This is a genomic window from Microbacterium oleivorans, assembly GCF_013389665.1.
In the GTDB taxonomy this organism is placed as follows: Bacteria; Actinomycetota; Actinomycetes; order Actinomycetales; family Microbacteriaceae; genus Microbacterium; species Microbacterium oleivorans_C.
Genome location: NZ_CP058316.1, coordinates 512,433 through 627,465, shown reverse-complemented (window position 1 = coordinate 627,465; position 115,033 = coordinate 512,433). Strand labels below are relative to the sequence as shown.

Annotated in this window: 106 protein-coding genes, 2 tRNA genes and 1 pseudogene (2 of these 109 only partly in view); 61 read left to right on the top strand and 48 right to left on the bottom strand. The window is 69.4% G+C overall.

From position 1 onward, the window contains the following. The 5 genes from HW566_RS02970 to HW566_RS02950 form a co-directional block, all read right to left on the bottom strand. On the bottom strand, window positions 1-1,072 hold the 5' portion of the coding sequence (locus HW566_RS02970) for an MFS transporter (protein WP_256728845.1). The gene continues 173 nt to the left of window position 1, outside the view; 1,072 of the gene's 1,245 nt are visible here — the first part of the coding sequence; it begins with the start codon at window positions 1,070-1,072; its stop codon lies off the left edge, out of view. A 47-nt stretch (window positions 1,073-1,119) separates the two neighbouring features. Further along, window positions 1,120-1,701, bottom strand: coding sequence for a winged helix-turn-helix domain-containing protein (locus tag HW566_RS02965; RefSeq protein WP_178010269.1), 582 nt, complete (start codon window positions 1,699-1,701; stop codon window positions 1,120-1,122). A gap of 79 nt (window positions 1,702-1,780) precedes the next feature. Then, window positions 1,781-2,350, bottom strand: a complete 570-nt coding sequence (locus tag HW566_RS02960) for a sugar O-acetyltransferase (protein ID WP_178010267.1) — start codon at window positions 2,348-2,350, stop codon at window positions 1,781-1,783. Further along, the gene (locus HW566_RS02955; protein WP_178010265.1) at window positions 2,347-3,222 is read right to left on the bottom strand and encodes a helix-turn-helix transcriptional regulator; all 876 of its coding nucleotides are present in this window, start codon (window positions 3,220-3,222) and stop codon (window positions 2,347-2,349) included. Before HW566_RS02955 ends, HW566_RS02960 begins: the two co-directional genes overlap by 4 nt. Window positions 3,223-3,428: 206 nt before the next feature. Then, entirely contained in the window at window positions 3,429-4,124 is a 696-nt protein-coding gene (locus tag HW566_RS02950; RefSeq protein WP_218621644.1) for an SDR family oxidoreductase, read from the bottom strand. A gap of 152 nt (window positions 4,125-4,276) precedes the next feature. Between HW566_RS02950 and HW566_RS02945 the strand changes: the two genes are divergently transcribed. Next, complete coding sequence (locus HW566_RS02945; RefSeq protein ID WP_218621643.1) at window positions 4,277-5,041, top strand: alpha/beta fold hydrolase; 765 nt, start codon at window positions 4,277-4,279, stop codon at window positions 5,039-5,041. Next, window positions 5,038-5,469, top strand: a complete 432-nt coding sequence (locus HW566_RS02940) for a GbsR/MarR family transcriptional regulator (RefSeq protein WP_178010262.1) — start codon at window positions 5,038-5,040, stop codon at window positions 5,467-5,469. Before HW566_RS02945 ends, HW566_RS02940 begins: the two co-directional genes overlap by 4 nt. A gap of 31 nt (window positions 5,470-5,500) precedes the next feature. Here HW566_RS02940 and HW566_RS02935 read toward each other — a convergent pair whose 3' ends face one another. The 5 genes from HW566_RS02935 to HW566_RS02920 form a co-directional block, all read right to left on the bottom strand. After that, complete coding sequence (locus HW566_RS02935) at window positions 5,501-5,971, bottom strand: DUF805 domain-containing protein (RefSeq protein ID WP_178010260.1); 471 nt, start codon at window positions 5,969-5,971, stop codon at window positions 5,501-5,503. A 138-nt stretch (window positions 5,972-6,109) separates the two neighbouring features. Beyond that, a complete protein-coding gene (locus HW566_RS02930; RefSeq protein ID WP_178010259.1) occupies window positions 6,110-6,478 on the bottom strand; it encodes an SdpI family protein in 369 nt (122 codons plus the stop codon). Between the two features lie 62 nt (window positions 6,479-6,540). Then, complete coding sequence (locus tag HW566_RS15995; protein ID WP_256728844.1) at window positions 6,541-6,666, bottom strand: hypothetical protein; 126 nt, start codon at window positions 6,664-6,666, stop codon at window positions 6,541-6,543. Between the two features lie 193 nt (window positions 6,667-6,859). Further along, entirely contained in the window at window positions 6,860-8,026 is a 1,167-nt protein-coding gene (locus HW566_RS02925) for a sensor histidine kinase (protein ID WP_178010257.1), read from the bottom strand. 2 nt (window positions 8,027-8,028) lie between these two features. Then, entirely contained in the window at window positions 8,029-8,733 is a 705-nt protein-coding gene (locus tag HW566_RS02920; protein ID WP_256728843.1) for a response regulator transcription factor, read from the bottom strand. 109 nt (window positions 8,734-8,842) lie between these two features. On the opposite strand from HW566_RS02920, the gene HW566_RS02915 reads away from it, so the two are divergent. From HW566_RS02915 to HW566_RS02895, 5 genes are read left to right on the top strand one after another with little or no spacing between them, the layout of a single operon-like run. Beyond that, entirely contained in the window at window positions 8,843-9,502 is a 660-nt protein-coding gene (locus HW566_RS02915; RefSeq protein ID WP_178010255.1) for a hypothetical protein, read from the top strand. Window positions 9,503-9,540: 38 nt separating this feature from the next. Next, window positions 9,541-10,551 carry a peptidoglycan-binding domain-containing protein gene (locus tag HW566_RS02910; RefSeq protein ID WP_178010253.1) on the top strand — a complete coding sequence of 337 codons (1,011 nt, stop codon included), beginning with the start codon at window positions 9,541-9,543 and terminating at the stop codon, window positions 10,549-10,551. After that, window positions 10,517-11,230: an ATP-binding cassette domain-containing protein gene (locus HW566_RS02905; RefSeq protein WP_256728842.1), complete on the top strand. Its 714-nt coding sequence runs from the start codon at window positions 10,517-10,519 to the stop codon at window positions 11,228-11,230. Before HW566_RS02910 ends, HW566_RS02905 begins: the two co-directional genes overlap by 35 nt. Then, entirely contained in the window at window positions 11,205-12,293 is a 1,089-nt protein-coding gene (locus HW566_RS02900) for a hypothetical protein (protein ID WP_178010251.1), read from the top strand. The genes HW566_RS02905 and HW566_RS02900 overlap by 26 nt, the downstream gene beginning before the upstream one ends. After that, on the top strand, window positions 12,290-13,144 hold the full coding sequence (locus HW566_RS02895) for an AfsA-related hotdog domain-containing protein (protein ID WP_178010250.1): 855 nt from the start codon (window positions 12,290-12,292) through the stop codon (window positions 13,142-13,144). Before HW566_RS02900 ends, HW566_RS02895 begins: the two co-directional genes overlap by 4 nt. A 9-nt stretch (window positions 13,145-13,153) precedes the next feature. On the opposite strand, the gene HW566_RS02890 is transcribed toward HW566_RS02895, so the two are convergent. Both HW566_RS02890 and HW566_RS02885 read right to left on the bottom strand, forming a co-directional pair. Beyond that, window positions 13,154-14,041: an NAD-dependent epimerase/dehydratase family protein gene (locus HW566_RS02890; protein ID WP_178010248.1), complete on the bottom strand. Its 888-nt coding sequence runs from the start codon at window positions 14,039-14,041 to the stop codon at window positions 13,154-13,156. Between the two features lie 522 nt (window positions 14,042-14,563). After that, a complete protein-coding gene (locus tag HW566_RS02885; protein WP_178010246.1) occupies window positions 14,564-14,845 on the bottom strand; it encodes a HesB/IscA family protein in 282 nt (93 codons plus the stop codon). A gap of 126 nt (window positions 14,846-14,971) precedes the next feature. Here HW566_RS02885 and HW566_RS02880 point away from each other — a divergent pair. Then, window positions 14,972-15,043, top strand: a tRNA-Arg gene (locus HW566_RS02880). Between the two features lie 219 nt (window positions 15,044-15,262). Here HW566_RS02880 and HW566_RS02875 read toward each other — a convergent pair. Next, entirely contained in the window at window positions 15,263-16,366 is a 1,104-nt protein-coding gene (locus tag HW566_RS02875; protein ID WP_218621642.1) for a tyrosine-type recombinase/integrase, read from the bottom strand. Window positions 16,367-16,730: 364 nt separating this feature from the next. Between HW566_RS02875 and HW566_RS02870 the strand changes: the two genes are divergently transcribed. Genes HW566_RS02870 through HW566_RS02860 form a run of 3 tightly spaced genes read left to right on the top strand, consistent with a single transcriptional unit; the run spans window position 16,731 to window position 23,127 of the window. Beyond that, a complete protein-coding gene (locus tag HW566_RS02870; protein WP_256728841.1) occupies window positions 16,731-18,779 on the top strand; it encodes a type I restriction-modification system subunit M in 2,049 nt (682 codons plus the stop codon). Continuing rightward, the gene (locus HW566_RS02865; protein ID WP_178010244.1) at window positions 18,776-20,011 is read left to right on the top strand and encodes a restriction endonuclease subunit S; all 1,236 of its coding nucleotides are present in this window, start codon (window positions 18,776-18,778) and stop codon (window positions 20,009-20,011) included. Before HW566_RS02870 ends, HW566_RS02865 begins: the two co-directional genes overlap by 4 nt. Next, a complete protein-coding gene (locus tag HW566_RS02860; protein WP_178010242.1) occupies window positions 20,008-23,127 on the top strand; it encodes a type I restriction endonuclease subunit R in 3,120 nt (1,039 codons plus the stop codon). The genes HW566_RS02865 and HW566_RS02860 overlap by 4 nt, the downstream gene beginning before the upstream one ends. A 182-nt stretch (window positions 23,128-23,309) precedes the next feature. On the opposite strand, the gene HW566_RS02855 is transcribed toward HW566_RS02860, so the two are convergent. Next, the gene (locus tag HW566_RS02855; protein WP_256728840.1) at window positions 23,310-24,590 is read right to left on the bottom strand and encodes a DUF262 domain-containing protein; all 1,281 of its coding nucleotides are present in this window, start codon (window positions 24,588-24,590) and stop codon (window positions 23,310-23,312) included. A 104-nt stretch (window positions 24,591-24,694) separates the two neighbouring features. Continuing rightward, a pseudogene (locus HW566_RS02850) lies at window positions 24,695-25,931 on the bottom strand (IS3 family transposase). 83 nt (window positions 25,932-26,014) lie between these two features. On the opposite strand from HW566_RS02850, the gene HW566_RS02845 reads away from it, so the two are divergent. Beyond that, complete coding sequence (locus HW566_RS02845; RefSeq protein ID WP_178010241.1) at window positions 26,015-26,164, top strand: hypothetical protein; 150 nt, start codon at window positions 26,015-26,017, stop codon at window positions 26,162-26,164. A 113-nt stretch (window positions 26,165-26,277) separates the two neighbouring features. Here the strand turns inward: HW566_RS02845 and HW566_RS02840 are convergent, their stop codons facing one another. The 3 genes from HW566_RS02840 to HW566_RS02830 all read right to left on the bottom strand — a co-directional run bounded on the left by HW566_RS02840 (window position 26,278) and on the right by HW566_RS02830 (window position 30,248). After that, window positions 26,278-27,534 carry a hypothetical protein gene (locus HW566_RS02840; protein WP_256728839.1) on the bottom strand — a complete coding sequence of 419 codons (1,257 nt, stop codon included), beginning with the start codon at window positions 27,532-27,534 and terminating at the stop codon, window positions 26,278-26,280. A gap of 235 nt (window positions 27,535-27,769) precedes the next feature. Next, window positions 27,770-28,678: an abortive infection family protein gene (locus HW566_RS02835; protein ID WP_178010239.1), complete on the bottom strand. Its 909-nt coding sequence runs from the start codon at window positions 28,676-28,678 to the stop codon at window positions 27,770-27,772. Between the two features lie 301 nt (window positions 28,679-28,979). Beyond that, window positions 28,980-30,248, bottom strand: a complete 1,269-nt coding sequence (locus HW566_RS02830) for an RES domain-containing protein (RefSeq protein WP_178010237.1) — start codon at window positions 30,246-30,248, stop codon at window positions 28,980-28,982. A gap of 576 nt (window positions 30,249-30,824) precedes the next feature. Here HW566_RS02830 and HW566_RS02825 point away from each other — a divergent pair. Both HW566_RS02825 and HW566_RS02820 read left to right on the top strand, forming a co-directional pair. Beyond that, complete coding sequence (locus tag HW566_RS02825) at window positions 30,825-31,040, top strand: hypothetical protein (RefSeq protein ID WP_178010235.1); 216 nt, start codon at window positions 30,825-30,827, stop codon at window positions 31,038-31,040. 377 nt (window positions 31,041-31,417) lie between these two features. Further along, the gene (locus HW566_RS02820; protein ID WP_178010233.1) at window positions 31,418-35,299 is read left to right on the top strand and encodes a hypothetical protein; all 3,882 of its coding nucleotides are present in this window, start codon (window positions 31,418-31,420) and stop codon (window positions 35,297-35,299) included. Between the two features lie 170 nt (window positions 35,300-35,469). On the opposite strand, the gene HW566_RS02815 is transcribed toward HW566_RS02820, so the two are convergent. Further along, window positions 35,470-35,934, bottom strand: coding sequence for a hypothetical protein (locus HW566_RS02815; RefSeq protein WP_178010231.1), 465 nt, complete (start codon window positions 35,932-35,934; stop codon window positions 35,470-35,472). A gap of 65 nt (window positions 35,935-35,999) precedes the next feature. Between HW566_RS02815 and HW566_RS02810 the strand changes: the two genes are divergently transcribed. Further along, the gene (locus HW566_RS02810; RefSeq protein ID WP_256728932.1) at window positions 36,000-36,248 is read left to right on the top strand and encodes an RNA polymerase sigma factor; all 249 of its coding nucleotides are present in this window, start codon (window positions 36,000-36,002) and stop codon (window positions 36,246-36,248) included. Here HW566_RS02810 and HW566_RS02805 read toward each other — a convergent pair. Both HW566_RS02805 and HW566_RS02800 read right to left on the bottom strand, forming a co-directional pair. Continuing rightward, window positions 36,160-36,663, bottom strand: a complete 504-nt coding sequence (locus tag HW566_RS02805) for a MarR family winged helix-turn-helix transcriptional regulator (RefSeq protein ID WP_178010227.1) — start codon at window positions 36,661-36,663, stop codon at window positions 36,160-36,162. The two genes, HW566_RS02810 and HW566_RS02805, sit on opposite strands and share 89 nt — an antisense overlap. A gap of 106 nt (window positions 36,664-36,769) precedes the next feature. After that, window positions 36,770-39,070 (bottom strand): MMPL family transporter, encoded by a 2,301-nt coding sequence (locus HW566_RS02800; protein ID WP_178010226.1) that lies wholly within the window; start codon window positions 39,068-39,070, stop codon window positions 36,770-36,772. Window positions 39,071-39,187: 117 nt separating this feature from the next. Here HW566_RS02800 and ribB point away from each other — a divergent pair, with 117 nt between their 5' ends. Then, window positions 39,188-39,859, top strand: a complete 672-nt coding sequence (gene ribB / locus HW566_RS02795) for a 3,4-dihydroxy-2-butanone-4-phosphate synthase (protein ID WP_178010224.1) — start codon at window positions 39,188-39,190, stop codon at window positions 39,857-39,859. A 1-nt stretch (window position 39,860) separates the two neighbouring features. Then, on the top strand, window positions 39,861-41,153 hold the full coding sequence (locus tag HW566_RS02790; RefSeq protein ID WP_178010222.1) for a lysophospholipid acyltransferase family protein: 1,293 nt from the start codon (window positions 39,861-39,863) through the stop codon (window positions 41,151-41,153). Between the two features lie 82 nt (window positions 41,154-41,235). Here HW566_RS02790 and HW566_RS02785 read toward each other — a convergent pair whose 3' ends face one another. The 3 genes from HW566_RS02785 to HW566_RS02775 form a co-directional block, all read right to left on the bottom strand. Then, window positions 41,236-41,634 (bottom strand): DUF6992 family protein, encoded by a 399-nt coding sequence (locus tag HW566_RS02785; RefSeq protein WP_178010220.1) that lies wholly within the window; start codon window positions 41,632-41,634, stop codon window positions 41,236-41,238. An 87-nt stretch (window positions 41,635-41,721) separates the two neighbouring features. Continuing rightward, complete coding sequence (locus tag HW566_RS02780) at window positions 41,722-42,888, bottom strand: DUF697 domain-containing protein (RefSeq protein WP_178010218.1); 1,167 nt, start codon at window positions 42,886-42,888, stop codon at window positions 41,722-41,724. A gap of 75 nt (window positions 42,889-42,963) precedes the next feature. Beyond that, window positions 42,964-43,743, bottom strand: coding sequence for an alpha/beta fold hydrolase (locus HW566_RS02775; protein ID WP_178010216.1), 780 nt, complete (start codon window positions 43,741-43,743; stop codon window positions 42,964-42,966). Between the two features lie 100 nt (window positions 43,744-43,843). Between HW566_RS02775 and HW566_RS02770 the strand changes: the two genes are divergently transcribed. From HW566_RS02770 to HW566_RS02760, 3 genes are all read left to right on the top strand, one after another. Then, window positions 43,844-44,485 (top strand): hypothetical protein, encoded by a 642-nt coding sequence (locus HW566_RS02770; protein ID WP_178010214.1) that lies wholly within the window; start codon window positions 43,844-43,846, stop codon window positions 44,483-44,485. 61 nt (window positions 44,486-44,546) lie between these two features. Then, window positions 44,547-44,774, top strand: coding sequence for an RNA-binding S4 domain-containing protein (locus HW566_RS02765; RefSeq protein ID WP_178010212.1), 228 nt, complete (start codon window positions 44,547-44,549; stop codon window positions 44,772-44,774). An 87-nt stretch (window positions 44,775-44,861) separates the two neighbouring features. Beyond that, window positions 44,862-46,505 (top strand): ABC-F family ATP-binding cassette domain-containing protein, encoded by a 1,644-nt coding sequence (locus tag HW566_RS02760; protein WP_178010210.1) that lies wholly within the window; start codon window positions 44,862-44,864, stop codon window positions 46,503-46,505. Here HW566_RS02760 and HW566_RS02755 read toward each other — a convergent pair. Continuing rightward, window positions 46,492-46,785 carry a hypothetical protein gene (locus HW566_RS02755; protein WP_178010208.1) on the bottom strand — a complete coding sequence of 98 codons (294 nt, stop codon included), beginning with the start codon at window positions 46,783-46,785 and terminating at the stop codon, window positions 46,492-46,494. The genes HW566_RS02760 and HW566_RS02755 overlap by 14 nt on opposite strands. Before the next feature lie 105 nt (window positions 46,786-46,890). Between HW566_RS02755 and HW566_RS02750 the strand changes: the two genes are divergently transcribed. From HW566_RS02750 to HW566_RS02740, 3 genes are all read left to right on the top strand, one after another. Then, window positions 46,891-47,136 (top strand): helix-turn-helix domain-containing protein, encoded by a 246-nt coding sequence (locus HW566_RS02750; protein WP_178010207.1) that lies wholly within the window; start codon window positions 46,891-46,893, stop codon window positions 47,134-47,136. Continuing rightward, window positions 47,133-48,122, top strand: coding sequence for an SRPBCC family protein (locus HW566_RS02745; protein WP_178010205.1), 990 nt, complete (start codon window positions 47,133-47,135; stop codon window positions 48,120-48,122). The genes HW566_RS02750 and HW566_RS02745 overlap by 4 nt, the downstream gene beginning before the upstream one ends. Window positions 48,123-48,231: 109 nt before the next feature. Further along, entirely contained in the window at window positions 48,232-48,933 is a 702-nt protein-coding gene (locus tag HW566_RS02740; protein WP_178010203.1) for a hypothetical protein, read from the top strand. On the opposite strand, the gene HW566_RS02735 is transcribed toward HW566_RS02740, so the two are convergent. Next, window positions 48,912-50,195: a glycosyltransferase gene (locus HW566_RS02735; protein ID WP_178010201.1), complete on the bottom strand. Its 1,284-nt coding sequence runs from the start codon at window positions 50,193-50,195 to the stop codon at window positions 48,912-48,914. The genes HW566_RS02740 and HW566_RS02735 overlap by 22 nt on opposite strands. After that, a complete protein-coding gene (locus HW566_RS02730) occupies window positions 50,192-52,342 on the bottom strand; it encodes a glycosyltransferase (RefSeq protein ID WP_178010199.1) in 2,151 nt (716 codons plus the stop codon). Before HW566_RS02730 ends, HW566_RS02735 begins: the two co-directional genes overlap by 4 nt. A gap of 112 nt (window positions 52,343-52,454) precedes the next feature. Here HW566_RS02730 and HW566_RS02725 point away from each other — a divergent pair, with 112 nt between their 5' ends. From HW566_RS02725 to HW566_RS02645, 17 genes are all read left to right on the top strand, one after another. Then, on the top strand, window positions 52,455-53,642 hold the full coding sequence (locus tag HW566_RS02725) for a polysaccharide pyruvyl transferase family protein (RefSeq protein ID WP_178010197.1): 1,188 nt from the start codon (window positions 52,455-52,457) through the stop codon (window positions 53,640-53,642). Window positions 53,643-54,485: 843 nt separating this feature from the next. Further along, window positions 54,486-54,905, top strand: coding sequence for an RHS repeat-associated core domain-containing protein (locus HW566_RS02720; protein ID WP_178010195.1), 420 nt, complete (start codon window positions 54,486-54,488; stop codon window positions 54,903-54,905). Between the two features lie 148 nt (window positions 54,906-55,053). Then, the gene (locus tag HW566_RS02715) at window positions 55,054-55,512 is read left to right on the top strand and encodes a MerR family transcriptional regulator (protein ID WP_178010193.1); all 459 of its coding nucleotides are present in this window, start codon (window positions 55,054-55,056) and stop codon (window positions 55,510-55,512) included. Then, window positions 55,430-55,894, top strand: coding sequence for a VOC family protein (locus tag HW566_RS02710; protein WP_178010191.1), 465 nt, complete (start codon window positions 55,430-55,432; stop codon window positions 55,892-55,894). The genes HW566_RS02715 and HW566_RS02710 overlap by 83 nt, the downstream gene beginning before the upstream one ends. A 450-nt stretch (window positions 55,895-56,344) precedes the next feature. Further along, a complete protein-coding gene (locus HW566_RS02705) occupies window positions 56,345-56,689 on the top strand; it encodes a hypothetical protein (protein ID WP_178010190.1) in 345 nt (114 codons plus the stop codon). Window positions 56,690-56,758: 69 nt separating this feature from the next. Continuing rightward, the gene (locus HW566_RS02700) at window positions 56,759-57,022 is read left to right on the top strand and encodes a hypothetical protein (RefSeq protein WP_178010188.1); all 264 of its coding nucleotides are present in this window, start codon (window positions 56,759-56,761) and stop codon (window positions 57,020-57,022) included. Further along, a complete protein-coding gene (locus HW566_RS02695) occupies window positions 57,019-57,441 on the top strand; it encodes a DUF805 domain-containing protein (RefSeq protein WP_178010186.1) in 423 nt (140 codons plus the stop codon). Before HW566_RS02700 ends, HW566_RS02695 begins: the two co-directional genes overlap by 4 nt. Window positions 57,442-57,543: 102 nt before the next feature. Continuing rightward, entirely contained in the window at window positions 57,544-61,335 is a 3,792-nt protein-coding gene (locus tag HW566_RS02690) for a carbohydrate-binding protein (RefSeq protein ID WP_178010184.1), read from the top strand. Between the two features lie 95 nt (window positions 61,336-61,430). Continuing rightward, the gene (locus HW566_RS02685; protein ID WP_178010182.1) at window positions 61,431-62,474 is read left to right on the top strand and encodes a LacI family DNA-binding transcriptional regulator; all 1,044 of its coding nucleotides are present in this window, start codon (window positions 61,431-61,433) and stop codon (window positions 62,472-62,474) included. 109 nt (window positions 62,475-62,583) lie between these two features. After that, on the top strand, window positions 62,584-63,939 hold the full coding sequence (locus HW566_RS02680; protein WP_178010180.1) for an ABC transporter substrate-binding protein: 1,356 nt from the start codon (window positions 62,584-62,586) through the stop codon (window positions 63,937-63,939). Window positions 63,940-64,005: 66 nt separating this feature from the next. Then, window positions 64,006-65,037, top strand: a complete 1,032-nt coding sequence (locus tag HW566_RS02675; protein ID WP_256728838.1) for a carbohydrate ABC transporter permease — start codon at window positions 64,006-64,008, stop codon at window positions 65,035-65,037. Next, window positions 65,034-65,927, top strand: coding sequence for a carbohydrate ABC transporter permease (locus HW566_RS02670; protein WP_178010176.1), 894 nt, complete (start codon window positions 65,034-65,036; stop codon window positions 65,925-65,927). Before HW566_RS02675 ends, HW566_RS02670 begins: the two co-directional genes overlap by 4 nt. Beyond that, window positions 65,924-66,619, top strand: a complete 696-nt coding sequence (locus HW566_RS02665) for a hypothetical protein (RefSeq protein ID WP_178010174.1) — start codon at window positions 65,924-65,926, stop codon at window positions 66,617-66,619. Before HW566_RS02670 ends, HW566_RS02665 begins: the two co-directional genes overlap by 4 nt. Further along, window positions 66,616-68,712 carry a glycoside hydrolase family 36 protein gene (locus HW566_RS02660; protein WP_178010172.1) on the top strand — a complete coding sequence of 699 codons (2,097 nt, stop codon included), beginning with the start codon at window positions 66,616-66,618 and terminating at the stop codon, window positions 68,710-68,712. The genes HW566_RS02665 and HW566_RS02660 overlap by 4 nt, the downstream gene beginning before the upstream one ends. Continuing rightward, window positions 68,709-69,617, top strand: coding sequence for a family 43 glycosylhydrolase (locus HW566_RS02655; protein WP_178010170.1), 909 nt, complete (start codon window positions 68,709-68,711; stop codon window positions 69,615-69,617). Before HW566_RS02660 ends, HW566_RS02655 begins: the two co-directional genes overlap by 4 nt. Then, window positions 69,614-70,588, top strand: a complete 975-nt coding sequence (locus tag HW566_RS02650) for a hydroxyacid dehydrogenase (protein ID WP_178010168.1) — start codon at window positions 69,614-69,616, stop codon at window positions 70,586-70,588. Before HW566_RS02655 ends, HW566_RS02650 begins: the two co-directional genes overlap by 4 nt. A gap of 2 nt (window positions 70,589-70,590) precedes the next feature. Then, window positions 70,591-72,165: a family 43 glycosylhydrolase gene (locus HW566_RS02645; RefSeq protein ID WP_178014614.1), complete on the top strand. Its 1,575-nt coding sequence runs from the start codon at window positions 70,591-70,593 to the stop codon at window positions 72,163-72,165. A 30-nt stretch (window positions 72,166-72,195) separates the two neighbouring features. Here the strand turns inward: HW566_RS02645 and HW566_RS02640 are convergent, their stop codons facing one another. The 5 genes from HW566_RS02640 to HW566_RS02620 form a co-directional block, all read right to left on the bottom strand. Continuing rightward, a complete protein-coding gene (locus HW566_RS02640) occupies window positions 72,196-72,579 on the bottom strand; it encodes a hypothetical protein (RefSeq protein ID WP_178010166.1) in 384 nt (127 codons plus the stop codon). A 101-nt stretch (window positions 72,580-72,680) separates the two neighbouring features. Then, entirely contained in the window at window positions 72,681-73,484 is an 804-nt protein-coding gene (locus HW566_RS02635; RefSeq protein WP_178010164.1) for an ABC transporter ATP-binding protein, read from the bottom strand. Beyond that, window positions 73,481-74,530, bottom strand: coding sequence for a FecCD family ABC transporter permease (locus HW566_RS02630; RefSeq protein WP_256728837.1), 1,050 nt, complete (start codon window positions 74,528-74,530; stop codon window positions 73,481-73,483). The genes HW566_RS02635 and HW566_RS02630 overlap by 4 nt, the downstream gene beginning before the upstream one ends. Next, window positions 74,527-75,567 carry a FecCD family ABC transporter permease gene (locus HW566_RS02625; protein ID WP_178010162.1) on the bottom strand — a complete coding sequence of 347 codons (1,041 nt, stop codon included), beginning with the start codon at window positions 75,565-75,567 and terminating at the stop codon, window positions 74,527-74,529. Before HW566_RS02625 ends, HW566_RS02630 begins: the two co-directional genes overlap by 4 nt. Next, window positions 75,564-76,604 (bottom strand): iron-siderophore ABC transporter substrate-binding protein, encoded by a 1,041-nt coding sequence (locus HW566_RS02620; RefSeq protein WP_178010160.1) that lies wholly within the window; start codon window positions 76,602-76,604, stop codon window positions 75,564-75,566. Before HW566_RS02620 ends, HW566_RS02625 begins: the two co-directional genes overlap by 4 nt. Before the next feature lie 215 nt (window positions 76,605-76,819). Between HW566_RS02620 and HW566_RS02615 the strand changes: the two genes are divergently transcribed. Further along, window positions 76,820-77,002 (top strand): hypothetical protein, encoded by a 183-nt coding sequence (locus tag HW566_RS02615; protein ID WP_178010158.1) that lies wholly within the window; start codon window positions 76,820-76,822, stop codon window positions 77,000-77,002. 28 nt (window positions 77,003-77,030) lie between these two features. Here the strand turns inward: HW566_RS02615 and HW566_RS02610 are convergent, their stop codons facing one another. Beyond that, window positions 77,031-77,393 carry a hypothetical protein gene (locus HW566_RS02610; RefSeq protein WP_178010156.1) on the bottom strand — a complete coding sequence of 121 codons (363 nt, stop codon included), beginning with the start codon at window positions 77,391-77,393 and terminating at the stop codon, window positions 77,031-77,033. Window positions 77,394-77,637: 244 nt separating this feature from the next. Between HW566_RS02610 and HW566_RS02605 the strand changes: the two genes are divergently transcribed. The 4 genes from HW566_RS02605 to HW566_RS02590 all read left to right on the top strand — a co-directional run bounded on the left by HW566_RS02605 (window position 77,638) and on the right by HW566_RS02590 (window position 82,163). Then, window positions 77,638-78,957 (top strand): ABC transporter substrate-binding protein, encoded by a 1,320-nt coding sequence (locus tag HW566_RS02605; RefSeq protein WP_178010154.1) that lies wholly within the window; start codon window positions 77,638-77,640, stop codon window positions 78,955-78,957. A 68-nt stretch (window positions 78,958-79,025) separates the two neighbouring features. After that, complete coding sequence (locus HW566_RS02600; RefSeq protein WP_178010152.1) at window positions 79,026-79,919, top strand: carbohydrate ABC transporter permease; 894 nt, start codon at window positions 79,026-79,028, stop codon at window positions 79,917-79,919. After that, window positions 79,913-80,842: a carbohydrate ABC transporter permease gene (locus tag HW566_RS02595; RefSeq protein ID WP_178010150.1), complete on the top strand. Its 930-nt coding sequence runs from the start codon at window positions 79,913-79,915 to the stop codon at window positions 80,840-80,842. Before HW566_RS02600 ends, HW566_RS02595 begins: the two co-directional genes overlap by 7 nt. 4 nt (window positions 80,843-80,846) lie before the next feature. After that, a complete protein-coding gene (locus HW566_RS02590; protein WP_178010148.1) occupies window positions 80,847-82,163 on the top strand; it encodes a cellulase-like family protein in 1,317 nt (438 codons plus the stop codon). Between the two features lie 15 nt (window positions 82,164-82,178). Here HW566_RS02590 and HW566_RS02585 read toward each other — a convergent pair whose 3' ends face one another. Next, window positions 82,179-83,042: an AraC family transcriptional regulator gene (locus tag HW566_RS02585; protein ID WP_178010146.1), complete on the bottom strand. Its 864-nt coding sequence runs from the start codon at window positions 83,040-83,042 to the stop codon at window positions 82,179-82,181. 89 nt (window positions 83,043-83,131) lie between these two features. Between HW566_RS02585 and HW566_RS02580 the strand changes: the two genes are divergently transcribed. Together HW566_RS02580 and HW566_RS02575 are read left to right on the top strand one after the other, a co-directional pair. Beyond that, window positions 83,132-86,440: a DUF5107 domain-containing protein gene (locus HW566_RS02580; protein WP_178010145.1), complete on the top strand. Its 3,309-nt coding sequence runs from the start codon at window positions 83,132-83,134 to the stop codon at window positions 86,438-86,440. Then, window positions 86,437-87,489, top strand: a complete 1,053-nt coding sequence (locus HW566_RS02575; protein ID WP_178010143.1) for an NAD(P)-dependent alcohol dehydrogenase — start codon at window positions 86,437-86,439, stop codon at window positions 87,487-87,489. Before HW566_RS02580 ends, HW566_RS02575 begins: the two co-directional genes overlap by 4 nt. A gap of 6 nt (window positions 87,490-87,495) precedes the next feature. Here the strand turns inward: HW566_RS02575 and HW566_RS02570 are convergent, their stop codons facing one another. Further along, window positions 87,496-87,840 (bottom strand): LysR family transcriptional regulator, encoded by a 345-nt coding sequence (locus tag HW566_RS02570; RefSeq protein ID WP_178010141.1) that lies wholly within the window; start codon window positions 87,838-87,840, stop codon window positions 87,496-87,498. A gap of 82 nt (window positions 87,841-87,922) precedes the next feature. After that, window positions 87,923-89,899 (bottom strand): ABC1 kinase family protein, encoded by a 1,977-nt coding sequence (locus HW566_RS02565; protein WP_178010139.1) that lies wholly within the window; start codon window positions 89,897-89,899, stop codon window positions 87,923-87,925. Window positions 89,900-90,004: 105 nt separating this feature from the next. Between HW566_RS02565 and HW566_RS02560 the strand changes: the two genes are divergently transcribed. The 3 genes from HW566_RS02560 to HW566_RS02550 all read left to right on the top strand — a co-directional run bounded on the left by HW566_RS02560 (window position 90,005) and on the right by HW566_RS02550 (window position 93,872). Beyond that, on the top strand, window positions 90,005-91,828 hold the full coding sequence (locus HW566_RS02560; protein WP_178010137.1) for a DEAD/DEAH box helicase: 1,824 nt from the start codon (window positions 90,005-90,007) through the stop codon (window positions 91,826-91,828). Window positions 91,829-91,941: 113 nt separating this feature from the next. Further along, on the top strand, window positions 91,942-92,079 hold the full coding sequence (locus HW566_RS02555; protein WP_178010136.1) for a hypothetical protein: 138 nt from the start codon (window positions 91,942-91,944) through the stop codon (window positions 92,077-92,079). Between the two features lie 86 nt (window positions 92,080-92,165). Next, entirely contained in the window at window positions 92,166-93,872 is a 1,707-nt protein-coding gene (locus HW566_RS02550; protein WP_178010134.1) for an SDR family NAD(P)-dependent oxidoreductase, read from the top strand. Between the two features lie 18 nt (window positions 93,873-93,890). Here the strand turns inward: HW566_RS02550 and HW566_RS02545 are convergent, their stop codons facing one another. Continuing rightward, entirely contained in the window at window positions 93,891-94,244 is a 354-nt protein-coding gene (locus tag HW566_RS02545) for a histone-like nucleoid-structuring protein Lsr2 (RefSeq protein WP_178010132.1), read from the bottom strand. 21 nt (window positions 94,245-94,265) lie between these two features. Continuing rightward, window positions 94,266-95,141: a LuxR C-terminal-related transcriptional regulator gene (locus HW566_RS02540; RefSeq protein WP_178010130.1), complete on the bottom strand. Its 876-nt coding sequence runs from the start codon at window positions 95,139-95,141 to the stop codon at window positions 94,266-94,268. 123 nt (window positions 95,142-95,264) lie between these two features. On the opposite strand from HW566_RS02540, the gene HW566_RS02535 reads away from it, so the two are divergent. Continuing rightward, complete coding sequence (locus HW566_RS02535; RefSeq protein WP_178010127.1) at window positions 95,265-95,615, top strand: DUF485 domain-containing protein; 351 nt, start codon at window positions 95,265-95,267, stop codon at window positions 95,613-95,615. Further along, window positions 95,612-97,249 carry a solute symporter family protein gene (locus HW566_RS02530; RefSeq protein ID WP_178010125.1) on the top strand — a complete coding sequence of 546 codons (1,638 nt, stop codon included), beginning with the start codon at window positions 95,612-95,614 and terminating at the stop codon, window positions 97,247-97,249. Before HW566_RS02535 ends, HW566_RS02530 begins: the two co-directional genes overlap by 4 nt. A gap of 48 nt (window positions 97,250-97,297) precedes the next feature. On the opposite strand, the gene HW566_RS02525 is transcribed toward HW566_RS02530, so the two are convergent. Both HW566_RS02525 and HW566_RS02520 read right to left on the bottom strand, forming a co-directional pair. Continuing rightward, a complete protein-coding gene (locus HW566_RS02525) occupies window positions 97,298-98,434 on the bottom strand; it encodes a hypothetical protein (RefSeq protein ID WP_178010123.1) in 1,137 nt (378 codons plus the stop codon). 117 nt (window positions 98,435-98,551) lie between these two features. Further along, window positions 98,552-99,091: a methylated-DNA--[protein]-cysteine S-methyltransferase gene (locus tag HW566_RS02520; RefSeq protein ID WP_178010121.1), complete on the bottom strand. Its 540-nt coding sequence runs from the start codon at window positions 99,089-99,091 to the stop codon at window positions 98,552-98,554. Between the two features lie 238 nt (window positions 99,092-99,329). Here HW566_RS02520 and HW566_RS02515 point away from each other — a divergent pair, with 238 nt between their 5' ends. After that, complete coding sequence (locus HW566_RS02515) at window positions 99,330-102,986, top strand: AAA family ATPase (protein WP_256728836.1); 3,657 nt, start codon at window positions 99,330-99,332, stop codon at window positions 102,984-102,986. Continuing rightward, complete coding sequence (locus tag HW566_RS02510; protein WP_178010117.1) at window positions 102,973-103,167, top strand: hypothetical protein; 195 nt, start codon at window positions 102,973-102,975, stop codon at window positions 103,165-103,167. The genes HW566_RS02515 and HW566_RS02510 overlap by 14 nt, the downstream gene beginning before the upstream one ends. 5 nt (window positions 103,168-103,172) lie before the next feature. Here the strand turns inward: HW566_RS02510 and mscL are convergent, their stop codons facing one another. From mscL to HW566_RS02495, 3 genes are read right to left on the bottom strand one after another with little or no spacing between them, the layout of a single operon-like run. Further along, window positions 103,173-103,670 carry a large conductance mechanosensitive channel protein MscL gene (mscL, locus tag HW566_RS02505; RefSeq protein WP_178010116.1) on the bottom strand — a complete coding sequence of 166 codons (498 nt, stop codon included), beginning with the start codon at window positions 103,668-103,670 and terminating at the stop codon, window positions 103,173-103,175. Window positions 103,671-103,701: 31 nt separating this feature from the next. Further along, window positions 103,702-103,989: an FmdB family zinc ribbon protein gene (locus HW566_RS02500; protein ID WP_178010114.1), complete on the bottom strand. Its 288-nt coding sequence runs from the start codon at window positions 103,987-103,989 to the stop codon at window positions 103,702-103,704. Between the two features lie 14 nt (window positions 103,990-104,003). Further along, a complete protein-coding gene (locus tag HW566_RS02495; protein WP_178010112.1) occupies window positions 104,004-104,600 on the bottom strand; it encodes a 5-formyltetrahydrofolate cyclo-ligase in 597 nt (198 codons plus the stop codon). Between the two features lie 65 nt (window positions 104,601-104,665). Here HW566_RS02495 and galU point away from each other — a divergent pair, with 65 nt between their 5' ends. The 5 genes from galU (at window position 104,666) to mgtE (ending at window position 109,092) form a co-directional block, all read left to right on the top strand. Beyond that, on the top strand, window positions 104,666-105,544 hold the full coding sequence (gene galU, locus HW566_RS02490) for a UTP--glucose-1-phosphate uridylyltransferase GalU (RefSeq protein WP_178010110.1): 879 nt from the start codon (window positions 104,666-104,668) through the stop codon (window positions 105,542-105,544). Window positions 105,545-105,563: 19 nt separating this feature from the next. Then, window positions 105,564-106,211: a GNAT family N-acetyltransferase gene (locus tag HW566_RS02485; RefSeq protein ID WP_178010108.1), complete on the top strand. Its 648-nt coding sequence runs from the start codon at window positions 105,564-105,566 to the stop codon at window positions 106,209-106,211. 65 nt (window positions 106,212-106,276) lie between these two features. Further along, the gene (locus HW566_RS02480; RefSeq protein ID WP_178010106.1) at window positions 106,277-107,179 is read left to right on the top strand and encodes a large exoprotein; all 903 of its coding nucleotides are present in this window, start codon (window positions 106,277-106,279) and stop codon (window positions 107,177-107,179) included. A 134-nt stretch (window positions 107,180-107,313) separates the two neighbouring features. Continuing rightward, window positions 107,314-107,386 (top strand) — tRNA-Ala (locus HW566_RS02475). Between the two features lie 347 nt (window positions 107,387-107,733). Continuing rightward, complete coding sequence (gene mgtE, locus HW566_RS02470; protein WP_178010104.1) at window positions 107,734-109,092, top strand: magnesium transporter; 1,359 nt, start codon at window positions 107,734-107,736, stop codon at window positions 109,090-109,092. 65 nt (window positions 109,093-109,157) lie between these two features. Here the strand turns inward: mgtE and HW566_RS02465 are convergent, their stop codons facing one another. Beyond that, window positions 109,158-110,222, bottom strand: a complete 1,065-nt coding sequence (locus HW566_RS02465) for a Glu/Leu/Phe/Val dehydrogenase family protein (protein ID WP_178010102.1) — start codon at window positions 110,220-110,222, stop codon at window positions 109,158-109,160. A 94-nt stretch (window positions 110,223-110,316) separates the two neighbouring features. Between HW566_RS02465 and HW566_RS02460 the strand changes: the two genes are divergently transcribed. After that, on the top strand, window positions 110,317-110,793 hold the full coding sequence (locus HW566_RS02460) for a YbaK/EbsC family protein (protein WP_178010100.1): 477 nt from the start codon (window positions 110,317-110,319) through the stop codon (window positions 110,791-110,793). A 42-nt stretch (window positions 110,794-110,835) separates the two neighbouring features. Here the strand turns inward: HW566_RS02460 and HW566_RS02455 are convergent, their stop codons facing one another. The 3 genes from HW566_RS02455 to HW566_RS02445 form a co-directional block, all read right to left on the bottom strand. After that, entirely contained in the window at window positions 110,836-111,309 is a 474-nt protein-coding gene (locus tag HW566_RS02455; RefSeq protein ID WP_178010098.1) for a SixA phosphatase family protein, read from the bottom strand. Window positions 111,310-111,313: 4 nt separating this feature from the next. Beyond that, window positions 111,314-112,594 carry a DUF445 domain-containing protein gene (locus HW566_RS02450; protein ID WP_178010096.1) on the bottom strand — a complete coding sequence of 427 codons (1,281 nt, stop codon included), beginning with the start codon at window positions 112,592-112,594 and terminating at the stop codon, window positions 111,314-111,316. Between the two features lie 64 nt (window positions 112,595-112,658). After that, window positions 112,659-113,816 carry an acyl-CoA dehydrogenase family protein gene (locus HW566_RS02445; RefSeq protein ID WP_256728835.1) on the bottom strand — a complete coding sequence of 386 codons (1,158 nt, stop codon included), beginning with the start codon at window positions 113,814-113,816 and terminating at the stop codon, window positions 112,659-112,661. A gap of 195 nt (window positions 113,817-114,011) precedes the next feature. Here HW566_RS02445 and HW566_RS02440 point away from each other — a divergent pair, with 195 nt between their 5' ends. Further along, window positions 114,012-114,419, top strand: coding sequence for a pilus assembly protein CpaE (locus HW566_RS02440; protein ID WP_178010092.1), 408 nt, complete (start codon window positions 114,012-114,014; stop codon window positions 114,417-114,419). 5 nt (window positions 114,420-114,424) lie between these two features. Here HW566_RS02440 and HW566_RS02435 read toward each other — a convergent pair whose 3' ends face one another. Beyond that, on the bottom strand, window positions 114,425-115,033 hold the 3' portion of the coding sequence (locus tag HW566_RS02435) for an MFS transporter (RefSeq protein ID WP_178010091.1). The gene runs 597 nt beyond the window's last position; 609 of the gene's 1,206 nt are visible here — the last part of the coding sequence; the start codon falls outside the window, past its right edge — the gene reads right to left on this strand; the stop codon is at window positions 114,425-114,427.

The window sequence follows — 115,033 nt, the reverse complement described above, 5'->3', positions numbered from 1 at the left end:
ACGTTCCGGCGTTGAGCAGGCCGAACACCCGCCCGCGCATCGAGGCCGGGATGCGCTCGAGCTGGACCGCTCCGAGGATGGGGTTCAGCGCGCCGGCCGCGAGCCCGGAGATGCCCACCGCGGTGACGAGTGCCGGGAACGGCGCCCCGAGGGCGAAGACGGCGGTCGAGGGCCCACCGGCGACGATGAAGCACAGCGCGAAGGTCAGGCGCCGCGGCATCCGGTGGGCGATGAAGCCGAACGCGATGTTCCCGGCCAGGGCGCATCCGGCCATGACGGCGACGATCACGGCGAGATCGGCGGCGCCGCCCAGTTCGGTGTCCGCATACAGCGGCAGCAACGCGCCGCTGCGGGCCGCATCCAGCAGGTTCGTCACCAGCACGAGGCCGATGATCAGGCGCATGAGGGGATCGCGCACGACGAAGCGCAGCCCATCGCGCAGCTCGCGCCAGTACGAGGAACGCGGGGCTGCTGCCTCAGGGCCGTCGCCGGCGATCCGGACGGTGGTGGCGGGCACCATCCAGCGGGTGACGGTCGCCGACACGAAGAACGCCGCCGCGTTCGCGAGGAGCGCCGCCATGGGGCCGAGGAGGGCGACGAGCGCGCCGGCGACGGAGGCTCCGATGAGCTTGGAGAGGCGCTCCGACCCGTCGAGCAGGCCGACGCTCCGCTCGATCCTGATGTGTGCCGCCTCGGTGAGCTCGGGCAGCATCACGCGGCGCGCGATCTGGCCCGGGGTGTCGAGCACGCCGCTCGCGAAGACCAGCAGCAGCAGCGCCCAGAAGGGGAGTCCCACCGTCAGGGCGAGCGCCGGGATCGCGAGCACGGTCGCTCCGCTGATGACATCGGCGACGATGGCGGTTCGGCGCCCGCCGATGCGGTCGATGACCACCCCGCCGAACACCGCGCCCACGATCGCGGGAGCGGTCGCGGCGAACGCGGCCAGACCGACCTCGATACCGGAACCGCCGGTGCTCAGAACATAAAACGGGATGGCGAAGGCCGTGACGACATTGCCGGTCTGCGAGATGGCGTGCGCCGACAGCAGGGAGTACAGCGCCCGGGACGCCACCCGCCGTGGAGTCGGATTCGCGGCTCGGGCCGAGGGGGCGGTCGCCGTCACGGTCGGCGGTAGGCCTGGTAGACGAGGGCGACCGGCGCGGTGTCGTCGTCCTCGCCGTGCCGCGCGCTGGTCTCCTCCCAGCGCTGCACGAGGGACTCGAGGTCGGATCGCATCGCGGCGAGCTCGTTCGCCGTCAGTCGCAGCGTCCGGTCGCCGGTCGTTCCCGCCGCCACCCACTCGGCCGGAAGGACAGGCATCGCATCGATGTACTCGCTGTAGCGCGCTGCGTAGATCTGAGCGATCGACTTCTCGAGAGCCGACGAGGCTGCCCGGTGCGCCGGATCGGCGAGATGCTCCACCGGCTCCCAGGTCGTCAGCGCGGATGCCGCCTGCCACCACCTCTCGCGCTGGTCCGAGCTGCGCGGCTCGGCGGGCTCGATGAGGTCGATCGACGCGAGCTTGCCCAGGTGGTAGCTGATCGTGCCCGGCGCCTCGTCGACGACGTCGCCGAGCTGGGCGGCGGTCTGCGGGCCGTTCTCGCGCAGGATGCCGAGCAGCCGCAGCCGCGTCGGATGCGCGAGCACGCGCATCGCCGCCGCGGTCTCGAGCCGGGAGGTGGATCGCTCGTCGGAGGTCATCTCCTCACCGTAGATCCACAAGAAGTGTTGCGCAACACCTCTTGTGCACCCCGGTCCTCGCGCCGCGCGCTGTGACCGGTCAGGCGAGGACGCCGCGGACGACGCGCGCGGGCGAGCCGACGGCGACGGATGCCGCGGGCACGTCCTTCGTGACGATCGACCCGGCGCCGATGACGGCGTCGTCGCCGATCGTCACACCGGGAAGCACGGTGACGTTCGCCCCGAGCCAGACGTTGCGTCCGAGGGTGACGGGCGCAGGGATGAGGTCGCCGCGTCGATCGGGGTGGATGTCGTGCTGCAGCGTCGCGATGACGGCGTTGTGCCCGATGAGGCAGTCATCGCCGATCGTGATGCCGCCCTGGTCTTGGAAACGGCACCCGGAGTTGATGAAGACGCGTTCGCCGAGCCGGATGTTCCTGCCGAAGTCGGCGGTGAAGGGCGGGAACAGCGTCACGGTCTCGGCGATCGGTCGTCCCGTGAGCTGAGCGAGCAGGTCGCGCACGCGAGCGGGCTCGTGGTAGCCCGCGTTCAGCTCACCCGCGATGCGGAGCGCCTCCTGGCTCGTGTCGTGCATGGCCGCGTGCAACGGCGAGCCGCCGGTGATCGTCTGTCCCGCGTCGAGGGCGGCGAGGAGGTCGTGGAACGTCATGCGTCCGCCCGCGTCGCGGCAACCGTCGCCGACCAGTTCGCCAGCATCTGCAGCCGCTCGGCCGAGGCTGACCCAGGCTCGGCCGTGTAGATGAGCAGGACCAGACCGTCCTCGGCTGTGATGGCGAGTTCTTCGTAGACCAAGGTGAGCTCGCCGACGATGGGGTGGTGGAAGCGCTTGGTGCCGGTGCCGTGGGTGCGCACGTCGTGCGCCGACCAGAGCCGGGCGAAGGTCTCGCTGCGCGTGGTGAGCTCGCCGACCAGATCCTGCATCGCCCGGTCATGCGGGTCGCGTCCCGCTTCGACCCGCATGATGCCGACGCACATGTGGGCGAACAGCTCCCAGTCGGGGTAGAAGTCGCGCGAGGCCGGGTCGAGGAACTGGAACCGGGCGAGGTTGGGCACCCGTCCGCTCGTGCCGATGACGGGGGAGTAGAACGCCGCTCCGAGCGCGTTCGTCGCGACGAGGTTCTGGTGCCGGTCACGCACGAACGCGGGGCCGCCGGTGATGGCGTCGAGGGCGCGCTGCAGACTCGGTCGTGCGGGCTGCTGCGCCGTCGCACGCCGGCGCGCGCGGCCGGAGGTCGGGATGCCGTCGGCCGCGCGCGCGAGATCGAGCAGGTGCATCCGCTCGGTCTCGTCGAGGAGCAGGGCGCGCGAGAGCGCTTCGAGCACGCCCGCCGACGCACCCGCGATGTCGCCGCGCTCGAGCTTGGCGTAGTACTCGACGCTGACGTCGGCGAGCGTCGCGACCTCCGCGCGTCGAAGGCCGGCGACCCGCCGGTTCACGCCGGCCGGAAGGCCGACGTCTGCCGGAGAAAGTCGCGCTCGCCGGGTCATGAGGAACTCGCGCACCTCGGCCTTGTTGTCCATGCCGTTCACGGTACGGCGCTCACGGCAGGCAAGGGATGCTCTGTCAGTACACCGCTGATACCGGGGGACGTCGCCGCCCAGCCGGCGAGCGGCCGCAGGGCGTCCGCAGACGGCGAACCAGGTTCGGCCGCACAAATCGAGCGGGCGACGCCCGGGGCGGCCGGCATCGTTCCGGGCGGGCGTTGTTCGGCCGCGCCTCGGCCGGTCTAGCGTTCCGGCGCGCTGGCGTCGCGCGCGGCATCCGCACTGTCGAGCCAAGCAGTGAAGGTGATGGCGGCGCGATCGGCGTCGGCGGTGCCGCGCAGTCGCCCCGAGGCCATCGCGCGGCCGAAAGCTCCGGGCAGCCGCACCTCGATGGCGGGTCTGCGCATGCCGCGGGCGTCGAGAACCGCCCGCACCAGATCGATGAGTCGATGATCGCGCGGGCCCGAGAGGTCGCGCGCGCGGCCGACCGGCGCGCCCGTGGCGAGAGTCACGAGCCGCTCGGCGACCTCGCGCGCGGCGACGGGACGGATGCGCGCGGTCGGCACGACCGTCACCGCGCCCAGGGAGCCACGCGCGATCGTCTGCTCGGTGAACTCGTGGAACTGGGTGGCCCGCAGCAGCGAGAAAGGCAGCGGCCCGCGCTCGACGGCGCGTTCATGGGCGAGCTTGCCGCCGTAGTACCCGGCGTCCACCCCGTCGATCCCCACGATCGACAGCGCCACGATGTGCCCGACGCCCGCGGCGGCGCCGGCCTGGTGCAGGTGGCGAGACGCAGCGTCGAAGAACGTCGTCGCCCGCCGCCGCGAGAGTGTCTGGACGCCGGTCACATCGACGATCGTGTCGACGCCGTCGAGCGCCGCGGCGAGGTCGGTACCGCGTTCGAGGTCGTGGCCGTCGCGGCGCGAGAGCGGGACCACCTCGTGGCCACGGTCGGCCGCGATGGGGTGGACATGGGTTCCTACGGTGCCAGGGCGGCCCGCTCGGGCTCAGTGAACCGCTGCCACCCGACGTTTGCTATGTTCAGTAAATGGCGAACTTGAATCGACGACTGAACCTCGACGGGTGCACGGTGGCGTTCGACGACTCCGGAGGCACGGGGCGTCCGGTCCTCTTCCTGCACGGTGCCGGGGCCGATCACGTCATGTTCGAGGAGCAAGCAGAAGCGCTCTCCAAGGCAGGGTGGTGCTGCATCCAGTGGGACATGAGAGCGCATGGGCTGTCCAGGCCGAACGTGTCGGCGATCACCGCCGAGCAACTCGTGGCCGACGCGGCGGCGCTGATCGTCGAACTGGGCCTGTCCCGACCGGTACTCGTCGGTCACTCCCTGGGCGGGAACATCGCGCAAGAACTGGTGCGGCGAGACCCGGACGGCTACTCGGGCGTGGCGGTCGTGGATGCAACCTGGAATGCCGGGCCGCTCAGCTCGATGGAGCGGCTGCTGCTTCGTGCGGCCGCGCCGATGCTCGCGCTGATACCGGAGCGCTTCCTTCCCGACATGATGGCCAAGGCATCCGCCGTCACACCCTCTGCTCGTTCTGATCTCGCGCGGGCGTTCGCCCATGTGCCCAAGAGCGAGTTTCTCGCGATCTGGCAGGCGACCGTCTCGCTGGTCAACCCCGACCCGAACTACCGCACTCCGGTTCCGCTCCTCCTTCTCGTCGGAGATCGTGACCGAACCGGCAACATCGCCAAAGCGATGCCGGCCTGGGCCCGGCGAGAGGGGATCCGAGAGATCGTCATCCCTCGGGCTGGTCATGTGCCCAGCCAGGATTCCCCCGCAGCGGTCACCGCGGCGCTGCTCCGCTTCTTGGGCGCTCTGGAGGATGACCGATGAGTGAAGACGACGACTTCATCAATGCCGTGGGCGACCTTCTCGGATCGTGGAACCTCTCGAGGGCGACAGGGCGCGTGTACGGCGCACTCCTCCTCGAAGAGGCCCCCGTCTCCTTGGACCATCTGGGAGCCGCTGTCAGCCTGAGCAAAGGACAGGTGAGCACCTCGACGCGGGAGCTGGCGGCCTGGGGACTCGCCCGAACCGTGCCTCAGGCAGGAAGTCGCCGGGTGCTCGTAGAGGCGACGAAGGGCTTGGAGTCTTTGCTCGAAGCTTCGCAGCGTCGTGCTCGCACGCTCGTGAACGCCCTCGCGAGTGGGCGCGGTCTCGTCGCACCAGGATCTGTCGCCGAGCGAAGACTCGAGGACGTTATCGACCTGTTCGACGGCTATGTCAACGCGGGGGACGAGATCCTCCGCAACCGCCACTAGCGCGCCGCCGAGCCGGGCCCGGGTGGCGCGGTCACCTGTCGAAGCGCGCTCCGGCGGGGTTGGAGGGCAGGGCGAGCAGGATGATCAGCGCGACGGCGCCGACGCCGAACCCGAAGCCGATGAACCAGAACGGTCCGGCCAGGTTCGCATCGTGCAGGCGCCGCCACGAGATCGCGATCGTCGGCACGAGCGTGGCGAGCTGCCACAGAACGAGAAGGCCCGCGCCGACCCCGATGAGGGGGCCGGGCTCGGTGCGTCCGGTGATGGGGTCGGTCGTCATGCCGGCGATGGCACCGATCACCATGAAGGCGAAGATGAGGATGACCACCAGCGCGTGCGCGAGGTACCACCACCAGAACTCGCTGCGGCTGGCGCGGCCCGAGAACGTGGCGTACTTCTGCCAGAAGCGCGCGAACGCCTGGCCGAACGAGGCGCCGTAGAGCGGCTGGGAGAGCGACGAGGCCCCGGGGGCGGCGGGGTGCGGAGCGGCGGCGTAGGTCACGGGGTCCTCCAGAGTTGAGCTCGCGCGCCGATCGGCGCGGCCCTCATCCTGCCGTAACAGCGGCGATCGCGTGGCGAGCGTGCCGGAGGATGACACGGCAGCATCCGTGTCGATATGGTCTTCTGTCCCGCCGGCTGCTCAGCCGGGCGTCGTTCGGCTGGCCTTGGCCGCCGCTTTGCCGCCCACGCGTGCACCCCAGAGCATCACGAACAGCATGAGGATGCTGCCGACGAGAACACCGATGGTCAGAGCCTCGGTCGGAACCGGGAGCAACGTGCTCAGAGCGACCGCGATGGAGAGGCCGCCGGTGATGAGGGTGGGGCGCTTCGCCCGCACGTGCGCCGCCAGCCAGGCCTCGTCGCTCGCCAGCGTGCTGGGGGTGCGGATCCCGGCGACCTGGTTGCGCTTGAGGCGGCCCGAGGCGCCGGCGTTCGCGACCCAGATGAGGGCGACACCTGCACCCGCCATGACGAGGAACAGGATGACGCGAGCGATCAGGTCTTCCATCGTCTCGAGCCTATCGATGGCGGTGCGGGCGGTCACGTGCCGTAGCGCGGCGGGGTGGCGCGTCAGCCCAGCAGAGTGGCCCAGGTCACATCGACGACGCAGAGGTCGGTGCCGCTCTGGCGGAAGAACACGTTCCGCTGCGGCACGGCGATCAGTCCGGCGGCATCATCTCGAGGTTGATGTTCCACTGCGGATGGCGGCACCGAGGGCCGCTCCTACGCCCAGCACGGGTGCGCATCGTCGCTCTCGCAGTGGGGCTCGGCGAGTAGCAATGCCTGGGCGTCGTGCGGTCTCTCCGGCGGAACGGCCTGGTACCAGTTCCGCTGAACTCGTCGCGGCGACGCTGCCCCGTTCACGTGGTGATGTGTGAACGGGGCAACGTCATGTCGACACTGCGACCGGCTCGGCTCGGGGAAGCCGCAATCGTGCGGTCAGTCCGCCACCGGGCCGGGGCGCCAGATCCAGGTGGCCATCGTGCTGAACCGCGATGCTCTGCACGATCGCCAGGCCGAGGCCCGTACCGGCGGCGTGCCGCTGCGTCTGCCGGGTCGCGGCTCCACGGTTGAAGGGCTCGACGAGTTTTGCAACCGTCTCCCCGTTCAAGGTCTCCCCGCCGTTGGAGATCGTCAGCGCACCATCCTGGCCGGAGCAGGAGACCCGTACCGTGATGGGGGAGGACGTCGCGCCATGACGGACGGCGTTCAGTACGAGGTTATGCGCGGCCTGCATCACGAGCACCGTGTCGCCCTCGATCTGCACGCCTTCTAGCTGGACGTCGAACGAATGCCCCGCGGCGGACGCTTCCGACTGCACGAGGTCGATCGCCGCTTCGACCGTCTCGGCGAGATCGATCGTCTGCAGCTGGTTGGTCGGAAGCCTGCGCGAACGGGCCAGCTGGAGGAGAGCGGTGAGCAGCCGCTCTGAGCGTTCCGTGGCTTCCAGCGCTCGGCGCATGGCGACTTCGGGGCGCGGAGGAACAGCATCGTGCATGAGGGACTGCTCGAGAGACGCACGGATGCCTGCGAGCGGGGTTCGGAGCTCGTGCGAGGCATTGGCGACGAATCGATCCTGCTGTTCGAATGCGGCGTGAAGACGCTGCAACATGTCGTCGATGGTGTCCCCGAGTTCGCTGATTTCATCGCGCGGGCCCGTCAGCCGGAGTCGCTCATCCAGATTCTCGCCGGTGATGCGCCGCGTCAGCTCTGTGAGGTCGGCCACTCGCCCCAACGATCGACGGGCAACGAGCCATACTGCCGCGCCCGCCAGAGCGACCATCACCGTGGCGGTGATCGCAGATATCAGCATCACCGTGCTCGCGAGATCATGCGCGACCCGGAATACCGCGGTGGATCCATCGAGGTCGTTCGGCGCCTGGCCTTGCGACGAGCTGCCGGTCGTTGCGTCGATGGACACCTCGACGACGTACTGCAGCATGGCGTACTCGACCGCCAGTAGCACCGCTGCCGCCAGAGTGAACGCGGCCGTGGAGATCAATGTCAGCTTCAGTGCGAGCGGGGTCCTGCGCAGGGAACGTGCGCGTACGGTCATGATCAGACTGCTCCAATCCGATAGCCGTGACCCTTGTCGTATTGGATCAGGTCCGCGCCGATCTTCTTCCGCAACGAGTGCATCAGGACACGAACCACCCCGCCACTCAGATCGTCGGGGGTGGCCCAGGCGATGTCGAGCAATTGCTCCGAACGCAAGGGCTTGCCGTCGGCGCGGAGCAGCGCCTCGAGTACCTCGAACTCCTTGGGCGAGAGCTTCACCGGCTCATGGCCGAGGAACACCCGCCGGCGGACGGTGTCGACGCGCAGCGGTCCGTGCTCGATCACCGGTGCGTTCACCGCGCGCGCGCGGCGGCTGAGCGCACGCACGCGCGCGACGAGTTCGACGAATGCGAAGGGTTTGGTGAGGTAGTCGTCTGCGCCGAGGTCGAGGCCTTCGACGCGATCCATGACGGAGGATGCGGCGGTGAGCATCAGGATGCGGGTGTCGTCATTGAATTCGCGCAGGCTCCGGCACACCTGGTCGCCCGAGATGCCCGGAAGGTCACGGTCGAGGACGAGCACGTCGAAGTCGATCTCACCGAGACGATTCAGAGCCGAGTCGCCGTCGAGCGCGATGTCCACGGTGAAGCCCTCGGCCGTCAGACCGCCATGCAGGGTCTCCGAGAGGATTCTGTCGTCCTCCACCACCATGACGCGCATCGCCCACCGCCCTTCTCGTGCCCCGCCCTGATCTGACTTTGCCATCGGCGCGTTAGCTCAGCGTCAGCATTCGGCTAACGGAGCCCTGACGGCTGCCTCTCTAGAACTGGTCACACCGCCGACGAGCGGACAGCCCGCGAGGAGAGGAATCGACATGAGCTGGAAGAAGAACTTAGCAAGCCTCGTGGCGGTGGCCGCGGTAGGGATTCTCGTTCTTTCGGGATGCACGACGACCACCGAGGGGACCTATGAGGGCGACACGGATACCGCGGAGAGCGAGAAGCTCGCCGGCAGCCTGACCGACTTGTTCCAACGCGCGCTCGACGTGCCCGAGAATGCCGAGAACCCGTTCGTCGCCGAGGTGCTCACCCGTGCGATCGATTCCGGCACGATAGCGCAGGAGGACTACGACGAGGCGCACCGGCTGTACCGCACGTGCATGAATGACGCGGGCTACGAGGAGAACTACTCGCAGCTCGCCAACGGTAGCTACCAGATCACGCCCCCTCCGCTCGACGGGCAGGAAGCCGTCGAGAAGTACATGGAAGTGGGCACCGAATGCTCGGCGGAGCTCGCTCCCATCGAGGCGCTGTTCATCACGCAGCAGGGCAACCCCGATCTTCTGAGCGATCAAGCACAGGTCGCCGTGCAGTGTCTCATCGAAGCCGGCGTCGTCGACGCGAGCTACACCTCGCAGACGTTCCGTGACGATCTCGACGACGCATTCGCCAGCGCTGCTTACAACCCGATGAGCCCACAGGCGCAGACATGCTTCAGCAACGCCGGCTACTCGATCTCGGTCGGTGAGGAATGACCCGGCAGCGCGCTCTGCTCGCCGGGCTCTGCGGCGTCGTGCTCGTCGCTGCCGGAGCAGGCGCGGGGTACTTTCTCCGTCCCGCTCCTCCTCCCGCTTCGCTGGAAGCGTCGGCGCCCGTGACCACTGCCCCCGCGACCCCGCAGGAGTTCACGGACACCCGAAAGATCCAGGTCAGGCTGGTCCCCGGGCCGGACACTGCGGTGACGACGAATCGCAGCGGCGTACTCACCAACAGCGCGTGTGGCCCCGGTTCGAGCATCGCTTCCGGCACGATCGTCGGCCGCATCGACGACACCCCCGTGCTCGCGTTGCATCTCGACGTTCCTCCGTTTCGTGATCTCGCAGTCAGAGCCGAGGGTTCGGATGTCGCGGCTCTCCAGGCAGAGCTCACCCGACTGGGCTTCGGCGCGCTCGAGGCGGACGGCTACTTCGGCTGGGACACCGCTGTCGCGGTGGAAGCTCTACGCAGCCAGGTCGGCATGAGTGAGGGGCGTTCGCTTGCGCTGAGCGAGATCGCGTGGCTGCCGCAGGAGCACCTCGCAGTGACCGACTGCAGCGTCGCACTCGGCGCTCCGCTCTCGGTGGGGAGCTCGTTCGCGGTTGCGAAAGGATCATTGCAGCAACTCGTCATCGACTCGCCACCCGCCGACCTCGTCGCGGGTGATCGGACCGTCACGGTGTTCGGACTGAGAGCCGCGTTCGACGGTGGAGGCGCCATCACGACGCCAGAGTTCCTCGCGGAACTCGCCCAGACCGAACAAGCCAACGCGTTGATGGCGCAAGATCCAGCCACGACGGCCCCGGCCACGCTGGAGCTCTCCGAAGCCGTCGAAGCGCTGCAGGTACCGGCTTCAGCGGTCTTCGGGATCGCCGACGGGCACGGATGCATTCAATCCGGTGACACCGTCTACCCGGTCACCGTGCTCGGATCCAGCCTCGGAGCGTCGCTGGTGGCTCTCGAGGTCGTCGACGACACGGCGCCGGATGCCGTACCGGATGAGGTGAACATCGGTGAGGCGATCACGCACGACAGCTGCCGTCCGTGACCAGGCCGCTGCGATCACCACGGCAGACGCTCGCATCGACGTCCACGGTCTCGCGCATGGGTTCCCCGGGGGCACTCGGCTTTTCGAAGCCCTCTCCTTCGGCTTCGGCAGCGGCGATATCGTCGCCATCTGCGGGCCGTCCGGCAGCGGCAAATCGACGTTGCTTTCGATCCTCGCCGGTTGGGAGGAGCCGGTCGCGGGCACCGTCACGAAGCAGAGCATCGACACGATCGCCTGGGTCTTCCAGAACCCTCACGGAGTCGCGCACCGAACAGCGATCGACCATGTCGCCTTCCCCTTCCTGACGAAGGGTCTTACTCGGGCGGCCGCTGATGCCCGGGCGCGCGAGACACTCGCGACCTTCGGTCTGCAGGAGGCCGCCGAGCGGCCGTTCCACGCCCTATCGGGCGGTGAAGCCCAGCGCCTCATGCTCGCGCGGGCTGTCGCGATCGCACCCGATCTGCTGCTCGTCGACGAGCCGACGGCGCAGCTGGACCAGTCGACTGCGCGCTCGGTGAACGCGACGCTCCGCAACATCGCCGATGGAGGATCGATCGTGCTGATCGCCACGCACGACCAGGGCACTCGTGAGGCGTGCGGGTACGTCGTCGATCTCGCTGACTACGCGCCGCTGTTCGAGGACGGGGGACAGCGTGCGCCTCAGCGCAATCCTGAGTGAGGCCGCTCGGAACATCGGCGGCGGTACCACGCGTGCGGTCACGTTCGCGCTGCTGCTGGCGAGCATGGCGGGCAGCCTCGCGGTCGCGGACGCCGTCACGATACACGCGCTCGAGTCTCAGGCTCAGACATTTCGGCAGTCAGGAGCCGCGACGCGGATCCTCCAGAGCGAGAGCGCGATCCGGGGTACCGCCTGCGACGCGCTGGCGAACGGCTCGACCCCGATCGTTGCTGCCGGGGCGCTCGCCGAGACAACCCCGATCGATCTGGCGGCGCTTCCCACCACGTCGATTCCCGCGTTCCGTGTGTCCCCGGGGCTCGTCGCTCTCTTGGACGGCGCGCCTGAGCTGGTGGGAGCCTGGATCTCGGACGCGCTCGCCGAGACCCTCGCCGTCGCTCCCGGCGGTCGGCTGCAGACAAGCGACGGAGTGGTGACCATCGCCGGCACCTACCCGTACCCCAAGGACGGTCGCGACAACCGCCTCGGCTTCGCGATGCTCATCCCGGTCACTGCGGACCAGGCCTTCGATGAATGCTGGGCGACCGCGTGGCCGCTGGGGGAGAGCACCGATCTGCTCTTGCGGTCGAGCGCCTTCGAACCCGGGTCGACGGATGCCCTGCAGATCGGACAGCTGAACAACACTCACGGCACGACTTTCGACGGCGCGCTCGCCTTCGACTCCCGCATCACCAGGTTCGCCTATGCCCTGATCGCCGTGGCCGGGCTGAGCCTCGGCTGGGCGAGCATCCGTGCCCGGCGCCTGGAGCATGCCGCCGCTCTGCACGCCGGTCAACGGCGTTCCGAGCAGCTCGCGACCATCCTCGTCGAGACCACCGTTTGGGCGCTCTTGGGGAGTGCCCTCGCTGCGGTCCTCCTGCTCGCCTTCGTGATCGGCTCCGAGAGCCCCGCGTCGTCCGCGTCCCACCCGAACACCACGTCCGTGCTGCCGATCGTCGTCGCAGCTCTTCCTGTTGGATTCGGCAGCGCACTCGGGGGCGCCTCCATCGCCGCGTTCGCAACGCATGAGCGTCACCTCTTCCGGTATTTCAAGGAGCGCAGATGACCAGCTCGCCGGCCGGTAGCCCGCCGAACGACGCACTGTCTGAGCCGGGATGGAGCCCCGTCGACCCGGCGCTCTTGCACAAGCGCGTTCTCTCCGAGGTGTTCCTCACACACCGTCTGGATGCCGGAGACGAGCACCGTTTTCGCCTCGTCATCCCGCGTGGTCACTCGGCCGTCACAGGCATCCATGTCCCGACAATCCTGAGCGTCGAGGCCATCCGCCAGGTGGGACTGGCGTTGTGTCAGGTCGACGGGGCCGTACCGGTCGACTGGGCGGTGGTCCTGCAGGAGGCGTCTGTCGCTTGGGTCGTGGGTCGACCGTTGTGGGGCGCGAGCGACCACGTCGAACTGGAAGCGCGGTGCCGGATTGTCGACGCTCGACTGCGCGGTGAGGTGATGACGGGCATCGTCGCGCGTGTCGAGATGCTGCGCCATGGCAAGCTCATCGCCACCGGCGGCGGATCCATCCGTACCCTTCCGAGACGCGCCTATGAGGCGCTCCGCCGGCACGCGAGCGCCACGAGCGACGGGGTGCGACCTGGGGGAGCATCGCCGTTATCGAGGGCGATCATCGTCGAGGGTCGTGTGCGCGCCGTGCTCGGATGGACGCATCCCGACCCGTTCTTCTTCGACCACCCGGTCGACCATGTGCCGGGCATGCTGTTCGCGCAAGCGGCGCTCGACGCGCACGCAATGCTGCGAGGTCAACAGGCGCGGGCCGTCGCCGTCGAGTGCACGCGCTTCGCGGAGCTCGACGATCCGGTTGAGATCACCGGCGAGGACGATGGGGCGCGGTGCGTGACGGTGTTCGAGCAGTACGGCCGCCAAGTCGCAAGGGTAGAGACCCGATAGCGCTAGCTCTCACGGGCGGACTGCCCGCACGTACCAGTCGATGTCCGCATCCGATAGCTTCACGTCGCGAGCGAGGCCGGGCAGCTCGTTCCACAGGCGGCTCGTGTCGAAGACGTTGTCTTGGGCGACCATCTGCAGCTGTGACGCCGAGATGCCCAGGTTCGAAGCCAGGGTTCGCAGTTGATCGGCGTCGATCGAGCGCGCGGGACCTTGTCGTCCGAGCGCTGCGATCACAGGCGTGACCAGCTCGCGTATCGTCACCGGGTGCGGAGTCGCCGCAAGGTAAAGGTTGTGCTCGGGCGGCGAGAGCGCCAGCGCGGCCAGTACCTCGCCGAGTAGTGGTGCATCGATAGCGGAGACACGAGGCACTCCACCGTCGATCCACGCGTCATGCTTCAGCATGAACCCCAGGAGCTGTGACAGATACCAGCGGTCTCCGGCACCGACCACGGCGTTCGGGCGCACGACGATGCCGCCGGCCTCGAGAACCAGCTGATCAGCCGTCAGGCGGCTTCGGCTCAGCGCGGATGCCGGGGCGGGAACGAGCGTCTCCTCGGTGCCGCCGGCGCCGAGCCCTCCGTAGACACCGGCGGTGCTCAGAGAGACGATCCGCGTGACGCCGGCGCGCTCCGCGGCAGCGAGCAGGTGCTTCGTGCCGGTGATGTTGACCCGCTGCTGCAGAGTCTCGTCCGGGCCGACGTAGCTCGCGCAGTGGATGACGGCATCCGCATCGCTGAGCAGCTCCGCGATGCCGGAGCCGTCCGCGAGGTCTCCGTGCACATGACGCACGGCGCCGTCCGCGGCCGGGCGAGTATGCAGCAGACCCGAGACGTCAATGTCACGCGACACCAGCGCCGCCGCTACCTGTCGCCCGATAAATCCGGCTGTTCCCGTCATCGCTACTCGCACGGCGTACCCGTTCCGGCTCGTCTGATCGCTTGCGATCCGACCCTATCCGCGGTTCAGAGGGCGAGAGGGATGACGCCCGAAGTGTTTCATCTCGTTCCCTTCGAGTGGACACTGCACAGGCACTGAGTGATCGATCAGGAGGAAGCCGCGACTGTGAGGATCACACCTACCGGTGTCACGGACGAGGACGGCCCGCCGAACGTTGGGTCAGGGTAAGTGGTTGGCCGGTGGCAGCCACGTCCGACGCTTCTCCGAGGCGGTGCTGCGTCGCACGCGCGGCCAGCTGTCCGACCCGTAAGTAGGCTCGGCGCGTTCATGCCTGCAGGGGGGCGATCAGTCGAAGCTGCTGGTGAGGGCCACTCTGCTGCCCAGACTCGCGGGCACGGCATCGGCGATGCGTCGGAATCATTCTGCGGTCTACGCGTTGCCGTTGCGCCGCTGCCTGGCAGACGAAAGCCCCGGCCGCCGCACTGAGGATACGGCTGCCGGGGCTTTCGAAGTCTGCTGGTGTCAGGCGCGGATGCCGAGGGCGAAGCTGATCGCGCCCTCTCCGTCGACCTGAGCGTCGAGCACGCGGTCATCCAGCGCGAGCGCTGCTGCCGGGTCGACGAACACGCGTGCTCCGTCGGCTTCGACGACCGCGTCCTCGGCCTGCGGCGCCTCCGCGAGCGAGAGCGCGAAGCCGGTCTCGGGGGAGCCGGTGTCGGCGATACGGATGCCGCCGGTGTCGGCGGGGATCTGAGCGGTGATGTTCTTCACCGCGGTGGCGGCGTTCTCGGTGAGCGTGAGCATGAAGCTCTCCTTCCGTGGATTGCTGCGGGAACCGGCCACGATTCCGAGAATCGGAGCCGGATGCAAACGAGAGTGGGGACTCCCAGGGGATTCGGAAGGTCGGGGGCGCTTAGACTCGAAGGGCCAGCCTCTGTAGCTCAGTGGAAGAGCCACTCCGTCCTAAGGAGCGGGTCGGGGGTTCGAGTCCCTCCAGGGGCACCGTCTCTTTTTGCCTCTGACCAGGGATTTCTTCTGAGGTCAGACCACTCAGAATGCGTTTTTGGCCGCTTTTTGGCCGCTTTTGAGGAAGCTATGAGCCGAACACGACGCAGATTCGATGCCCTTCGCGGAGCGTCGTTCGACGCCTCAGAGCGACGAAAACGAGCATTTCTGGCGTCCTGAGCCTCGCCGAAATGTTGAGCAGTCTGCTCTCCAGCGTCACGTCGGTCGGGCGTAGCGGGTCTGCGGGCCCGCCGGCAGCGCCACGAGCGGCATGGCGTCGTTGAGGCGCGATGCGACGGCATCCAGATCGTCGTCGAAGAGGTCGGCGTAGGTGTCGAGCGTCATGGCCGCCGACGCGTGCCCCAGCATCCGCTGGACGGCCTTCACGTTCGCGCCGGAGCTGATCGCGAGCGATGCGGCGGTGTGGCGGAGGTCGTGAGGCGTTAGCCGCGGGATCGATGGGTCCACCGCCTGCGCGCGGCGGACCGCGTTCGCGAACCATCCCTGTGCGCCTGAGTTGCGCATGTGGTTGACGCCATCGCCGAACAGCAGCCCTTCCGGACCCTTGCCAGCGCACGCCTGCTCGATCATCGGAGCGAGCCGCTCCGGGTAGGGCACCGAGCGCTTCTCGTGCGTCTTGGGCGTGCCGACGTGGATCTCGTACGCGATCATCACCGCGTTCTCCTCGATGACGAAGCGCCGACGCAACCGGTTGACGCTGCGCACCCGCAGCGCGGTCGCCTCGCCCCAGCGCAGGCCGGTGTAGGCCAAGGTCAGGACCATTGTCGGATGCGCTGAGCATGCCGCCAACGTCGCCACCTGCTCGTGCGAGAGATAGACGCGACGCTTGCCTGGCCCGCTCCGAGGGAGATTGCGGATGTGGCGCGCCGGATTGCTCGCAAGGCGACGATCATCGATGGCGACATCGAGGATGCCGGCGAGGACTCCCAGCGCGCGAAGCACGACCGTGCGCGACTTCTCCGTCGCAAGGTCCGACACCCAGTCCTGTACTTCGGACCGCCGGATCGACCAGATCTCCCTGTCTGCCCACACGGGAGCGACGTGGTTCTTCCACGCCCGCTCAAGCGTGATGTAGTACGAAGGCTTCGACATCGGCGGCTGCTTCGACCGCAGCCAGCTGTCGGCGAACATCCGGACCGGCACCCGCGACGCCACGGGATCGATGTACTCGCCCTTCGACTTCGACACCGTGACCATCGAGAGGTACAGCTTCGCCTCGCGCAACGTCGTGAAGCCGCGCTTCTGCGCCTCGGTGCGATCAGGCTTGCGGTAGCGCACCCGGTAGCGGCGGCCTTTCACCGTTTCGTACGGGGGTGATGGTGCCCATCTCGACCTCCTGCACCGGGTTCGTTGGGTCAGTATCGGGCCAGTGTCGGACACTGATCGGATGCCGTCAACGCTGCCGATGACAGACGTGGATGAATGGCTGAAGACGTCGTCAACTGGCGCTGCGGTGAAGGGACCCCTCCCTCCGACGCCGAGAGTGTAGCGATCGGTCGCGCCTCCGTTCTCGCCGCTCACTCCTTGCAGACTCCGCGCTGGCGCGCGTCCCTTAGCAGCCGTTCGACGCCGAGCACTGCGCCGCGCCCGACCGCTGGGGGCTGATTGTCGGGAAGAAGGCGACGACTGAGGCCGGCGTGGATGCGGTTGATGAGGTCCTAGAGTGAGATTCGTTGTCTCAGAGCCATGTGGGGGGACCTTGCTCAATCACGCCACGTTCATCTGGAACGCCGCCGACATCCTGAGGGGCACCTACAAGCAGCACCAGTACGGTGACGTCATCCTGCCGTTCACCGTGCTCGCTCGGCTCGACGCAGTTCTCGCGCCAACCAAGCAGGCCGTGCTCGACGCGAGCGAGGGTTTCGGCCCCGATGTCGAGCCGCCCCAGGCCATGCTGCGAGCGAAGGCGCAGCATCCGTATTCGTTCTGGAACCGCTCGCGCCATGACCTCAGGTCACTGCAGGGCGATCCCGACAACCTCGAGAAGAACCTGCGCGACTACGTTCAGGCGTTCTCGCCGAACGTGCGCGACATTTTCGAGAAGTACAAGGTCGAAGACACGATAATCGACCTCGCCGCGCACGACCTGCTGCTGCAGGTGCTGCAGCACTTTGCGAAGGCGAACCTGCACCCCGACGCCGTCAGCAACGAGCAGATGGGCCACATCTTCGAGGAGCTCATCCGCAGGTTCGCCGAGGCGTCGAACGAGACCGCCGGTGAGCACTTCACCCCGCGTGAGGTGATCGAGCTCATGGTGTCGTTGCTGGTGGAAGGCGATGAGAGCCTCATGACACCCGGCATCGTGCGTGAGGTGTACGACCCCACGGCGGGAACGGGTGGGATGCTGTCGGTCGCGGCCGACCGCATCCACGACCACAACGCGAAAGCGCAGGTGAACCTGCTGGGTCAGGAGATCAACCCGGCCTCGTACGCGATCTGCAAGGCCGACATGGTGGTGAAGGGCCAGCCGATCGACAACATAGTGCTCGGCAACACCCTCACCGACCCGGCGTTCGCGGGCCGCACGTTCCACTACGGACTGTCGAATCCGCCGTTCGGCGTGGACTGGAAGCAGTACCGCAAGCAGATCGAGACAGAGCATGCCGTCGGGGGGTTCGCGGGCCGCTTCGGGCCCGGGCTGCCGCGCGTGTCGGACGGCTCGCTGCTATTCCTGATGCACCTCATCTCGAAGCTCCGCGAGCCGAAGCCGGGTGACCCGAACGCCGTCGCCGGCCGCGGCGCCATCGTGCTCAACGGCTCCCCGCTGTTCACCGGCGGCGCGGGATCGGGCGAGTCGAACATCCGCAAGTGGATCCTCAAGAGTGACTACCTCGAGGCCATCGTGGGCCTGCCCACCGACATGTTTTACAACACCGGCATCGCGACGTACGTCTGGGTGCTCAACAAGGACAAGCCGGCGAACCGGCGCGGCCTCGTGCAGCTCATTGACGCGACCGGGATGTTCGAGAAGATGCGCAAGTCGATCGGCTCGAAGCGTCGCAAACTCTCGGGCGATCACATCACCGACATCACGAAGCTCTTCACGGAGTTCGCCGAGACGAAGCACTCGAAGATCTTCCGCACGACCGACTTCTTCTACCGCACCATCACGGTCGAGCGCCCGCTGCGCCTGAACTACGCGCTGACGACTGCGCGGGTCGAGAAGGCACTCGCCTCTCGCGCCCTGTCGAAGCTGGGTGCGGCGCAGCTCGAGGCCCTGCGCGTGGTGCTCCTGCCAGGGGTCGTTGAGCGAGCGAAGCGAGATGAAGTGGACTCGGACTCCCCGGTCGCTGAGCGAGCCGAAGCGTTCACGAACCGCGCTGCCTTCACACGCATGCTCACGGATCTGCTGACGGATGCTGCGCTCACCCTGTCTCCGCTTCAGTTCAAGGCGCTCGTGACCGAGCTCGGCGAGTCGGACGACGAGGGCGAACTCGTGACCGCTGCGGGCAAGCCCGTCGCCGATGCCTCGCGCCGCGACACCGAGAACGTTCCATGGGACGAAGACGTCCACGCCTACCTCGAGCGTGAGGTGAAGCCCTTCGTGCCCGACGCATGGATCGACGTGTCGAAGACTCGGGAGGGGGCAGAGATCCCGTTCACGCGTCAGTTTTACGAGTACGTGCCGCCGAGGCCACTCGAGGAGATCGACCGGGATCTCGACGAGGTGCTCGGTCGGATCCGGGCGCGGCTCGAAGCGGTCAAGGCGTGACAGATTCGCGCTGGGAGAGTCGAAAGGCGAGTCACGTCCTCGACATCGTTGTGGGAGGAACGCCTCCGACCGACCGGACCGAATATTATGACGGGGACATCCCCTGGCTGACCATCGCGGATCTCACGAGCGGTGACATTATCGCGCCCGCGAAGACCCTCACCCCCGCCGGACTAGCCGCATCGGGCGGGCGGGTGCTGGCGCCCGGGACGCTTCTTTACAGCTTCAAACTCTCAATCGGGCGGACAGCGTTCGTCGAGACGCCTGTGGCAACGAACGAGGCGATCGCGGCGATTCTGCCGTCGAGCAAGATCGACCTCGCCTACGCCCGTTGGGCGCTGCCGGGTGCATTCGCGGACGCGGCCGGTACGAACATCTACGGCGCCAAGATCCTCAATCAGGAGCAGCTCAAGGCCGCGCGCGTTCCGTATCCGCCGATGGCGCAACAGCGGCAGATCGCGGACTACCTCGATTACGAGACGGCCGAGATCGACGCCTTCATCGCCGACCTACGCTGCTCGGCTGAACTTGCCGTCGAGCGCACGAGAGCTCTAGCGTCGACTCAGCTTGATGAAGCTGTGAGGGACGCGTCCCGTGTGACGATCCTTGGCCACGTGATCATGGTCAATGAAGGCCAGGTTGACCCCAGCCTCGAGCAGTTCGTCGACCTACCTCTCATCGCCCCGAATCACATCGAGTCTCGAACGGGTCGACTGCTGCGCCTCGAATCGGCGCGTGAGCAGGGCGCGTCGAGTGGCAAATACCAGGTGCGAGCAGGGCAGGTGCTGTACTCAAAGATCAGACCCGCTCTCATGAAGGCAACCATCGCGCCGTGCGATGCGCTATGCGCCGCCGACATGTATGCGATGGATGCACGGGAATCGTGGCTCTCGAACGACTACCTTCTGGAATTCCTGCTGAGTGATCGCTTCGAACAGTACGCGGTAACGATGTCCGACCGAGTGGCCATGCCGAAGCTGAATCGGGACACACTCGCTCATGCGCCCATCTCGCTTCCGACGCTTGCGGACCAAGACCGCGCGGTTTCGTCGATCCATCGGGCCCGCGTCGCTCAGCGCGAAGCCATCGCCGACATCGACGCCGCCATCGCGCTTGCTAAGGAGCGGCGCGCAGCGCTCATCACCGCCGCCGTCACGGGCCAGATCGACGTCACGGCCCGGCGGAAGCCCGTGGTCGACAGCATCCAATCGTCCCTCGTGGAGGCTCGATGAGCACGCAGTATGCCGAGACGGAGTTCCAGAAGAACATCGTTCAGCACCTTGCCGCGAACGGGTGGGAGGTCGGAACGAGCGAGAAGTACGACCGTGAACGGGCGCTCTACGCGGATGACGTGATCGACTGGCTCGCGCTCGACGACGAGAAGAACCTACGCAAGATCATGGCCGGTGGCGAGGACGTGAAGGGTCGCATGCGCATCCTCGACCGGCTGGCAGCATCCCTCGCCGCCGACGAGAAGGAGCAGAACGGCGGCACCCTGAACGTGCTCCGCAAGGGGTTCGATGTCGTCGGGGCGCGACGGTTCCGCATGCTGCAGCAGCCGCCGGCCGACGACCGCAACCCGGCGATGTCCGAGCTGTACGAGCGGAACATCCTGCGGGTCGTGCCCGAGCTGCGCTACTCGACCAAGAAAGCGGACCGCATCGACCTAGTGTTCTTCGTCAACGGCATCCCGGTGGCGACCGTCGAGATCAAGACGAACTTCGCGCAGAGCCTTCCCGCTGCCATCGCGCAGTACAAGTACGACCGGCACCCCCAGGCCGAGCCGCTGCTCACCGTCGGGCGCGGGGCGCTCGTGCATTTCGCCCTCACACAGGACGAGATCGCGATGACCACGCGGTTGGCCGGTGAGTCGACGTTCTTCCTGCCGTTCAACCGCGGGCACAATGGCGGCGCCGGCAACCCCCCGAACGGGGACAAGCCGCGCACTGCGTACTTCTGGGAAGACGTGCTCGACCGCGACGCGTGGCTCACGATCCTGACGAAGTTCGTCTATACGAACCACGAGAAGCAGACTGACCCGCTCACGGGCAAGGAGACCTACCGGTCGCAGATCCGGTTCCCGCGCTTCCACCAGTGGCGCGCGGTGACCGCGCTGAGCGCCGCCGCCCGCGCTGACGGTCCCGGCCGCCGCTACCTCGTGCAGCACTCCGCCGGCTCGGGGAAGACGGATTCGATCGCGTGGACCGCCCACCGCCTCGCATCGCTTCACACCCCCGCGGGTGAGAAGGTCTTCGACTCGGTCATCGTCATCGCCGACCGGCAGGTGCTCGACCGGCAACTGCAGGATGCCGTCGACCAGCTCGTCACCGCGACCGGAACCTTCCAGGCGATCACGCACGGCTCAGAGGGCTCGAAGACCACTCAGCTGGCAGAGGCGTTGGCCGGCGGCATCCCGATCATCGGCGTCACCCTGCAGACGTTCCCGCACGCGCTGAAGCAGATGCGCGAAACCGGCGGGGCACTGGCCGGCAAGCGGTTCGCGGTCATCGCTGACGAAGCGCACTCCTCGCAGTCGGGCTCCGCGGCCGGCGCGCTGAAAGAGCTGCTGTATCTCGGCGACGCCGTCGACATCGGCGACGACGAGCCGGGCACCGACCAAGACGCCCTGGTCGCCATGGCCGCGCACGCCGACACCGCGCAACGGCTGAGCTTCTTCGCCTTCACCGCGACGCCGAAGGCGAAGACACTCGAGCTGTTCGGCACGCCTGGGCCAGACGGCGGGCCCCGCCCGTTCGACCTCTACTCAATGAAGCAGGCGATCGAGGAGGGCTTCATTCTCGACGTCCTCAAGAACTACACCACCTACGGCATGGCGGCGCGCATCGCGAAGCGCGTCGGGGGTGACGCGCGCGACTCATCGGATGCTGTCGGCGACGAGATTGACGTGCACAAGGGCACCCGTGCCCTCGTCGGGCTCGTGGAGCTGCATCCGACGAACATCGCGTCGAAGGTGTCCGAGATAATCACGCACTTCCGTGACGTCGTGCAGCCGCAGCTCGGTGGTCGCGCGAAGGCGATGATCGTTACCTCGTCGCGAGCCGCAGCCGTGCGCTATGCGCGCGCGTTCGAGAAGCTTGCCGCCGAGCGAGAGCTGCCCCTGCAAGCGCTCGTCGCGTTCTCGGGCGAGGTGCCCGACCCCGATGTGGCCGCGCTGCCAGTGGTGGGGCAGCCTACCGTGACCGAAGCATCCATGAATCCGACGGTGAAGGGGCGCGATCTCGCTGACGTGTTCGCGCAGCCCGACCACCACGTGCTGATCGTTGCGAATAAGTACCAGACCGGGTTCGACCAGCCGCTGCTGGTCGCAATGTACGTCGACAAGCAACTGTCGGGAATCGCCGCTGTACAGACCCTGTCGCGCCTGAATCGTACGATGCCCGGCAAGACCGAGACGTATGTGCTCGACTTCGTCAACGAGCCCGAGGTGATCCAGGCGGCGTTCCAGGAGTACTACGAGGACGCCCGGATCGAGACGTCGTCAGACCCCGATCTCGTGGCGAATCTGATCAACAAGCTGGACGCCGCCAATCTCTTCACCTGGGCTGAGGTGGACCAGGTGTGGGCGGACTGGACTGCCGTACCGGGCGCCGCCGGCGCGGCCCACAACGCGCTATCGGCCCACCTTGACCCCGCGGTCGACCGCTTTCGCACGCGATGGCTCGCGTCGGTCGATGACCCCGACGAGCGCGAGCTGCTCGTGGACTTCCGCGCGACGCTCGCGCAGTACGCCACGCTGTATGCGTTCTTCTCGCAGATCCTGCACTTCGGCGATCCGCGGTACGAAAAGTTCTCGATCTTCGCCGACCTGCTCGCGCGCCGGCTTCGCGCCGTCGTCGATGTCGGCGGCGTGGGTGAGGTGGTCGACGTCTCGGACGTCGTGCTGACGCACTACAAACTCGAGAAACTCAAGCAGGAGGACATCGCCCTGGCCTCGGACTCGCCCGCGGGCCTGCGCGGAGTGACCGAGGCCGGGATGGCCGCACTGCGCGAGAAGGAACGGGCTTCAACCGCTGAGCTGATCGAGAAGGTCAACAAGTACCTCGGCGACCTCGCCGCGAAGGACGAGCACAAGGTCGGCGCCATCGAGGGCGTGCTGGCCGAGGCGATCGAAGACGCCGGGCTCGCTGAGCAGGCGCGCAACAACACCAAGGTCGACTTCTCGAACTCGCCGGCACTGCAGGTGGTACTGGAAGACGCCATCTGGACGCACGAGACGGCAAGCGCCGAGGTGCTGGCCGCCATCCGCAAGCTCGAGCCTGGCCACCTCGTGCAGCTTGCGCTCGACTTCGGACTGTACGAGCGCCTGCGCGACCGGTCGGCCGGCTAGGGATGCGATCCCAAGCACCGTGCACCACTGGGCGACGGTCAGAGCGAGGCGGCCGCGCCGATACGAACGCCGGTCCGCCGTACGAGCGAGATCCCTCGTGTGGTCTGCGCCGAAAAAGGTCCCGAGCTCGGCCTGGAACGACTTGCTGACTAGGCGTCGGCACGTCGGCGATTCAGCGGCTCTCAACTACTGCTCTCCGCAAGCTCGAGCAGTACATCGGGGTTCCACACCTGCTTCGCTATGTCGCGATAGAGGTGGCCACGCTCGATCACGTCCGCCGCCTTGAACTCGTCGTACGGTTTTAAGGGGAGGCCGCTGGATTTAGTGAAGGCCAGGAAGCCAGGGTTCTTCTCATAGCTGAGTGAATTCAAGCTGGCTGCCAGGGCGTTCTGACTGAAGTAATGAGGCAGCTTCTTCTCGAACGGATCGTCGTTGTAGCTAGCATTGAACTGCTTGGGCAACAAGAGAAGATCCCCGATTCGGTTCCTATGGCGGGCGAAGTCGGCCGGGTGGCCAAACTCGTCAGCGTGGCGCTCGGGATGATCAGCCCAGATGTGCTCCACCTCGTACTTCACCTTGGAGCCATTAGTGAGCTCGATATAGCCCGACGCGTGCCCAGAAGCAACTGCGATGTAGTCCGTCATACGCGCCAGGATCTTGTGGAGCTGACTGCGGTTCTGCTGGTGTACGTACAGGTCCTCGTTACTATCGAACGTTTCAGAAACGCCCATCAAATAGTCGTAAAGCTTCCTTCCCAGTTCCGGCACGTCGAGACCTCGGATGTCACGCATGACAGTGAACATGGCGTATTGCATGGTCGAGTAGTCAGTGGCTCGGAAGTTCCAGATTCTCCAGGCGAGCAGGATGTCAGCGAATCGCCCGACGAGCTCAAGTTTTCGAGTAATGGTCGCGGCGTCGTCGGTAACGCGAAGGGGCGCCAAGAGAAGCTGGTCCTGCAGTGTGAATCGGTGGTCCGCGTTGTAGCGGATGAAGCGGAGCGGGCTCTCTGGATCGAAAGCCCCTCGACCAGCATCAAGGATCCGTTCGTACTGACGGCTGTAGAAGGTGAACTGGACGGTCAGGAAGTCGAAGTACGCTTGTCGACTCGTTAGGCCAATGCGGTCGTGGTCCTGGCGAAGCCACCGGTGGAATTCAGTGCCGATACGGTCCCAGTCCTGCGGTCGCGCGTCCTTCTTACGCTCGCGAATCCTCGTTGAGTACTGGCTCCGGAGCCAGGTCTTAAGGAAGTCTGCACTCGCTTCTTCAGCCCTGTCGTCGAGTGCGCGAAGCCGCTTGCGCCAGATCTCACTTGCCTTCGTGCGCGGGGAGCCGTCCTTCACATTGGCGAGCAAGAAACCTTTGAGCATGTCGGCCGGTGTGAGCTTGAGCCCCCGGTCGTTCATCGTTTCGAAGATTGCGTATGCGTCATCGTCGGCGTACGCCGTGATCTGCACAAGCTGCACGCGGTCCTTCAGCCAATCTATAAAGAAGGGCAGCGCCGTCCCCCGAAGCTCGTCCGGAAAGAGTCCATCCAGCTCCTCGTAGTGAATCGGCCTGACTTTCGTTCCTATCGGGAGGCTTGTCCGGCAGGTGCCGGCTGGCCTGATTCTTGGTCAGCGTAGTACGCGTCCTCGACCTCGATGGGGGTGCGCATGTCGAGCTCGCCGTGGAGTCGCTGGTTGTTCCACCACCACACCCACTCGAGCGTCGCCAGCTCGACTTGCTCGACCGTCCGCCAGGGTCCGCGCTGGCGGATGAGCTCGGTCTTGTAGAGGTTGTTCACGGCTTCGGCCATCGCGTTGTCGAAGCTGTCGCCGACCGTCCCCGTTGATGGGATGGCGCCGAGTTCGACGATCCGGTCGGTGTAGACCATCGCCATGTAGTTCGATCCGTGGTCCGAATGATGCGTCAGCCCGGTGAGGTCATCGCCGGCCTCCCACGCCGCCATATCCAGAGCCTGCATCGGCAGGATCTCCGCCCGAAGCGTGGCCGCGACGTTCCAGCCCACGATGCGCCGCGAGTAGACGTCGGTGACGAACGCGACGTATGCGAACCCTGACCAGGTGGCGACATAGGTGACATCGCAGACCAGAGGCGGCGAGGACCGTCAGCGGTGAATCGGCGATTGACGAGATCGGTCGGTCTTTGCAGGGCGGGATCAGACTTCGTCGTGAACACTCGCTTGGACTTGCGCACCCCGCGAACACCGGCGAGCCGCATGAGACGTTCAGTCTGGTCACGGCCGATCTCCCACCCTTGCCGTCGCATCAGCGCGTGCATCTTCCGGCGCCCATAGACGCCGTAGTTCTCCGCATGCAGCCGGACGACCTCGGGAACCAGCAGGTCATCCTGCAGCTGCCTGGCGGACGGCGCGCGGCTGACCGCGGCGCGATAGCCGCGGGAGGTGAGGAATCCTCTCACTGCCGGTCGCAGGACCTGACAGATGAGCTCGACCCCGAAACGATCCCGGTATTCGCCTATGAACCGGATCATCTCGTCGAGGGGTGGTCGAGCTCCTTCGCGAAAAAGATGCTCGCAGCCTTGAGGATCTCGTTCGCCTTTCGCAACTCAGAGACCTCCTTCTGCAGGCGCTTGATCTCGGCCGCGGCCTCGGTCGTGACACCGGGCTTCACCCCGGCATCGATCTCGTAGCGGCGCTGCCACAATCGCAACGTCTCCGGACTCATCCCGAGCAGCCCGGCCACGTGCCGGACGGCGCTCATCATCGTGGGATGCGAAGGTCGCGTCTCCGCGAGCATCCTGAGCGCCCGCTCACGCATCTCCGGCGAATACTTCCTGTTCATCGTGTTCCATCCTTGCTTGAAGAACGGAACGAAAGTCAGGCCGATTCAAATTGATCTGGGATGGTCGCTGGACCACGCTCGAGATGATCTGGAAGGCCGTCGTCGTCAACGTGACCACGCACTGGTGGTTCGGCCCGTTACTGACGGTCATAGTGATCTCGGCGGGGTGGAAGAAGCTCGCTCGGTTGGGCGCCTACGTCGCAAAGACCTTCGGACAGTCGCGCGGAGGCTGATGTCGCGGGCTCAACTCGCCACCGAGCCCTACGCGCCGACAGCTGCTCGATCTAGTCGGAACCGGACCAGCCTCTCCGAGTAGGACTGATCGGTCCCGCGGGGCTGAGTAGGTCTATATCCGGTAGTACGTCTCCGGATCGAAGCTCGGCTTCCATTCGCGGTTGCTTGGGTGAGTCGACAACCAGCGCACCATAGCGCTCAGGGTGGCGCCGAGTTCCTCCAGCAGAGCCACCTGACGGTGCACAAAGGTTCGATCTGTGATGTTTGTGCGTAGGGCATGGGCCGGCTTCTGGCGCGCTTGGCGAATTTCGCGGAGCGGTCGCATTACCTCTTTCGCATCGCCCACGCTGAAGCCTCTGGACTCTAGCTGCACAGCGAGCCGAGACAGCGTGCCCAAGTTCTGATCGTTCTTGTCTTTCTTAGGGGCGCCTGCCGCGTCGAGCGCATCACGACGGATGTTGTCCGACAGCAGCTTGTCGAGCTGCACGATGAACTCGTCCCACTCGCGCTGGGACGGACGGAGAATCCAGCCGAAGTCGCGCGGCCTGTCGACATGTTTGAAAAGCGCCTCACCGAAGGCTCCCGTCCACAGGTCGTTGAGGCTCTCGAGTTCTAGGAACAGATGATCGAACGGCCCCACGCCATCCGGCCAATGCCCCATCTGCGACTTCCACCACATCGGGTGCGGCTTGAGTCCGTCGTCTTCGACCTGGTACGACTGCCAGCGCTGCTGGTGCTCGGGCGTGAGCTTGCTCAGGTCCCCATAGAACGCGGCCACACGGCGCACGATCGGGGTGTTGACGTCCTCCCGGTCGTACCCCGAGAGATCGTAGGCAAAGCCAAGATGACTCAGCGATACCTTGTCGCGCTCCAGTTCGGTCTCGTCGAGATAGGCCTCATCGCCGATTCCCATGTCTACGCCGAAGTCCCAGTACGTGAAGTGATAACGCGGGTCATTCCTGTATGGCTCGAGGACGTCGAAGCTGAAGTAGGCGAGCTCGAGCCTGCCGCGCCCCTTGGCCATCGCCGCTCCGAACGGGTGGGCTCTTAGCCGAGTGGGGACGCGCACTCCCTTCAAGGCGAGCGGAGTCGGGTAGAGGACCACGCCGTAGCCGGGGCCGGCCAGCGTGTCGACCGACTCCATTTGCGACTCGATCGTGCGCCGCGAGGGCCAGGGCCGGATGTGCGGGTTCAGGTAATCGACGTCCGCCACCATCACCTGAAGCTTGCCGTCGCGAACCAAACCCTTTGCGACTTCGATCAGCGCTGGATCGATGTCGCCGTGGAGGTGGAGCCCGTTGAAGTCTCCAGACTTCATGTAGCGATCCACCACGGCCTTCATGAGCGCATCTGAAGTCGGATCGATCACGGAGCTATTCAATCGCATCCGAGGAATCCACAACGCGTAATGCGAAGAGGTCACGTTCGCGGGGCCGAAGCAGGTTGTTGGGCGCCGAAGGACCGATGTACGGGCGCCGTCGCAAACGCGCGAACCTTCCGTGATTCGAGCGCGACGCGAGGACGATCGCTGCAGGCGACTGCCGTCGGATTCTCGTTCTCAGAGCAGGACTCGTCTCACACGATGGTGGTGATCCCAGACACGCTCAGTGGGCGCTCCACGTGTCGGCGACGAACTCAGTGATGGCGACGGTCGCGTTGAACACTAGACGTGCATGGCGGCGCTCGGCTGGGCTGGCAGTGCCGCGCCCGTGTCCGGTGCCCATCGCGTTCCTGGCAGCCGAAACGTTCTGAACAACCGACGCCAGGCTCCGCAACACGGTCCGTATCGCTTCCGATGCCCGGGCGTCACCCGACACACTCTGGGCATGGATCCCGAGGGCCTCGGAAGCGGCGCGGTATAGCGCGGGTAGTTCGGCACGGTCGTCGTATGGCTTCCCGAGCTCGCTGAGAACCAATTTGCACTGGCTTTCGATGAGTTCCTTGCAATGCGCGATGGCCGCAGCCGGGTCAGTGTCGATGTCCCGGCGCAGGCGCGTCAACTGCGCAGCGAGAACGTCCGTGTTCTTTACATCCGGCGGTGCAACCACCATGGCCGATGGAGAGTTGACTCCCGAAGTATTCTGTGGGCGGTAGTACGCGCCTTCACCAACTCGGCGGTCCTCTGCTAGCTCGATCCCTGCACGTCGGAGCACGTCGTTGTACGCCTGGACCATAGCCGCCGCGGCAGCGGGGTCGCGGCGCACAGCAGGGTTGACGGTCTGCACGAGGAACTGAAGGAACAAGCCGTCATCGACGTGCCACAGGTTGAAACGCGAGTCGCCGAACACCCAGTTGTCGTCCCAGTCGGTGCGGTTGTTCACGCGGTGCTGCCAGATGTCCTCGGCAGCAGTCGGATACTGTGGGCGGCCGTCGGTGCTCGGCAATGACCGCAGATCAAACAACCGGCTGAGAAAGTCCGGCTCCTCCTGGTCGCCGGCCCAATGGTGAGAGCTCAGCGCCAACCAGTCGAAGATGTCGGTGCGCATCGCGACAGTGATTCTGTTCTGCGGCATGGGACAAGCCTAAGCAGTTGAGCCCGTTCGTCCGCGACCTGCCGCGGCACTATGAGGCTCACGACTGGTGAGCCATTTGCGATCGCGTAGGCCGGCGGGTGGTGGTCCGGTTTCCGCGCGGACAGTCAGGTCATTTCTTGCGGTGCTCTCGTGCATCACAGCATCATGGGCGAACGGGCCAGGCTTGGCATTTGTTGACGCGGTCGGGGCGGCATCTCAGGAAGAGTGGCGGACGCACGTTTCGGAGGTCTTTACCTCTCGTGTGTCTGGAGGCCGAGGCAGATAGAGCGTGCGGCGCGTCTCACCAATCTTGGTCAACCTCCAGCGCGAACACTGCGACCGAACGCTCAACGCGGTGCTCAGTGATGTCGGCACGCGACAACGTCAGCGCGGGGTGTTTTGACGGATACCGCTTTTGCTCCGATTCGGTCGGAGGATCTGTCTGAAAGTCTGTGCCTGGCCCGAAGAAGAGCATGAGGTTCTTACCCTCTCCCTTGGTGACGTGGGAGGGCCATGCGATACCGTCGATACGCGTTTTCGGGACAAATCTGAGCCATTCCGAAACGACCTGGGAAGGGGTGTAGTCCACGAGCTGACGACCGTCCAGAAGTACCGGCGCGGAGATCATGTCGGTGAAGTGATTCTTGAAGCGAGCGAACGTCCATCGCCTGCGGCTCTCGGAGTCAGTCGCGAAGACGCTGGGAAGGTCCAGCAGCGGGCGCGTGAAGTCGAGCACCTTGAGCGGACGGGTCGTCGTGAACCCACCTACGATCGCTTGGTCATAGTTCGAGTGGAGGGCAATCTCGGCGACGGCGGTGTCCAGATCGTCAGCTGCGTAGAAGAGACCGATTCCGCGCGCTGATAGCCTCCCAGTCTCCGCCAGGTTGGCAGGCGCGGGTCCGAGTTCTCCGCTCGGCTCCATCTGAACCTTCTCGCGGATTGTCGACACGTCATCAGCCATCCGTCCGCGGTAGAGGGTCGACCCGGCAGGCAGCTCGATCAACAGGTCGGACTCGACGTACGTGAGGAGCGCTTCGAGGAACCGAGCTATGCGCGCGGGCGGCTCGTCCTCGTATCCTGGGCGCTCTGATGAGCCGATGAAGACGAAGCGGGATTCGAATCGCACGGTGCGAGCGAACGAGGCCCAACCGATCGCCGAGGGATCGGCACGCTCGCTGCCAACCCAATAGTCGGTGCTTTTCGTGGCTTCCTTGATTCGCTCCACAATCTCCATCGAGAATCGTGGGTCGAGGGCGTCCTCTACCGTGTCATAAATGACATCGTTTGTCTCGTACAAGGTTTCGTAGGACCAGGGCTCACCGTCCTCTGAGAATTGAACGTCTTCAGTTCCCTCGTATAGCCAGTTGGCGGCCTCCCAAACGCGGTCTCCCAGCTCGTCCATGAGTATTGCGAACGGTATACCGCCGTCCGGCTCGGATCGACCGCAGAAACTGCACCTAAACTCCGACAGCCGAAGCGAGAGTAGATCGCGCAGAACACGGTCGGTGATGTGGTCGAGGCACACCGTCTCGTCCATGCCGTAGATGCCATAGAAATCTGAGGGTTCCACCGGCTGATGCTATCGATCCACGGGGTGAAGATTCAGCCCTGTATGACGGCGCGAACGAATCGGATGACCCAGGCCGATGCCGCCGTCGATCGTCGAAGCTCCAAGAAGGTGGCGGGCCGCTCGGGCGGGATCTTGCTGCCCATTCTCGAGGTCGCCTCCTCAGGGGTGCGGTGGCACATGTGCTGACCTGCTGTCGATGTGTCGCCTCCGATCCGCCCGAACAGAGGTCAAGCGAATGCGCGTCGAGCGAACCGCTCTCTGCATCGCCCGCATGGGGATGACTGTGCACGAACCTCGGTCTCCGCCCCCGAACATGACCGCCCTGGGCGCGTCGCATTGATGTGTACTCCGCGTTGGCGCGGGATCGAGCTTGGACTCAGCACGCCTTCATGCCGACAGCTCGGCTCGGTCCGAACGTATGCGCCCCGAGGCGGTCGAGGTCCGCGACCTCGCACGCGCTGCACGCAAGAAGTGAAGGGAGGCGTAGGCCTGTCGAGCGACCGGGTGGGGTCGTCGTCCTCAATCAGCGTGGGTCGTCGGCGGCCAAGGCACGGTCCGTTCGCTAGCTTCGAGCTCATGGTATTTCTTCTTGAGTTCGGTCCCCGCGATGGTGAGTACGTCGACGAGATTCCTGAGGGGTATGTCGCGCAGGGGATCGCCTCGGGTGGCGTCGCGGGTCCAATCGACTCTACGACTCAGCGCGCCGTGTGGCAGGCCGATCTGGACGAGATGAACCGGATCATCTCCGACCAGGGATACAAGAGCGAGAGTGACATCGACGACGTCCTCTAGCGCGCCGGCCCGGTCGCATTGTCGTGGCCGCGCGCGCTAGTGCTTCGGCTTAATGATCGCCACGGAAGGACAGACTGATCGCACTCTTGCCGCCCATCGACTATCGGACTATCCGATCCAAACCGCCGCGAGGAACCCAGGCCGACGGGTTCGAGGAGCTGGTGTCGGAGTTGCTGCGAGACGCTGGCCTCATCAGTTGGCCCCCCGGGACACGCTTCGAACGGTTCGGAAATCCCGACGGTGGGCGGGAAGGCCGAGGGATACTGCCCGATGGTGAAACATGGTGTTGGCAAGCGAAGTACTACTTCTCGCTGACCTCGACTGCCCTCGCAGACGTTCGTGAGTCCTTTGAACGCGCGCTCCAGCTGGAGCCGACGATGGCGCGCTACTACGTTGCTATGCCGTTTGACCTCGCCGCCGGCGACCGGCCTGGGGTCAAGAGCGCGAAGACCCGATGGGATGACTGGGTAGTCGCGCAACAGGAGAAGGCGAGCACGCTCGGCCGCACCGTGCAGATCGTCTTTATTGGCGACGGCGAACTCGGGCCATGCCTGCGGAGTCCAGCGCAAGTTGGCCACCTCCGCTATTGGTTCGACGAGGACTCCTTCTCCGAATCAGACCTGGAACGTGTGGCTCGCGAAGCGGTACTAACCGCCGGCCCTCGCTACTCGCCCGACACCAACGTGACTTTGCCGATCGCGAAGACGATCGATGCACTTGCACGCGGCCCAGTGTTGGTCCAGATGATTCGGGACACGCTCGTCGGCATACGCAAAGCGACACAGTATGGTCTTCGAGTCCCGTCCGATGCTGATCACGGCGACCGCGATGCGATTGCGGAGGGCAATCGTCTGGTCGAACGACTGGTCAGCAATCTGGCGGATGCCCTGGTCGAAGCAGAGGCATCGCTGCGCATTCCGCGCGACCTCGAGTGCTACTCGACTGCCGTCGAGGCGGTGGCCCGCATTCGAGATCGAATGTGGGATACGGCGTCTGAGGGGCACCTTCGTGGCGACCGCGCACAAGTCGCTGCCGATACCGGTCGCCTACTTGAGGCGGTCGCTGACGTCGGCACCCTTCTCCGGTCGGATGCCTGGGACGCGTGGTCACACAGTGCGGTCCTGCTCTTGGGAACAGGCGGAGTCGGGAAGACCCACCTACTTTGCGACACGCTGGTCTCAAGAATTGGGCAAGGCCATCCGACACTACTTCTGATGGGGGAGCAATTCGAGCTTGGGAATTCCATAGAAGCGGAGGTTGCCCGCTTATCGGGATTTGGCGGACCGCCTGCGCAATTGCTTCCGGCCCTTGAGATCGCAGCGCAGGCGTGCGGTTCCATCGCGCTGATCATGATCGACGGGATCAACGAAGTCCCCAACCGTGGGTACTGGAAGCGTGGGCTCGAGGCGTTCCTTGAACGTGCCGCCGGCTACGAACACATCCGGGTGGTGGTGTCCTGCCGAACAGAGTTTCTGGACGAGGCGGTCAGCTCTACTGCCGCCGACCGCATGCTCACAGTGCGACACGATGGATTCACTGATCTCACCACCGAGCAGCTCGAGTTCTATGTCGCGCAGTACGGCATTAGGCCACCAACCTCTCCGATTATCGAGCCAGACTTCACGAATCCACTCGTGCTCAAGCTCATATGCACGGCGCTCCAGCGGCAAGGCGAAAGCTCGTTTCCTCGCCAGATCGGTGGTCTTGGCTGGTTGTCGGAACTGATCCTCGGCTCGGTAAACACGCAACTTGCTTCCCCTACACGATGTGACTTTCCCTCGCACCTTCCGCTGGTCCAGCGGATGTGCAACGAACTCGCGCGAAGGAGCTCGGAGCGTGCGTTGGTTCCCTTCGCGGATGCTCTCGCAATCTCCGATCAACTCCTCCCAAACCGTGCGTGGAGTGCGAGCCTCTTGCAGGGTCTGCTGAAGGAAGGATTGCTCGCGGAGGTCCGGCACAGCGACGAAATCCAGGTCCGGTTTGCTTACGAGCGACTCGGAGATATCACGATCGCACGCACGCTGCTTGATCTTGGCAGGGACGAAGCGATCGCAAAGTGTAACTCACTAGCGGCGAACTGGTACAGGAACGCTGGCGTACTCGGCGCTCTCACGGCGATGTTCCCTGAGACGTACACGGATGAATTGCTCGACGTCCTCACTTCTGGCGAGTCGCGGTGGGAGGCCGAGGCAGCATTCGTCGAAAGCTTGAAGTGGCGATCAGTTCCCTCGATCACGGCACGGACTGAGGCACTCGCCCGTAACCTTCTCGAAGACGCCGAGCACCGCTGGGAACTGTACGCGGTACTGGTCGCAATAGGTTCGGTCGTCGGCCATCCACTCAACATCGAGTGGCTAGAGGGGCACCTTTCGCACTCGACGCTTCCAGCCAGGGACGCAACGTGGACCGACTTCCTGAACCACGACGCCGACAACGGCGACGTCGCGGGTCGTCTCAGCGACTGGGTATGGTCGCCACGTTCCGCCGGCCTCGCGATCCATGAGGCCCGATTGGCAGCAGTCCAGTTGGTTTGGATGCTCGGCGCCACCAGGCGACGCGTGCGAGACAACGCGACCAAAGCTCTCGTCTGCCTTCTTGAGGAGCATGCTTCACTCGCGAGCGCTGTCCTGGACTCTGCGCGGCTCTCCGCAGACCCGTACATCGAGGAACGGGCGTTCGCGGCAGTGTACGGCGCCGCCGCGCGCGCGTCGTCGCTAGAATCGGCGGAGCAGCATGCGATAGCCGTGATTCGAGCGACGCTCGACCGCTCCTACTGGCCCGTCCACCTCCTAACGCGGCATTACGCAAGGCGCGTTGTTGAGATCGCCGCAGACAGCGCGAGCGAGATCGTCGACGACGCAGCACGCATGGCGGTGCAGCCGCCGTACGGCCTCGATCTACCTGAGACCGTCCACTCCCGAGCTCAGATCAAGCAGATGACTGGCGCCCCCGACTACGTGTACGTCGGAATCGGCACGTCGTTGATGTCTGACTTCGGAGACTTCCGGAAGTACATAATCAACTCGGCGCTCCGGCACATCGACCTGCCGAAATCCATCTCACCGAACGACGTCGCCGGCTTGATATTCGACCGCGTCATCGACCTCGGTTGGACGCCCGAGATCCTCGGCCCCATAGACAAGTCGATCTCGCGATACGGTGAACGCGACGATCGCCTCGAGAGGATCGGCAAGAAGTATCAATGGATCGCCTATTGGGAGATCCTCGGCCGCCTCGCGGATAACTACCCGATGCGCCGACGCTACGACGAACTACCCGGCGGAACATTCGACGAGCCGAACGACATTGATGACCCCGACATAGATCCCTCCTGCTTGCTCAAAGCTCCGGTGAACAGGGCGTGGGAGTCGACCGAGCAGACCTGGTTTGCACCGAAGGCAGCGACGTTCCCGACCGTCTTGGATCGCTCCTGGGTGACCACGAACGAAGGCCTGCCCTCACCAGCAGCGCTAGTCAACGTAGCCTCGCCAGAGGATTTATCCACATGGGTGATGCTCGAGGGACACCTCTCCTGGGAAGAGGACAGATCCGAAGAGCTAAAGGCCATGGGACGCCCACACCTTGATGCCTGGATGCAATTCCGGTCCTACGTCGTCCAGAGCAAAGACCTCCCATCGCTCGAGTTCTGGGCAGAAGGTCGGGACTGGACCGCGAGACAATTGCCATGGACCGGCGATCCGTACGGCCTCTTCTTGGCTGAACATCCGTTTGGGAGCCGCTGGCCAACGCTCGGTCCACTCGACGAACACGACCGAAGAACTATCCCTGTGCCCTTTGAGATGCCGTCAACCAGATACGGCGGAACCGGCAGCGACTGGGATGCATCCAAGAGTCGGCACGTCCGCGGGCTAGTTCCATCCACGACCTTCGCAAAAGCCCTTGGGCTTCGACGGTACGGCGACTTTCTCTGGTCCGCCGCCGACCATGGCGTTGTTGCCGCCAACTTCGGCGCTCGAGAGCAGCTTGGTCCCGACGCACTCTTCATACGTCGTGACCATCTTGAGCGTTGGATTGCGGACACCGGATCGGCGTTGTTTACCACGGTAACCGCCGAGAAGCGATTGCTGTACCCCGACTTCGGACGTCGAGAACGCGACGGCGAACCGCTTATTCGTTCACTTTCTGGGACGTACTTCTTCGACGACAACGGAAGTCGATTCGTCTCCGGAAACGGCCGAACCTTGCACGCCGGAGGTGTCGGGTCCCCCTCGAAGGTCACAGACTGGATCCCAACCTAGGACTCTCGCCATGGACGAAGCGACCCGCTATTGGGGTGGCGCATCGCGCCACCCGCAGGCTATGGGGTCGGCGACACACGCTCGGAGGCCCTCAGCGCGCGCTGCGCGTTTGAGGATACGCTCCGGGCTGAACGTAGAAGTGGAGACTTCGCGTGTAGCGATAGAGCGAGTCAATCGAATTCGACCACGCCGGTTGAGAACCAATTGACGAGATTCGCCGCCACCTGAACATGACCTTGCGCCTGGAGGACAGTCGGCGGAGCGCCGGCGTGGCGATCTCTCTGCGCGAACGCCAGAGTCTCAATCATCCCCACAACAACGGCATGATGGTCCGGATGGTCGTCGTCCCGCCGGTCGAGAACCAGGTGCCAATCCGTCCGGCTCTTCAGGGACGCGACGATCTTCCCGAGCGTAGCCCGTTTGTCCTCTGGCAGGACCCGCGGACCCGCTGCTGCTTCAACAGCGCGGATCGATTCCGTCATGACTTTGCTTGTATCCGGTTCCAGACCATATGCCTCGGTCCATGCCGACGACAGGTACAGCCCCGCCCGATGCGACGCGGAGCGGACGACCTCGTCAGCGAGATCCTCGATGCCATCGGTGAGCCGCCTCGACAGGCGGAAGTTTGAGCCCAACCGCACCACCCGTCGCCGTCGCGGTCCGAGACTCATTGAGCAGCTTGAGCGCCCGCGAATCGAAGGTGCTCTTGCTCTGTGTCGTGCACGAACTCAGCACTCGGGACGCGGCGGCCGCCCTCGGAATCCCCGAGGGGACGGTGAAGTCTCGCCTGTCGAGGGCCAAAGCTCGGTTGCGAAGCGAGTTACGTGAATGGGCGCCAGGGCGGCACTTCGCGGCGACCCTCAGCGCCCCGCCCCAAACCGCCGATCCAGAACCTGCCCGTACTCGCTTCCGTCCAAGTACTGCCGAAGCGCGTTCGCCAGGCCGGTGAGGTCGGCGTGATCGAGCTCGGCGCGCGCCCGCTCGTCGGTAGATCGTTCGATCTCACGCAGCTGCGGCACGAGCGCTTTCCCCGCGACGGTCAGCTGCAGGGCGACGGCGCGTCGATCGGACGCGTGTGTCGACCGTTCCACGAAGCCCCGACGCACGAGCGTGTCGACGATGCGGCTCGGGCTGCCGAGCTCGCAGACGATCAGCTCGCCCAGCTCCTTCAGCGTGATCGGACCGTACTCGGCCAGCACCAGCACGATCTCGAACTGCGACGACGTCAGACCGAACGGCTCGAGCCGGCGACCCAGCGCGCGGTTGCCCTCCCGCTGCGCGGCCAGCACCAGATACCGCAGCTCGAGCGGCGCGAGCCCCGGCACACCATCGGACGTAGCAGTGGTCGAGTCAGCATCGGTCATGCGGGGATCCAGCCGTTCGAAAGCGGACGATGAAGCTCCAGCCATTGTGCCAGCACGCGCGGCAGAGGGCCGGTCGGCACGCGCCCCGACCGACCCCCGCACCGCGTCAGCGCGACACGGCCTCCGCCGGCGACTCGGCCGCAGAGGTAGCCCACGGAACATCGGGCGAGGATTCCCGCCGCCCGAACGCCCGCGGACCGATCGCCCGCAGAACGCTCGGCATCACCAGCATCCGGATGACGACGGCATCCAACACGACGGCGATCGCCAGGCCGATGCCGATCTCGCGCACGATGCTGATCTGCGCGGTCGTGAACGACAGGAACACCGCCACCATGATGAGCGCCGCGCTGTTGATCATCCCGCGGGTGACAGCCGCGCCCCGCAGCACGGCCTGATCGAACGGCAGACCGCCCCGATACAGCTCGCGCATGCGCGACATGATGATCACCATGTAATCCATGCTGAGTCCGAACATCACGGCGAGCAGCAGGATCGGCGTCACGGAGTTCAGCGGTTCATTACTGATCAACCCCTGCACGAGCGTCAACGCGCCGACGCTCGCACCGACCACCAAGAGGTTGAAGCCCAGCGCGAGCAGGGGCAGGATCACCGACCGCCACGCGAACGCGAGCATCGCGAACGTCAGCACGAGAACGACGACGGCGATCAACGGGATGCTGCCGATCAACGTGTCATCGAAGTCGAGCCCCTGGGCCGTGGCCCCCGTGACCACCACCTTCGCACCATCATCGAGCTGACCGCTCAGACCGTTCCGCACCTCGACCACCAGGTCGTGCGCCGCCACCGAGTCGGGGCCCTCGGACGTCGTTGCCAGGAAGCGGGTCGAGATGCGGCCGCCCTCCGCACTCCAGAGGCGCTGCAGCGGCTCGGGCGTCGTGCCGGCTTCGAGGGCGAGCGCGCCGGGGCTTCCGGCCGGCGCGAGAGTCGCGGCATCCAGCACCGACTCGACGCCATCCCGCTCCGCGAGCCAGGCACTCGCCGTCGCCGTCTGGTCGAGCGCGCGGGACGGCTCCGCTCCCGCCGGGAAGGTCACGATGACATCGACCGGAAAGAGCCCCTGCTGTCCGATCTCGCTTTCGAGCAGCTCCAGACCCTGCCGGGCCGGGTCGTCAGCCGGCAGAACGGTCGCGCTCGCGACGGGCGACTGCAGCGAGAGCCCGAGAACCGGCAGGGCGACGATCGCGAGGACGAGGGCACCCGCCGCACCGACGAGACCCGGACGGCGGATTCGCGACGACACGACGGCGGCTTTCGTGACGGGAGGCTTCGCACGACGGGTGAGGAAGGGGATGCGGCCGGCGTCGATGCGCGGTCCGATGAGCACGAGCGCTGCCGGCAGTGCCAGCATCGTCACGGCGAGGGCTACGAGCGCCACGACCACCCCGCCCAGGGCGATGCTCGTCAGTGCCATCACTTGCGGGATGAACAGAGCCGACAGCGCCACCGCCACGGCTATGCCGCTGAAGAGGACGGAATGCCCGGCCGTCGCCATCGTCTCCATGACCGCATCGGGCGTCGTCCGGCCGGCGGCCAGTTCCTCCCGGAAGCGCTTGATGATGAACAGCGAGTAGTCCACGGCGACGGCGAGGCCGATCATCGAGACGATGTTCGAGTACAGGTTCGAGATCTCGGTCACCTGCGTCGCGAGCGTGCCGAACCCGAGCGAGATCATCAGCGCCGACCCCGCGACGAGCAGGGGGAGGAGCGTCGCCACCACCGACCCGAAGACGACGAGCAGCACGACGATGAGCACCGGGAACACGATCACTTCGGCTCGCAGCGCGTCGGCCTTCGAGTGCGCGTTGAGCTGGAAGTCGAGCGCGGGCTGACCGGTCACGTATCCGTCGGCGGCAAGTCCGGCGGCATTCAGTTCGGCCTGCAGATCCGGCACGAGGTTCTGCACGGTCGTGCTGTCGTCGTCGAAACCGGCGATGAGCGCGACGGTCCGTTCGTCGGGGGAGCTGAGGTCGGGCTGATCCGCGGGACCCGCGATCGACTCCGCACCGGCGTCCGTGGCGAGTCGGGCAGCGGTCTCGATATCGGCGACGGCCACCGGGGCGTCCGAGCGAAGGACGACGACCAGCTGCTGCGGTGATTCACCGAACGTGCTCTGCAGTGTCTTCTGCGCAACGGCGGCCTCGGCGCGGGGGTTCGAGAAGCCCCCGCCACTGAGTGCGCCATCGAGGCGGAGGGCGAGTAGTGCGCCGAGGACGAAGAGCAGCGCCCACACTGCGAGCACGGAACGCGGGCGACGGATGACGAATGCGGTGATCTTCTTCACAGGGGACAGCTCCAGAGGTCGACATGCGTGATGCAACATGTATATCCCACATCGACGTGCTGTACCGAGAACTTCCGCCGAATTTCGGGCTTGACTCGCCACGTATGGCAGATCTATCGTCGGGTCAAGCCATTTACATGGCGTCACACGTAATGATACGGCACGTACTTGATGGGTGATCGAGCGATATGCGGCCGTTTGGCCGGAGGAGGAAACGACATGGAAACCGAGATCGAGCGGAGAGGCGGCGACGTCGCCAACCAGGCAACGAACGAGCAGGTCTTCGACCCCATCCGAGAGGTGATCGCCGCAATCGGGCGCGGCGAGATGGTGGTCATGGTCGACGACGAAGACCGTGAGAACGAAGGAGACCTCGTCGTCGCCGCCGAACACGCCACGTCGGACGTCGTCACCTTCATGATCACTCACGCGCGGGGCCTCGTCTGCCTCACGCTGACCGCTGGGCGAGCCCGCGAGCTCGACCTGTCGCCGATGGTCGCGGTCAACGGGGACCACCGCGGCACGGCCTTCACCGTGTCGATCGACGGAACCCCCGCGAACGGTGTGACGACGGGCATCTCGGCGGCGGAGCGCGCCACGACAATCGCGCTCGCCGTGACGGGGAGCGCCGACGACCTGCAGCGCCCGGGCCACATCTTCCCGCTCATCGCACGGGATGGGGGAGTGCTCGTCCGTCCCGGGCACACCGAGGCCTCGGTCGACGTGGCGCGGCTGGCCGGATGCGCGCCAGCCGGGGTGATCGTCGAGATCATCGGCGAGGACGGAGAGATGCTCCGCCGCGACGCCCTGCGCCGTTTCGCCGCCCGCCACGGTCTGCTGATGACGAGCATCGAGCAGCTGCGGACATACCTGCTCGAACGGAACGACTGACATGCGTGCCGACGTCATCGTGCGCCGCGTCAGCGCGCCGATGATCCACGTGCTCGTTCGTCGGCACCTCGACGGCATCGTGGGACTCGAGAACCTCCCGACCGACGGGCCGTTCGTGCTCGTGCCCAACCACCGCAGCTACTTCGACCATTTCCTGGTCGAGACGGTCGTCGGGTTCGCCGTCGGCCGGCCGGTGTGGTTCCTCACGAAACGCGAGAGCTTCGAGACCCGTCTTTCTCGGGTCTGGACGACGGCCTGGTACGGCATCCCGGTCGATCGCGAACAGCCCACGCCCGACACTCTGCGCGCAGTGCGACGCGTGATCGACGCCGGCGACATGCTCTGCGTGTACCCCGAGGGAACACGCAACACCGGCGGCGACCTGCTGCCGTTCCACGCGGGCGCGTTTCGATTCGCGGTCGCGTCAGATGTTCCGGTGATCCCCGTGGCGATGACGGGAACGGATGATGTTCTGCCGCCCGGGGCGCGGTGGTTCCGCCGACGTGCCCGCGCTCGGATCGCGTTCGGCGAGCCGATCGTTCCGGACTTGAGTTCGGGCCGAGCGGATGCCGCGGCCCGAATTGCGGTCAAGACGAAAGCGGCGATCGTGTCGATGTACGCCGAGCTCGGCGACGTCTTCGATGCCGTCGGCGGCGCTCGAGCGGGGAGCCGGTCGGCGCGCGCTCACAGCGGGCGGGGGAGTCGCGCCGCGCGCGCGTTCGACCAGCGGACGAGTTCGGCGCTCGCCGCGGACGGGTCGCTACCCCCCGCAGCCTTCCGCCGATTGCACTCCTTGCTCGCGCTCCTCGATCGCGTCGATCCCGCCTCCCATGATCTGCTCGCGCAACGGGCTCGCCTCCGGGGCCTCGTGCTGGTGCACAGGCCGCTCGCGCTGCGGATTCTGCCGAGCCTCGTGGCGGGGAGCCGGTTGCGACGGATGCTCCGCGCCAATCCTGATCACGCGGTGGCCAACTATCTGATGGGCCGCTGGTACCTGGCGATGCCTGCTGCGCTGGGTGGTGGTGCGGCGCGCGCCGAAGCGGCGTTGCGTCGAAGTGAGGAGTCAGCGGAGCCGGGAGACACGCGAGCGCTCGCGGCGCTCGCGGAGCTGTATGGCGGGGCAGGGCGGGTCGGCGAAGCGCTCGAAGCTCTCCGACGGATCGCTGATGCGCCGACGGGGGGAGATGCCCGAGCCGAGATGCGTGCCGAGCGGGCGCGAGCACGGATCGCGGAGTTGTCTCGCGTGACGCCGGAAGGCGGTGACGCAGCAGGGTCGGCCTCCCGTCCGCGTTGACCGCTGGCGCAGTCGCACGTGCTTCGGCGGCTGCGCCAGCTGGCCCGAGCGGAATGGCCCGATCGTCAGGGCTGATCGGGTGTCAGCGGCGCAGGCGCCGGGCGGCGGTCAGATCGATGACGAACAGCGCCGCCCCCTGCAGGACGACGGCCAGGCCGTGACCGCGCGCGTCGGCGGGTCGCACGCGGTTGCCGAACGTCGGCGTCCGGACGGTGAGATGGGCGCCCGCGGCGACGTAGCCGACATCGAGCACGGTGTTCACGAGCAGGATGCGGCGCAGGGTCTGCGTCTTCGGGACCTCGCCCCTCCCGCGGGTGACCGCCGCGAGCGCGAGGTCGATCGCGCCCCACATCAGGGTCTGCACTCCGAACCCGCGCGTGCGTCGCGGGAACGCGAATGCCCCACCGACGAGCACGGATGCCGTGCCCCACCGCGTCAGCCGACGGACGACGGTGCGGGTCACACTGCGCGCGGAGCTCATGGACCCATCATGGTGCGGCGGGGCCGCGGCATCCGCCACTGTCGTCCCGCCCGCCGGCGCCCTACACTCAGCCGCACCATCAGTGTGTCAGCGCTTCAGCACGCGCCGCTCCGCCATCTTGCGTACGACCTCGAGCAACCCGGGTGCGTAGTCGCCCCACGAATCGGTGACCTTCGAGACGTCGATCTTGCCGGTGTGCACGTTCTCGCACAGCCGCAGCCAGCCCTCGCCGGTGGCGGCGGTGAGGGCGAAGGCGACTCCCGCGTTGATGACGCTCCCGGCACCGGGGATGAGTTTGAGGAAGCTCCGCGCCAGCGCCTGTCCGCTGATCTGGACGCCGAGCTGAGCGAGGGCTCCCGCCGACATCATCGTGGTGAGCTCGAGGTCGTAGATCGCCGCGATCCGGCCCATCATCGCGAGCTGGATCGGCGCGAGAACCACGGCGTCGGCAACCGGAACGGGAACCGCCGCGGCTGCCGCTGCGGCTCCTGCGGCACCGGTGATGACGGGGCGGGCGAGTTCGCGCTTCCACGGGAGGTTGAGTCTCTGCGCGATGCGAAAGGCGTCCTTCTCGTTGTCCGGCGAGAGGGTCAGGGTCTCGGCCACGAGCTCACCGAGGCCGTGCCCCTTGCCCTTCCCGTGCTTGCCGGCGGTGGAGGTGAGGATGACGCGCTGAATCGGGATGTGGATCGGCCGGCCATCGCCATCGACGGGGTGTTCGAGCCATTCCTGGAACTCGGTCACGTCGTCCGGTGCGCTGCGCTTGCCCGTGATCGGGTTCTTCGACCAATCGACCTTGGTGAGCACGAGGATGACGGGCAGCCCCGCGGCATCGAGCTCGCGGATCATGTCGATGTCGGGCTGTGTGAGCCGCGGCAGCTGCGAGAGCACGCAGTACCAGACGACGGAGACCTGCTCGATGGCCGGGCGTTCGGAGATCGTCCGCAGATGACCTCGCAAGATGTCTGCCGGGGGAGCGGCGGATCCGATCTCGAACCCTTCGATGTCCCAGATGCCGAGAGAGGGATCGCTGTAGTACTTCACGCCCCGCGTGACGGGCAGGCCTTTTCCGACCTTCGCGAGGTCGTGGCCGAACACCGCGTTGACGAGCGAGGACTTGCCGACGCCGGTGCCGCCGATGACGGCGAGGTTGAAGCGCCCGTACCGCGACTTCGCGTCGGTGTTCGCCTCGATGAACGCCCGCTCGTCGGCTGCTGAGGCTTTCGGCGTCTTCTTGTCGCGCTTGTCAGTCACAGGTCGATCATCCCTCTCATCGAGGGATTCGGGCTCATCGTGCGAACGGGCTTCGCTTCCACGCTTTGCCGCATCTCAGGCGGTGCTGTCCAGCACGAGGCGCGCGGTTTCCGCCGGCTGGTCCCAGTGCGGGAAGTGACCGCACTTCTCGAACCAGTGCAGCGTGGCATCCGGGAACAGCTCGGTCGCCCGCGCTGCCTCGCTCGGAACAGTGACTCTGTCGTTCCGCCCCCATCCGATGACCATCCTGCCCGTGAGCGAACCCGACGGCGCCCCCTCCTGGCGGGGCCCGTGAATCAGAGCATCAAGGGCGGGATCCAGGCTGGTCGATGTCTTGAACCCACGAAGCTCACGCAGCACCAGATCCTGCGGCAGCTTCCAGGGGTGGGCGGAGAACTGCAGCAGCAGGGCTGTTCGGCCTACGGCGTTGCCCGTGAGGAACGGCAACGCCGGTTGGATCCGGCGCACCAGTGCTACGGAAGCCTTGGTGCTCGCACCGAAGATCGCCGCCTGACGGTCATTCCAGAACCCGCCAGGATCCAGTGCGACGGTGTTGCCGGCATGCCCTCGACGCGCCATCTCCATCGCTATCCGGGCGCCCATGGAGCTACCGACCACGTCGACGTCGCCCAACTCCGCGTCGCGCACGAAGGCCTCGACAGCACCCGTCAGCGTGGCGATCGTGGTCTCGCCGGTGAGCGGCGCGGACTCGCCGCAACCAGGGAGGTCGACGGCGATCACACGGCGTTCCGCCGCCAGCGCCGGGATCACCGGTGCCCAGTTGCCGCTGCTGGAGCCGAGCCCATGAACCAGGAGCAATGGCTTACCGGAGCCCTGCCGGATTGAGTGCAACATGGGTTCACCGTAAGCCGGAGGGGTGCGACAGCCGAGACCGTTGCCAGGTCGGCCCCGAGCGCATATGCGTTCGTGAGAGCGCCGCCGATAAGGTCGACGCATGTCGTCACGCATCTTCCGCGTAGCGGTGCTCTCATTCCTGCTGGTGATGGTGAGTGGCTGCGCGGGCCAGGTCGATGACGTGGACTCTTCCCCCTCGCCGACCGACTCCCGCGAGACTCCCGGCACGGGTGCCGCAAGCCCGACGGCGGAGCCGGATGTCACGCCTCCTTCGCAACGGGCCGCGTTCCCGGATTGCGCGAACCTCATGGGCATCGAGCAGGTGCGGGTGTCCGTCAACGACGACCGGGTCGAAGGCGCGAATCCCCTCGAGATCACCGAGACGCCGGACGCGCTGGGGTCCGCAGCACAAGACTTGTTCGAAGCCGCAACGGATGTGGTGGGCTGCACGTACGGCATTCCCCAAACCGATGGAGGCTTCTCCGTCATGGTTCTCGACGTCGACGCAGACGCGGCGTCGGAGCTCGTCAGCGCCCTGACTGCATCAGACGAATACGAGCACACGACGCGCGGCGACATCGCCATGTTCTCCCGGGGCATCCCGGAAGGCCTCGGCACCTACCTCGGGTACGCATTCGCCGACGACGTCTGGGCGATCGTCCACGGCACGATGGTCGGCCCCACGACCTCCGTCAACGTTGCTGCAGACGCTGTTGCTGCAGTGGTGGCACCGGCGGGGTGAACCAGTCGGCGTCAGAGCGGTCATGATCCTCCGCGCTTCGTCCCTCGGCTAGCATTTCCGCATGGCCAGAGCACCCCGGATCAGCGACGTCTCGATCGGGAGCGACGGCATCCGCCTCGGCCAGTTCATGAAGTTCGCGGGCCTGCTCGATTCGGGCGGCGACGTGAAAGAGGCCATCATCGACGGCTTCGTGACCGTCAACGGCGAGGTCGACCGCCGACGCGGACGCCAGTTGCAGACGGGCGATGTCGTCACCTACGACGGGCGCTCCGTCCGCGTCAGCCCGTAAACGGGGGTAACGGGTTCATGTCCCGTTAGCCACTGGCCGACCCCAGGGCGGGCGAGCGCCACAGCGCCCGGGTGCGAGAATCGATCAGTGACCGCAACTCTCGTCGCTCAGGGCCTCGCCGGCGGGTACGGCCACCGCACCCTCTTCGACGGCGTCGACCTCACCGTCAGTCCGGGTGATGTCGTCGGCGTCGTCGGCGCCAACGGCGCCGGCAAATCGACGCTCCTCCGCATCCTCGCCGGCCACGACGCACCCCAGGCGGGCTCGGTCAGCCTCGCACCGTCCGACGCGTTCGTCGGCTGGCTGCCGCAGGAGCACGAACGCGTCGCGGGCGAGACGGTCACCGCCTACATCGCCCGCCGCACCGGGTGCGCCGAGGCGACGGCCGAGATGGATGCCGCGGCATCCGCCCTCGGTGATCCCTCGATCCCCGGCGCCGACGACCGGTACGCCACCGCCCTCGAACGCTGGCTCGCGAGCGGCGCGGCCGACCTCGATGACCGGGTGCCTGCGGTGCTCGCCGATCTGGGGCTCGAGCTCGACGCCGACGGCATCCTGATGACGTCGCTCTCGGGCGGGCAGGCGGCGCGGGTCGGACTCGCCGCTCTGCTGCTCTCGCGCTTCGACATCGTGCTGCTCGACGAGCCGACCAACGACCTCGACCTCGACGGCCTGGAGCGGCTCGAGGCGTTCGTGAACGGGCTGCGCGGGGGAGTCGTGCTCGTCAGCCACGACCGCGAGTTCCTCGCGCGCAGCGTCACGCGGGTGCTCGAGCTCGACCTGGCGCAGAACTCCCACCGCATCTACGGCGGCGGCTACGACGCCTACCTCGACGAGCGCGCGACCGTGCGGCGTCACGCCCGTGAGAAGTACGACGAGTTCGCGGGCAAGAAGGCCGACCTCGTCGCCCGGGCGCGTGTGCAGCGCGAGTGGTCGAGCCAGGGCGTGCGCAACGCGATGAAGAAGAGCCCCGACAACGACAAGATCCGGCGCAAGGCCGCGACGGAGTCGAGCGAGAAGCAGGCGCAGAAGGTGCGTCAGATGGAGAGCCGCATCGCCCGGCTCGACGAAGTCGACGAGCCCCGCAAGGAGTGGCAGCTCGAGTTCACGATCGGCTCGGCGCCCCGCTCGAGCTCGGTCGTGTCGACGCTGAGCTCCGCGGTCGTCCGGCAGGGCGACTTCACGCTCGGGCCGGTGTCGCTGCAGGTCAACGCCGGCGACCGGATCGGCATCACCGGGCCCAACGGCGCCGGCAAGTCGACGCTGCTGCGGACGATGCTCGGTCGTCAGACTCCCGACGAGGGCGCGGCGAGCCTCGGCTCCAGCGTCAGCATCGGCGAGATCGACCAGGCCCGGTCGCTGCTGGTCGGCGCCCAGCCCCTCGCCGACGCGTTCGAGGCGCTCGTGCCCGAGATGGCCTCCGGCGACGTCCGCACACTGCTGGCGAAGTTCGGGCTCAAGGCCGACCACGTCACGCGCGCCGTCGACGAGCTGTCACCGGGGGAGCGCACCCGCGCCGGGCTGGCGCTGCTGCAGGCGCGCGGGGTGAACGTGCTCGTGCTCGACGAACCGACCAACCACCTCGACCTGCCCGCCATCGAACAGCTCGAACAGGCGATCGAGTCGTACGACGGCACCCTGCTGCTGGTGACCCACGACCGGCGGATGCTGGATGCCGTGAGCACCAACCGCCGGTGGCACGTCGAGGGTGGCCAGGTCACCGAGGCCTGAGCACGGCGTCGGCGGGGCGTGTGAGCTCGCCCGTCGAACGGGAGGGTGGGTCGACGTCGAAGTCGCGCTCGTCGTATCGGGGAACGGTCGCTCGCACCCGTCCGAGCCGACGATCCTCACTCCGGACGTGAAGATACGCGCGCAGCTCCGGGTCGTAGCCCGTCCCGCCCACGTATGCGATCTCGCCCGTGTCGACATCCATCCACACATAGAGCCAGGATCCCGTGGGCTGAACGTCGCCGCCTCGGACGGGGACGACGCGCGGGATCACGGAGCTCATCTGTCAACGCTATCGGGCGCGACCCCGCGAAGAGAACGGCCACCTGCCGCGACCATCGAGCAACCGAGGTTGACAACATCCCGGTTAGCAACCTAGGTTGCTGTCATGGAATCCACACGAGTCGCCGGGGTCGCCGCTGACACGCGTGACCCGCGCGCAGGCCTTCGCGCCATCGCATCGCTACGCGCCATGACCGAGCGCCTCGAGCTCGCGCAGGTCGAGGCGGGGCTGCGCGCCGGCATGAGCTGGCAGGACATCGCCGAGGCGCTGGGGGTGTCGCGCCAGGCGGTGCACAAGAAGTACGCCAAGCGCATCGATGCGTCGATCGCCGTTCCGAGGAGGACCCGATGAGCACGTTCACCGTCGCAGCAGCGACGATGCAGACACTGTCGATGACCGCAGCCGAGGAGGCATCCCGGCGCGGCGAGCACACCGGCGACATCGACGACATGTTCCTCGCGCTCGTCGTGAACGAGCAGGTCGCCGGCCAGGTGCTGCGAAGCCTCGGCATCACCATCGACGGCGCCCGCGAGGCCGTGGCGGCTCAGCACGCCGACCAGCTCGCATCTCTCGGCATCCAGGCCGATGCGCCCGGGCCCGGCCGCATCACCTTTCCCGATTCCGGCGAGTTCTCATGGAGCGAGCGCGCCCTCACCCTGCTGCAACGGGCGAACAAGGGCAAGAAGCGCGGTGACGCGTCGGCCGTGCTGCGGGAGCTCGTCCGCGAGCGCAGCGGGCTGATCGAGGCGATCGTACGCCGTCTCGGCGCGACTCCCGAGCAGATCGCCGGCCTGCTCGACGAGCTCGAGCGGTACCCGGCCCCGCCCCGCCACGCCATCGATGCGCGGTCGCTGTCGGGAGTGGGCGAGAGCTACGTCTCGGCGCCGCTCGTCGAGGTGTGGAGCCTCCTCGCCGACCCGGCGCGCATGCCCGAGTGGGACCGCGGGCCGGTCTGCGTCGAGGACGCGCCGACCGAGGCGGCGATCGGCGCGAGCTGGACGATGCGGATCGCCGACACCGAGGAAGACGGCACCCCGATGCGCGCGAGGCCCGAGCGGAGGCGTTCCCGGGTGGAGGTCGTCGACCTGGTGCCGCAGCGAGCGATCGAGTGGGCCACGACGTGGCCCGACGCGTCCGATGCGAACACGCGCCGCGTCCGGATCGAGCTCGAACCGACGGCGGGCGGAACGCACCTGCGCGTCGCCCTGGCGTGGGAGCGCAACCCCGGTCGCCGTCCGAAGCCGCTGCGGCGGTGGTTGATGAGACCGCTGCACCGGTTCGCGATCTGGATGCAGATCTCGCAGCTCGGCGCCGGGATCGGGCGCCTCTTCCGCTGAACTGCTCGAGCTCCTGCTCGGTGAGGTCCTCGTCCATCCGCCTGGCGGCGATTCTGGACAGGGGGACTCGGGTGGTCGCAGCGCGTAGGCTCGGCGCGAAAGGAATTGCATGACCGCTACGACGCCTCCGCTGCCCGCCACGAAGATCGTCATCCCCTGGCGCCCAGCGCCCTCCCGCATCGACGCGTTCGAACGGGTCGTGTCGTGGTACCGCTCGGCACTGCCCGAGGTGCCGCTGCACACGGTCGACACCGACGACACGCCGTTCGTGCTGGCCGCGTGCCGCAACGCCGCGATGCGCGCCGCGGCTGACGACGAGGTCATCGTGATCGGCGACGCCGACACGATCCCCGAGCGCGAACCGCTCGTCGCCGCGATCCGCGCGGCGGTCACGAGTCCGTTCGTGCAGCTGCCGTACGACGAGTACCGCTGGCTGGGCGCATCGGGTTCGGCCGAGTACGGAGCCGGTGTGGCGCTCGAGGACTGCACGGTCGAGCAGTACGTCGAGGGCGCGTGCTCGGGAGTGTATGTCGCGACACCCCGGGTGTGGAGCGCTCACGGCGGGCAGGACGAGGGCTTCCGCGGGTGGGGCTTCGAAGACGCGGCGTGGTACCTCGCACACACCACGCTCCTCGGCAGCGCCCCCGCGCGTCACCGCGGCCGGGTGTACGCGCTGCATCACGTCGGCGAGGTGCGTGCCGGTGCCGCCTACGACGCGAACGCTGAACGGATGCAGCGATACCGGGATGCGGCGGGTGATGAGGCCGCGATGGCAGCGCTCGTCGCCACTCAGCGCGATAGCGTCTCGTAGGCGAGGGCAGGACCAGGGCGCTGGTCGCCCGCCGCCTCGGCGAGCACGGCGCGCCCGGCGAACTGCGGATCGCTCAGCGTGCCGAGCGCCGCGGCGAGAGCGTCGACGTCGGCGGTGTTCGGGTCGAGCGCGAGGCCGACACCGGTGCGTTCGATCGCAGCCGCCCCGGCGAACTGGTCGGTCGAGAACGGCAGCACGAGCATCGGAACGGCCTGACCGAACGCCTCGGTGACGGAGTTGTTGCCCCCGTGCGTGACCACTGCGGCTGCCGCCGCGAGCAGACGCACCTGTGGCAGGTACGGCGCGACGAGCCAGTCGCCGGGAATCGGACCGAGTTCGTCGGGCGGCGTCGTTCCGGTGGCGATCGCGGCGCGCAGGCCCGCGCGCCGCAGCGCCGCCGCCACGCGGGCGAGCACGTCGCCGCGCACCGAGAGGAAGCTGCCGAAGCTCACGTAGACGAACGGGCCGGCCTCGGCGATCCAGCCCTCGACCCCGGCCGCGTCCTCGTCGCGCGGGGTCCAGCCGAGGAAGCGGTGTGGCGGCAGCACGCGCCCGTCGCCCGCGGCGAGGGCGCCCGGGTAGTTGTAAAGCACGGTGCCGCCGTGCAGCGCGAAGGCGTCGTCGACGGCCGGCACAGCAGCATCCAGCTCGGCCGCCGCCGTGTTCCACTGCGCGGCGAAGCGCTCGGCGACGTCGTCGCACAGGGTGCGCAGCGCGGCGAGTGCGGCGGGGTCGGGCGAGAAGGCGGCGGGCCACGCGGGCGGGTAGCCGTACACCTCGCCCGCGACGGGCAGGGCGGTGGGGTGACCGAGCACGACGTCGTTGTAGGCGATGCCCGCCGTGTGCAGCGCGAGCCGCGCGCCGAAGGCCAGGTGGTCGACGAGGATCGTGTCGGGCTGCACGCGCTCGATGAGCGAGAGGGTCGCCCGCGCCCGGTCGACCGGGCGCCACATGAGGTCGGTCAGGCGCTCGCGGGCCTGGTAGGCAAGGGTCTCGACCATGCCCTCGCGGGTCGCGGCGAAGAACCCCTCGAGAGACGCGGCCTCGGCCGCCTCCTGCTCGGCCGAGCGGATGACCCCCGCGTTGGCGCCGCGTCCGAGGGGCAGATGCTCTCGTCGATAGCCGAAACGCGCCACGATCGGGGCGGTGGCCTCGCCCGTCGCGACGACGACGTCCTCGCCTGCGGCCTGCCAGGCCGTTGCGAGGCTCGCCATCGGCAGCAGGTGCGAGGCGTAGTCGGGGCTGATGACGAGCACGCTCATGCGAGCAGCTCCGCCGCACGGCGCAGCGCCGTCTCGGCGCGGGTGACCGAGGCGTACACCGGTGCGAGAGTCGCGGCCATGCCCTGGATCGTGAACCGCTCGGCGACGAGCCGGTACGAGCGCTCAGCCCGATCGGCGTCGGGCTCGGCGGCCCGAGCGAGCGCACGCGTGATCGCCTCGCCCAGGCGAGCCGGATCAGCCGTAGGAGCGAGGAAGCCGAGGTCGCCGTCGACGACGTAGGTTGCGGGGCCTCCCGCATCGGGGGCGACGACGACGAGCCCGGTGGCCATCGCCTCGAGGATCGCCAGACCGAACTCCTCCTTGACGCTCGCGCAGACGTACGCCCCGCCCGCGGCGGCGAACCCGGGCAGGCCGAAGCGCGCGGCCGCGAGCCACTCGGCGGCGACGCCGTTGGGTCGGTGGCCGGGCACGATCAGGCCGCGGGACGCGCGATCGGCGGGGGCGATGATGGCGTCGATCGCGGCCAACTGCTCGCGCTCCTCATCCGAGGGCGCGGCCAGGTCGCCGCCGACGACGAGCAGGTTGGCAGCATCCGCGAGCGCACTCTCGGCCCACGTGCGCACGAGCGGTGCCATGCCCTTCACGCGGTTCAGGCGCCCCACGCTCACGAGCAGTGGCAGGCCGCGTCGCTCGGGCGGAAGCAGTGACAACAGCTCGCCGAGCTCGGCGAGGGCGGCCGTGGGCGCCGCGCCCGCGGCCACGCGACGAGCGGTCGCGACCGCCGCATCGACGACGTCGAGATCGACGCCCTCCGCCACGACGCTGTGCCGCTCGGGGCGGGCCGTGAGGTCCATGCCCACGAGCTCGCGCATGTCGGTCACCAGATCGGGGCGCGGGAACAGCACCGAATGCGACGCCGACGCCGCCAGGCTCTGCACGAGCCGCGCGCGGAACCAGTAATGCTCGCTCGCGTCCGCCGCGCCGAAATCGGTGCGCGTGAGGCGGCCCGACCGCTCGAGCGAGGCGATCACGCTGTGCGGGTCGGGGGCGACGGTGAAGACCGTGGGGATGCCGAGTTCGCGTGCCACGTCGGCGGCCGCGAGACTCCCGACATCGGCCATGCGCAGGTGCAGCACGTCGACGCGGCCGGCCGCGCGCAGGAGGCGCCGGATGCCGCGGCGCACCGTCACGCGCAGCGGCCAGGCCGCGCTCGACGACGGCGGGATCTCATCGAGTGGGATGCGCCCGTACACGTGCCCCTCGCTCGTGCCGGCCACGTGCAGCAGGTCGGGGCCAGCCTCCGATACGGTGCCGCGCGAGAGCGTGAGAACCCGGCGCACCCCGTCGCCGGCGGCGCCTCGCGCGACGAGCGCGTCACCGAGACGCACGAGCAGCGTTGCGATGCCCCCGTTGTCGCCCGCGCCGGCGGTGGCCAGCGACGGATCGATGTCGGCGTGCAGGAACAGCTGCGCGACGCTCAGGCCGTCATCGTCGGAAGCGGGGGGTGCGGGCTCCGCGTCGATGAGAGACAGGCGCGCCAGCGCGCCGAGCGACCCGCCGTCCGACACCAGGCGTTCGAGCAGGGCGGTGGCGGCAGCATCCGAGCGCTGTCCGAGGGCGGCGACCGCGGCACCGCGCACGGATGCCGCCTGCCCCGCGTCGGCGGCGGCACGGCGCAGCAGCGGCAGCGTGAGTGGGACGCGCACGAGACCGAGGGTCTCGACGATGCGGGCGCGGGCGTCGTCGGAGAGTACGCCGAGCGCGGCCGACTCGAGGGCGACGGCGAGCAGGTCGCCGCCCTCGACCGACCACTTCTCGATCGTGTGCTGGGCGAGCATGCCGGCGAAACCGCCCTCGATCACCAGCGCGATCAGCCTGCCGACGGCCTCGGCGCGCACGGGACGGCGAGACAACGCCCACGCCGCGTGCTCGACGATCCAGGCGCGCGGGTCGTGCAGCAGTGAAACGAGCAGGCGCGCGGCGGCCTCGTCGTGCATCTCGGCGAGCGCGTGCACGGCGGCGATCGCCGCGATGTCGTCGTCGCCCACGAGCGCCGCCTGCAGCACGCGCAGCGTACGAAGACCGGGGTCGCGTCCGGCCTCGAAGGCGACGTCGTCGGCGGCGCGCAACGCGGCCACGATCGTCGCGGAATCGGTGAGGCGGTCCATCGCCGTCTGGATGCCCATAGCTCCTCCGTCCGACGCCGGGGAAGAGCGCCGAGCGATAGCGTAACGGCGCCCGGTGAACGGGGCATACGGTTGACGGGGCGCCCGCGGCGTGCGCCGCGAAAGGCGAGAAGTGAGCATTCTGACCATCGGCGACATCGGGGTGACCGAGGGCATCATCCACATCGGCGACGAGGCTATGTTCGAAGCCGCTGTCGACGAACTGGCAGCACGCGGCGCAGCGGTCGTCGGGGTGTCGGCGAACCCCGCCGAGTCGTCGGAGAGATATCGCGTGCCGACCGTGGCGCGGCTGGGCTTCGCGGGCCTCGACCGTGCGGCGGCGCGCGAGCGTGCGGCGCTGCTACGGGTGGCGGCGGCCGGGGGAGTGACCCTTGCGGCCGACGACCCGGCGGTGGAAGCGCTCGCCGCCCTCGACTCCGCGAGCGGCGTGCTGATCGCCGGGGGCGGCAATCTGGCCTCGCGCTGGCCCGTGCACGTGTTCGAACGCTCGACCCTCGCCGCCATGGCGCGGACGCGCGGTCTGCCCGTCGTCGTCACGGGTCAGACCTTCGGCCCCGACCTGCACGACGGCGACGACGAGGTGGTCGCGGAGCTCACGTGCCATGCCGCGTGGACGGGCGTGCGCGAGCACGACTCTGCGGCGCTCGCCCGCGGCTGGGATGCGCGCGTCCGCGTCGGCGTCGACGACGCATCGTTCCTCGCCGGCGGGCCAGACGACGCCGACCGCTCGAACGCGAGCGGCGATGTCGTCGTGAGCCTCTCGGGGTGGTTCGCGGGTCGCCCCGCCGAGACGGTCGAGCAGGGCATCGCCGAACTGCTCGACGCCGCATCCGCGTCGGTCGGGCCCGTCGTCTTCCACGCCCATTTCGGCCCCATCGATCAGGGCCCCGCCTCGGGTGACGCGGCGCTTCACGAACGGGTGCGCGCGCGGATGCGACGCCCCTCGCGGGTGGTGCCCAGCGGCGACTCGCGCCGATCGGCCGAGCTCGCCCGCCGTGCACGTCTGCTCATCAGCAGCCGTTATCACCCCGCCGTCTTCGCCGCGCCCGCCGGGGTGCCCGTGCTCGGGCTCGCCGCCGACGACTACACCCGCATCAAGCTCACGGGCGCCCTCGGGCACTGGGGTCAGGATGCGGTGGTCGATCTCGACGAGCTCGCCGACGTGCCCCGTCGCGTGGAGGAACTGGACGCTGCGCGCTCCGATATCGCAGAGCGCGCCGACGCGCGGCGCGAGGCGCATCGCGCCGACGCAGCCGCGTGGTGGGACACCGTCGCCGCGGCCTTCGCGCCCGCCGGGTGACGTCGAAGAGTGTCGACGATCCACCGCTCGCGGATCGCCGATATCGATCCGGCAGTGCTTCACCGCATCCTGGGTCGGGCTTGGGTCAGCCGGGTGTGACGCAGCCGGGTGTGGATCAGTGAGGCTCACAGTTCCCTGACCCCCACAAGTGGGTCGGTGAGCCCGGTTCCGGCTTCGCGGTGGACGTTCGGCGTGCAAGGTAATCATCGGGGGAGCCCATGGAACACAGTCCAGAGACCTACAGTCGCGAACAAGAATTGCGGAACCTCGGGGTGCCCCAGGCCGAGCGGGGGTTCGAGGACCCGTCTGTCCAGGAGCTGGCCCCTCACCCAGGAGAAGATGAATCGTCGGTTCAGGTGGTCTCGATCGTGGTCGTTGAGGAACAAGCCGACTAACGATTTGCGTGGGGCCAAGACGCTGTTGCCGCGAAGCTTGTCGAGCCCCTGCAGGAGCGACGGGATACGGATGTCGCTAGCGGTGCGGCTCGATCAGCCAATGAGCCGACTGATCTCCGCGACCGCTGATTGTCCGAACTTCAGACTTTCATCCTGTTCGTGCCGCGTCTGCGGGTGCAGGTCCTCGTCCGCCAAGATCTCGAGCTCAACGGCGCTACCCTCCTCCAACCTCGCGAGGACGAAGACCAGATCCTCCGGCGCCGGAACGTTCACGTACAAGTACGCCGGGACCAGCCAGGTCGAGATTCTGCAGCAGCAAGACGAAACCGGGACCCGGAAACTCACCTACGGCCGCACCAACCAGGTCGGCCTCCCCATTCTCGAGCAGGCGCAGATCGGATCCGTGACGGCGTGTCTGGAGAACGACCCGGTGACAGGGCAGCCGCTGATGCTTCGCACCTCCACCAGCACCGTCACCCTCTACGTCTACGACGGACTCGGGAACCCCACCGCCATCGTCCGCGACATCGGCGGCACCGGATACACCTACCAGTACGACCCGTACGGGCTCCCCACCCTCACCTCCACCAGCGGCGGCGCCGGCACCTCCCAAAACCCGTTCCTGTTCAAGGGCGGCATCCAAGACCGTGCCACCGGATGGATCCTCTTCGGCAACCGCTGGTACAACACCACCATCGGCCGGTGGACCCAGCAAGACACCCTCGACGCACCCATCGACCCCAACAACGCCAACCGCTACGCATACGCCGGCGCCGACCCCATCAACAACACCGACCCAACCGGCCGGGCTAGCACGGCGGTGAGAGTCTTCGGTGCGGCTCACGAGGCAGCGCGGCCTCCGCCGTAAACGATCGTTTGCGGCACGCGACGTGGCTGGGCGAGAAGTAGCGCGCGAAAACGTATCCCGTATCGAATCCCAGTTACGGGACGTGCGATTTCGATCCGCAGTTTCGGGAAGATCGCAGACGGTGGGCGAGATGAGCGAGGATCGGGTCATGCGTATTGGAGAGTTGGCGGCCAGGACCGGAGCAAGCGTGAGGGCGCTTCGGTACTACGAGGAACAAGGGTTGCTTACGCCGCACCGGACGGCTGCGGGGCAGCGGATCTACAGCCCCCAGCACGAGGAAATCATCAGGACTATTCAAGACTTGATTGCGGCTGGCTTTTGTAGTTCGGTGATCGCTACATTGCTTCCGGTTCTGTCCGATCCGGAAATGTCGGCCGGTGCGCTGCAGGCGGCCGTCGACGCAGCTGAGGAGCGCTTGCTCAGTGAGCAGCGGGCGATCAAGGAGGAAGTGCAGCGGCTGACTGCGCTTCGTTCCCGGTGGGGTCTTGCACCTCACGTGCACGTCAGCAGTCAGGGTGAGGAGTATGACGAATTCCACAACCCCGAAACAGCTACGTTTGATCATCGAGACCGACGACTTCGACACGGCGCTTCGGTTCTACCGTGACGTACTCGGTATGCCCGAGCAGGTCGCATTCGCCACGGACGGCGACGATCGCGTCGCAATCCTCCATGCCGGTGTAGCAACTATCGAACTCGCCACCCGAACTCACGTGAAGAACATCGACGAAATCGAGGGAATGCCTCCCGCGCGTGGACCGGCCTTGCGCATCGCGCTCGAAGTCGATGACACCACCGAGGCTGTGTCCGCAGCCGCTGAAGCTGGCGCAGGCATCCTCGCGGCTCCAACACCCACGCCCTTCCGTTCCCTCAACGCGCGAGTACAGGGACCAGCAGGCTGGCAAGTCACGTTCTTCCAGGAGCTAGAAACCTTGCAGGAACGGCAGATGCGAGAGGGGTTCACAACCGACGACGCTCGCGATCGTTAAAGGCCTGCTCAGTTGTAGATATCCGCAATCGCTCGAAACTGATCGATTTCGGCACGAGCCGTGTCGAACCGGCGCCGCCGGCGACACGCCGTGCCGAAACCCTGTGCCGAAGACCCATCAGAGCCGAAGCGTGCCACGACCGGTTTCGGTGCGAACGCGAGACGGGAAACTGACGATGGGGGTCATCGTGGCTGAGACGTTCAACATCGAGGAGCGCTGCGCAGAGCTGTTGGAGCAGTTCGTCGAGGCGCAGCGCCGCCGGCGCTCATCGCTGAGGTGCGGGCATCTGGCCGCGATAAATGTCCTGAGTCCATCAATTCTCCGCGTGACACCCGCGGATCGGTGCGGATCGTACCCCGCATCAGGAGAAATCACGGTTTCCGGGTGCTACTCTCAGCCTGAAACGAGCCGTCATCGCCTGGCTCGACGGGGTGGGTAGGAAAAGCACGGATGCCGTTTCGCAGCAGGGAAACACTCGAGCAGTGGATCGCGGAGTTCACCCGCACTCACAGTGGCGGCGATCTGATCAAGGTCGCCATCCAGGACAGTTCCGACGGCGAGGACGGCGGTCTCGTCATCGTGCCGCTGCGGAACGCGTCGACCACGATCTACGCCCGGCCGCCGATCCCCGGAGACCCGCAGTGGCGGGTCGTGTTCGAGCCCCAGCCCGACGAGATCGCCCTCTCGCACGACGAGGTCTACGCCCTCACCGCCGAGCTGAACACCGCGGCGGACCTGTGCGCGTTCTTCGAAGCCAAGGGCGTCGATCACCGCGAGACCGCCCCTCCGGCCTGAGCCCGTCGTCGTCCGCATCGCGGGCGGTAACCCTCGACGAGCCCGTCACGGTCACGTACCGTGGCGGGCATGCGACGAATCACGAAGACCCTGCTCGCCGCCACCGCGGGCGCCGCGCTCGTGCTCACTCCCGCGGTCTCGGCCAGCGCAGCGCCGCAGGCGCGCACGTACCTGTACACCTCGTTGTCTGCATGTGAAGCAAAGCAGAGCCAGCTGGCTCAGCGCGGTCACCACATCCTCATCGCGTGCAAGCCGGTCTCCTCGGCGACGACCGGCGCGTGGACGGGCGAGTATCAGCTGCGGGCGTCGGTGAGGCCCGTCGGCACCCCGTGACCGCTCCGCGGCCGGTCACCGAGCCGCCGCTGGATGCGCCCTTCCCCCGGGCGCCGCTGCTGATCGCTCTCCGACGGTTCTGCCAGAACTACGCGAGCTTCCGTGGCCGCGCGAGTCGCGCGGAGTTCTGGTGGCCGATCCTCGTCGTCGGTCTCTTCCCGACGGCTGTGCAGGTGCTCACCGGGGTGACCACCGGAGACTGGCGGCCGATCGACGGCACCGTCGTCACCACGCTGCCCGAGGCGATCGTGGTCGCGTTCGGGCTCGTGACGATACTGCCGGTGTTGGCGGTGACGTGGCGTCGACTCCATCACACCGGCCGCAGCGGGGCGTGGTTCTTCCTCATCTTCCTCCCCGTCCTCGGCATCATCTGGCTCGTGGTGCTGCTCGCGTTGCCCGGGCCGCGCGTCGAGCGCTGAGCCGCGGGTCTTGACGCGGGGATGTGTTGCGGTCATCCTGGTGTGGCAAACGCTATCCACACGATCGCTCGTCGTCGAGCGGCGCCCACCGGAAAGAGATCGATGCAGATCGCAGCGCGTCACCGCACGAGAACACTCGTCGCCATCGTCACCGCGGCGGTGATCGGACTGGCCGGAGGCTCCGTCGCCGCCCCGCCCGCCGTCGCCGCCGAGGCGCCGCCCCCGCCCGCGCTCGTGCGCACGGTGAGCGAGAGCGGGTTCTCGCACCCGGGGGTCGGCTTCACCGGAGATCACCTCGAGAACATGCGTGCGCAGGTGCAGGCGGGCGCCGAGCCGTGGGCCAGCTACTACGAGGCGATGACCGCCACCCGCTACGCGGCGCGGGACTTCCGCGCCGAGAACGCACAGACCGACTCGGACACGCCGAAGGACGACGCCTACGCGAGCGTCGGGATGCGCTCGGTCGCCCTGCGCGACGGCATCGGCGCGATGACGCAGGCGCTGGAGTACTTCGTCACCGGTGACGAGCAGTACCGGGCGAACGCGCTGCACGTCGTGCGGACCTGGAGCAGCCTCGACCCCGAGAAGTACGCCTATTTCTCGGACGCGCACATCCACACCGGCGTACCGCTGTACTACATCCTCATCGCCGCGGAGCTGCTGCGCAGCACCGAGCCGGCGTCGGCCGCCCTCGACGGCTACGACCTGGCGTGGACCGACACGGACGAGCAGCGGCTGGAGACCAACCTCATCCGCCCCGTGCTCGAGACCTTCCTCGCGTCGAACAACCGGCTGTGGAACCAGCACCTCTACGGCGTCATCGGCATGGTCGCCGCGGCGATCTATCTCGACGATGCCGACCTCTACGCCGAGCGGGTCGAGTGGTTCACCGTCAACGCCGGCTACGAGAGCGAGCATGACCTGTTCGGCGGCGATGTCAACGGAGCTCTCGCCGCGATCTTCCGCGAGATCCCCGCCGACGATCCCCGCAACACCACCGGTGCGCCTTTCGTGCAGCACATGGAGATGCTGCGCGACCAGGCGCACGGTCAGGGCGACGTCGATCTGCTCATCGCCCTGGCGCGCCTCGTCGACAACCAGGGCACGACGCTCGACCCGGATGCCGGCACGGTCTCGGATGCCGCGGACGCGGTGTCGCCCTACCGGTTCCTCGACAACCGCATCCTCGCAGGAGCCGACACCTTCTACGCCTTCATGACCGGCGACGAGGTGCCCTACGTCCCGGCAACCGAGGGCGGCGCGATCTCGCAGGCCTACCGCGGACGCCTGGTCGACCCGCTGAGCGAGACGTACCTGCAGTACCGCTATCGCGCCGGAGTGGATGTCGCCGCCGAGGCGCCGCACGTCGCCGAGCTGTACGAGAACCGCGACGGCGCGATGTTCTACTCGGGGGCGACGGTGCAGAACTTCTGGAACGACCGGGGCTCGGACTACACCGGCGCGGAGTACTGGGTCGCGTTCCCCGAGGAGCTCGCCGCGGTGCCCGGAGCGGCGGCCCCGCTGCCGCCGACCGCCGAGCTGGCGGTCGACACGTTCGGCACGCCGATCGGTGCCGGGGCGGTGCGCGGCGGGGATGCCGACGGACCGGCGTACGTACGGCTCGACGCCGGCGCCGAGGAGAGCCGGGTCGCGGTACGACGCGCGGTGTGGAGCGATCGCACCCAGGCGGCACCGGTCGGCATCCGGGTCCGCAGCGACGGCACGGCGCGCCTCGAGCTGGCGCGGTCGGCGATCGATGCGCCGTTCGCATCGATCACGGTGCCCGACACCCACGGCCAGTGGCGCTACGTCTGGGCCGACCTGAACGTCGACGAGACCAGGGGCCCGGTCGGCGACAACATCGTGGTGATCTCGGCCACCGGCTCCGACGCGCAGGTGGACGTCGCATCGGTGCTCGCGCAGGCGTCCGGCGTCCTGTCGCCCCCGACCTTCGCCGACGCACCGGCGCTCGCGGTGGTCGCCGTCGCCGGTGAGCCCTGGGCTCGGGAGTTCTCCGTCGAGGGCGCCGACGAGCTGACCCTCGAGGACGCGCCGCCCGGTGCCGAGCTGAACGACGGCACGGTGACGTGGACGCCGACGCAGACCGGCGACACCGAGATGCTCGTCGTCGCCTCGGACGGCACGACCATCACCGCCCTTCCCGTGACGGTGTCGGTCGCCGCCGATCGCCCGGGCGCGATCGCGCAGACGCTGTCCGGTGTCGGCGAGCCGGCGACGTACACCTCGGAGAGCTGGGCACGGGTCGATGCCGCTCGCACGGCCGCAGAGGCGGGACAGGGTGCCGCGCCGGAGGAGTTCGCGGTACTGCTCGAACAGCTCACTGCCGCGGTGGCGCAGCTGGCGCCGCTCAATCCGCTCCTGCCGGACGGCGCGCTCGATGTCGGAGCGATAGCCACGGCGCCCGCGCTGACGACCGCCCAGCTGCGGGCGCTTATCGACGCCGACAACCAGAGCCACTGGGGCGACCAGCGCATCAGCGAGGTCGTGTTCGACCTCGGCCCGTCGTTCCGTGTCCGCGCCGACGCGTTCGGCATCCAGGCCCGTGACGGCTTCGCGAACCGCAGCCAGGGCACGAACGTCTACGGATCGAACGACGGCGTCACCTGGACGCTGCTGACCGAGAGCCCCAACGCCGGGCAGGATGCCGCGATCGAACGCCTCGAGGTCGTCGCCGAACTGCGCGACGAGCGCTTCCGCTTCGTCAAGCTGCGGGTCGACGAGCCCGGCGTCCCCTCCGACCCCGCCTTCCCGGGGATCTGGAGCATCGCCGAGTTCCGAATCCACGGTGAGCGGACCGAAGCGGTCGGCTCGATGAACGGTGTCTCCGTGGCCTCGCCCGACGGCAGTGCCGGGAGGGTCGTGCCGGGCGATCGCGTCGAGCTCACGCTCACCGGACCCGCCGGCAACACGGACGTGCGCGTGTCGATGCTCGGGCAGGAGGCGACAGTCACCTCGGCCGGCCCGGGGGAGTGGGTCGCCGCGGCGGCCGTGCCGGAGGGCGCCGGGGTCGGCGCGCCGGTGTCGTTCCGGGTCGACTTCACGACCGCGGCCGGTGTCGCCGCCGACCCGATCGTGGCGACCACGGACGGGTCGTCGCTGTACGTCTCGACCGACGCCGGGTCGCTCGCCGACGCGCTGCGGGACGCCGTCGTGCTGCGCCCCGACGGAACCGTCGACGCCGCCTGGACGGCGCACGCGCTGCGCATGACCGACGGCGACGCCGCAACCCATTCCGACAACCGCCTCAACGCGGGAACCTACGGCCACGTGTGGGACTTCGGCGCGGACACGACGGTCTCAGTCACGGGCGCCGAGATCCTGGTCCGGCAGGACGGCTATGGCATCTCGCGCATCGCCGACCTGCGCCTGGAGGGGTCGGACGACGGCCAGACCTGGACCAGGCTGACACCGGCCGCACCGGGCAAGACGCTCGCGTGGCAGCAGTGGCCCGTCGCGGACGCCGCGGCCGATGCGGCGTACCGCTACATCCGCATCGCGAACGGGCAGATCCTCGGGGTGGCCGAGTTCCGGCTCTTCGGCGAGGTGCGGACGGCGCCGAGTGCGGACCCCGCCTGGGAGGCCGAGCGCGTCTACGAAGCGGGCGACCGCGTGTCGTCGCAGGGCCGCGCGTTCGTCGCGCAGTGGTGGACCCGCGGCGAGGTGCCGGGAGCGACGACGACCGGGTCGTGGATGGAGGAGGGGGCGCCCGCTCCGGCTGCCGGGACGGACGTGCGGTCGTGGACGGCATCCTGGGTCTACGACGCCGACGACGTCGTGACCTTCGCCGATCAGGCGTGGCGCGCGCGGTGGTGGACGCGGGGGCAGCAGCCGGGCGACGCCCACGGCCCGTGGGAGCCGGTGGCGGGCGGGTGATCGGCGCGAGCGGACGGGCGCGGGCGCGGCTCCGCTCGCCCGCCGGCGCGACGGCCTAGAGTGGACAGCGTTTTCACTCGCGTGCCGGAGGTGTCATGGCGAAGCTCGAGAAACCGCCGACTCTGACCGACGTGGCCCGGCTCGCCGGCGTGTCGGTGCCGACGGCCTCGCGCGCACTGAACGGCGGTGTGCGTGGCACCCAGAGCGGGTCGCCCGAACTGCGTCGGCGGGTTCAGGATGCCGCCCGTGCCCTGGGATACTCGGTGAACTCCGCGGCGCAGGCGATCAAGGACGGGCGCGCGCGCACGGTCGCGCTGCTCGTGAGCGACATCGACGACTTCGGTTCGGCGACGATGATCTCGGGCATCATGCACGCCGCCGAGAAGCGCGGCGTGTCGGTCTCGGTTCGCGCGACCCGCGACGACCCGCTGCGCGAGCTCGACCTGCTCACCCAGCTGCGCGGCGAGCGGCACCGCGCGGTCATCATCGGCACGAGCCGCACCGCCGACACCCGGCGCGAGACGGCGCTCGGAGCCCAGCTGAACACCCTTGCCGAAGACGGCACCCGTGTCGTCGTCATCGGCGACAGTCGGTTGCCGTTCCCGGCGGTGACGGTCGACAACCGCGAAGCCGCGCGACTGCTCGCCCGAGGGCTCGCCGAGACGGGCCGCCGGCGCTTCGCCATCATCTCGGCTCCGGTGAGCGAGATCACCGCGCGCGACCGTGTCGAGGGCTTCCTGCTCGGTCTCGCCGAGCTCGGCGTCGCCGTCGATCCCGACCGCATCATCCATCGTCCCTTCTCGCGCGACGGCGGCTACGAGGCGGTGCGCCGGCTCGAAGACCACCTGGGCGACATCGAGGTCATCGCCGCGATGAGCGACACGATGGCGGTGGGCGCCATCGCCCGGCTCCGGGACGTCGGCATCGAGGCGCCCCGCGACATCGAGGTCGCCGGCTTCGACCACGTCCCGATGCTCGGTGACCTGCTGCCGCGCTTCAGCACCGTCGAGGTGCCGCTGGAGGCGTTCGGCGAGGCGGCGATGTCGCTGGCGTTCGACGACGATGCCGGCCCCGAGGCGGTCATCGCGCTGCGTGCCACCCCGATCGTGCACGGCGTCCCCATCCGCCGACGCGACTGACGGACCGCGCGAGGATGGACTTTCGCGGAGGGGTTGGCAAACGCTATCCATTCGGGTTACTGTTCCAACAGGCGGACGGGGGTGTCCGACCTGAATCGAGGGAGATCACATGGACCACGCAATGGTGCGCGACCGGGCTCGGGCAGCGTCGCTCCGCCGCAGCCTCCTCGCGGGCGTCGGGATCGCATCGGCGACCGCGCTGCTGCTGACGGGCTGCGCGAGCGCAGACACGACCGGCGGCGGTGAGCGCACGACCATCCGCTTCTTGTACGCCACCGGCGACGAGACCTGGAACAACGTCGTGTCCGAGCTCGTCGACGACTTCAACGAGCAGAGCGAGACCACCACGGTGCAGCTCGACCCGCTGCCGGCCGGCAGCGACTACGCAACCGCGATCAAGACCATGGATGCCACGGGGAACTGGCCGGCGATCGTCGACATGCGCGACACGCTGACCTACATCCAGGCCGGCAAGCTGTCGCCGATTCCCGAGACCGTGACCGAGCTCCTCGAGCCCGACGCCGTGGCCGCCGCTGCCAACGGCGACGTCTACACGGTGCCCAACGGTGCGCTCAACGGCGAGATCGGCCTGAACATCGTCTACAACAAGACGTATTTCGACGACAACGGGCTCACGCCACCCGCCGATTACGCCGAGTTCGAGGATCTGCTGGCCGAGATCACCGCGAACGGCGACGTGCCGCTGGCGACCGCCGCCGCCGAGGTGTGGCCGAGCGACCAGCTGTGGAAGCAGCTCGCCGCGCCCACCTTCGCCGAGTGGGGGCAGGAGGGCGGGTTCTGGACCGCGGCGCAGAACGGTCAGGCATCGGTCGAGGACCTGCGCGAGCCGCTGCAGAAGCTCAAGGACATCACCGACCAGTACGTGCTCGAGGGGTGGCAGTCCACCGCCGACGCCCAGACCACGACCCTGCTGGTGAACGACATGGCCGTCATGGCGACCTCGTCGGCGGGCATCGGGCGCCTGAACGACATCGCGAAGGTCGACCCCGAGTTCGAGGCGGGCCTGTTCATCGTCCCGGCCGAGGACGGCTCGATCAACGTGCTGAAGAACGCCGTCAACGGCGACACCGCGACGGGCTTGGCGATCTCGGCCCAGGCGGCCGAGGACGAGGACCAGCTGGCCGGTGCCGTGGAGTTCCTCGAGTACTTCTACTCGGTCGACGCCGCCGACCTCATGGAGGCCTCGGGGTGGATCGCCCCGAACATCGTGGCATCCGACGAGATCACCCGGAACAGCTCGATCCCCGGGGCAGCGGACTACTTCGCGCTCCTGGAGAGCCCCGAGCTCGTCTGGTACGAGAACACCTCTCCGCTGGCGAACTTCAGCGGCTTCAACACCTTCTTCCGCCAGGCGCGCATCGAGATGCAGGACGGTCAGTCGAGCGTCGACGACACGATCGCGAAGGTCCAGGCGGAGTTCGACAAGACGGTCGCCGCAGGCTGACCCCGTCGTCCCCCGGGCGGCACCCGTCGCCCGGGGGACGGCTCATCCGAGCTGAAAGGAATGCCCGTGACTGATCAGAGCAGTGCGCAGGGCCAGACGACGGCGGTCGCCGCCGCGGTGCGGCTCCGCGGCCGAGGCCCGCTCGACGACCTCCCCGAGGGCGCCTCCGACGAGCTCGCACCCGTGAGCGTGGCGCCGCCGCCCGCCCGCCGCATCCGGCGATTCCGGGGCGTGCGGTGGGCGATGCTCGGCTTCGTCGCCCCGGCGCTCGTGGTCTACCTGCTGATGGTGATCCTCCCGTCGCTGCAGTCCCTCCAGCTGAGCTTCACCGACTGGGACGGCATCAGTGACGACTACGCCTACGTCGGCGGGCGCAACTACGAGGAGATCGTCTCGAGCGGGCGGTTCTGGAACGCGGTCAAGAACACCCTCCTGCTCGGCCTCGGCTCGGCCGTCATCATCAACGTGATCTCGCTGGCCGTGGCGCTGATGCTCGACAAGCTCGTGCATCTGCAGGGCTTCTTCCGCACGGCGGTCTACCTGCCCTCGCTCGTGAGCGGGTTCATCCTCGCCACGATCTGGAAGTACCTGCTGAACTTCAACTTCGGCTCGGTGAACACCGTGCTCCGGGACGTCGGGATGCCCGAGTGGGCGCGCGACTGGCTCGGCGACAGCGACATCGTCGTCTGGGTCATCCTGTTCATCGTCTGCTTCACTCTCGGCGGCAACACCACCCTCATCTACCTCGCGAACCTGCAGTCGGTTCCGCCCGACCTGATCGAGGCCGCGCGCATCGACGGTGCAACGGGGCGTCAGGTCTTCCGCCACGTGACCTGGCCGATGCTGGCCGGCGCGGTGACGGTCAACATGACCCTCGCGATGATCGCCGGGTGGACGATCTTCGATCAGGTCCTCGTCCTCACCGCAGGCGGCCCCGGCTTCGTCAGCGAGACCATGGCGTTCTTCATCTACAAGGTCGGCTTCGGCGAGTATCGCGCCGGGTTCGGCAGTGCCGCCGCGATCCTGCTGTTCCTCGTGGTGATCGTCAGCACGGTCGCCGCCAACGCCTACATGCGCAAGAGGGAGATCCAGGCATGAGCGCACCCGACCGCATCCGCACCGCCGACCGCGCCGTGCGCGCGCCGAAGGCCGCCCGAGCGCGCAAGCGCTGGACGCCGGGCGAGATCGTCGTCGCCGTCGTGCTCTCGGCGCTCGTGCTGATCGTCGCGAGTCCGGTGCTCTACGCCCTGCTCAACTCGTTCCGCTCGTACTCCGAGATCACGATCGACCCGATGGGCCTGCCCACGAGCTTCAGCTTCGACAACTACGTCCAGCTCTTCCAGCAGACCGACTACGGCGAGGCGCTGCTGAACACGCTCATCATCACGGTGGTGACGGTGATCCTGCTCGTCGCCCTCGTGCCGATGGCCGCCTACGGCATCGAACGCGTCGGCGGGCGCACCTCCCGCATCCTCTACATCGTCTTCATCGCCGGCCTGATGATCCCCTTCCAGGTGCGGATGATCCCGCTCGTGAAGGGCTTCGACGACGTCGGGCTCTACGGCACGCTGACGAGCGTCATCCTCGTGCACCTCGGCGGTGCCGCCTCGTTCGGGGTGCTGCTGTACTGCAGCTTCATCAAGGGCATCCCCATCGAGGTCGAAGAGGCCGCCAACGTCGACGGCGCCGGGCGGCTCCGCACCTTCTGGGCGATCGTCTTCCCGATGCTGCTGCCGGTGACCTCGGCGTTCGTCATCATCCAGGCGCTCGGGCTGTGGAACGACTTCTTCATCCCGCTGGTGTTCCTCGACTCGTCGTCGGCGGGCACCATCAACGTCGCCATCAACCGGATGGTCGGACTGCTCACCTCGCAGTGGCAGCTCATCTACACCGGCGCCATCCTCGCGATCGTGCCGTCCGTGGCGATCTTCGCCGCCTTCCAGCGCTATTTCGTCAAGGGCATGTCGATCGGGGCGGTGAAGGGATGACCGCGGTCACAGGGCTCGGCGCCCGCGTCGCATCGGCTGTCGCGTACGACGCGCCGCTCTCACGCGCCCTCCTGTTCGTCTGGCATCACTTCGCGGTGTCGGCTCAGTTCATCGCGTGCCTGGTTCCGGCGCTCGCGTTCACCGCGCTCGTCGGGTGGCAGCCGACGCATCTCGCCGTCGTGCTGGGTGTCGTCTCGCTCGCGCCCGTCGGCCCGGGGCTGGCGGCACTGGCGGCGGTGAGCGGCGCCCGTCTCGAGGCGCGGACGGACGTGCGGCCCGGCCGCGGGTTCTGGACGGCCTACGCGCTCGCCGCCCGGGAACTGTGGTGGTGGTGGCTCGCCGCCACCGGCGTCGCGCTGATCCTCGGGTACGACCTCGCGCTGTTCGGCGCCTCCGACGCGATGCTCGTCGGGGTGGTGCTGGCGGCGACCCTGCTGGTGGTGTTCTCGATCGGCCTGTCCGCCGGGCTCGGCCAGGGTGCGAGCCGGCGCCCGGTCGCCGCGCTCGCCACCGCCGGTAAGGCGCTGCTCCGGCGACCGGTGTCCACCGTGACCCGGTTCTTCCTCGTCTGGGCCGTCGTGGCGGCACCGGCCATCCCGCTCATCGGCTGGAGCCTGCTGCTGTTCGTCCCCAGCCTCGCGGCATCCGCGGACGCCCTCGTCGCACGCGCAGGGCGGAGAGCGCACGCATGACCATCGACGCCCCATCTACAGAAGGCCGCATCATCGATTCCCTCGTCGCACCCGCTCCCGTCACCCCCGCCCCGATCGTCGCATCGCCGGACGGGCCCGCGGCTCTGAGCGCCCTCTTCGGCTCATCCGTGTTCGGCCGCGCCGAGGTCGCCCTGACCGAACTGTTCACCTCGCGCGAGCAGCGCGCCCGCACCAGCCAGGCCTACGTGCGATCCGCAGTCGGGCAGCGCCTGCGCATCATCGACGTCGTGGCGGATGCCGGTGGCGACGTCGCCGTGGTGACGCAGCGCGACGAGGTCACCGGGCTGCTGGTGACCACCACGGTGATCCGGGTGCCGGGTCGATCCGCCGTGCGCGTCGAGACGAGCGTCACCAACACGTCGGCCGAGCCGGTCGTGCTCACCGCGGTGGTGACCGCGGCGCTCGGGTTCGGACGCGACCAGGACGACCTCGACGGGTTCGCGCTCGGCACGGCACGCTCGGAATGGCTCGCCGAGAACCGCTGGGAGCGCGTCGCGGTCCGCCGGCTGCTCCCGGGCACCGATCTCGCCCTCCACGGCCAGGACGGACGCGGCCGTGCGGGGTTCACCAGCCACGGGGCCTGGTCGAGCGGTGAGTGGGTTCCGGTCGGCTACCTCGTCGACGACGTCACCGGTCAAGCGCTCGCGTGGCAGATCGAGACGAGCGCGGGCTGGCACGTCGACCTCAGCCAGACCCGTCAGGGCGGCGTGCTCAGCCTGCTCGGACCCACCGACCTCGAGCACGGGTTCGCCCACGAGCTCGCCCCCGGCGAAACGTTCGAGGCGGTGCCCGTCGCGCTCGCCGTCGGCGTCGGCGGTGTGGACGACGCCATCGCGGAGCTGACCGCTCTGCGCCGGTCGCGTCGACCCGACGCCCGCGACGAGCCGCTGCCCGTCGTCTACAACGACTTCATGAACACCCTCATGGGCCAGCCGTCGACCGAGGCGCTCGAGCCCCTCATCGATGCCGCCGCCGAGGACGGCGCCGAGGTGTTCTGCATCGACGCGGGATGGTTCGCCGACCCGGCGATCGGCGACTGGTGGGCCACGGTGGGGGAGTGGCGCGAGGCCGACGCGCGGTTCTCGGGCGGCCTGCGGGCGCTGACCCGCCGCATCCGGTCGCACGGCATGCGCGTGGGCATCTGGCTCGAACCCGAGGTCGTGGGAGCGCAGAGTCCCGCGGCGCAGAAGCTGCCGGAGGCGGCGTTCTTCCACCGGTTCGGAACGCGCGTCCGCGAGCACGACCGGTTCCACCTCGACTTCCGCCACCCCGCCGCTCGCGCGCACCTGGATGCGACGATCGACGCACTCGTGGCCGACCACGACGTCAGCTACCTCAAGCTCGACTACAACATCAACGCCGGTGCCGGGACCGAGGACGACGCGACCACGGCCGCGGCCGGACTGCTCGCCCACACGCGGGCTTTTCGAGACTGGCTGGCACAGGTACAGCGTCGCCACCCCGGCCTGCAGATGGAGAACTGCAGCTCCGGCGCGATGCGGGCGGACTACGCACTGCTCTCGGTGACGCACCTGCAGTCCACGAGCGACCAGCAGGACTTCGCGCTGTACCCGCCCATCGCCGCGTCCGCGCCGATGGCGATCGCGCCCGAGCAGTGCGGCAACTGGGCCTACCCCGCTGCCGGCATGGATCTCGAAGAGACGGCCTTCACCCTGGTGACCGGTCTGTCGGGGCGGCTCTACCTCTCCGGCTTCCTGCACGAGCTGCACGGCGACCAGCGGGAGCTCGTGCGGGAAGCCGTCCGGGTGCACCGGGGGATGCGCGAGGGGCTGCGCGACGCCGAGCCATTCTGGCCGCTTGGGCTGCCGGCGTGGGACGATCCCCTCGTGTGCCTGGGGCTAAGATCGGACGATCACGACGATGTCTTCGTCTGGGACCGCGGCGACGCGGCGGCGAGCGTGATCGTGCCGGGGTTGACCGGCGAGCCGCATCCGCTCTTTCCCGCGTGGGACGGCTGGAACGTCGAGGCGACGCCGGACGGTCTCGCCGTGCGCACGATCGCCGGGCGCACCGCCCGCGTCATCCGCATCGTCAGGGCTGAGAACCGATGACCGCGAACGACCCGAGGGCCATCTTTCCCGGAACCGTGTTCCGCGACGACCGCGGCCGGGTCGCCCAGCTGCACGGCATCGGCGTGCAGCGGGTCGGCGAGCGCTGGTACGCCTGGGGCGAGGACAAGACGCGCGGTGACCGCTTCACCGCCGTCGCCTGCTACTCGTCGGACGATCTCGCGCAGTGGCGGTTCGAGGGCGACGCACTGGTCGCGGGAACGGGCGACATCGGCCCCGACCGCATCGTCGAACGGCCCAAAGCTCTGCGGCATCCCGACGGGCACTGGGTGATGTTCCTGCACATCGACACTCCCGACTACGGCGCCGCGCGCGTGGGGTTTGCCGTCGCCGATGCACCCGCCGGCCCGTACACCTACGTCGGCAGCGAACGCCCGCTGGGCACGATCAGCCGCGACATCGGGGTGTACCAGGAGGACGGCGTCGGATACCTGCTCTCGGAAGACCGCGACAACGGGCTGCACATCCACCGGCTGCGCTCGGACTATCTGGCCGTCGAGTCGACCGTGGTCACGCTGCGCCAGCAGCAGCGGCCCGAGATCGGTTACGAGTCGCCCGCCCTCGTGCGCCACGACGGCACCTATTACCTCTTCGGCTCCGACTTGACGGGATGGAGCACCAACGACAACAAGTACGCCACCGCCTCCTCCCTGGCCGGTCCGTGGAGTCCGTGGCGCGACTTCGCGCCGCCGGGCGCGGCCACCTTCGACTCGCAGGTCAGCGTCGTCATCGACGCCGGCGACGGACGCTTCGTGTACGTCGGCGACCGGTGGCTCGAGGACGACCTGTTCCACTCGCCCGCGGTCTGGCTGCCGCTGCGCATCGCCGACGGCGAGGCGTCGATCGCCTGGACCGATCGGTGGACGCTCGCGGAGCTCGGCGCATGAGGGCGCAGCTGGTCATGACGCCGCAGCTGGCGGGCGCCGTCTTCGACGACGCGCTCCGCGACCGGCTGCGCGGCGTCGCCGAGGTCGACGTCGACCGGGTCGTGAGCGACCCGCGCGAGCTCGATCCCGCCGAGCTCGCCGCCGTCGACGTCCTCATCACCGGGTGGGGCGCGGCGCCGATCGACGAGCGGCTGCTCGCGGCCATGCCGGCGCTGCGCGCGATCGTGCACTGGGGCGGCGGCGTGGGGTTCATCTCCCCGGCTGTCGGGGCGCGGGGCGTGGCGGTGTCGACGGGGCGCGAGGCCAACGCCGTTCCGGTGGCCGAGTGGACCGTGGCGATGCTCGTGCTCGCCGCCAAGGATGCCTTCTGGATGTCACGGCGGTACGCCACGGAGCGCCGGGCGCTCGATCGGGAGGAGCTGATGCCGCGCTCCGGGCTGTTCCGCACCGTGATCGGACTCGTGGGGGCCTCGAGCGTCGGCCGGCTCGTGATCGACCGCCTGCGGTCCTACGACGTCGACGTGCTGCTCTACGACCCATTCGTCACGCCCGAGGACGCGGCGGCGATGGGCGTCGAACTCCTCGGCGATCTGGGAGCGCTCGCGGCCCGGGCGTCGCTGCTGTCGCTGCACGCGCCCGAGACCCCGGCCACCGCCGGAATGGTCTCCCGGTCGGTGCTCGCCTCGCTCCCGGACGGGGCGACCCTCGTCAACACCGCCCGGGGCGCCCTCGTCGACCAGGATGCGCTGATCGACGAGCTGCGGGCGGGACGCCTGCGCGCGATCCTGGACGTCACCGATCCCGACGTGCTGCCGCCGGAGCATCCGCTCCACGAGCTGCCGAACGTGTTCCTCACGCCGCATCTGGCCGGTTCCACCGGGTACGAGCTGCACCGGCTCGGCGAGTCCGCTGTCGCCGAGGTCGAGCGCTTCGCGCGCGGCATCCCGTTCGCCCACCCGATCGAGCCGTGAGCATGGTGCGGATCGTCAACCCGGTGCTGCCGGGCTTCCACCCCGATCCGTCGATCGTGCGTGTCGACGACGTCTTCTACATCGCCACCAGCACGTTCGAGTTCCACCCGGCGGTGCGCATCCACGCCTCGCGCGACCTCGCGCACTGGGAGCTCGTGGGGCATGCCCTCGACGACGGCTTCGACCTGCGCGGGGTTCCCGACTCGGGCGGCGTCTGGGCGCCGAGCCTGTCGCACGCGGACGGCGTGTTCTGGCTCGCCTACTCGATCGTGCGCACGATGGACGGCGACGACAAGGACATCGAGAACTACCTCGTCACGGCGCCCGACATCACCGGGCCCTGGAGCGAACCGGTGTATCTGGGATCACGCGGGTTCGACTTCTCGTTCTTCCACGACCACGACGGCACGCACTGGATCGTCGGGGTGCAGTGGGATCATCGTCCCGGCCACCCGAGCTTCGCGGGGCTCGTGCTCGAGCAGTACCTGCCGGACGAGCGCCGGGCATCGGGCACGGCGCACCTGCTCCACCAGGAGTCGGGGCTGGTCGAGGGACCGAACCTCTACCGCATCGACGGGTGGTACTACCTGCTCATCGCCGCGGGCGGAACGGGCTGGAACCACGGCATCACCGTGGCCCGCTCGCGCGCACGCCTCGGCCCCTACGAGCGGGATCCGCGCGAGGCGGTGCTCACCACCCGCGACGCGCCCGGTCATCCGCTGCAGAAGGCGGGGCACGGCGAGCTGGTGCGTCTCACCGACGGCGGGTGGGTGCTCGCGCACCTCGCGGCCCGTCCGGTGCTGCACCTCGGGGAGCGCTACTGCACCCTCGGACGCGAGACCTGCCTGCAGGTCGTCGACGTCGATGACGACGGATGGCTGCGCCTGCGCGGCGGCGGCCGGCATGCGGCCGAGACGATCGAGATCGCGGGGATCGCCGAGCATCCCGTTGCCGCGGCGCCCACGCGCGACGACTTCGACGCCGAGGTGCTCGATCACGACGTGTGGTCGACGCTCCGTGCCCCGCTCGCGGAGGGGAGCGCCGACCTCGGTGCACGACCGGGCTGGCTGCGACTGCGCGGGGGAGCGTCGCCGGGGTCGGTGTTCGACCAGTCCATGATCCTGCGCCGCGTCACCGAGCACCGGGCCACGGTGATGTGTCGCGTGGATGCCGAGCCGCCGACGCCGCGACAGGCCGCGGGCCTCGTGCTCTGGTACGACCGCCGGGGATGGATCTGGCTGCAGATCACCGCGGATGCCGACCACGGCCGGCACGTGCGTGTCGTGTGGCGCGACGGTGACCGTACCGTCGCGGACGCGCCGATCGAGGTGCCGGCGGGCGCCGTTGACCTGGAGGCGTCCCTCGACGGAGCGTACGTCGGTTTCGCGGTGACGGGGACGGACGGAGTGCGTCGCGTGGTGCCCGGACGCTATGACCTGTGGCGGCTCTCGGACGACCACGGCCCGCGCCTGCGGTTCACCGGCCTGTTCGTCGGCGTCCGGGTCGACGATCTCGATGCCCGGCGATGGACCGCCGACATCGACGTCGTCGATCTCGTCACCGTGCCCGCGCCCTGACGTCGGCGGGCGGGCGCGGCGGCGTGGCGACTACCTGCGACGCGCGATCAGCACCGCGATCACGGCCACGACCACGATGACCGCGGCGATGCGCAGCGGCCGCCCGATCGCACCGGTGATGTGCAGCGCGCGCTCGACGACGGCGGCATCCCGGTCGATCGTCGACCTGGCCAGGCGTGCCGCGGCATCGATGACCTTGTCGGCGACATCGGGGACCGCGTCCGGGAGGGCGTCCTTGGCGGCATCCTGCGCCGCCCCGACCACGCCCGTGGCCGCGTCGGCCGCGCCGCGGACGACGCGCGCGGCGCTTCCGGTGACTCCCGCGTGGCTGGCGCGCTTCTTGTCGTCGCGGTTCTCGTCGTCGGCGCCGCTGGCAGCAGGGGCCTGCGAGGAGGCGGTGTTCTCGTCGGGCATGGTGATCCGTTCGTCGGTGGTCGGGGGAACTCTCCCACCGAGCGCCGCGAACGCGTACCCCCTACCCCCGGCCGTCGATCTCGCGTATGCGCGGGACGGGCTCAGTCGTCGACGTGGTACCGCCCGAGCGGGAGCATGAGGGGCTTTCCCGAGCGCGGATCGATGATGACCTCGTTGCGGATGCCGAAGACCGCCTCGATCGTGGCCGCGTCGAGCACCTGCTCCGCGGAGCCCGAGGTGACGATGCGGCCGTCGCGCATCGCGACGAGATGGTCGGCGTAGCGCGCGGCGAGGTTGAGGTCGTGCAGCACCATCACCACGGTCACGCCGCGGCGCCGGTTCAGGTCGGTCAGCAGGTCGAGGACCTCGATCTGGTGGCTCACGTCGAGGAAGGTGGTCGGCTCGTCGAGCAGCAGCAGATCGGTGCGCTGGGCGAGGGCCATGGCGATCCAGACGCGCTGGCGCTGCCCGCCCGACAGCTCGTCGACGGCCCGGTCGGCCAGACCCAGCGTCTCGGTCGCGGTCAGCGCCTCGGCCACCGCCTCGTCGTCGGCGGTGGTCCAGCGCGAGAAGAGCCCGTGGTGCGGGTTGCGACCGCGCCCGACGAGGTCCGACACCGTGATGCCCTCGGGTGCGGTCGGCGACTGCGGCAGCAGCCCGAGCGTGCGGGCGAGCTCCTTGGCCGGCATCCGGTGCACGGCGTTGCCGTCGAGCAGCACGTGCCCCGCCCGCGGCGCGAGCAGCCGCGACATCGAGCGCAGCAGCGTGGACTTGCCGCACGCGTTCGGTCCGACGATGGCGGTGATCGCGCCGGTGGGGATCCGCAGGCTCAGGCCCTCGATGATGGTGCGCTCGCCGTACCCCAGCGTGAGGTGCTCGGCGAGAAGGGAATGGTCGTCGGTCACAGCGAGCCTCCGGCGCGGTTGGTGCGGACGATGAGGTAGAGCAGGTACGGCGCGCCGAGCACTCCGGTCACGATGCCGACGGGGTACCGGATGCCGAGGGCGTACTGCCCGACGAAATCGGCCACGAGCACGAGCAGGGCCCCGATCAGCGCACTCGGGACCAGCAGCGAACCCCGGGGTCCGATCACGCGCGCGGCGATGGGGCCCGACAGGAACGCGACGAACGCGATGGGGCCGGTGGTGGCGGTGGCGAACGCGATGAGCCCCACCGCGGTGACGACCACGAGCAGCCGGGTGCGGTCCACACGGGTGCCGACGGCGGCGGCGGTGTCGTCGCCGAGCTGGAGCGCCGCGAGGTCGCGCGAGCGCGACAGCAACAGAGGGCCGAGCACCAGCAGCGCCGCACCGGCGGTGACCACGTCGTTCCAGGTTGCGCCGTTGAGACTTCCGTTGAGCCAGCGCAGCGCCTCCTGCAGGTCCCACTGCCCGGCCTGGGACAGCACGTACTGGGTGAGGGCGTCGAGCATCGCCGCGATGCCGATGCCGATGAGGATCAGCCGGGTTCCGGCCGACCCCGAGCGCGATGACAGCAGGTAGATGAGCAGCGCCACCCCGAGCCCGGCGACGATCGCGAACACCGACACGGCGAACCCGCTGAGACCCAGCATGACGATCGCGAAGGCGGCCGCCGCGCTCGAACCGGCGCTGATGCCGATGATGTCGGGGCTGGCGAGGGGATTCCGGAGCATCGTCTGGAACGCCACCCCGGCGAGCCCGAAGCTGAGCCCCACCACCACGGCGAGCACCGCGCGGGGCAGGCGCAGCCGGCCGACCGCGAAGGTCGCGCCGCCGGCATCCTGGCCGAGGACGACCGCCAGCACATCGGCGGGCGAGTAGAAGGTCTGACCCACCATCACATTGAGGGCGAAGGCGGCCGCGACGGCGACGGCGAGACCGGTCATGAGGGCGCGGCGGCGGCGGTGACGGCCGCGCCGCAGGCCGGCCACGACGGCGACCCCGTCGACGGGGGACAGGATCGTGCTCACAGCGACCTCACCTTGTGGCGGCGCACGATCGCGACGAAGAACGGGCCGCCCACGAGCGCCGTGATGATGCCGACGTCGATCTCGGCGGGACGTGCGACGACGCGGCCGACCACATCGGAGGCCACCACGAGCGCGGCGCCGGCGAAAGCCGAGAACGGCAGCAGCCAGCGGTGGTCGACGCCCACCAGCATCCGGCACGCGTGCGGGACGACCAACCCGACGAAGGCGATGGGTCCGGCGATCGCCGTCGCCGCACCGCACAGCAGGACGGCACCCAGCGCCGCGAACGCGCGGGCGAGGGCTACCCGCTCGCCGAGCCCCGCGGCGAGGTCGTCGCCCAGCGCGAGGGTGTTGAGGCTGCGCGCCGAGAGGAGGCTGACGGCGAAGCCCACGAACAGGAAGGGGAGCACGAGCGACACCGACGGCCACGTCGCGCCCCCCACGCCTCCGATGAGCCAGGAGCGGACGTTGTCGGCGATGTCGCCGCGCGGGAGGTGGATCGCGGTGACGAACGAGACGAGCGCCGCCGAGGTCGCCGCACCCGCCAGCGCGAGCTTGAGCGGGGTCGCGCCGCCTCGCCCCAGCGAGCCGATCGTGTAGACGAACACGGCCGCAGCGGCCGAGCCGGCGATCGCCACCCAGACGTAGCCGCTGGCCGACGACAGACCGAACCAGGCGATGCCGATGACGATCGCGAGGGACGCTCCCATGTTCACCCCCAGGATCCCGGGGTCCGCGAGAGGGTTGCGGGTCACGCCCTGCATGACGCCGCCGGCCACGCCGAGGGCCGCGCCGACGAGGATGGCCAGCGCGGTGCGGGGGATGCGCTGACCGACCGCGGCCTCGTCGAGGGTCGACTGCGCGCCCCCGAGAGCGGCGAGGATCTGCTCCCATCCGACCGCGCGCGAGCCCACCGAGATCGACAGCACCGCGAGCCCGACGAGCACGGCCAGCAGCACGACGAGCCACAGCAGGCGCACGCGATTCGGGCGCCGCACGACGGCGACGCCCGAATCGGTCGTGGGGGCTGCCGTCACCGGGACTTTCCGGCCGCCTCCGCGAGCAGGGCGAGGTAGTCGTCGAGGATGTACGAGATCGACAGCGGGGTCGGGTTGGCCGCGGTGCCCATCGGGCCCGAGCCGTCGAGCGAGACGATGGCGCCGTTGGCGACGGCGGGCATCTGCGACAGGAGGGGGTCGCCCTCGAGGGTCGCGACGAGCTCCTCGTCGCCGTAGGTGACGATCATGTCGACGTCGGCGAACACGTCGACCTGCTCGGCGCTGACGCTGCCGGAGAACGTGTCGCTGTCGCCGGAGGCCTCCTCGACGCTCGAGGGCGTCGTCAGTCCCAGGTCCTCGAAGAACGCCGCGCGGGTGTCGTGGGCGGTGTAGAAGTTGACGGTGCTGAGGTCGGACGGGTCGACGTGCGTCATGAACATCGCCGAGGTGCCGGCCAGCTCGGGATGCGTCGAGGCCGCGGCCTCGATCTCGTCCTCGAGGCCCGAGACGAGCTCCTCGCCCTCGGCCGCCATGCCCATGCCCATCGCGTTGTACTCGATGACATCGCGCCACGAGGTGGCCCACGCCGACTCGGGGTAGGCCACGACGGGGGCGATCTCGCTCAGCGTGTCGTAGTCCTCCTGGGTCAGGCCGGAGTACGCGGCGAGGATGACGTCAGGGTCGGTTCCCGCGACCGCCTCGAAGTCGATGCCGTCGGTCTCGTCGAACAGCACCGGGGTCTCGGCCCCGAGCTCGTCGAGCTTCTCCTTCACCCAAGGAAGCAGCCCGTCGCCGTCGTCGTCGCCGAAGTTCGCCGCGGCCATGCCGACCGGGACGACGCCGAGAGCGAGCGGAACCTCGTGGTTGGCCCACTGCACCGTCGCGACGCGCTCCGGCTTCTCGGCGATCTCGGTCGTGCCCAACGCGTGCTCGATGATGATCGGGTAGCCGGCGGTCGATCCGTCGGCGCCGGGCGCGGCGGACTCCGCGGGCGAGGCGGTGCCACCGCAGGCGGTGAGGGCGAGGGCGGCGACGATGGTCGTTGCGACGGCAGCCGCGGTACGACGAGCGAACATGCAGGATCTCCGGTTTCGGTGGGGGTGCAGCCTCGAGAGCCCATCGCCCGAGAAGCGCGGAGGGCTTGCGGGTGTCGAGATGAGGCTTGCCTACCCTACGTGCCGATGATGGCAGGCGACAACCGACGCCGGGGCGGGCGCCGCCACCCTATGATCGTGCTGACGGTCGACAGCATCCGCCGCCCCGCTTCTCATCCTCCGACGAAAGCACCGCCGTGTCCGATCCGTTCGCCCGAGCCGTCGCGCAGCACCGCCTGCGCGCGCTCGAGCCCGGCGCCCCGGTGACGGCGGCGGACGGCACTCCCGCGCCCGACGGCATGCCCGCGCCTGACGGCGGCGAGCTCATCCGCGTCGACTTCCAGCCCGTGCCCGACGGCGACAGCGCGATCGAGGCCTGAGCGCCGCCTCCGCTCACCCGCCCATCGCTCAGAGCGCGTCGTCGCCGCTCCAGGGCTGCGCGACGCCCCCGACGTGCTCATCGTCCGCGGCGACGGGAGCGGCGGCGCCGCCACCGCGGGCGCGGACGTGCCGAGCGTTCTCGCGCAGCCGTGCCACGAGCAGATCGTCGCGCACCTCCGGTCCCGACCAGTCGGCGGCGAGCGCGGTCATCTGGCTCGCGGGCCCGACCAGCACCTCCCAGCGCTTCTCGGCACCGTCGTCATCCACGACGGGGATGTCGACCGTCGCGGCGGTTCCCGCCTCGGCGAGGGCTTGGGCGTAGTCCAGGAGGGCGCGGGCGATGTCTGACCCCGTCAGCACGGAGTCGCCGGCGTAGTGAACTCTGTCCATGGCACCGGAGTACCCGAGCATCCCGGCGCGACCCGATGGGGTAGCGCTCGCGGCGAGCGTGCGCTACCGGGGTCGGGCGTGCCGCGCCGACACCGGGCCGACCCGGGATGGTCCACGGCGGTGGATCGTCGGATCGTCCAGGCGCCGGATTCGTTCGGCTATGTCGGGCGACGGGGGCCGCCCCTAGCGTGTGAACTCCGGCTGCTACCCGAGCAGCGGGCTGCACACATGCAAAGGGGCATCGATGTCTACAACACCCCGGCGGCTCCACCACCGCCGTTCCCTCCCGCTCGCGCTCGCCGTGGCAGTGATCGCACCGCTTGCGGCCTGCTCGGGTCCGGCGGACGAGGGCCCCGTCACGCTCACCTTCCAGACGTGGGTACCGGGCATCGAGGAGGCGGTGGAGCTCTTCAACGACCAGCACGACGACATCCGCGTCGAGCTCCAGACCATCGTCTCGGGCGCGGAGGGCGGCTACGCCAAGATGCTCTCGGATGTCCAGGCCGGCAATCCCGCCGACGTGGCGCAGGTCGGCTACGACCAGATGCCGACCTTCCTGCTCAACGGTGCGCTGGAGGACATCACCGACCACGTCGGCGACGACGTCGAGGCGTTCTCGGAGTGGCAGATCGGCGCCACCACGTTCGGCGATCGCGTCTACGGCATCCCGCAGGCGGCCGGACCGATGGGGCTGTACTACCGCTCGGACGTCTTCGCGGAAGCGGGCATCACCACCGCGCCCGAGACCTGGGACGACTTCTACGAGGCGGCCGTCGCGGTACGGGCGACGGCGCCCGACCGCTACATCGCCGCGTTCGCGCCGAATCAGGCGGCATGGATGGAAGGTCTCGCCGAGCAGGCCGGGGAGCCGTGGTTCCAGGTCGAGGGCGACGCGTGGAAGGTGTCGATCGACAATCCCGACACCCTGCGAATGGCGGAGTATTGGCAGCGCCTCATCGACGAGGATCTCGTCAAGGTGCAGGCGGACCTGTCGAGCGAGTGGTTCGCCGACGTGCAGGCCGGGCGCATCGTGTCGTGGATGAGCGGCTCGTGGGCCGACGCGATCATCCGCAACAACGCCCCCGACACCGCGGGACTGTGGTCGGTCGGCCTCATGCCGCAGTGGGACGCGAGCAACCCCCGCTCGGCGAGCTGGTCGGGTGGATCGGCGAACGTCGTGCTGAAGGGCTCCGCCCACCCCGAAGAGGCGGCCGAGTTCGCCCTGTGGCTCAACAGCGACATCGACAGCGTGAGCCTGCTCACCGAGAACGGCGCCGGCTGGCCCGCCATCGCCGATGTCGACGCCATCCCCTCGATCCAGTCCGCCCCGGAGGTCTTCGAGTTCTTCGGCGGCCAGGACATCTGGGATGTCTTCGCCGAGTCCAACGAGCAGGTCGCCCGCGACTGGCAGTGGCCGCCGCTCGTCGACGCGCTCAACGCGAGCCTGCTCGACGAGGTCGCCGCGGCGGTCGAGGGCGGCACGCCGCTGACCGAGGCCTACGCCGCGGTGCAGCAGCGCATGGTCGCCGAGATGACCGCGAAGGGCATCTCGGTCGCCGACTGATCGAGGCGGGGCGGGCGGCATCAGCGCCGCCCGCCCCACCCCGCTCGCCCGCAATCGGAGGGAAAACCATGCACACCACGCGCACACGGCTGCCGCTGCTGCTGCTCGTCGGCCCGTTCCTCGTCGCCTTCGTCGTGTTCTACGTCGCGCCCATCGTCTGGGCGGTCGTTCAGAGCCTGTTCTCGGTGCGTGCGAGCGGACTGGGCCTGGGCGCACCCGAGACCCTCTTCGTCGGACTCGACAACTACGCCCGCGCGCTGGCCAACCCCGCCTTCGTCTCGAGCCTCGGCCGCATCGCGGTGTTCGCGCTCATCCAGGTGCCGCTGATGGTCGTGCTCTCGACCGTGCTCGCCCTGCTGCTCGAGTCCACCCGCGCGCGGTGGCCGCAGTTCTTCCGCGTGGCCTTCTTCATGCCGTACGGGGTGCCGGGGGTGATCGCATCGCTGCTGTGGAGCTTCCTCTACGTCCCCAGCACCAGCCCCATCCTGCAGGGCCTGTCGGCCCTCGGCATCCCCGCGGCGCCCCTCGAGTCGGGGACCGTGATGTTCGCCATCGCGAACATCGGCATCTGGACCTTCGCCGGCTACAACATGCTCGTACTGATCGCGGCGCTGCAGGCGGTTCCGGCCGACCTGTACGAGGCCGCGCGCATCGACGGCGCGAGCGAGTGGCGCATCGTGCGTGAGATCAAGCTCCCGCTGCTGCGGCCCTCGCTGGTGCTGACCACCGTGTTCACGATCATCGGCACACTGCAGCTGTTCGTCGAGCCGCTCGTGCTCCGTCCCCTGACGACGGCGATCAACAGCGACTACACGCCCAACCTGGCCGCCTACAACCAGGCGTTCACCCAGAGCAATCCCAACCTCGCCGCAGCGATGGCCGTCATCGTGGCCGTCATCGCGTTCGTGTTCTCGTTCTCGTTCCTGCGCCTGGTCAACCGGAAAGGCAACCGCGCATGGTGATCGCACCCGAGACCGTTCCCCGTGCCGTCACGGCCGGGACCGCCCGTCGCCCCGGCCCGCACTCGCGTCGGGGCTCGTCCGGGGCCGGATTCTGGGGGTCGCTGCCCACCCTCGCGGTGCTGGTGGCCGCGCTGGTCTACTTCGCCCTGCCGGTCGTCTGGGTGCTGTTCGCGGCCACCAAGAGCAACGCCGACCTCTTCGGCACCTTCGGGCTGTGGTTCAGCGACACCCCGCAGCCGCTGACGAACCTCGCGAACCTGTTCGCCACCGACCGCGGCATCTATGCGCAGTGGCTGCTGAACAGCCTGTTCTACTCGGGGCTGGGCGCCCTCATCGCCACCGTGCTCAGCGGTGCGGCCGGGTACGCGTTCGCGAAGTACGCCTTCACCGGCCGGGAGGCCCTCTTCGCGATGATCCTCGGCGGCGTGCTGGTGCCGGCGACGGTGATCGCCCTGCCGACGTACTTCATGTTCAACGCGGTGGGACTCACCGGAAGCTACTGGTCGTTCCTGCTGCCGAGCATCGTCAGCCCGTTCGGCGTCTACCTCTGCCGCATCTACGCGACCGCCGGGGTGCCGGACGAGGTCATCGAGGCGGCCCGGCTCGACGGCGCCGGCGACGTGCGCATCTTCGGCACGATGGCCACGCGCATGATGGCGCCCGCCCTGGTGACGGTGTTCCTGTTCCAGTTCGTGGCCATCTGGAACAACTACCTGCTGCCACTGGTGATGCTCAACGACTCCCGGACCTTCCCGGTGACGCTCGGGCTCATGCTCTGGAACGGCCAGACCCAGCGGGCGCCGCTGTACTACGAGCTCGTCGTGACGGGGGCGGCGGTCTCGGCCGTGCTGCTCATCGTCGTCATGGCGGCTCTGCAACGATTCTGGCGAGCCGGTCTCACCGCCGGCGCGACGAAGGGATGATCCGATGACCCGCTACCTCGGCTCGGGCCACGAGCCCGCACCCGACACCCGTCCCCTCACGGGAGTCATCCCGTCGCACCTCCCGCCGCGGCTGGCGATCACCCTGTGGGACTTCTCCTGGTACACCCGCGCGGGGCAGGGCGAGCCCTACGGCGACCTCGACGCCGCCCTCGACGAGGCGGTCGACCGCGGCTACAACGCGATTCGCATCTGCGCCGCGCCGCTGCTGCTGTTCGGCGGGCTGGGGCTCGACGATCTCGCCGCCGACCTCGAGATCGAGGGGCTCGGGCGCTCGCCGCGCGGCGAGGTGTACGGCAGCGGCACCCGCTGGTACGACGTGCCCGGCGGGTTCCGCCTCGACCTCCGCGCCCGCCTGTTCGAGCTGCTGCGCGGTGCCCGCGACCGGGGCATCGTCGTCATCCTCGCAAGCTGGGAATACCAGCAGTCGCCCGCGTTCGCCGCCGACCCGCGGTGGTTCGAAGCGATCGACGCCGTCCCGCTCGGCGAGCGCTACGACCTGCTGGCGGCGGCGACCATCGGGATGCTCGACGAGATCGAGTCGGCGGGCCTCGGCGACACGATCGCCTTCGTCGAGCTGCACAACGAGGTCGACTTCTCCCTCGTGCCGGCGTTCGACAGCGGTGGCGACGCCGCGCTCGACCGGGTGCGTTCAGCGCACCCCCGTCACCTCGTGACAGCCAGCTACGGCAAGGCCCCGTTCCTCGACCTCGCGGCGCTGTCGGAGCGCTTCCAGGTCGGACAGCTGCACGTGTACGCGTACGGCGTGCTCGATGCCCTCCAGCGACGCATCGACATCCGCTCCGCGGGCACCGAGGGCTTCCCCGGACGGGCGATGCGCGAGCTCCTCGCCGTGGATGCGCCGAGCTTCGCCTCCTACGGCCGCGCCGCGGACTGGAAGTTCGCGGCCACCGTCATCACCGACCAGCAGATCTACGGATACGACTGGGTCGACCCGGACCTGTGGGACCGCTGGCTCTACAACAACTACGGCCTGTACCGCGAGGAGATGATGCGCGAGCTCGCATCGCGCGTCATCGCGCTGGCCGCGTGGTCGCGTCGCCGCGGCATCCCCGCCGTCGTCGGAGAAGGCTGGGTCGGATACACCCCGTTGCGCGCGGACTTCGAGGACGGCCCGGTCGGCACCGAGCTGGCCGAGCACGGCGTGCGCACCGCCCTGGAGCACGGGGTGTGGGGCATGGTGCTCAGCTCCAACGCCGCACCACACCACCCGCAGTGGGCCGATGTCACCTGGCAGCAGCGCCTGAACGCCGAGATCCTCCGGGCCCCGACGCGCGCGTGACGCGGCCGGAGTCGGTCAGCGGGCTCGTTCCTGCCGGAACCGGCTCGGGCTCATGCCATGCACCCGGCGGAAGTGACGCGAGAAGTAGAACGGGTCGGCGTACCCGACCTCCGCGGCGATCTGCCCGATCGTCCGGTCGGTGCGCTCGAGCAGCGTGCGGGCCGCTGTCATGCGCAGCCCCGTGTGGTACGCCAGCACCCCGCCTCCCGTCGCCCGGCGGAACAGCGCCGTCAGATGCGAGGCCGACACGCCGACCATCGCCGCGAGGTCGCCGACCGGCACGGCGCTGTCGAGCCGTTCGCCCAGGAACGTCATCGCCCGCTCGAGTGGATCGCCCCGCTCGGGGAGTGCCTGGTCGGAGGCGAGCTGGGTCATCAGCTTGAACGCCGCGCCGGTGACGGCGACCAGGCGCACGGGCGACTGGTCGCGCTCAAGGCCCCGCACGATCTCATCGAGCAGTGCGACGGCACGCTCGAGGCCGTGCAGCCGCACCAGCGGGCGCGCCGTGCTCGTGCCGACCGCGGCGGTGAGGTCGTCGACGTCGGAGCCGATGATGTGGCACCACCAGATCGTCCAGGGATCGTCCTCGCTCGCGCCGTAGGCGTGGGGCGTGCCCGCGGGGACGACCGCCGCCGTGCCCGCGCCGACGCGGTGGCGGACCCCGTCGAGCTCGAGCCACCCGGCCCCCGCGGTGCACACGATGACGATGGTCGTGCGGATCCCGCGTTCACGCACCCGGCCGTGGTCGGTGGCGTGGGGGAACCAGCCGGCATCGGTCACCACGAGCCGTCGCGTCACCGGTCGCAGGAGTGCGGCGGCGATCGACGGGGCGGGGACCACGCACAGACGCTCGCCGTCGAATCCATCTCTGATCGCCATGGCATCCATCGTCGCACGGCATCGGATCGTCCAGGCTCAGCGCCGCTTCCGCCATGTCGTGATCACCCGGCGTCGTCGACGCTGGAACCATGCACTCCACATCGACACGTCCGTTGCGCCTTCCCGAGCCGCCCGCGGACGAGCGGGCGCATCTCGACGACGGCGGTGTCGCCGCCTGGGAGTCGCCGCTGCGCATCGCCACCTACGAGCCCGCGCCGCCCGAGAAGCTGCCGATGTTCTTCGACCGCCGCGTCTACCAGGGCTCCAGCGGCCGGGTGTACCCGCTGCCGTTCACCGAGCGCATCGCGCACGAACCGCGTGATCGCGACTGGCAGGCGGTTCATCTCGAGAATCGATGGATCCGCCTGGTGCTGCTCCCCGAGCTCGGTGGCCGCATCCACATCGGCTACGACAAGACGGCCGACTACGACTTCTTCTACCGCAACAACGTGATCAAGCCCGCCCTGGTGGGACTCGCCGGTCCGTGGATCTCGGGCGGCGTGGAGTTCAACTGGCCGCAGCATCACCGGCCGGCGACGTTCCTGCCGATGGAGAGCTGGATCGAGCGGGAAGCGGACGGCGCGGTGACGGTGTGGATGTCGGACCACGACCCCTTCGCGCGGATGCGCGGCACGCACGGCATCCGGTTGCGCCCCGACAGCACGGTCATCGAACTGCGCGCGCGCCTGCACAACCGCACCGAGGTGCCGCAGACGTTCCTGTGGTGGGCGAACGTCGCCGCGCGCGCCCACGAGAACTATCAGTCCTTCTTCCCGACCGATGTCCGCTACGTCGCCGACCACGCCCGCCGTGCGGTCACCGCCTTCCCTCGCGCCGACCGGCCCTACTACGGCGTCGACTACCCGGCCCGGGCTGCCGGGCTCCATCCCGATGCCGACCGCATCGACTACTACGGCAACATCCCCGTGCCGACCTCGTACATGGTCGTCGAGACCCGCGACGACTTCTTCGGCGGCTACGACCACGACGCCGGCGCCGGGTTCGTGCACTGGGCCGACCGGCGCATCGCGCCGGGCAAGAAGCAGTGGACCTGGGGCGATGCGCCTTTCGGACACGCCTGGGACGACCAGCTCACCGACGGCGACGGACCGTACGTCGAGCTGATGGCGGGGGTCTACACCGACAACCAGCCCGACTTCTCGTACCTCGCGCCGGGCGAGCTGAAGACGTTCTCGCAGTACTGGTACCCCATCACCGGCATCGGTGCGGCGCATCAGGCGACCCGGGATGCGGCGGTGTCGGTGAACGTCGCCGACGGTCGCGTCTCGGTGGGTGTCGCCGTCACCGCCGTCGTCTCCGCGGCGCGGGTCGCCGTCACCGTCGGGCAGGAGGAGCACGAGCGCGTCGTCGACCTCGAACCCGGCCGACCCCTTCTGTTCGACCTGACGGCGCCCGAGGGGCTGGAGCCCACCGGCGTGAGCGTGGTCGTGACCGGCGGCGACCGCGAACTCATCCGGTGGCGACCGCGCGCCGCGGACGATGCCGCCCCCGAGCCCTCGGTCGCGACCGAGCCGCCGCTGCCGGAGGAGATCGGCTCGGCCGACGAGCTGTATCTCACCGGTGTGCACCTCGCGCAGTACCGTCATCCCACGCGGCAGCCCGAGCCCTACTGGGAGGAGGTGCTCCGCCGCGATCCCGGCGATGCCCGGTCGAACGTGGCGCTGGGCGCCGCGGCCCATGCGCGCGGCGAGTACCGGCGAGCCCGCGCGCACCTGCGCGCCGCCGTCGACCGGCTCACCTTCCGCAACCCGAACCCCGCCGACGGTGAGGCGCACTACCGGCTCGGCCTCGTCGAGGCCCGACTGGGCGACGACGCCCGGGCGGCGGATGCGTTCGCCAAAGCCGCCTGGGACGCGCGGTGGCTGCATGCCGCCAGCGTGCAGCGTGCCGTGCTCGATGCGCGGGCGGGATGCGACAGCCAGGCGCTCGAGCGGCTCGACGAGGCGGCCCGATCCGGATCGGACGACCCGTTCATGCTGAGCCTGCGCGTCATCGTGCTGCGCCGTCTCGGCCGTGCTGGTGCCGCGCAGAGGGTGCTCGACCGGTTGCGCGCCGCCGATCCGCTCGACGTGCTCGCCGCGCACCTCGACGGCGCCTCGCCCCCGTCCGACGGCCTGCTGCTGCTCGACCTCGCGGGCGACCTCGCGCGCGTGGGAGAGGCCGCGGCCGCTCAGGAGGTGTTCGCCCTCGCCGAGCACAGCAGCCCCCGGGGGACGGGCGGGGCGGCGCCGTTGGCGGCATATCTGTCGGCGCACCTGCACGAGCGCGACGGCGACACGACGGCCGCGGCCGAGGCGCGCCGCCGGGCCCGGGACGTCCCGGCCGACTGGGTCTTCCCCGCCGGTCTCGACGCCCATGACGCGCTTCGGAGCGCCGTGGCCGCCGACCCCGCCGATACGCGCGCCCGTGCCCTCCTGGGCATGTGGCTGTACGACCGCGGACGGCGGCGCGACGCGCTGACCGTGTGGCGCGCGGCGTTGTCGGAGGAGACGACCGACGCCGTGCTGCTGCGAAACGCCGCGCTCGCCACGGCCGAGGTCGAGGGTGACCTCGAAGCCGCTGCCGCGATGTACGACCGGGCGGTGGAGGTGGCAGAGGATCCGCGCCTGTGGTACGAGCTCGACCAGCTCGCGGTGCGCCGAGGGGTGCCGGCCGCGGACCGGCTGCGACGGCTCGAGCCGCACCGCCGGCGCCTCATCGAGCGAGACGACCTCCTCGTCACGATCGCCGATCTGCTCACGGCGACCGGCCGTCCCGCCGAGGCCGTCGACCTGCTCGCCTCGCGGCCGCTGCAGCCGTGGGAGGGTGGCGAAGGCGTCGCGATCCGGGCGTTTGCGCGCGCCGCGACCGCTCAGGCCGACGCGGCGGAATCGGATGCCGCGGCGGCGGCACTGCTGGAGGGGGCGCTGCAGCCGCCGCGATCGCTCGGCGAGGCCTGGCACCTGCTCGACAGTCGCGCATCGCTCTGGTTGCGCCTCGGACGCATCCGAGCTGCGGCCGGTGACACCGATGCAGCCGATGCGGCATACGCCCGTGCGGCCGCCGAGGCTGCCGCGGCACCCGCCGACGCCGACACCCTCGACGGCGCGCGGGCGGCGTCTGCCCGAGGCGACGACGCCACGGCGATCAGCCTGCGCGAAGAGGTGCGAGCCCTCGTCGCGCAGCTGCGCACGACACCGGCCCGCGTGGACTACTTCGCCACGTCGCTGCCCGAGACGCTGCTGTTCTCCCTCGACCCCGTCGCCGCGGCTGCGCGCCGGGCCGACCGGCTCGAGGCCGCGCTCGCCGCGTACGACCGCGAGCTCGGCGACCACGGCGCCCGCGGCGGTGCCCGCGCCGCCGTCACCGCCGATCAAGACGCGGAGGTGCGCGCATGAACGGCATCCCGGGCCATATGACCGCGAGCGTGCTCGTCGAGCCGCGCGTCCTCGAGGTGCGCGAGGTCGCGGTGCCCCGGCTCGAGCCGGGTGACGTCCTGGTCGAGCTGACCGCGGTCGGGCTCTGCGGCTCCGACGTGCACTTCTACGAGCACGGACGGGTCGGCGACCTCGTCGTCGAGCAGCCGCTCATCCTCGGACACGAGGCGGCCGGTGTCATCGCGGCGGTGGCGTCGCCCGCCGACGGGCACCGCATCGGCGAGCGTGTCGCGATCGACCCGCAACGACCGTGCCGGTGGTGCGCCGCCTGCCGCGCCGGGCGCTCCAACCTCTGCGAGCGCATGCGGTTCCCCTCGGCGCCGCCCGAGAACGGTGCCTTCGCCCGCTATCTCGCCGTCCCCGCCGACGCGGCGCACCCGCTGCCCGAGACGATGAGCGACGACGAGGGGGCCCTGCTCGAGCCGTTGTCGGTGGGCATAGCCGCCGTCCGCAAGGCCGGGATCGTCCCCGGCTCGAGGGTGCTCGTGGCCGGAGCCGGTCCGATCGGCATCCTCGCCGCGGCCGCCGCCCGTGCGTTCGGGGCCGCCGAGGTGATCGTCGCCGACCCGGTGGCCGCCCGACGCGCGGTCGCGCTCGCGCACGGGGCCACGCGGGTCGTCGATCCGCGCGAGGTCGCCGAGCTCGACGGGCTCATGGATGCGTTCATCGATGCATCGGGCGCGCGTCCGGCCATCGCGGCGGGGCTGCGCTCGCTGCGGGGAGCGGGCCGAGCCGTCCTCGTGGGCATGGGGGCGGCGTCGGTCGAGGTCGATCTGTTCCTCATCCAGAGCCGCGAGCTGGTGGTGGAGGGGCTCTTCCGCTACGTCGACACGTGGCCGGCAGCCATCCACCTGGTGGCCTCGGGACTCGTGCGCGTCGACGACCTCGTCACTGCGCGCGGCGGGCTCGACGATCTCGCCGCCTTCTTCGCCCGCAACGGCGACGCGGAGGCGATGAAGTTCATCGTCGACCCGCGGGTGCGCCGGCTCCCCGACCACGCGGAGTCGTGACGGGCGTCAGCGGCCCTGGCGCTTCTTGTAGGGCTTGGGCTGCCCCTTCACGATCGGCGCTCGGCCCGAGCCCTTCGACGCCTTCGCCTTGCCGCCGCCGGTCGACTTCTGCTTCGGCGCCGGCGGGGCAGCGGCGACCGCCTCCCGAGCGTCGTCGAGCAGCAGCGCCCCGGCAGGGGTGAGCCGCGGGCGGGCTCCGTCCTTGACGAACAGGGGGTGGCCGACCTCGTCCTCCAGACGCTCGATCGAGGAGTAAAGCACCGGCAGCGAGATGCCGAGCTTCTCGGCGGCGCGGGGGAAGTGCAGTGCTTCGGCGGCGGCCACGAAATGGGCCAGATCGCGGATCTTCATGGGACGGGTGCGCCTTTCGGCCGTGGTTCTGCGGATGTCGTGGTCGGCGCCCCCAGACTACGGTCGTCCGCTGCCGACCGACTCAGGTCCCGTCGCGGCGCACCAGCGCGGTGCGCAGGGATCGCAGCAGCAGCAGCAGTCCGCCGAGACCGACGACGCTGCCGAGGAAGGGAAATACCGACACCGACTCGGTCAGCACGGGACCGTTGTCGGCGATCCCCATCATGACGCCCACCACGACCAGCGTCGCGCCCACCAGGGTGGTCGTGAGGCGCCCGGTGAGGGATTCGACCCAGGAGCGGTCCTCGGGCGACTCCAGGGCGCGGAGGCGGACGGTGAGCTGCCCCGACTCGAGATCGTGCAGGATGCCGTCGACGCGGCGGGGGAGCTCCCGCATCCGCTCGAGCCCGAGCTGGAGCTGCACCTGAGCGGCCAGGGCCGTGCTCCGCGGGTCGCCCATCCGCAGCGCGTAGTGGGGGGCGCGCGCCAGGGCGCGCTTGATCATGTCGTAGTCGGGATCGAGGCGGCGAAGCGTGCCCTCGACGGCACCGAGGGTGCGGAAGGCCAGGAGCAGCCCCGGCGGCAGGGCCAGCCGATGGTGGCGGAGCACGTCGATCAGGGCCGCGAACAGGTGCTGATCCGCACGCGAGTTGTGCAGGCGGGTGAGGATGACGCCGATGTCGTGCTGGAGTGCCGCGACGTCGACTCCGGCCTCGTTGCGGGGCTTGACCAGCATGAGCACCGCGTCGGTCGCGCCGGAGTCGTCCTCGTTGTGCAGGGCGACCAGGAGAGGCAGCAGGAGCCGGCGCAGCCCCTTCTCGACGATGCCGACCGACCCGAAGTCGATCAGCGCGACGATGCCGTCGGGCTGCAGGATCAGATTGCCCGGGTGGAGGTCGGCGTGGAAGACGCCCCGCAGCGCGATCTGACCGACGATCACGTCGAGCACGGCGTCGGCGATGCGCGTGGCCTCAGCGGGGTCGACCGCACCGGCAAGACCGCTGCCCGGCTCGGGCAGACGGCTGAACGGCACGCCACGGACGTGTTCCATCACGATCAGCTGCTCGGTGCACAACTCGGCGGAGACATCGGGGATGCGCACCGCCCGGGCGTCGGCGGCGGTCATCGAGTCGCGCAGCATCTCCATGTTCGCCACCTCGACCCGGTAGTCGAGCTCCTCGCGCAGAGCCGCCGAGAACTGGGCCGCCAGCGCCGCGGCGCCCACGTCCTTGGCCCACGACGTGCGCCGCTCGAGGTCGGCCGCCGCGCGCTCGATGATGTCGAGGTCGGTCGCCACCTGCGCCCGCGCCTGGGGTCGCTGGATCTTCACGACGACGTCCCCGCCCCCGAGCAGTCGCGCGGTGTGCACCTGGCCCACGGATGCCGCCGCGAGCGGCGCCTCGTCGATGTGCGAGAACACGAGATCGAGCGGGCGTCCCAGCTGCGTCTCGATCGCGGCCTTCGCCTCGGGCCACGGGATGGGCGTGGTGTCCATCTGCAACGACGCCAGCGCGCCGGTGATCTCGGCGGGCAGCAGGTCGCTGCGGGTGGAGAGGATCTGCCCCAGCTTGACGAACGTGACCCCCGCGTCGTCGAGCGTCGCGGCCAGGGCTCGGGGGAGCTCCGCACGTGCCGACTCGCTGCGCATCCCGCCGAGACCGTGACGCGAGGCGATCGCGACGATGCGGGCGTACCGCATCGCGCGTCGACGCCGGTGCAGTGCCTCGCGCACGGCGGTGATCGGCCCGACCGGTGCGCGCGCCGGCCACATCAGCTCCAGCGTGATGAGCGCGATCAGCACGATCGCGAACATCCAGGCCAGCACGAGCAGGATGAACCCGTAGGTCACCGGGTGATCGGCCAGCACCCGTCCGCCGCGGACGATCCCCGCCTCACGGAGCACCCAGAAGCCCAGGGGCGCGAACACCACGAACACCACGAGCGAGACGATCGGTCCCCGCACCCACCCCACGCGCGCCTCGAGCACCCGCTTCGCGAGCCAGGTCGCCACGACGGCGAACACCGCGGCACCGATCGAGAAGAGCAACCATTCCGGCATCCGAGACCCCTCGCGCGTATCGACCTGCCTCCGAGGCTAGGGCACACCGGCGGCGCGCGCGGGTGCGGATCCCACGTTCCGCGGGTGGGCGGACTACCCTGAAGCGTGTCCACTTCTGCTGAACCCACCGCTGTCGAGGCTCCCGAGGAGCCGCCCGTCATCACTTTCCGCGACCTCGGGCTGGGGGAGCAGGTGCTCAAGGCGCTCGCCGACGTCGGCTACGAGACGCCCTCCGCCATTCAGGCCGCGACGATCCCCACCCTGCTCGGTGGCCGCGATGTCGTCGGCCTCGCGCAGACCGGAACCGGCAAGACCGCCGCGTTCGCGCTGCCGATCCTCGACCGGCTCGATCTCGCTCAGAAGACGCCGCAGGCGCTCGTGCTGGCGCCCACGCGCGAGCTGGCCCTGCAGGTCTGCGAGGCCTTCGAGAAGTACGCCGCCCGCACTCGTGGCGTGCACGTCCTGCCGGTGTACGGCGGGCAGGGCTACGGCGTGCAGCTGTCGGCGCTGCGGCGCGGCGTGCACGTCATCGTCGGCACGCCGGGTCGCATCATGGACCACCTCGACAAGGGCACCCTCGACCTGTCGGAGCTGAAGTACCTCGTCCTCGACGAGGCCGACGAGATGCTCAAGATGGGCTTCGCCGAGGACGTCGAGACGATCCTCGCCGACACCCCCGCCACCAAACAGGTCGCGCTCTTCTCGGCGACCATGCCCGCCGCGATCCGCCGGATGTCGAAGCAGTACCTCAACGACCCCGAAGAGATCACGATCGCGTCGAAGACGACGACCTCCTCGACCATCACACAGCGGTACCTCATCGTGTCGTTCCAGCAGAAGATCGACGCGCTCACGCGCATCCTCGAGGTCGAGAACTTCGAGGCGATGATCGTGTTCGCCCGCACCAAGAGCGCCACCGAGGAGGTCGCCGAGAAGCTGCGCGCCCGCGGGTACTCGGCCGCCGCCATCAACGGCGACGTGGCTCAGGTGCAGCGCGAGCGCACCGTGAACCAGCTCAAGTCGGGCAAGCTCGACATCCTGGTCGCCACCGATGTCGCCGCCCGCGGCCTCGATGTCGAGCGCATCTCGCACGTGGTCAACTTCGACATCTCCACCGACACCGAGTCGTACGTGCACCGCATCGGCCGCACGGGTCGGGCCGGGCGCACGGGTGACGCGATCAGCTTCGTCACGCCCCGCGAACGCGGGCTCGTGACGGCCATCGAGCGCGCGACGCGTCAGCCGCTGACCCAGATGCAGCTCCCGAGCGTCGACGAGGTCAACGTCACCCGCCTGTCGCGCTTCGACGACCGCATCACCGCGGCGCTGGAGGAGACCGAGCGCGTCGAGCGTTTCCGCGACATCATCGCCCACTACGTCCGGCACCACGACGTGCCCGAGGTCGACGTCGCCGCGGCCCTCGCCGTCGTCGCGCAGGGGGAGACCCCGCTCCTGCTGGACCCGGACCCCGAGCCGCGTGCGCGAGCGCCCCGAGAGGACCGCGGCGCCCGCGGCTTCGACCGGGACGACCGCGACGGCCGCCCCGAGCGGCGTCCGCGGCCGGGCAACGCCAACATGACCACCTACCGCATCGCGGTCGGCAAGCGCCACCGGGTCGAGCCCCGTCAGATCGTGGGCGCGCTCGCGAACGAGGGCGGCCTGAGCCGGGGCGATTTCGGCGCGATCCAGATCCGCCCGGACTTCTCGCTCGTCGAGCTGCCGTCGGACATGCCGCAGTCGACCCTCGATCGCCTCACCGACACCCGCATCTCGGGCAAGGCGATCGAGATCCGCGTCGACACCGGTGGCCCGGCTCGGCGCCCGCGCGACCGGGACGACCGCGGGGGGCGCTCCGACGGCGGCGACCGGTTCGAGCGCGATGACCGCCCCGCGCGCAAGCCGCGGCACCGCGCCGACGACCGCGACTGATCCCGCTCGCACCGATCGGCGATGGGGGCAACCCCCGTTCGCCGCATCGCGTCTGCGTGCACAGTGGGGGGGGATCCCGACGATCGGGATGCCACCATGATCGGAGTCACCACATGAGTGAACAGACGCACCGCCGGAACGACGACGAGCAGCACCAGGGCGACGACGCGGCGGCGTCGGCCGGGTCCGAGTCTCCCGAGGAGGGCGCCGAGGCGGAAGAGGCGGCGGAGGACGCACGCGTCGACGAGTGATCCGTCGCGACGTCGCCCCGTAGCTCCTCGTCGAGCCGAGCGCCACGGGCATGGGCATGCCCGGCTCGCCCGGCGATGTTTCGCGCATGAGCACGCCACGCCTCCTGTCGGAACTCTCGGGCAAGACGGTCGTCGTCGTCGGCGCGACCAGCGGGATCGGACGCGCGGTCGCCGTACGCGCTGCCCGCCTCGGAGCGGACGTCGTCGTGTTCGCCCGCCGCGCGGACGCCCTCGAGGCCCTCGTCGACGGCATCCGTCGGTCGGGGGCGCGCGCGCACGCCGTGCCGGGCGACATCGCCCACCCCGGTGATATCGAACGCCTGGCAGCGGAGGCCGAATCGGTTTTCGGATCGATCGACGTGTGGGTGACGAACGCCGGGGTCGGCTCGATCGGGCTGTTCTGGGAGGTGCCGATCGAGGATCACGTGTGGCCTGGTCACCTTGCGGCTCGGCGGTGCCGTTCCCCACGGGGTGGACGATGTCGCGTCGGAGGGCTCTCGTGCCGGATCGCCGTTCGTTCATCGAACGGTCGCCCCCGGTTCACGCACCACGGGCGAGCGCGGCCGCACGATGGATCGCACGTCGTTCGCCGTCCCGGAAGGTCCCGCATGTCCGCTCCGCTGCGTGTGCTCACCCTCACCGAGGGGTTCTTCTCCGGGGGCGCCCGGATCCTCCACAGCGACGTCGTGACGGGGCTGCACGCGCGCGCGGATCAGCGGCACAGCGTCCTCGCCGTCGCATCGCGCGCACGCCGCGAGGCGACGGTCCAGCCCATGGCGGCCGATCCGCGGTACCGTGCGCTGCGTGCAGCCGGCGTGGCCGTGACCTCGCTCGGCAAGACGGCGGGACCCGCGCCTCACGCACCGCACACCTTCTCCTCGCGGCAGCTGCGCACGGCCTCGCGCGCGATCGCCGCGGCCGATGTCGTGCTCTCGCTCAAGGAGCAGCCGCTGGGTCTGCTCCTCGCCCTCGATGAAGCCCTCATGCTGCCCACCCGGCCGGTGATCGCCTGCCTGCACCGCTCCGACCCCGAGCACTCGGGCGCGGCGCTCTCGTGGCTCGCGCGCAGCGTCGAGCGGGGGATCGTGACCGCCGCGGTCTCGTGCGCCCGCTCGACCGACGAGGCCTACGCCGCAGCGCTCGGTGACGCTGCACGGCACACGGTCGACAACGGCATCGATCTGACCAGATTCCGCCCGGCGCTCACACACGGCGAGAGCGCGGTGCGCCGCGAGCTCGGCATCCCGGATGCCGCCGGCGTCGTGCTCTACGCCGCCCGCTTCGACGACATGAAGGATCCGGTCCTGTTCCTGCGGGCGGTCGCCGCGCACCGCGAGCGCGTTCCGTCCACGCACGTCATCGTGTGCGGTGCCGGCATGACGCGCGAGAACCCCCGTCTGGTGGATGCCCTGGCCGAGACCGGCGCGGGGCACGTCCACGCCCTCGGGATCCGCGACGACATGCCGGAGGTCTACCGCGCGGCCGATGTGGTGGCGCTGACCAGCGCCTACGGCGAAGCCGCGCCGCTGTGCCTCCTCGAGGGTGCGGCGTCGGGAGCTGTGCCCGTGACCACGGACGTCGGCGATGCGGCGCGTCTGGTCGACGGGCTCGGCATCGTGACCTCCCGCGATCCGCAGCGGATCGCCGCGGCGTGGGAGCGGGCGCTGGTCCAGCGCGGTGCGTTCGCGCGTGCGGCTCTCGCGGCCCGCGCGCGCCTCGGGCGGGATCGGATGGTGCGCGAGTATGCCGCCGTCATCGAGTCGCAGCGTCGCGAGGTGCGGCTGGCCGCCTGAGGGGTCCGCCGGGCGCGGTCAGTGCGCCGCGTCGTAAGCGTCGAGCACGTGCGCGGGAACGCGGCCGCGCTCGGACAGCGTGTGGCCGTTCTCGGCCGCCCAGGCGCGGATCGGCGCATAGTCGCGCTGGCCGGGGCGCTTCTGGGTGCGCGTCGTGCCCCCGACGGCGTGCGCGCCCGGCCGGGCCGACACCCGGCGGGCCGCGTCGATGTAGGTGCCGAGCGTGTCGCGGAGCTTCGCGGCGTTGTCGACGGTCAGGTCGATCTCGTAGGCGACGCCGTCGAGCGAGAACAACACCGTCTCGCCCTCGCCGATCTCGAGGGAGGTTCCGTCGAGGTCGTCGACGAGCTGATGCACGATTCTGCGGGCCATGGCGATCACCCTAGCCGCAGGTCAGGGCAGGATGCCGATGCGCCGTGCCCGTGCGACGGCGGCGTGCCGCGTGGAGGCGTCGAGCTTGGCCATCGCCGCCTGGAGGTACGACTTGACCGTGCCCTCCTTGAGATTGAGGGCGGCGGCGATCTCGGCGTTCGTGGAGCCGAGGGCGCAGCATGCCAGCACATCGAGCTCCCGCGGTGAGAGCTGCGCGTCGCCGTCACCGCGCGCGTCGTTGCCGCCCCGGGCTACGGAACCATCACGGGCGACCGCCGCCAGCCGCTGCTCGATCGCGGCGAGACGTTCCCGCAGCGCGGCGTCGTCGACGGTCGCGGCGATGCTGCGCAGCTCCGCGAAGCTCTCGCGCAGGTCCTCCTTCGCCGAAGGCGACAGGCCCGCGACGGTCTCGGGCGGGGGCGCCAGACTCAGCCGGCGCTGCACCTCGTCGCGGATGCGCAGCTCGGTGCCGACGGCATCCGCGGCGCGGAAGGCGGGTCGGGCGACCAGGTCGCCGACGGGAGCCTGCGTCCACGCGCCGCAGTACAGCACGCCCCGGGCGCGGCCCTCGGTGACGATCGGTACGGCGAAGAGGGTCGCGATGCCCTCGCCGAGGATCGCGCGGTCGTAGTCGTGCGTGATGGTCCGGGCGGTGCGGTAGTCGAGGGCGAGCCGCGGGCGCTTCTCCATCATGGCCGCGCCGCCCAGGCCGCGCCCGACCTGCACCACCAGGTCGTCGATGGCGTGCGACCGAGCGCCGGCGATCGCCGTGACGTGCACCGACCCCTGTCGCTCGAGGCCGCCGAAGACGACCGGGAACCGTGTGCTGCGAGCGAGATCGTCGACCGCACGCGAGACGAGCTGTGCGTCGGTGTCGGGTGGCGCCAGTGCCGTCACGCACTACCTACTTCCGGGGGTGACGGCCTCGTTGCCGCCTTTCGTAGCGTCGACCCTACCACCGCGCCCCATCGACGACGATGGCCCGCGGGAGCAGCTGCTCACATGAGGCAAGGAGGCCACATGACCGCATCGCACACGCATTCGCCACCCCCGGGGCGAGTGGACTACGTCGCCGTCGAACAGTCGGCACCGTTCCGGGAGCTCAAGCGCAAGCACCGCGGCTTCGTCTGGCCGCTGACCGTGGTCTTCCTCGTCTGGTACTTCGTCTACGTCCTGCTGTCGTCGTTCGCGACCGACTTCATGGCGCAGCGGCTCTGGGGCGACGTCACGGTCGGGCTCGTCTTCGGGCTCGGGCAGTTCGTCACCACGTTCGCCATCACCATGGGCTACGTCGCCTTCGCGAACCGTCGGCTCGACCCGCTCTCGGCCGAGATCCGCGCCGACCTCGAACAGCGTGAGGCCGGGGCATGAACGCGGTCTGGGACGCTCTCGGGAGCGCGCGCGACGCGGTCGTCGCCGCCGGTGAGACCGTCGACAACAACCCGGTCCTGAACATCTCGATCTTCGGCGCGTTCGTCGCGGTGACCTTGTTCATCGTCATCCGGGCCAGCCGCAACAACAAGACCGCGGCCGACTACTACGCCGCGGGACGTTCGTTCACCGGCCCGCAGAACGGCTTCGCCATCGCCGGCGACTACCTGTCGGCGGCATCCTTCCTCGGCATCTGCGGGGCGATCGCCATCAACGGCTACGACGGGTTCCTCTACTCCATCGGATTCCTCGTCGCCTGGCTCGTCGCCCTGCTGCTCGTGGCCGAGCTCATGCGCAACACGGGCAAGTTCACGATGGCCGACGTGCTGTCGTTCCGGTTGAAGCAGACTCCGGTGCGGATGGCGGCCGCCATCACGACCCTCGCGGTGTGCTTCTTCTACCTGCTGGCCCAGATGGCCGGTGCGGGCGGTCTCGTGTCGCTGCTGCTGGGGATCACCGAGCAGATCGGTCAGTCCATCGTCGTCGCCGTCGTCGGCGTCCTGATGATCGTGTACGTGCTCATCGGCGGGATGAAGGGCACCACGTGGGTGCAGATCGTCAAGGCCTTCCTCCTCATCGGCGGCGCGCTGGTGATGACGATCTGGGTGCTGGCCATCAACGGCTTCAACCTCAACACGCTCCTCGAGAGCGCGGTCGCCGCTTCGCCGAAGGGCGAGGCGATCCTGGGGCCGGGCCTGCAGTACGGCGCGAACCCGTGGGACTTCATCTCATTGGCCATCGCGCTCGTGCTCGGAACGGCCGGCCTGCCGCACGTGCTGATGCGCTTCTACACCGTGCCCACCGCCAAGGAGGCGCGACGGTCGGTCGTGTGGGCCATCTGGCTGATCGGCCTGTTCTACCTGCTGACCCTCGTGCTCGGGTACGGGGCGGGGGCGCTCGTCGGTCCCGAGCGCATCGCGGCGGCCCCCGGTGGGGTCAACTCCGCAGCGCCGCTGCTGGCGCTCGAGCTCGGTGGGCCGCTGTTGCTCGGCTTCATCTCGGCGGTCGCGTTCGCGACGATCCTCGCGGTGGTGGCCGGTCTCACCATCACGGCGGCCGCATCCTTCGCCCACGATATCTACGCGAACGTCGTGAAGAAGGGAGACGTCCCGCCGGACGGCGAGGTCAAGGTGGCCCGGCGCACGGTGATCGTCATCGGCATCCTGGCGATCGTGGGCGGTGTGGGCGTGCAGGGGCAGAACGTGGCCTTCCTCGTGGCGCTCGCCTTCGCGGTGGCCGCCTCGGCCAATCTGCCGACGATCATCTTCTCGCTGTTCTGGCGGCGCTTCAGCACGCGGGGCGCGGTGTGGAGCATGTACGGGGGCCTGGCGGCCGCCATCATCCTCATCGTGCTGTCGCCGGTGTTCTGGGGAACCGAGACCAGCGTGTTCAAGAACGTCGGCACGGCGATCTGGCCGCTGAACAACCCCGGCATCGTTTCGATCCCGCTCGGGTTCTTCCTCGGCTGGCTCGGTTCGGTCACGTCGTCGCGCAAGGAGGACCCGGTCAAGGCCGCCGAGATGGAGGTGCGTTCGCTCACCGGGCACGGTGCCGAGAAGGCTGTCGACCACTGAGTCCGGCGCGAGCGATGCGTGGGGGACCGGGCGTCGCCCCGGCGGCGGTCAGCGAAGTCGCTGCAGGCCGCTGCCGTCGGCAGACGCCCGGTACCCCGCGTCGCGGTATTCGTCGCCCACGCTGAAATCCACCTCGACCGGCCCGACGGGCTGAGCGAACGTCGGGCTGTCGATGTCGGAGTCGGCGCCCCGATCGACGACGAAGGATGTCTCGGAGACGTCATCGACGCCCTCGGACCGAGCCGCGGACTCAACGAGCGGCCAGAGCTTCGACCAGGCGACGTCCGCGATGCCGAACTGCTCGCCGACGGTCTCGGGCTGGATGCTGGCCGGACCCTGGCGGGTGACCTCACCGCGACGGTAGATCCACGTGTCCGTAGCTGTCTCACCCGGTCGCACGGGTGCGTAGGCGATCACGTAGTCGTCGGCGACGACGACGCGGCTGACCGTGCCGTGACCGATCTCGCCGCTCAGCGACTGGAGGGCGTTCTCGAGGGCCCCAGGCTGCCGCTGGTCGGCGTGCAGCCGTCCCGCCGACAGCGCTGTGACGGTCTCGGCGACGGCGGCGCGGTACGGCAGCACCACGGTGACGGCGGCGACCACGGCGGCCGCGGCGAAGAGCACGATGCGCGCCGCGCGGCCGCGCCGCCCGATGCCCAGGACCGGGCGTGGCCCGAACCCCTCGCCCGCCGCCGGAAGCAGCAACGGCGCGGTGCCGGATTCGGGCAGGCTCGTCGCCGCGCTCCCGACATCGCCGCCGATGAACGCGACCGCGCCGGCGGGCGTCGTGACGACCGCGTGCCGAGTTCCCGGCTGGAACCGGGGGATCTCGATGAGTGTGACGATCCGGCGGGTGCGCGCGCGGAAGGCGGCGCCGACGCGCGGCTGCACCGTCACCTCGATCTCGCACACCGGCTGATCGTTGATCTGGGTCCCGGTCTGCGTGAGGGCGTCGATGCGCGCCACGCCCTCACGGCCCTCGGCGCGGGCCGTGACCAGCTGGGCTTCGGTGGGGGCCGCCATGCCGCGGGTCGAGCGTGCGACGAGGGCGAAGGCCCCCGCGACCAGGACGAGCGTGACCCCGACGGGGATCGCCCACGCGCCCGCGCCGGGCGGGCCCACGATCACGACGACGACTCCTCCGACGGCGATACCGGCTCCGACGAACATGACCAGGCGCAACACGCACGACAGCTTAGAGGCGGGGGCGGCGGGCGCCCGAGCCCGAGGCGTGGCGCTGACAGGACGGTGCCCCCCGGCCGTCGCGCGGCCGAGGGGCCCCGTCGCGTCGCCGCCCGCGGCCTACACGCGTCGCGGCAACGGCACCGTGCCCGTCGACACGGCCGACTCGAGATCGATCAGGAAGCGTTTGCGTTCGGGGTGTCCGCCGTACTCGCCGATGGAGCCGTCGCTGCGCACGACGCGGTGGGCGGGCACGACGATCGAGATCGGAGTGCGGGCGCACGCGGACCCCACGGCGCGGTGCGCGCGCGGCGACCCCGCCGCCACGGCGATCTCGCCGTAGGTCGCGAGTTCGCCGAACGGCACGGCGCAGACGGCGCGCAGCGCCGCGCGGGCGAACCCCTCCGGGGCCAGCCTCCAGTCGATGGGCGAGGAGAAGGTGCGCAGCTCGCCGGCGAAGAACGCGTCGAGCTCGGATGACACGGCCGCGGTCGCCGCCGGGTCGTGGGAGGGCACGCCGCGCAGCGCGGCCGCGACATCGGCCACGGCGATGTCGGCGGGTCGATCGAGCACCTCGAGGGCTGCCACACCCGCGTCGGTGACGACGATGAGGACATCTCCGAGGGGCGTGGGGTGCACCGAGAAGGCAGCGTCGGTCATCTCCCCATCTTGGCGGCGCCTCGCGGGCGGGCTCGCGCGGCGACGCGTCATCGGGGACGAGGGACCGTGGGTTCGCGCTGGGGAGGAATCGCCGGTGGTCCGGCGTGTCGTCAATAGCGCGAAACTCGGCGGCGCCTGAGGGACGGATGCCGCCGGGCCGCTTAGGGTGTGTGCTGTGTGGCGTGGAGATCGAGGAGCCGTCCGACCGGACGCGACCGACGGGGTTCGGGGCGATTCGGTGGACCCCTCGCAACTCAGTGTCGCCGACGAGGACGCCCGTGTCGCGCACGTCGCCGACCCCGAGCGGGAGCGCATCCGGGTGCAGGCCGCACGGCTCGGCGGCCGGTCGACGCTCCTGCACTACATCGCCTCCGACGACGTCGGGATCGACATCACCAAGGCCCACCCCGGCAGCCTGCCGCAGTTCATCACGGGGCGCTCCACGCTGCTGTCCAACCTGTTCCGCGACGAGGTCGCGCTGCGTACCGCCCGGCTGGCCGCCGGACGCATCACCGCCAAGGACGTCGAGCTGCGGACGACCCGGGGCCTCGACACCGTGCACCTGGGCGTCGGCTTCGCCTCCTGGCGTGCAGGGGGCCTGGCCTACAACGCGCCCGTCCTGCTGCGCCCGCTTGCGATCCGACGCCATCACGGCGACTTCGATCTCAAGCTGCACGGCTCGTTCTCGGTCAACCCCGAGCTCGTCGAGATCGCTCGCGCCCACTTCGGCATCGACCTCGACCGGCGCGGCCTCGCCGCGCTCGCCTACGACGGCGGGGTGTTCAAGCCCCAACCGGTGATCGACCACCTGCGCGCTCTCACGGCGCACGTCGACACGTTCACCGTGCAGCCCCGGCTCATCGTCTCGACCTTCGCCGACGTCGCCGCCCGTGCCGAGCGCGACGCCGCCGATCTCGACATCCCGGTGCTCAACGCCCTCGCCGGCCACGACGACGACCGCGCCGTCGTGGCCGCCCGCCACCCGGTGCCCGACGCGGTACCGGCCGACGATCGCCCGCCGGCATCCGACCGGCTCCTGCTCGACGCCGATGCGGAGCAGGAGGGCGTGCTCGACCGCATCGTGGCCGGCCAGTCGCTCGTCGTGCACACCCTGCCCGGTACCGGAGGCACCCAGACGATCATCAATGCCGTGGGCGAGCTCGTCCGGCGGGGCAAGCGCGTCCTCGTGGTCAGTGCGCGCCGCTCGACCCTCGAGGGGGTGCGCCACCGGCTCGTCGGCATCGGCCTCCCCGGTCTCGCCGTCTCGCCGCGCGGCGTCCACCGCGACCTCATCCGATCGATCGCGCGCAACGAGAAGGCCGAGCACCCGAAGATGGGCGAGATCGACGACGCCCTCGTCCGGCTCCGCGGTGTGCTGCGGGACTACCGGGTCGCGCTCACGCAGCGCAACCCGATGCTCGGCGTCTCACCTCTCGAGGTGCTCCAGAGGCTCACGACCATCGCGGCCGAGGAGCCTCAGCCCTCGGCGGCCACCCGCTTCGACGCGGTGACACTGCAGCGTCTGTCGACTCGTCGTTCCGAGGCCGCCACGTCGTTGGCGACCGCCGCCCGCCTCGGCGAGTTCCGCTTCGGGCCCGACGATTCGCCCTGGTACGGCGTCGCGTTCGAGACGACCGAGCAGGCACGGTCGGCCCACGCCCTCGCGGGCCGGCTCCACCGCAGCGAGATTCCCGAGATCCTCGAGCGGGGCTACGAGCTCATCGGGCAGACGCGGATGCGTCCGTTCACGACGCTCGCCGAGCTCGGTGCGTACATCCGCCTCCTCCAGGGCATCCGCGCCTCGCTCGACCGCTTCAGCCTCACCGTCTTCGAGCGGCCCCTCGGCGATCTCATCGAGGCCCACTCCACCCGTCGCGACACCCCCGACATGAACGGTGCGACCCGACGGCGGCTGCGCCGGCTGTCGAAGGAGTACGTGCGACCCGGCATGCACGTGACCGACATGCACGACGCGCTCGTGCGGGTCCAGAAGCAGCGCGAGCAGTGGCAGCGGCTCGCCGAGGTCGGCGTCGTCCCCGAGATCCCGGCGGGGCTCGACGCCGTCGCCACCTCGTGGCAGCGCGTGGACGCCGATCTGACCGAACTCACGCGGGTGCTCGGCCCCGGACACGACCTCCTCGCGACCCCGATCCCCGACCTCGTCCGCACTCTCGCCGGGCTGGCCGCCGACTCCGACGTGTTCGACAACCTCGTCGAGCGCGCCACGCTCCGCGGCGAACTCGCGGCGCTCGGGCTCGACGCCCTCCTGACCGAGCTGTCGGTACGCCATGTGCCCGAAGACCGGGTCGCCTCGGAGTTCGAGTTCGCGTGGTGGCAGTCGGCTCTCGAGGCGATGCTGCGCGGCGATCGCGCACTGCTCGGCGCGAACACCAGCGTCGTCGACCGGCTCGAGCGCGATTTCCGGCTCGTGGACGAGGCCCATGCCGCGTCGGCCGGTCAGCAGCTCGCCGCCGAGCTCGCGACGCGCTGGAAGATCGCGATCGTCGACGAGGCCGACGAGACCGCGGCGCTCAAGGCCGCGTTGCGCGAGGGCACGGCCTCGGCTGCCGAGATCCTCGCGGTCGCCCCGAGGCTGATGCGAACGCTCGCCCCGGTGTGGATCGCCTCGCCCTACGAGGTTCCGGCGCTGCCCGCCCGACCGATCTTCGATGTCGTGGTCCTGGCGGATGCCGGGGCTCTGAGCGTCGCGGAATCCGCCTCGGCGCTGCGCCGCGGGCGGCAGGTCGTCGCCTTCGGCGACCCGGTCACGCAGCGCCCGACCCCCTTCGAGATCGCCGCCGACCGGGATGCCTCCGATGAGGCCCTCGTCGATCCCGAGGAGCGCAGCGTCTTCGAACGCCTCGCCGAGATCGTGCCCGTCGAGACGCTCACCCGCAGCTACCGGGCGGGCGGCGAAGACCTCGCCGAGCTCGTGAACGAGGCGTTCTACGGAGGCGAGATCGTCTCGTTCCCCTGGGCCGGGTCCTACCTCGGGCGCGGCAGCCTCAGCGTCGATTACGTCGAGGGCGGGGTGGGTGCGCCCGATCCCGACTCCGGGGCCGTGGAGAGCCCGGACGCCGAGGTCGCTCGTGTGGTCACGCTCGTCGTCGAGCACGCCGTGAACCGCCCCAAGGAGTCGCTCATGGTGGTGACGGCCTCGACGAAGCACGCGCTGCGCATCCGTGCCGCCGTCGAAGCGGCGTTCTCGGGCCGCTCGGACGTCGCGGAGTTCGTCGGCCGCGAGACCGCTGAACCCTTCGCCGTGCTCGGTCTCGAGGAATCGGTGGCCGAGAGTCGCGACCGGGTCGTCTTCTCGCTCGGCTACGGACTCACCCGGCACGGCCGCGTGCTCAGCGACTTCGGGGTGCTCTCCGGACCGGACGGCGAACGCCTGCTCACGGTCGGGATGACCCGTGCGCGCCGCTCGATGGTCATCGTGTCATCGATCCGGCCCTCCGCGTTCGACGACGGCCGACTCGAGAACGGCGCGGCAACGCTGATGTCGATCCTCGGCAACATCGCTGCGCGCTCGCGGGAAGCCCGTCTCGAGGACCTCGCCGATCCGCTCACCCTCGCCCTCGCCCAGAACCTCCGGCGGCTCGGCGTCGCGGTGGATGTCGCATATCGCGGCATCCTGCCCCTCGTCGCGCAGCGCGACGGCAAAGCCGTCGTCGTCGAGGGCGACCCCGAGACCATCGGGCAGTCGTTGCGCGAGTCGCTCCGTCTGCGGCCGCAGATCCTCCGTCGCCTCGGCTGGCACTACATCCGCGTGCACTCGTTCGACCTCTACAGCGACCCGGCCGGCGTCGCGGCTCGCGTCGCGGCGATCCTCGGCGTCGAGCCCGAGGCGCCGACGGCGGACGCGAGCACCGAGCCGCTCGATGTCATCGAATGACCGCCAGCGGGTCGAGCGCGTCGGACGTCGCCGCGCGCGCCTGACCGCCGCGCCCGGCACGACGACGGAGCCGGTCTCGGCCGATGTTACGACGGATGCCCCGGCCGACGCCGATGGCGCAGCCGGGGCATCCGGTCCGAACGATGCGCGGATGCGGAACGAGGTCCCGCCGCACTACTGAGCCCCTCAGGCGGACGGGGCCGCCGGGGGAGTGTTCTGCGAGCGACGCAGCGGCGCTTCCGCCGGTGCCGGTGCCGTGCTCGTCGCCGAGGTGGCGGCGTTGTCCCGGTCGAGCAGGTCGCGGATCTGGATGAGCAGTTCCGCCTCGGTCGGCAGCTTGGCCTCCTCTTCGACGACGCCGGCCTTGGCGGCCTGGCGCTCCTTCCACTTGTTCATCGGCACGACGAACACGAGGTACACGACGAGGGCGACCGCGAAGAAGCTGATGACCGCGGTGATGAGCCCGCCGAGCGGGAAGGTCACCTCCTCGCCGTGGATGCCGGTGAGCTTCGGGCCGATCGCGCCGGTCGCCGGGTCGGGCAGGTAGACCAGGGCGATCAGCGGATTGATGATGCTGGTGACGATCGCGTTGACGATGGCGGTGAACGCACCGCCGATGACGACGGCGACAGCCAGGTCGATGACGTTGCCGCGCATGATGAAATCGCGGAAGCCCTTGATCACGGGTGCTCTCCTTCTCCGGACGAACCGGTTCCTACGATCCCGCGGAAGCGGGCGAGGACGTCGCCTCGGACTTCGATGATGCCGAAGACGACGACGCGCCGCCACCGGTTGATCCGCCCGACTCCGATCCCGACGACGACGCGGCTCGGGAGTCGGTGCGGTAGAAGCCGCCGCCGTTGAAGGTGACGCCGATCGAGCCGTACTGCTTGCGCAGCTCCCCGGAGCACTCGGGGCAGACCGTGAGAGCTGCGTCGGCGAACGACTGGACGGCATCGAAGCGGTGCCCGCAGGTCTTGCAGGCATATGCGTAGGTGGGCATGGTTCCTCGGGTGGTCAGCGGGCCTCGGGAGCGAGGACGACGGTGCGGGTGGGGGTCACGACGCCGGTCACCGGCTGATCGTGCAGATCGCGCGGCACCTCGTCGACGAGCTCGGAGTCGAAGACGACGGCGTAGACGGGCGGACGGTTCTCCATCGAGCCGAGGGTCTTGTCGAAGTATCCGCGTCCCCAGCCCAGACGCATGCCACCGGCATCCACGGCCGCAGCGGGGATGACGAGGAGATCGACCTCGCCGACGGCGATGGGACTGAGCACCTCGCCGACGGGTTCGGGCAGGCCGAACAGGCCGTCCGCCACCGCGCCGCCCGGCTCGGCGACCACCCAGTCCAGCAGACCGTCGGTGCGGGTGACGGGGAGCAGGACGCGCACGCCGGCAGCCACGGCCTCGTCGACGAACACGCGGGTGCCGGGCTCGGTCGGAGCGGACAGGTAGCACGAGATAGACCGTGCGCCGTGGGCGGCGACGAGATCGCGCAGCTGGGAACGGATGCCGTCGGCCGCCGTCTGGCGCGCGGCATCCGACATCCCGAAGCGACGTTCGCGCAGGTCGGCCCGGAGGGCACGCTTGGCGTTGTCGATCGCGTCGGACATGCCCTGATTCTAAACGGTGGGCGTCGCGCGGCTCGCGCGGCGCGAGCGCTCGCTATGGTGGACCCATGTCTCAGCAGCGCATCAAGGCGGTCATCCCCGCCGCAGGCCTCGGCACACGCTTCCTTCCGGCAACGAAGGCGATGCCGAAGGAGATGCTTCCGGTCGTCGACAAGCCCGCCATCCAGTACGTCGTCGAAGAGGCGACGCACGCGGGCATCGAAGACGTCCTCATCATCATCGGCCGTAACAAGAACAACCTGTCGAACCACTTCGACTCCGTCCCGGAGCTCGAGCACAACCTCGCCCGCAAGGGCGACAGCGAGAAGCTCCGCAAGGTGCAGGAGTCCTCCGACCTCGCCGACATCCACTTCGTCCGTCAGGGCGAGCCGAAGGGCCTCGGCCACGCGGTGCTCCGTTCGCAGGCCCACGTCGGCGACGCGGTGTTCGCCGTCATGCTCGGCGACGACCTGATCGACGAGCGCGACCCGCTGCTGCCGAAGATGATCGCCGAGCAGGAGCGCTCGGGCCTGACCGTCGTCGCACTCATGGAGGTCGACCCCGATCAGATCCACCTCTACGGTGCGGCCGCTGTCGAGCTCACCGACGACCCCGATGTGGTCAAGGTCACCGGCCTCGTCGAGAAGCCGAAGAAGGAGGACGCCCCCTCCAACTACGCCATCATCGGCCGTTACGTGCTCAAGCCCAACGTCTACGAGATACTCGAGCGCACCGAACCCGGCAAGGGCGGCGAGATCCAGCTCACCGACGCGCTCCAGGAGCTCGCGACCACCGAGGGCGTCCTGGGCGTCGTGTTCCGCGGTCGCCGCTATGACACCGGCGACCGCCTCGACTACATCAAGGCGATCGTCCAGCTCGCCTCCGACCGCGACGACCTCGGACCCGAGCTGCGTCCCTGGCTGCAGGAATTCGTCGCGACCCTCTGACGAGAGAACGGGAACGCGCGTGGATGCCACCGCACCGCGCCACCACGGACCGGTGGCGATCCGGCTCGTCCGGCAGCGCGACGCCCGCGCGTTGCAGTCCGAGCTGCTCGCGAACCGGTCGTGGCTGCAGCGCTGGGAGGCGACGAGTCCCGACGGCCCGGTGTCGTTCGACATGCGGATCGGGATCCGTCGCCTCCTGCAGCAGTACCGCGACGGGGCCGGGGTGCCCTTCGTGATGGAGTACGACGGCGAGGTCGCCGGCCAGCTCAACGTGTGGGGGATCGCCCGCGGATCGCTCTCGTCGGCGACGATCGGATACTGGGTGAGCGAACGGTTCGCGGGCAGGGGGATCACCCCCACCGCGGTGGCACTGGCGACCGACTTCTGCTTCGAGGAGCTCCGGCTCCATCGCATGGAGATCTGCATCCGGCCCGAGAACCGCGCGAGCCTGCGCGTGGTCGAGAAACTCGGATTCCGGTACGAGGGACTGCGCCGGCGCTACATCCACATCGACGGCGACTGGCGCGATCACTTCGCGTTCGCCCTCCTCGCCGACGAGGTCCAGCGCGGGGTCCTCGGGCGCTGGGTCGAGGGGGCGGTGCCGCGCGGTGCGGCGGCGATCCCGCTGTCGGACCGGCGCGCGGCGGGCATCGAACCTTCAACCTGAACGAGAACCTCAGACACGCGGGTCGAAGCCGCGTGTTCTCGCGGTTCGCGACATACAGTCGAGCCATGGGTGGGCAGGTTCTCGGCGGCGGTGTGATCGTGCTCGTCGCCGTCGCGCTGTGGATGGTCTATCTGCTGCCGTCATGGCACAGCCGTCATCGCTACGACGCCGCCGAACGCAACGCCGTGCGCCTGAACCAGGCGCTGCGCGTTCTCGCCGAGACGGCCGAGACCCCGGGGGAGGTGCGGGTCGAGCTCTCGGCGCGCACCGCGCTCGCGCAGCAGAAGCTCGCTCGCCAGGTGCAGCACGAGCGCGAGCAGCTCCGCCTCGAGACCGAGCGCCGCCAGCTCATCGATGCCCGTCGACAGGTGCGCACCGCGCGCACCGAGCGCGTCGCGTCGCCCGAGTACCGCGCGCAGGTGCGTCGACGGGTGCGACTGGCCGCGACGCTGGTCGCTCTCGCCGCGCTCGCTGCCGCGGCGTGGGGCGCGTTCGTCTTCGCCGCCCAGGGCTCCGTCGCCCTGCTCGCCGTGGGATCGGCCGTGCTGCTGGTGGCATCGGTCGTCCTCAACCGCATGGCCGTCGTGGCGCGGCGTGCCGCCCGCACCGCGGGTGTCGCACCGGCCGTCGTCGCACCCGCCGCCGCGTCGGCCGCGGTCGTGCAGGAGTTCGAGCTCGCCGATGCCCGCACCACGTGGACGCCGCGCGAGCTGCCCCGTCCTCTCACCGTGTCGGCCGGCTCCCGGGCCGCCGCCGTGCTCGATGAAGCCGAGGCCCGCGAAGCACTGCGACAGGCGGCCGTCGCCGAGGCCATCCAGCGCGAGGCCGAGCGTCGCGCCCCCGCCGCCTTCGATCTGGGTCGTGCGGCCCGGCGTCCCGTCACCGAGTTCACCCGCAGCGGGCCGGTCGACGACGCCGAGATCGAAGACCACGTGCGCCGCCTGTTGGCGCAGCGCGCCGCCGGCTGAGCCCACCGCTCGCCGAGAACGCACCCACGCCGCGGAGGCGCATGCTCCATGGGGCATTCTCGCGAGCATGATGCGTTCTCGAGGTCGCGTTCGCACGGCGGTGCTGCGGCGCCGTGATAGTGTTGGGGAGTTCCGGGCCTGTGGCGCAGTTGGTAGCGCGCTTCGTTCGCAATGAAGAGGTCAGGGGTTCGAATCCCCTCAGGTCCACCGAGAAAAGCCCCCGTACACCGGGGGCTTTTCGGGTCCGCGGCATCCGGAGGGGTTCCGACGGACCGGGGTGGTGAACGTCATCGGGGCGTTCAGCCCCGATCGCCCGCAGACCGTTCGTCTGCCGCCATCGACATGCGAGAAGAAGGGAAGCGAGGTGAGGTGCTCAATGAGCGGTGATAGTTGCCATCGCGAACCCAGCGCTCCGCCCGCTGCCGCCCCTCTCGACTGATCCTCCGTCCGAGCGGGAAGCCCAGCGGTGCGCAGCATCCGCAGGCTTTCGCGTGCTCCGGTCGACCGTCCTCTGACGGTGCCGGTGATGCGCATCCCAGGTGAGGAGAGCTCCCATGACTCCGGAGCAGATCAATGAACTGACCATCGTCGTCGAGGGCATCGCCGCGCCGCTGTCGCGCGGCGACCTTCCCGGTGCGGCCGCCGCGCTCACGGCCGTCGAGCCCGAGCGGCTGGTCGAGGTGCTCGAGCGCCTGAGCGGACCGCAGCGGGCCATCGCCTACCGGCTGCTGCCGAAGGACCACGCGCTCCACGTGTTCGAGGACCTCTCGCCCAGCATGCAGGGCGAGCTCATCGGCGATCTGCGCGACACCGAGGTAGCCCAGATCTTCGCAGGCCTTCACCCGGACGACCGCGTGTGGCTGGTCGACGAGCTCCCCGCCTCGCTGGCCTCCCGTCTGCTCCGCGGTCTGCCGGCGCGGGAACGCGACCTGACCGCGTCGGTGCTCGGATATCGCCGCGGCTCGATCGGGCGGCGGATGAGCCCGGAGTTCGTCTCGGTCCCGATCGGGAGCACCGTCGCCGAAGCGCTCGAGCGCGTGCGTGCGCGACTGCACGACGCCGAGACGGTCTACACGCTACCGGTCGTCGACGCGGGGCGGCGCGTTGCGGGCGTGGTGAGCCTGCGCGACCTGCTCGCCGCCGCGCCGACCGACGCCGTGCGCGACACCATGCAGTCGGCGCAGACCGCGGGTGTCGACGACGAGGCCGAGCACTCCGCCCGCCGGTGCACCGACCGCGGCCTGCTCGCCCTGCCGATCGTCGACAGCGAGGAGCGACTGGTCGGCATCCTCACCGTCGACGATGCCGCCCGCATCCTGGAGCACGAGGAGAGCGAGGATGCCGCGCGCCAGGGCGGCGCCGAACCGTTGCGTCGCCCGTACCTGTCGACGCCGATCGTGCAGATCGTCCGGTCGCGGGTCGTCTGGCTCCTGGTCCTCGCGGTGGGCGCCACCCTCACGGTGCAGGTTCTGTCGGCGTTCGAGGCGACTCTCGAGCAGATCACGGTGCTCGCCCTGTTCGTGCCGCTGCTGATCGGGACCGGTGGGAACACCGGCAACCAGGCCGCGACCACCGTGACCCGCGCGCTCGCTCTCGGCGACGTCCGGCCGCGCGACATCGCACGGGTGCTCTCGCGCGAGGTGCGGGTCGGGTTCTTCCTCGGCGCGATCCTCGGGCTCGTAGGCTTCGGTGTCACCGCGTTGGTGTACGACCCGCGGATCGGGCTCGTGATCGGCACGACGCTGATCGCCGTGTGCACGATGGCGGCGACCGTCGGCGGGGTCATGCCGCTGCTCGCCCGCGCCATCCGGGTCGATCCCGCGGTGTTCTCGAACCCGTTCATCACGACCTTCGTCGATGCGAGCGGTCTGGTCCTGTACTTCCTCATCGCCCGCGCCATCCTGCAGATCTGACGCCGCCCGTCGGGCGCCGGTCGGGTGCGCCGCCGACGGCGCGACGCACCCGACCGGAGGGTCCGTCAGACGAGCGCGGCGGCGCCGGTGGCGAGTCGCTCGGCCGCGAGCGACTCGGCGGCGGCGAGGGGCGTGACCGCGCGGTCCTCGGCCTCGGCGAAGATGCGGCGCAGCACGTCGCCGATGCCTTCGACGCGCGCCATGATCTCGGTGCGGTCGCGCTGCTTCGCGGCGAGGTCGAGGTAGATGACCCCGCCCGCGTTGACGACGAAGTCGGGAGCGTAGAGGATGCCGCGGGCGGCGAGCCGGTCGGCCCCGGCGCGGTGCGCGAGCGGGTTGTTCGCGGGTCCGCACACGGCGCGCGCATCGAGGGCGTCGATCACCTCGTCGGTGAGCACCCCGCCGATCCCGGCCGGCACGAAGATATCGGCGGCGGTCAGGTGCGCCTCGGCCGGATCGACCCAGCCGGCACCGAGGTCGGCGGCGAGCTCGCGCTTGGCGGGATTGACGTCGGTGACGGTCAGCACGGCGCCCTCGGCGGCGAGCTGCAGCGCCAGCCGGCTGCCGACCTGTCCGAGGCCGGCGATCGTGACGCGGCGACCCGCGACATCGGTCGTGCCGACGGCACGCTCGAGTGTGGCGATGAGCGATGCGTACACGCCGAGGCTCGTCGGGCCGGCCGGCTCGCCCGAGCCGCCGACGCGGTCGGGGAGGCCGACCACGTGGGCGGTGCGCTCGCTGACGACGAGCATGTCGTCGGTGGTCGAGCCGACGTCCTCGGCGGTGCGGTACCTACCACCGAGCGACTCGACGGCGTCACCCAGATCGAGGAACGCGGCCCGTCGGCGGTCGGCATCGACGACGGTGCCCTCGGTGAGCCCGATGACGGCCTTGCCGCCACCGGCATCCAGCCCCGCCGCCGCGTTCTTCAGCGTCATCGCGGCCGAGAGGCGCAGGGCGTCGCCCAGCGCGTCGCTCCAGTGCGGATAGGTCCACATGCGCGCGCCGCCGAGGGCGGGACCGAGAACCGAGGAGTGCAGGGCGGCCGCGATGAACAGCCCGCTGCGTCGTCCCGTGATCACCTCCACGCGCTCGTGCGTGAAATCGGGCAGGGGCAGGGCGTGGGTCATCGCGATCCTCTTTCGGCGGAGCCTTGTGGGCTCTCGTGCTGGATGCCGCGGCGTTGCGGCATCCAGCCCATTGTGCCCCTTCTAGAGTGTGAGCGTGAGCATCGACCTGCCGTCCCGAAGCCGGATCGTCCACGACGCGCTGCGCGCCGCTGGTGTCGACGGCGAGATCGTCGTCCTGCCCGATGCAGCGTCCACCGCCGCCCTCGCCGCCGCGGCGCTGGGCGTCGAGGTCGGCGCCATCGCCAACAGCCTGGTGTTCTGGTCGGACGACGAACCGCTCCTCGTGATGACCAGCGGTGCCCACCGGGTCGACACCGAAGCGCTGGCGGCGCGGCTCGGCCGCCGCCAGATCCGCCGGGCCAGCGTCGACCAGGTGCGCGCCGCGACGGGGCAGGCCATCGGCGGCGTCGCCCCGACCGGGCACCCCGCGCCGCTGACCACGGTCGTCGACGAGGACCTCGCCGGCCACGACACGATCTGGGCGGCCGCCGGGACGCCGCACACGGTGTTCCCGTTGACCTTCGACGAGCTGGTTCGGCTCACCGGGGGGACCGTGGCCGCGGTGGTCTGAGCGCCCGGGCCGTGCCCTGAGGCCTGCACCGACGCCTCCGCGTCAGCCTCGGGGGCTGTCGAAGCTCCACTCGTCGGGGTCGGTCGCGGCGGCGACGTCCCAGTCGTCCGTCTCCCAGCGGAACACCGCGACCGCGCACGTGGGCATCTGCCCGATCCCGCCGTTCGAGAGCCGGTCTGCCAGCACCGTCATGCCGGGATCGTGGGCGACGACGAGTACGGATGCCGCGCCGCTGCCGGTCGCCGTCTCGAGGAGCACGCGTGCGCCGGCGCCGTACAGCTCGTCGAGGAGCTCGGGTTCCACGCCCAGCGCCGCGCCGAAGGCCGCCGCCGTGGTGCGCGCGCGGAGCGCGGTCGACGCGAGCACGCGGTCGACGGCGAGCCCGGACGCGACGAGCCGCTCGGCCATGACGGGCGCGTCGCGGCGGCCGCGGTCGTTGAGCGGACGGTCGTGATCGTCGAGGCTCGCCGAACCCCAGTCGCTCTTGGCATGGCGCACGAGGGTGAGAGTGGTCATGGCCTCATCCTGCCGCGCCGAAGACGGCATGCGCGATCGTGAAGATGACCAGGCCCGCCAGGGAGCCGACGATCGTGCCGTTGAGTCGGATGTACTGCAGGTCGCGCCCGACCATGAGCTCGATCTTCTCGGCCGTCTCCTCGGCATCCCAGCGCTCGACGGTCTCGGTGATGATCGAGGCGATGTCGGCCCGGTGACGTGCGACGAGCGTCGCGGCGGCATCCGTCACGCGTGCGTCGATGCGCTGCTGCAGCGCGGGCTCGGTCGCGAGTCGCTCGCCGATCTCCGCGAGCGCGGCGGCGATGCGGCGGCGCAGTGGGCTGTCCGGGTCGCCCAGCGCGCGGACGAGACCGGACTTCGCGGTGCCCCACGCCTCGGCGGCGAGGGCGCGGACGCGTGGGCTGTCGAAGACGGCGGACTTCGCGGCTTCGAGCCGGGCGGCCGTGTCGGTCTCGCCCTGCAGGTCGGCGGCGAGTCGCGAGAGGTAGCCGTCGATGGCGCGACGAGCCTGGTGATCCGGGTCCGAGCGCACCGCGGCGACGAAGGTCAACGCCTCGCGGTAGACGGTGTCGTCGACCAGCCGCGTCGCCACGGAGGGCAGCCACGACGGCAGTCGGCGCGAGACGAGACCGGTGAAGACCGAACGGTTGGCCACGAGCCACTTCTCGATGCTGTCGACGGCGAGGTCGACGGCACCGTGGTGCGCCTCGGCGGCGACGACGCGATCGAGCCAGCCGCCGATCGAGGGCCCCCACGACGGCGCCAGCAGGTGGTCGCGGGCGAGGTCCTCGAGCAGATCCTGCACCTCGTCGTCGCTGAGGGCGGTGAGGATGCCCGACGCCGCGGACGAGGCCTCCGCGGCGACCCGCTCGGCGTTGTCTGGCCGCCGGAGCCAGCCGCCCAGCCGCGACGCGACGCCGATCGATTCGAGCTTGCCGCGGATGACGCCGGCTTCGAGGAAGTTGGTCTCGACGAACTCTCCGAGCGTGCGGCCGATCTCGTCTTTGCGCCGCGGGATGATCGCGGTGTGCGGGATCGGGATCCCCAGCGGATGCCGGAACAGCGCGGTCACGGCGAACCAGTCCGCGAGGGCTCCGACCATGCCGCCCTCGGCGGCCGCGCGGACGTAGCCGAATGCGGGGATGGTCTGTTGCAACGGGTACGAGATCGCGAAGACGACGGCCATGAACACCAGCGCCCCGAGCGCGACGGCCTTCATACGCCGCAGACCCTGGCGGCGTGCCTGATCCGCGGGGGTGAGCAGGGAGGTCGGCGTGCGTGCCATCCGGTCATCCTCCCACGCGGCCGCACCCGTCCGGCGACTCGGCGGCGCGGGCGCGGCGGGACGATCAGGCTGCGGGGCCGAGCCAGGCCGTGGCGACCGTGCTGTGGGCGGACTCCGGATCGGAGGGGTGGAACATCCCCGCTATGACGTCGCGGTAGAGGCGGCCGAGCTCGGAGCGTGAGAAGTAGGACGATCCGCCGGCCACGAGCATCGCGTCGTCGACCACGCGCTTGGCGGAGACGACCGCGCGGTGCTTGAGCCCGCTGAGCTTGGCGAACCAGAGCCCGCCGTGATCGACGCCGCCGTCGATGTCACGGGCGACCGTCTCGAGCTGCGGCAGCATCGCGTCGTAGGCGAGTGCCATCTCGGCGACCCGCCAGCGGATGTCGGGGTCCTGACTGTACGTCCGCCCGGTCTTCTTCGACGTCCGGGCGCGAGCCGTCTCGACGGCCAGATCGAGTGCGCGCCGCGCGACGCCGGTGTAGACCGATGCGAGCATCAGTTCGAACACCGAGAAGATCCCGAAGACGAGCGGGTCGGGGGTGGGCCCCGGGGGGAGGCGCCGCACGACACGGTCGGCCGGCGCGACGGCGCCTCGCAGCTCCGTCGTGCGCGACTGGGTGCCGCGCATGCCGACCGTGTCCCAGTCGTCGCGGGTGTGCACGGCATCCGTTCGCGGGACGAAGGCGAACACCAGGCGCGGCGCGTCCGGACTGGTGGTGTCGAGCCCGTGCAGCCCGAGCTGGTCCCACACGGGTGCGAGCGAAGTGAAGATCTTCGTGCCGCTGAACGCGTATCCGCCGTCGGGTTGCGGCGCGGCGTCGGTGTCGCTTCCGAAGAGCACGAGGTCGTTGCCCGCCTCGCTGATCCCGAAGGCGAAGACCTCCCCGGCGGCCGCGCCTTCCTGCACGAATCGCAGCGCGTCGTCGCCGCGGTCGGACAGGACCTTGGCGACTCCCGTCCACACGAGGTGCATGTTGACGGCGAGGGCGGTGGCCGGCGCAGCGCCCGCGAGCCGTTGCTGCAGAAGCGACACCTGCCCGAGCGAGAGCCCCGCGCCGCCGAGCTCCTCGGGCACGAGAACCGCGAGGTAGCCCGCGGCGGTCAGCTCGGCCAGGTCGTCGTCCGGGAACGCGTTGGCCCCATCGACCGCGGCCGCGCGTCCTCGGATGCGCTCGAGGAGGTCGTTGGGAAGGAACCGCGCAGGGTCGAAGTCGCTCACGTCCTCCATTGTGCTCCCGCCTCCGTGCCCGCGGGCCTGCGGCCGGCGCGGTGCGCGCGGCACCGCGCGCACTCACTCCTCGGAAACCGCGCCCCGCGCCCCGCATCGGGTCGCTCGCGCGCGGGATGGGCGCCGAACCTGAGGAGTTGGTGCATCGACGCGACGAGCCCGGGCGATCGGGGGGAGGATGAGGGGATGATCTCGACCGACGCCGCCCTGGCCCTCCGGGAGGCCGGACTGACCTGGCATCCCGCGTCGGGCGACCGCTTCCAGCTGAACGAGCCCGAGTTCGACGCCGATGTCTTCACGGTGAGCGAGATGACCATCGAGCCGCGGCGGTACCCGACCGGCACGATCCTCGCCTTCAACGGCACGACGGAGTGGGCTCTCGACTCGGTCGCGCTCGACGAAGCCCTCTGGCTGCCGCGCGAGGATCAGCTGCGCGAGATGCTGCGGGGTGCGTTCCGGAGCCTGCGGCGACTGGCCGACACGCACCGCGTCGAGATCGAGTTCGCCGGGGAGGAACGGGCCTTCGAACACCCTCAGCCCGAAGACGCATACGCCGCGGCGCTGCTGGCCCTGCTCCGACGCGTTCAGGACTGACCGGCTCAGGTGATCGTGTGCACCGGTTCCGTGTCGGGGATCGGTGACGAATCCCGACCGCGCAGGTCGGGGAACCACCGTACGCACGCGGCCGCGACGAGGAGCCCGGCGGCGGCGAAGATCGCCGCGGCTAGGTACGCGCCCTGCGGGCCGACGCCGTCGATGAGGAACCCCGCCACGGCCGAGCCGACGGCGGCGCCGATGAGCTGACCGGTGCCGATCCAGCCGTACGCCTCGGCGGTCTCGCTGAACTTCACGCTCGCCGAGGTGATGGCGAACATCACCGCCAGCGCAGGCGCGATGCCGATGCCGGCGACCAGCAGCGACCCGCCCAGCCACCAGGCGTTCAGCGAGAAGATCGTCGCGGCGAGGCCGACCGTCACGATGGCGAACCGGCGCGCCATGGCCCAGCGGCCGATCGGGATGTGCCCGAACGACAAACCGCCGGCGAGGCTGCCGACCGCGAACACCGCCAGGACGATGCCGGACTCGAGCCCGCCGTGGCCGAAGGACGCCACCACGCCGGCCTCTACTGCCGAGCAGGCTCCGATCAGGAGGAAGCCGGTGACGGTGGCGAGCATCACCGGCGGCTTCAGCAGCACCCGGCCGAGGCC

Bases quoted from the DNA above. Each gene is read 5' to 3' on its own strand.
- HW566_RS02745 (WP_178010205.1), top strand. From the start codon at position 47,133: ATGAGCACGTTCACCGTCGCAGCAGCGACGATGCAGACACTGTCGATG.
- HW566_RS02955 (WP_178010265.1), bottom strand. From the start codon at position 3,222: ATGGACAACAAGGCCGAGGTGCGCGAGTTCCTCATGACCCGGCGAGCG.
- HW566_RS02735 (WP_178010201.1), bottom strand. From the start codon at position 50,195: ATGAGCGTGCTCGTCATCAGCCCCGACTACGCCTCGCACCTGCTGCCG.
- HW566_RS02820 (WP_178010233.1), top strand. From the start codon at position 31,418: ATGGCGCGCTACTACGTTGCTATGCCGTTTGACCTCGCCGCCGGCGAC.
- HW566_RS02920 (WP_256728843.1), bottom strand. From the start codon at position 8,733: ATGGCAAAGTCAGATCAGGGCGGGGCACGAGAAGGGCGGTGGGCGATG.
- HW566_RS02805 (WP_178010227.1), bottom strand. From the start codon at position 36,663: ATGACCGATGCTGACTCGACCACTGCTACGTCCGATGGTGTGCCGGGG.
- HW566_RS02620 (WP_178010160.1), bottom strand. From the start codon at position 76,604: ATGTTCGCTCGTCGTACCGCGGCTGCCGTCGCAACGACCATCGTCGCC.
- HW566_RS02750 (WP_178010207.1), top strand. From the start codon at position 46,891: ATGGAATCCACACGAGTCGCCGGGGTCGCCGCTGACACGCGTGACCCG.
- HW566_RS02825 (WP_178010235.1), top strand. From the start codon at position 30,825: ATGGTATTTCTTCTTGAGTTCGGTCCCCGCGATGGTGAGTACGTCGAC.
- HW566_RS02960 (WP_178010267.1), bottom strand. From the start codon at position 2,350: ATGACGTTCCACGACCTCCTCGCCGCCCTCGACGCGGGACAGACGATC.
- HW566_RS02755 (WP_178010208.1), bottom strand. From the start codon at position 46,785: ATGAGCTCCGTGATCCCGCGCGTCGTCCCCGTCCGAGGCGGCGACGTT.
- HW566_RS02680 (WP_178010180.1), top strand. From the start codon at position 62,584: ATGGACCACGCAATGGTGCGCGACCGGGCTCGGGCAGCGTCGCTCCGC.
- HW566_RS02480 (WP_178010106.1), top strand. From the start codon at position 106,277: ATGGGTGGGCAGGTTCTCGGCGGCGGTGTGATCGTGCTCGTCGCCGTC.
- HW566_RS02785 (WP_178010220.1), bottom strand. From the start codon at position 41,634: ATGAGCTCCGCGCGCAGTGTGACCCGCACCGTCGTCCGTCGGCTGACG.
- HW566_RS02670 (WP_178010176.1), top strand. From the start codon at position 65,034: ATGAGCGCACCCGACCGCATCCGCACCGCCGACCGCGCCGTGCGCGCG.
- HW566_RS02925 (WP_178010257.1), bottom strand. From the start codon at position 8,026: ATGACCGTACGCGCACGTTCCCTGCGCAGGACCCCGCTCGCACTGAAG.
- HW566_RS02545 (WP_178010132.1), bottom strand. From the start codon at position 94,244: ATGGCCCGCAGAATCGTGCATCAGCTCGTCGACGACCTCGACGGAACC.
- HW566_RS02940 (WP_178010262.1), top strand. From the start codon at position 5,038: ATGAGTGAAGACGACGACTTCATCAATGCCGTGGGCGACCTTCTCGGA.
- HW566_RS02685 (WP_178010182.1), top strand. From the start codon at position 61,431: ATGGCGAAGCTCGAGAAACCGCCGACTCTGACCGACGTGGCCCGGCTC.
- HW566_RS02775 (WP_178010216.1), bottom strand. From the start codon at position 43,743: ATGTTGCACTCAATCCGGCAGGGCTCCGGTAAGCCATTGCTCCTGGTT.
- HW566_RS02885 (WP_178010246.1), bottom strand. From the start codon at position 14,845: ATGCTCACGCTCACCGAGAACGCCGCCACCGCGGTGAAGAACATCACC.
- HW566_RS02845 (WP_178010241.1), top strand. From the start codon at position 26,015: ATGATCTGGAAGGCCGTCGTCGTCAACGTGACCACGCACTGGTGGTTC.
- HW566_RS02455 (WP_178010098.1), bottom strand. From the start codon at position 111,309: ATGACCACTCTCACCCTCGTGCGCCATGCCAAGAGCGACTGGGGTTCG.
- HW566_RS02575 (WP_178010143.1), top strand. From the start codon at position 86,437: ATGAACGGCATCCCGGGCCATATGACCGCGAGCGTGCTCGTCGAGCCG.
- HW566_RS02895 (WP_178010250.1), top strand. From the start codon at position 12,290: ATGACCAGCTCGCCGGCCGGTAGCCCGCCGAACGACGCACTGTCTGAG.
- HW566_RS02705 (WP_178010190.1), top strand. From the start codon at position 56,345: ATGCCGTTTCGCAGCAGGGAAACACTCGAGCAGTGGATCGCGGAGTTC.
- HW566_RS02890 (WP_178010248.1), bottom strand. From the start codon at position 14,041: ATGACGGGAACAGCCGGATTTATCGGGCGACAGGTAGCGGCGGCGCTG.
- HW566_RS02720 (WP_178010195.1), top strand. From the start codon at position 54,486: ATGCTTCGCACCTCCACCAGCACCGTCACCCTCTACGTCTACGACGGA.
- HW566_RS02640 (WP_178010166.1), bottom strand. From the start codon at position 72,579: ATGCCCGACGAGAACACCGCCTCCTCGCAGGCCCCTGCTGCCAGCGGC.
- HW566_RS02715 (WP_178010193.1), top strand. From the start codon at position 55,054: ATGCGTATTGGAGAGTTGGCGGCCAGGACCGGAGCAAGCGTGAGGGCG.
- HW566_RS02555 (WP_178010136.1), top strand. From the start codon at position 91,942: ATGAGTGAACAGACGCACCGCCGGAACGACGACGAGCAGCACCAGGGC.
- HW566_RS02595 (WP_178010150.1), top strand. From the start codon at position 79,913: ATGGTGATCGCACCCGAGACCGTTCCCCGTGCCGTCACGGCCGGGACC.
- HW566_RS02500 (WP_178010114.1), bottom strand. From the start codon at position 103,989: ATGCCCACCTACGCATATGCCTGCAAGACCTGCGGGCACCGCTTCGAT.
- HW566_RS02660 (WP_178010172.1), top strand. From the start codon at position 66,616: ATGACCATCGACGCCCCATCTACAGAAGGCCGCATCATCGATTCCCTC.
- HW566_RS02550 (WP_178010134.1), top strand. From the start codon at position 92,166: ATGAGCACGCCACGCCTCCTGTCGGAACTCTCGGGCAAGACGGTCGTC.
- HW566_RS02535 (WP_178010127.1), top strand. From the start codon at position 95,265: ATGACCGCATCGCACACGCATTCGCCACCCCCGGGGCGAGTGGACTAC.
- HW566_RS02730 (WP_178010199.1), bottom strand. From the start codon at position 52,342: ATGGGCATCCAGACGGCGATGGACCGCCTCACCGATTCCGCGACGATC.
- HW566_RS02605 (WP_178010154.1), top strand. From the start codon at position 77,638: ATGTCTACAACACCCCGGCGGCTCCACCACCGCCGTTCCCTCCCGCTC.
- HW566_RS02915 (WP_178010255.1), top strand. From the start codon at position 8,843: ATGAGCTGGAAGAAGAACTTAGCAAGCCTCGTGGCGGTGGCCGCGGTA.
- HW566_RS02565 (WP_178010139.1), bottom strand. From the start codon at position 89,899: ATGCCGGAATGGTTGCTCTTCTCGATCGGTGCCGCGGTGTTCGCCGTC.
- HW566_RS02600 (WP_178010152.1), top strand. From the start codon at position 79,026: ATGCACACCACGCGCACACGGCTGCCGCTGCTGCTGCTCGTCGGCCCG.
- HW566_RS02690 (WP_178010184.1), top strand. From the start codon at position 57,544: ATGCAGATCGCAGCGCGTCACCGCACGAGAACACTCGTCGCCATCGTC.
- HW566_RS02465 (WP_178010102.1), bottom strand. From the start codon at position 110,222: ATGACCCACGCCCTGCCCCTGCCCGATTTCACGCACGAGCGCGTGGAG.
- HW566_RS02650 (WP_178010168.1), top strand. From the start codon at position 69,614: ATGAGGGCGCAGCTGGTCATGACGCCGCAGCTGGCGGGCGCCGTCTTC.
- HW566_RS02700 (WP_178010188.1), top strand. From the start codon at position 56,759: ATGCGACGAATCACGAAGACCCTGCTCGCCGCCACCGCGGGCGCCGCG.
- HW566_RS02665 (WP_178010174.1), top strand. From the start codon at position 65,924: ATGACCGCGGTCACAGGGCTCGGCGCCCGCGTCGCATCGGCTGTCGCG.
- HW566_RS02580 (WP_178010145.1), top strand. From the start codon at position 83,132: ATGCACTCCACATCGACACGTCCGTTGCGCCTTCCCGAGCCGCCCGCG.
- HW566_RS02860 (WP_178010242.1), top strand. From the start codon at position 20,008: ATGAGCACGCAGTATGCCGAGACGGAGTTCCAGAAGAACATCGTTCAG.
- HW566_RS02835 (WP_178010239.1), bottom strand. From the start codon at position 28,678: ATGCCGCAGAACAGAATCACTGTCGCGATGCGCACCGACATCTTCGAC.
- HW566_RS02770 (WP_178010214.1), top strand. From the start codon at position 43,844: ATGTCGTCACGCATCTTCCGCGTAGCGGTGCTCTCATTCCTGCTGGTG.
- HW566_RS02570 (WP_178010141.1), bottom strand. From the start codon at position 87,840: ATGAAGATCCGCGATCTGGCCCATTTCGTGGCCGCCGCCGAAGCACTG.
- HW566_RS02495 (WP_178010112.1), bottom strand. From the start codon at position 104,600: ATGTCCGACGCGATCGACAACGCCAAGCGTGCCCTCCGGGCCGACCTG.
- HW566_RS02740 (WP_178010203.1), top strand. From the start codon at position 48,232: ATGACCGCTACGACGCCTCCGCTGCCCGCCACGAAGATCGTCATCCCC.
- HW566_RS02765 (WP_178010212.1), top strand. From the start codon at position 44,547: ATGGCCAGAGCACCCCGGATCAGCGACGTCTCGATCGGGAGCGACGGC.
- HW566_RS02965 (WP_178010269.1), bottom strand. From the start codon at position 1,701: ATGACCTCCGACGAGCGATCCACCTCCCGGCTCGAGACCGCGGCGGCG.
- HW566_RS02790 (WP_178010222.1), top strand. From the start codon at position 39,861: ATGCGTGCCGACGTCATCGTGCGCCGCGTCAGCGCGCCGATGATCCAC.
- HW566_RS02530 (WP_178010125.1), top strand. From the start codon at position 95,612: ATGAACGCGGTCTGGGACGCTCTCGGGAGCGCGCGCGACGCGGTCGTC.
- HW566_RS02655 (WP_178010170.1), top strand. From the start codon at position 68,709: ATGACCGCGAACGACCCGAGGGCCATCTTTCCCGGAACCGTGTTCCGC.
- mgtE (WP_178010104.1), top strand. From the start codon at position 107,734: ATGACTCCGGAGCAGATCAATGAACTGACCATCGTCGTCGAGGGCATC.
- HW566_RS02585 (WP_178010146.1), bottom strand. From the start codon at position 83,042: ATGGCGATCAGAGATGGATTCGACGGCGAGCGTCTGTGCGTGGTCCCC.
- HW566_RS02510 (WP_178010117.1), top strand. From the start codon at position 102,973: ATGTCATCGAATGACCGCCAGCGGGTCGAGCGCGTCGGACGTCGCCGC.
- HW566_RS02450 (WP_178010096.1), bottom strand. From the start codon at position 112,594: ATGGCACGCACGCCGACCTCCCTGCTCACCCCCGCGGATCAGGCACGC.
- HW566_RS02710 (WP_178010191.1), top strand. From the start codon at position 55,430: ATGACGAATTCCACAACCCCGAAACAGCTACGTTTGATCATCGAGACC.
- galU (WP_178010110.1), top strand. From the start codon at position 104,666: ATGTCTCAGCAGCGCATCAAGGCGGTCATCCCCGCCGCAGGCCTCGGC.
- HW566_RS02440 (WP_178010092.1), top strand. From the start codon at position 114,012: ATGATCTCGACCGACGCCGCCCTGGCCCTCCGGGAGGCCGGACTGACC.
- HW566_RS02610 (WP_178010156.1), bottom strand. From the start codon at position 77,393: ATGGACAGAGTTCACTACGCCGGCGACTCCGTGCTGACGGGGTCAGAC.
- HW566_RS02590 (WP_178010148.1), top strand. From the start codon at position 80,847: ATGACCCGCTACCTCGGCTCGGGCCACGAGCCCGCACCCGACACCCGT.
- HW566_RS02520 (WP_178010121.1), bottom strand. From the start codon at position 99,091: ATGACCGACGCTGCCTTCTCGGTGCACCCCACGCCCCTCGGAGATGTC.
- HW566_RS02930 (WP_178010259.1), bottom strand. From the start codon at position 6,478: ATGGAAGACCTGATCGCTCGCGTCATCCTGTTCCTCGTCATGGCGGGT.
- ribB (WP_178010224.1), top strand. From the start codon at position 39,188: ATGGAAACCGAGATCGAGCGGAGAGGCGGCGACGTCGCCAACCAGGCA.
- HW566_RS02645 (WP_178014614.1), top strand. From the start codon at position 70,591: ATGGTGCGGATCGTCAACCCGGTGCTGCCGGGCTTCCACCCCGATCCG.